We start from the raw sequence: 91,991 nt of genomic DNA, 5'->3' as shown, positions 1-91,991 counted from the left end.
CCTTGGTTCTAACCGATGCAAAAGTTTGTCCACTATTTATTTTATCTCCTATCTTATAGTTCATCCAAGAGATATAACCGGTAACATGGGCCCGTATATTTTCTTTTTTTTGATATAAAGTCACGCCGTTAAAGGTCAAATATTCCTTCATGTCATTTTGCGCTACTTTGACCGTGGTCACATTAATAGGTGCTTTTTTTTCAAGAATGGTATCACTCGACTTTTTACAGCTAAAAGCATTAACAAACAAAATGCAGATGATGAAAATTTTTAGGCCGGGTACTTTCATAATTACCAGTTTATATAATTATACTGGCTCAGCAATAACCAGCGATTGGTTTGCATTTGAAGTTTGGTATAAACGTTCAGTTTGTAATTCTGAATCACTGTTAAGTAATCTACAATGGAGACTTGCCCTTGAACTAATTTCCCTTTATAGATCTCAAGGATGTTTTCCTGTTTTTTTAGTTGCTTTTCCAACAACAGCAGCGTTATTTCATTTTGATTGATCTGCTGACGGATACTTTCCAAATTATTCTTCATTTGGATTTTAGAATTCTCTTTATAAAACGCAAGACTTTCCTCCTTTAGAAGGCTTTGCTGTGCATTGTATTTTCGTTGGTTCCCATCATAGATAGGAATTGTCAATCGGATACCTGCACTAGCGCCAATCTTTCGGTAGATGTTTGGAATTTCACTCGCATTTAAACCGGTATTGGCATAGGCCGATACTTGCGGCTTATACCGACTTTCAAAGACATTTTGATTGGCGAGCAGTTGCAAACTGTCGTTTTCGAATTTCTTTTGATAAAATAAAGAATTGGGATTTGTGATGGCAGTTATAGTTGGAACGTCCAAGCTTTCGGTATTTCTCACAGGCACACTACTCAAGATGTAGAGTTGATTGATGGCCACTTTGAGACTATTTTGAATTTGTTGCAATTCCAGCTTTTTGCTATCAATATCCAACTGGAGCAACAAATAATCACTCTCCATCAACACAGCGCGTTTTACCATCAATTCAACCACTTGCAACCGATTTTCAAGATCCTTTAAGATATCTTTTGTAAAACTCTCCTGCAATTGCAACTGATAGGCGACAATATATGCGTCCGTAATAGTTTTAGTGAGATTGTGTTTCAGTTCTTCCGAAGTAAGTAAAATTGAATTATTCTGTAACTTATTTTGAAATAAGAGACGATCAGTAATGGCCTGATTAAATAGGTTTTTCATCACATTTATTTGTGCAGAATACAGGCCACCATTTGTGATGCTAACATCATATCCAATAGCATTAGCTGATGGTGTCGTTGTGACGTCAATAGCTTTACCGTTGCTATTGAAAAAGGGCGCAACCAAAACATCGGAAGTCACATTCACCTGAAAGGCCTTATTCTGAGCTTGGATAATGGCATTCTGAAGCTCTCCGATTTTTAACAGATTTCTGTTTTCCTTTAAAGTTGGCGTATTCACTTCCGCTTGATTTAAAAAATAATCAAGACTTACCATATCTTGGGCTTCCAATTCGAAACCTAAAATAAATGCAAAAATAAAAAACAGTAATAGCTTCAAAATAATACTTTATTTAACTCAATTAAAGATAGTTATAAATGATTTTACTGCACCTAAAAAGGGTTGCTTTTATAAGTTTAAAAAAATAAACAGATCTTCCATTTTAAAACTTAAATGTCAATAAACATATTTAGAGAATCTAAAGAGTTTTTAAAGAACAAAAAAAAACAGAAAGTATGGAGCGATCTAAGCAAGTAAAAACTCTTTAATATCTAATATTTAGGAACCGAGAACCTTATCCAAAACGACATCAGTTCTCTAACTGTTAATAGCATCATAAAAGGCCAAAAATTTCTTGTTGGCCTTCCTCTTTCTCATAGCAATGATTTCACAATCAATAGAAAGTTTACACTTCATATTTTAAAAGCTGACCGATCAATTCTAGTCTGCTCTCAATCCTTATAAAATAAAAAGCTACCTTTAAAAAAAGATAGCTTTTGTGTTGCAAGGTTACTAATGTTTCTCTTTAGGGACAAAAAAATGTTTACTGTATGTTTCACTAGTCATCTGCATTCGTCCCTTGTCAAATTGTATGCCAGAGGTTAAATTATGATGACATTGTCCTGAAAATGAAATAAATATTATGAAAGTTTTGGGACTTTCCCTTTGACTCCCGCAAAAAACGAACGCATATACTCAAAATCGGCTTCCATATTATCGGTAGGATAAAAAGGTTCTGCAATCTTGTTTTGTTTGTGCTCAAAATCGAAAGTAAACATGATGATCGGCACATTTGCTTTTTTTGCGATATAGTAAAACCCAGTTTTCCACTCGTGTACTTTCTTTCTGGTGCCTTCGGGAGACAAGGCCAAGCGGAACTCCTCCTTGCCTTCAAATAGCTTAGCAATGGCTTCTACTTTGTTCTGACCAGGACGTCTATCTAAAGGTGCGCCTCCAATGACTTTAAAATAATAGCTTAAAGGCCATTTAAAAAGTTCTTTTTTTGCCACAAAATTGGATTTGATTCCAATAACCCGACGCATCAACACTGCAATATAAAAATCATGCCAACTGGTATGAGGTGCCGCAATGACAACCGCCTTTTTAATGGTGTCTTTTGACATAGTGACATTCCCAACTACTTTCCACCCTAAGATCTTAAAGTAGATAAATTCGTATAACCATCTCATCCTACATTTTTTGATATAAAGCCTTCAATCTTTCTCTTGTAATGGACTGTTTCCAGTTTTTACCAATGGCATTTTCCCAAAGTGGCTCCAAACTTAAAGCCACATCAATCATAATGTCAAATTCATAATCTTCGAGCTGCGAACAAATGCCTTGAGGAATTTCGATATTATGGATTTCTTTCATCTTTTTAAATAAGGCGACCCCTTCTGGATAAAATTCTTCCAAATGATCAAAAACAATGCAATTTCCTATGCCATGTTTGGTTCCTAAAAGATAGCCAAGACCGTAACTCAGGGCATGCGCCACACCTACTTGAGAGTAGGCGATACTCATACCGCCATGCCAAGAAGCCATCATTAATTTGTCCTGTAATTCTTCTTTTGAACCGTTTCCATCAATAAATATTTCCTTGCATAAGTCGAAAGCCTTTTCGCCATAACTCTGACTAAAGGCATTTAAGAAGGTGCCATTTAAGGATTCCACACAATGGATAAAACAATCCATTCCCGTATAAAACCATTGGTCCTTAGTAACACTTTGGGTCAATTCTGGATCTAAAACAACCTGATCAAAAGGCGTGTAATCTGAATTGATGCCCAGTTTCTTTTCAGGCCCTGTCAGTACAGTTGTTCGTGATACTTCGGCGCCTGTTCCAGAAATAGTGGGCACGCCAACATGATAAATGGCCGGTGTTTTTACTAAATCCCAACCTTGGTAATCTTTAGAATGGCCAGAATTAGTGAGCATAATGGCGACAGCTTTTGCTAAATCCATAAGTGTTCCTCCTCCAATGCCAATAATACCTGAAGGTCTGTCCTTATGTTCTAAAATAATCTGCTCGACCAAGTCATCAACTTGAGAGGTTGTTGGTTCGTGATTTGCTGAAATAAAAATTAATTGATCGGCATAAGCCAAAGAAATTCTCGAGGTTAACCAAGCATTTCCTTTGAAAACATCATCTACCAAATAAATAAATGGTGCTCTGGCATTTAATCGTTTTGGCTCTATAATATCACCTAATTGATTAAAACTGCCGCGTCCAAAAACAACCCTGGACACCATTGGGTAATTTCTATAAGTCATTTTTTAAAGTCTTAAACTCTAGTTTTTTGATTTTTGTTCAATAATGGAAGAACCTCCAATAAACTAGTTATGGTTTTATATTTTTTGTTGTCTTTTTCAGTGGCAACGACATGTTCATGCATCCATGTGGTATGAAATGGCACATGAATAGCATTTGCTTTTATATTAATTAAAGGTAAAATATCTGATTTCAATGAGTTTCCTATCATTAGAAATTCAGAAGGTTTAATATCCAAATGGTTCAATAATTTGGAATAATTAGCTTCCTGTTTATCACTGACGACTTCTATATGATGAAAATAATGGGTTATTTTAGATTTTTCCAATTTTCGCTCCTGATCCAATAAATCGCCTTTGGTCACAACGATCAATCGGTAATCTTGAGATAATGTCAGCAAAACTTCCTCTACACCTTCCAAAAGATCAACAGGCTTACTGAGCATCTCCTTGCCAATATTCAGGATCGCGTCAATTGTTTTATTACTGATAGAATTGTTTGACAGTTCTAAGGCTATTTCAACCATTGACAGAATAAAACCTTTGATTCCGTAGCCATACAAGGGCAGATTTTCTATTTGTCTTTTAAATAACTCCTGATCAATAGTATTTGCCGTTTCATAAGGCGCCATCAACTTTGAGAATTCAAGTTCAGCATCCCTAAAATAGGTTTCATTGACCCAAAGGGTATCATCGGCATCAAAGCCAATCACTTTAATGTTACTATAATCTATTTCCATAAACGTTTTGCGCGTTCCAAATCTTCTGGAGTATCTATTTCGACACCTTCAACATTGGTTTCAATCATTTTAATACGTTTGCCATATTCTAAATAACGAATACATTCTATCTTTTCAGAAGCCTCAATGAACTGCATTGGTAACTTATAAAAATCAAGCAGTGCTTGTTTCCTAAACGCGTAAATCCCTTTGTGCTTAAAGTAACGTGCGCCAGCTTCCTTATCTCTTGGATATGGAATGACACTTCTTGAAAAATAAAGTGCGAAATTATTTTGATCCACAATGACTTTTACAGTATTTGGATTGCTGATTTCGTCCCAATCATGAATTTCCACCATTAAAGATGCCAAATCGATTTCTTTCTGATGATCACTTTTAAAAGCGTTCAAAAGCTTCTCTAAACTTTCGCGTTCAGTAAAAGGCTCATCACCTTGTACATTCACAACAATATCAACATCCAAATTCTCAACCGCTTCAGCAATACGATCACTGCCCGACTGGTGATCTTTTATACTCATGATGGCTTTACCGCCATTGTTCACAATTTCATCATAAATGATGGCACTATCGGTCACCACATACACTTCATCAAACAAATTTGTAGCGACGGTAGCTTCGTAAGTTCTGCGAATAACGGTTTTACCCGCCAAATCCTGCATCAGTTTAGCTGGAAAACGTGTGGCACTGTAACGCGCCGGAATCATTGAAATTATCTTCATAGTGGTTCAAAAAAAATCTATCCAAAATTAAAACTATTTAAGGTATTTACGATTTGGAATGTCTAATCTTTTTATAAAGTTTAAAAATGATGAACAAAACACATATAACCAAGAGCACTGCAACAATTGGCAAAAAAATGGCAAAGAAGGAAATGATGATGGAAGCACCTGTTTCAATGGTTGATACTAACGGATTTCCAAATCCTGCGGTTGAAACTGTTGAGGTAATGCGAGATGCTCCTGCAGCACTTTTTATGGTGGCAGCGGTTCCGCCTCCAGCGATAATGGCCAATGTCCAAGTGATTATGGGGCTTAAATCGACCATTGTAGAAACCATGATTGCGGTTCCGGCAAGGGTTGCTAACGGAATGGCAATCGTATCCAATAAGTTATCGACGAAAGGAATATAATACCCAAGAATTTCAATTAAAGTGGCCACACCAAAAGTAATGACAGCTGTCAGACTTCCTATCCAAAGCCATGAGGCGTTAAGTTCCCATACGTTAAAATAAGAAGCCAAACTGAGCGCAAATAAGGGCAAGAACACTCTAAACCCAACTGAAGCAGCCAGTCCTATGCCGAGGCAGATGCTGATGATGGTTTCCATTTTTGTTGTTTGTTGTTAAGTTGTGGATCGTAATAAATTAAAATTTCTCTTTACGGTTTTAAGTGCTTTCTATGGATTTTCAAAAAACTCCTCAGGAAAACCTATCAGATACAACTTCTCTTTTGCTCTGGTTATGGCGGTATAAAGCCATCTCAAATAATCCTTGTCAATGCCGTTGGGCAAATAAGGCTGTTCTACAAAAACCGTATGCCACTGTCCACCTTGTGATTTATGACAGGTAATAGCATAAGAAAACTTGACTTGTAAGGCGTTAAAATGCTTGTTGTTCTTGATTTTTAAAAACTTTCTATAATTAGAGGTTTCGTCTTCATAGTCTTTTTGAACTTCTTGATACAACCTATTAGACTCCTCATAAGGCAATGAAGGCGATTCGGCTTCAATGGTATCCAAAAGCAAAACGGTTTCAAAAGGTGCCATTTTTGGATAATCCACCATTTGCACTTTCACTTCCGCAAATCGAAATCCGTATAAATCCTGAATGCTAAAAATCTCCAAAACCTGAATGATATCGCCATTGGCTATAAATCCGGCTTCGGAAGTTGGTTTAACCCAAAAATAATTATTCTTTACCACCATTAAAAAATCGCCGACCGTGAGTTCATTTTCATTGTTTAAAATGCGTTCTCTAATTTGCTTATTATAAAGGTTAGCCCGTTTGTTGCTTCTTACAATAATGGCCGTTTCCTCATGGCCTTGGTCGGAATAGCCGTCATTTATGGCATCCATAATTTCATAGCCATCCACTAATCGCACAATATCTGAATAGCCGTTAAGATCAAATTTGAAAGACTCAAAAAATTCACCTTCCAAAACTTCTCTAAGATGGGTAGCGTTCATCAAAATTCCAGAATCCTGTTCTTGCCTTACAACTTCGTCCAATTCCATGGAAATGACGTTTTTGTTGTAATTAAGATTGAGTTGCATGCTGTCCAATGCCGGACTTAAATCAGATTTGACAGGTGGCAACTGCGCTTTATCGCCTATAAGTAATAATTTGCAATTATGACCTGAATAAACGTATTGCATCAAATCATCTAATAAGGACCCATTTTCGAATAAACTGGAATCTGAAGGTGCATCCGGAATCATAGAGGCTTCATCAACTATAAAAATAGTATCACGATGTTTATTGGGTTGCATCACAAACTTGACACCACCACCTTTATCCTTTTTAGGGAAATAAATTTTCTTGTGAATGGTAAAAGCTTCCTTTCCCGAATAATTAGAAATGACTTTTGCAGCGCGTCCTGTCGGTGCCATTAATACAGTACTTTTTTTGATGTGCCATAAATTGGAAACCAAGGTGCCGATAATACTGGTTTTTCCGGTCCCTGCAAATCCCTTTAAGAGATATAATTGATTTGAACTGGTGTCAAAAACGAAATTTGAGAGCTGATCCAGCACTATATTCTGTTTTAAAGTGGGTTCAAACGGAAATTTTTGTTTTAAAAGCTTATAAAATTCAGAGGCGTTCATCGGCATTGGAGTCGTATTTCTAAAAGTGGAAAGGTAAGGCTTATAAGGTTTTGATGGAACTTAATGACCATATTTTTGAAGACCTGAAACAATTTATAACAAATACATTTTTTAATTTCAGCTTTTTTATTAGGTTTGGTTTTCGTGAATAAAAAAAAATTGTAGATTTGCGATAGACCAATTATAAAAAAAAAACTCACAAACTATGCTAACAGTAATTCTTGCTATTGTAATTGTCGTCCTTCTTACGATTGGAATCGTATGGGTGATTGACAAATTTGTACCTAAAAACTTTAAGCCAATTTTACACATTGTACTTTGGGCAATAATTGCTTTTCTTGGCTATCAAACCTTCATGTCAGTTTACGGAGAGATCCAATTCAATGAACTTAAGGAAAAACGCTATTCTGTAGTTATTGAAAAATTAAAAGATATTAGAGATGCAGAGTTAGCATACAAACAAGTGAACGGTAAATTTACAGATAACTTTGATGAATTAGTAAAGTTTATTGAAACTGGGAAGTTTACAATCACGCAGCGTAGAGACTCCACTGTTTTTGATGCCGAAGCAACAAAGCGTTTTCATGGTGTTGTGACTACAAAAGAAATTGTAATTGTTGACACCTTGGCTTTTGTACCGGTTAAAGATTCTTTATTTGGAGCTGATACGCGTTATAAAACAATGATGAATGTTCCTGTAGGAAAACCAGGTGCGAAATTCGATTTGAAAGCAGGTTTCTTAGACAAAATTCCTGTGTTTGAAGCAAGCGTTGACAAAGCAATTATTCTTGATGGTGAAGATGAGAATCTTATCGCTAAAGAAAAACAAGTCGTTTCGGTTGATGGCGTTAATGGACCTACACTGTCTGTAGGATCCATGAATGAAGTTAAAACCAACGGAAACTGGCCTAAAAACTATTCAAAAGACTAGTAATTTGAATTCACATATAATAAAAGAACTGTCCATTCAAATTAGTTTGAGTGGACTTTCTTTTTGTATCCTTAACCGTTCTGATTCTGAAATTGAGTATTTAAAGCGCATCGACTTTAAAAACAAACTCGTGCCTGAAACAGTTTTGGAAGAATTAAAAGGCGTCATTTCCTCAGAGCCACTCCTCTCCCAACCTTTCGAAAATATTGTGGTGCTTTTTCAAAATGAACTTTCTAATTTAGTTCCAGAAGAATTTTTTGAAGAAAATAATGCTGCGGATTATCTGAAATTCAGTTCGAAAATTATCAGAACTGATTTTATTTCCCACGATAAAATTGAAGCTAATGACAGCGTCAATGTATTTGTGCCGTATATGAACATCAACAATTATCTTTTTGAGGTTTATGGGGAATTTGAATATAAGCATGCGTCAACGATTTTGTTAGAACAAATTTTGAAAGCGGAAGAAGGTGCTACTGGCGATAAAATGTACATTAACGTCGAACCCTTCCATTTTGAAATGGTTGTGGTTAAAAAAGGTAAATTTCAACTTTACAATACTTTTGAATATTTCACAAAAGAAGATTTCATCTATTTTGTACTTTTCAGCGTTGAGCAACTAAAACTAAATCCTGAAAACCTTACGGTTAAGTTAACTGGTAAGATTATGAAGGATGACCCATTTTACCAATTGCTGTACACCTATATTAGAAATGTGGAATTCGATGAACCTTCTAAAACATATTCTTACAACGATACCCTTGAGATCAACTCAAAGCATCAGTACTCACTTATTTTAAACAGTTTTAATTAATGCGAATTATCTCAGGCCAATTTAAAGGAAGACGCATCTCCGCGCCAAAAAATTTACCCGTTCGTCCAACGACCGACATGTCCAAGGAAGCACTTTTCAACATCGTGAATAATAATTTTTATTTTGATGAGATTTCAGTATTGGACTTATTTGCTGGTACTGGCAGCATTAGTTATGAATTTGCTTCACGAGGTACGAAAAGCATTACGTGTGTGGATGAAGATTTTGGCTGTATTAAATTTATCAATAAAACTGCTGAAGAATTTGAAATGCCGATCACTACCATAAAAAGTGATGTTTTTAAATTTTTAGAATCAGCGAAACTTCAAGTGGATGTTATATTCGCTGATCCTCCTTATGCTTTTAGTTTAGAGTTATTTTCTAAAATTCCTGAATTGGTATTTCAAAATGGATTACTGAAAGATGAGGGACTCTTAATTGTGGAACATGCCAAGCAGTTGGAGCTTTCAAAACTACCTTACTTCAGTTATTCTAAAAATTATGGCGGAAGTATCTTTAGCTTTTTTGAAAAAGCTGAGTAGAAGTTATTACACAGAGATGCACAGAGGAAAGCACAGAGATATGCGGAGTTTTTCTTTAAGATATAATCTATGCTGGGTACATCAGCTAGATCTGGGAGAAATTTAACTTTACCTCTTCTTACCTTTATTTAAATATAAAAACACAAAGCTCCTTGGAAGTACCAAAGAGCTTGTTTGTTTAAGTAGATCTATAAGCCGAATTCTGTACATTTTTATTTTGGAAAATGAATCCCAAAAATAAAAATGCCCTTATCATTTATCTGAGTGTACTGTTACCAGCACACTTTAGCTGTCTACCCTCCAACAATCGAGCGTGCCGCCCTTAAACGTTGGTATACATGACATTGCACCACATAGAGTTTACCTGCTTTCACTACAGCATGACCTGTACATTCTTTCTGTTGCACTTGTCCTGATCTCACGACCGATGGCCATTAACCATTATGTTGCACTACGGTGTTCGGACTTTCCTCCACCCCGAAAAATCGGGACAGCGATAAGGCGATTTACTTGGGCGCAAAATTACTTTAAAGATTTAAGTACTTAGCGTTTTAAGCACCTAAATTTTTCATATTATTAAAAATCCATCTTTTTCAGTCCAATACTCAGGGCGCTTACAACTTATTACGCCCTTTGTTGATAACTAATACTAAAATCTCCGTTTGTAATTCCTTTATTGGTGCCGAATTTATAACTTTGTTCCTTTCAGTTAGAGGTCAGTTAGACCCGAACTTGAATCTAGCATAACCAATGGAACAATTCGTAGTATCGGCACGCAAATACAGACCACAAACCTTTAAGGATGTTGTGGGCCAGCAGGCTATTACCAATACTTTGTTGAATGCCATTGAACACAATCATTTAGCTCAAGCCTTACTGTTTACTGGTCCGCGTGGTGTTGGAAAAACCACTTGCGCGCGTATCATGGCTAAAATGATCAATAGTGACGGTACAGAAAAGGAAGATGAAGATTTTGCTTTCAATATTTTTGAACTCGATGCGGCATCTAACAACTCGGTTGATGATATCCGGAACTTAACGGATCAAGTTAGAATTCCACCACAAGTAGGGAAATACAAGGTTTATATTATTGATGAGGTGCACATGCTCTCTCAAGCTGCTTTTAATGCGTTCTTAAAAACGTTGGAAGAGCCACCAAAGCATTGTATTTTCATTTTGGCAACTACTGAAAAACATAAAATCATTCCAACCATCCTATCGCGTTGTCAGATTTTTGATTTTAAGCGTATTACGGTAAAGGACGCCAAAAACTATTTGCAATATATTGCACAAGAACAAGGGATAGACGCTGAAGACGATGCCCTCCATATTATCGCTCAAAAGGCGGATGGTGCCATGCGTGATGCTTTATCCATTTTTGATAGAGTGGTTAGTTTTTCTGGTAAAAATCTTACCAGACAAGCAGTAACAGAGAACTTGAATGTTCTTGATTACGAAACATATTTTACGAGTACCGATTTAATTTTAGAGAATAAAATTCCTGAATTACTTGTTCTGTTTAATGAAACCTTATCAAAAGGTTTTGATGGCCATCATTATATAGCAGGTTTGGCTTCTCATTTTAGGGATTTAATGGTTTGTCAAAATGAACAGACCATAGAACTTCTTGAAGTTGGCGATGATACCAAAGTGAAATATATGGAACAGTGCAGAAAGACCTCTTATGATTTTCTGCTGAAAGGCATCGAGCTCGCCAACGACTGTGATCTCAAATACAAAAGCAGTAAAAATCAACGCTTACTTGTTGAACTCACCTTAATGCAACTTGCCTCTATCACTTTTGATGGAGAAAAAAAAAATAGCAAACATTACATAATTCCGGCATCTTACTTCAAGAAAAAAGGAATCACACCTGTGCCTGTAACACTTCCGAAGCAAGAGGAGATTGTTAGCACGCCTGCGGTCGCTGAACCAGCACAGATAATTGCTGAACCTAAAAAAACGGAAATCCCAAATCCGTATAGCCAACAAAGCACGCCTAAAATTGATTTAAAACCGGATGCCAATCGTACCTCGGGGCTTTCCTTAAAAAGTATTAAAGCTAAAAGAGAACATTTGATCAAACAAATGGAGGTTGTTATTGATCCTAATGATTTGCCATCAGATGATTTTACTCCTGAAGCCTTTTCAAAAGCTTGGGAAACCTACATCAACTCCTTAAATACTAAAGGAGAAAAGATCATGGTATCGATGTTGGAAATGAGTAAACCAGTTTTAAAGGGGGTTGAAATCCATGTCTCATTCCCAAATGAATCATTGAAGATAGAACTGGAGCGCGCGCAATTCCCATTAATGGAACATCTCAGAACAACGCTTCGGAATTTTAACTTATCTTTACATATCCATGTCAATGAGGAAATTGCCAAGCAATACGCCTTTTCATCGATGGATAAATATGAGAAGTTAAAAGAGAAAAATCCAAATATTGAGCTTTTGAGAATTACATTTGGATTGGATGTTTAACGTCAAACCATCATCTACCCGTTCTGAAGTATCAGGACAAAAACATCACTTATACATGAAAAACGTCCTTTTAGTAGTTGCTTTAATTTCAGTAGTTTGCTTGAGTTGTGATGGCAGGCAAACCAAAAAGGAAGCTTTAGAACGTGCTATAGCTAAACTCAACTTAAAAAGTAGTCCTATTGAAATGGTCACCTACCAACCAGAAGCCTATGTTGAAATCGTCACGGATACCATTATTTCCAACCACATAAAGGTTAACATCAAGAACTATTCGCTTTTAGATGAACAAATTCTTGTTTCAGATGCTACAGACGCCATTTATAAAAAGACCAATTACCAACGGGTATTTGCATCTGAAATAAGTATTTCTAATGCCTCTAAAGATATTTTTAGCATGCACATTTCTGCTAAACAATTTAAAACGATTAACGCTGATCCATTTTGGGACAGCGCGACTTTACAACATACTTGGGTAAATCAGGAACTTTCAACTGCAAACGATATCAAATTGGATATTTCCTTTATCAATCCTAAAAATAAGGCTTATAAATTGTACAGAATGTCTATTGATGCCAATGGTCAACAAACGCTTAACTTAATAGAAGAACATATTTAAAGAAAAAATAAAAATAACGTGATTTTTGCTTCGTCAAAATGACAAAAGAAGAAATATTAAAAATTTAAAAAACATGCTCGGACTTAAATTACCTACTGATCCACGTTGGGTCAATATCGTTGAAAAAAATATAGAAGATATTTTAACAGATCATGCCTATTGCGAACAAAAAGCGACTAGCACAGCTATTTCTTTGATTGTTAGCTTTCCTGAATATACGGAGCTGGTGCAGGAAATGGTGGCTTTGGTCAAAGAGGAAATCAGTCATTTTAAAATGGTACATGATCGCATCCTCGAAAATGGTTGGACGCTTGGGAGAGATCGAAAAGATGATTATGTCATTCAATTACTAACGTTTTTCCCAAAGGGTGGTAGCAGAACAACACAATTGGTCCACAGACTCCTTTACGCTGCACTTATTGAAGCTAGAAGTTGTGAACGTTTCCGATTGCTTTCAGAAGAATTAAAGGATAAAGAGCTGGCTGAATTCTACAGAAAATTAATGGTCAGTGAAGCCAATCATTATACGATGTTTTTAGGCTTTGCCAGACAATATGGCGATCGAAAAGAAGTGGATCAAAAATGGAATGAATTGCTTGATTTTGAAGCAGAAATCATGAAAAATTTAAGTGTCAAAGAAACCATTCATGGTTAGAATGCTATGATCTTAGTAACTAACATTTTCAATGAAAAAGTAAAGCTCCGATAATTTCGGAGCTTTACTTTTTTAAATAATTTTCAACGCTATTACAGCCTGTATGTAAAACCAAATTGCATGACACCTTGTTTGGCTTTAATATTTAAATCCTCGTCAAACACATTTGAAATTCCATATAAATAACGGAAATCGATTCCAATCTCGTCGGTAATCATATATTCGGCAAATCCAACACCTGAGAATGCGAAATTCTTAAATCCGTCATCTTTCTTATGAATTTTTAATCCTACCTGCGGGCCAACACCAACTTTAAATCCACCGAAAATATTGTAATTCAAGATGACTGGTAAGTTGAGATAATCCGTTTTATAATACTGTAAATTTGCTCCTTCAGGAGAATATTGCAATTCAGTCATTACCGCTAAGGTTTCGGTCAGGCCAAAATCTACAAAGGCACCAAATACAAATCCGAGTCTATGCGGATTGGCGACAATCCCATCGACATCATAATCCATGTTGGAAACGTTGGCCGCAAAGTGCACGCCGTACTTAGTGTCTTGAGAAAATGAAAAGGTGGTAATACCTGCAAAAAGTAAAAGAGTAAATATTTTTTTCATAGTTTCTTATTTGAGGTTGTGAATATATATTGAAATTAATCATTTCAAAGATATATTAGGTATGTAACAGTATAAAGAAGATAAACGGCTAGTTTATACCAAGCTTACACTTGAAACCGTACCAAAATAAACACTTTTAACAATCCCATCAGATAGTCCAATTTTAGGAACATAAATGTACTTGGCATTACTCCATTTCATGGCTGAAAGATAAATTCTGGTTGCTGGAATAATAACGTCCGCCCTATCTTGATTTAAATCCAATTCTGTAATTCGTTCTTCATAACTGTACGATTGTAACATATTGTAATAGGAGGTCAAATAGAAATACGTTAAAGGTTTTCCCATGGCTTTTCCGGAAATTTTAAAAATTTTATTGATGTTTCCACCAGAGCCTAACAAGTCAATTTTCTCAAAATCTTTGGTGTTTTGCTTGATCCACGTTTGCAACTCTAACCAAGTTTCTTTTTGAACCATATCATTCAACAATCTTACAGTACCAATCTTAATGGATTTTGAAGCTATGGTTGTTCCTTGATGAATCACAGAAAATTCACTGCTTCCACCACCTACGTCCACATATAAATAAGTTTTACCTCTATCGATAAAGCTGTTCAAATCAGTAGCCGCAATAATTGCCGCTTCTTCTTCGCCATCAATGATGTCAATCTTTATTTTCGTTTGTTTTTTGATGAGTTTTACAATTTCCTGTCCGTTTTCCGCTTCGCGCATTGCAGATGTTGCACAGGCTTTATAAACAACTACCTTATGCGATTTCATGAGTAACCTGAACGCGTTCATGGTATCAATCATGCGCATTTCATTTTCTATAGAAATTTTTTGGTTTAAAAACACATCTGCTCCCAAACGAATGGGCACACGAACCAATGCACTCTTTTTAAAAAGGGTGGGCTTTCCTTTTTGTTCAATGATATTAGAAATAAGCAAGCGTATCGCGTTAGATCCAATGTCAATTGCCGCGTATTTTTTAATTGTTAGCATAGTTTAGTTTTGCAGTTTATTAGCATAATAATCGTACATAGCAAATTGCGATCTGACTTTTGGCAAATTATTGTGTTTGTATTTATTTTCATGGTTACCACACAATAAACGTGCTTTAACATTGTCATTCCAGGAAATCTCAAAAACATCCAAAAGTTCATTTTTGATATCTTTATCATAGATAGGACAGGTCACTTCTACCCTATTTTCTATATTTCTTGACATCCAATCTGCTGAAGAAATAAAAACTTTGGGATCATTATTATTGCAAAACACCAACAATCTGGTATGCTCCAAAAACTTATCGATAATGCTGATGACCTCAATATTTTCGCTCATTCCTTTTATTCCAGGCACCAAGCAACAGATACCTCTAACGATCATCTGAATTTTCACGCCTGCTCTACTGGCCTCATAAAGCTTATCAATCATCATATAACTAGAAACACTATTGAGTTTCAGTTTAATAAATGCTGGTTTTCCACTTTGGACATTGAGAATTTCATTGTCAATGAGTTTATACAATTTTGTTTTGGTATAATGAGGCGATACAATAATATGTTTATACCTGAAGATTTTATAATTGGTTTCAAAAAAGTCGAAAACTTTAACCACATCTTTCAAAATCCGTGGATCGGAGGTGAATAAGGTATAATCGGTATACAGCGTGGCTGTGGATTCGTTGAAGTTGCCGGTACTTATAAATCCATAGTGTTTTATTTTATTGTTTTCTTCGCGTTCAATAACACACATCTTGCTGTGCACCTTAAGGCCTTTCACACCAAAAAGAAGATTCACACCGTCCGATTCCATTTGTTCGGCATAATCAATATTGGCTTGCTCATCAAATCGCGCTTGCAACTCAATGGAAACCGTTACTTTTTTGCCGTTTTTAGCAGCATTGATCAACGAGCTGGCTACATGCGAAATTTGCGCCAGTCGATAAATTGTGATCTTAATAGTTTTTACCTTCGGGTCCAAGGCGGCTTCCCTTAAAAACTTGACCACGTAGGAAAAAGTGTGATAAGGTGTATGCAGTAAATAATCCTTTTTGGCGATATTATTAAAGATACTTGTTTCTAAACTCAATCCTTTTACCGGTAAAGGTTTTATCTTTTCATACAATAAATCGGTTCGCCCCAAACTTGGAAAATCCATATAATCACGTCGGTTATGATAACGCCCTCCAGGAATAACGCTATCCTTGGAGTCGATGCCCATCATATTCATGAGTAATAACAAGGTTTCTTCATCTATCGTTTTGTCATACACAAATCGTACAGGTTCTCCAATTTGACGATGTTTCACACTGTCAGAAATTTTCTCGATAAAGCTTTTACTCAAATCGCTCTCAAAATCCAGTTCGCCATCACGTGTAATTTTGATCATGTGTGCTGAGATAGATTCGTACTCAAATATGTTGAAAATATCATTTAGACAATAACGCAATAAATCGTCCAACATGATGATATAATTGTCCTTGCCTTTTTTTGGCAGCACGACAAACCGATCCATTGTTTTAGGAATCTCAATAAGTGCGAACTGTTTTTTTTGATTAGTGAATACCATTTTCACCGCCAAATAGGCCGCATGATCTTTTAAGGTAGGTAGTTTTACCAGATCGCTCAAAATGATGGTAACCAATGCTGGACTTACGTACTGGATGAAATAGTTTTTAATAAAACGATGGTGGATGTCATCAATTTGAGTTTCGTTGACCATATGAATATTTTCATCTTCCAATCGTTTTTGTATGGCCGCTAAAATCTCAAGACTATCACTTTGCTGCTTAATGACAATTAGCGTGATAATTTCCAACAATTCACTTGCTGAAATTCCACCCAATTCACTTTTGCCAGTTTTTCCGGCTTGATCAATGCGTTTAACAGTGGCATATCTTACCTTAAAAAACTCATCTAAATTATTTGAGAAAATACCCAAAAAACGAAGACGCTCTATGAGAGGAACGGTTTCGTCTTCAGCTTCTTGCAAAACTCGTTCATTAAACTGTAACCAGCTTAACTCCCTATTGATGTATGTATTGGAATTTATATCTGTAACCATTAAGCGGGGCTGAATTATATCTCTGACAAATATATTCTATTTATAATTTAAAATAAAGGCACGATAGAAGATATAGCAGTTTGTTAACTTAAAAGATGCTCTTTTTTAGTACAAATTGACACAATGAAAAAACTAATATTATTTAAAATCTTTAGACGTCAGGATCATTTTGGTCTTTCCTACATTTACCTCTTTCCAATGATTGACGTCAAAGTCGATCATGACAAGACCTGACGTAGGGAGGTTATCAATATACGTATCTCCAAAACTATTGGCCAAGGATGTAAAGGCATGATTATGTCCGAAGATCATAATTTTGTTCAAGTCATCATCCAATGATTTTATGAACCGACGCACCTGATTGCCACCAAAATCATAGAGTTCTTGTTCAATAAGCAATAAGCTTTTTGGTAGATTTAAATTCTCCATAAAAACCTTGCAAGTTGTAGCTGCTCTGATTGCCGGACTGGAATAGATGGCATCAGGATGAAAATCATAGGCTTTAAACTCCTTAGAAATTAAATTTGCATCCGAAAAACCTCTCAGACTCAATGGGCGATTTAAGTCACTGACATCATCATCCCAAGAGGATTTTGCATGTCTTATCATTACGATTGTTTTCATTTTCACTTCGATTAAAAGCTTATTTTATCGACAAAGTGTTGGGTATGTAAGAATAATAGTTTAAACTTGCGTCTTAAAACCGCTGACTATTAACCTTCTATACCTCTAATTTATGATAAAAAATAACCGATCGAGAATCTTTCCTCGCTTTTTTTCAATCCTTGCCTTCGTTCAAAAGGTCGAATTAGTCGATAAACATTACTGACAGAGCCTTTTAACGATTATATATGTGATTTGCCATTTTTATTTGATTGGAAGCTTTTATCGCTCTTTATTTGTCTCAACCTATTTATTATATGACCCTAAATCAAAATAATTTTTTAATCCAACATGCATTAGTTTATAGTGCCTTCCCTCAAATAAATTTCATATTAATAAATTGTTTTTTGTCATCTATTAATTTAGTTGACCTATTAAGATTTAAACTCCAATCGTAACGCTATGAAGATAATCTTTACTCCAATGCTACTAAAATTAAATTTAGTATTATTTTTTATGCTATTCGCAAGTGTGTTTGATGTCACAGGACAGAACACATCGAAGCCTGCAACCCAATCCAAGCAAGGTGTTAGGGTTAATACTGAAAATTATTTACACATCAATGATGCGGTAATAAATGAGTATAGTACTGCCAAACATAGGTCAACTCCTAAGTCTAGGCCAATGGTAGACCCATTCAATTGTGAAAGTGGTTTAGTCTACATCATTACTAATACAACTTCTCCAAATGGAAATGTTAGTGGGTTACACTCATACAACTTAGGAACAAAAACACAAACACTTATAAAATATCCATTGGTAGACAGCAAAACGTCTTCTCAGTTTGTCAATGCGATTGGATATAATGTTGTGGACAACTACATTTATGGTATTCTTCAGGGCACCAACACGGCAGTTAAAATCGATGCCACAGGTGCAATGGAATTTTTAACTATTACCGGTGATTTTGGAGTTGGAGATTATAGTTCAGGTGATGTCGATAAAAATGGTGTTCTTTATATTTATGGACAAGGCAGATTTGTTTCTATAAACTTAAACCCATCTGCTCCGGATTATTTAGAAGCAAAGACTTTATTGAGGTATTCTAAGACGTTCCATGATATCGCATTCAGTCCAATCGATGACAATATTTATATGATAACTAGTGATAGTAGTCGAACACTCTTGCGTTTCAATATAGCAACTAATACAGTGACTTCACTTGGAAATGTAGCTGGATTGTCAGCTGAAAGCACCAATTCATTTGGAACAGCATTTATGGACAGTGTGGGCAATATGTACATTTCTAATAATGTTTCTGGTAATATTTATAAAATTGCGTCACCTCATTCGGGAGGTCTTGTCGCAGTTCCTTTTAACTCTTTAACTGGTTCTCCTGGAGACGGTGCCCGTTGCCCAAATAAATCAATCTCTCCAAATGCCGTAAAGGATCAAGCATGTTTGATAAAAAATGAAACAATCAGCATTGATTTGATTCAAAATGATGGATCAGGAACTTATCCCATAGATTTGGCTTCTGTTCAACTTATTGATCCTATCACAAATGTAGCCGCAACAACCGTTACAGTTGCAGGACAAGGGACATTTAGTGTTGATAATAAAGGAATTATGACCTTTACGCCACTGGTTGCTTTTACGGAGGCTACAATAAATTATACTGTTTCAGATACTGTTGGTTTGGTGTCGAACCAGGCGTCAATAACGGTTACACTAAACACAACCTCTGCTCCAACAGGTGCCAGTATTCAATCATTTTGTACAACAGAGGCCTTAACCATTACTGCTTTGAAAGCAACGGGCTCTTCTATCAAATGGTATGCTAGCGCAACGAGCACAACAGCCCTTCCTTCATCAACAGTACTTGAAGAAAAGACTTATTATGCAGCACAAACGACAAGTTCAGGTTGTGAAAGTCTCGAGAGATTAGCAGTTACGGTTGAAATATCTGGAGGTGTTTCTCTGGTTGGTTCAGAAGAACTCACTTGTACTGATAATAAAACTTCATATATCATTAAAGCCATCTTCAATGGTAATGCACCTTTGAAAGCTAATGGTAATGGCGCACCGGGAGTATTTACCGATAATGGAAACAAAACATTTACTTGGGTTTCCAGTCCGATTGCTGCTTCACTCGCCACTTATAATGTAGAAATCACTGATGTTAATGGTTGTAACAGTGTCGTACTATCTGGATATGCACCTTTTGATTGTTTAGCGTTGCCATTTAACTGTGACGACGGATTGGCTTTTATATTAACTAATACTGGTACTGACCAAAATAATTATGTCACTGGACTTTACACTCTTAATTTAGCAACCAACGTTCAAAATTTAGTAAAGTATCCGTTAGTAGAAGACACCAGTTCTCCACATCGTTTTATTAATGCGATTGGTTATAATATTTTAGACAATTATCTATATGGACTTCTTCAAAGGACTAATAAAATCGCGAAAATCGATAATGCTGGAGACATTGAATATTTGGATATTACGGGCTCATTTACCCCAGGATACTATAGCTCAGGAGATATTGATCACAACGGTGTTCTCTATTTATATAATGGTTCTAAATTTGTTTCCATAAATCTTAATCCTGCTAATCAAAATTATTTAGTTGCCATCAACTTAGTAAATTATAGTTCATCCGTAAATGATTTAGCTTATAACGTTTTGGATAATAACATTTATATGGTAACAAGTTCTTCAACACCAAAATTGTTAAGATATAATGTTGCAGCCAACAGTGTTACCGATTTGGGTATAATTACCGGATTGGAAGCTGAAACTACTTCATCTTTCGGAACGGCCTTTATGGATAGCATGGGGAATTTATTTATTGCCAATAACGCTTCAGGTAACACTTACAAAATTGCTTCTCCTGAAACTGGTGGTGTTGCCGCAGCATTCTATAGCTCCGCAATGGTAGGATTACAACCTGGGGACGGTGCAAGATGTCAAAATCAAATTACGCTTCCTGTCGCCAATGACGATATCACATGTGGTACCGTCGATACGAACACTATTATAAATGTGCTTACTAATGACGGCGAAGGCTCATACGCTCTTGATATAGCTTCTGTTCAATTAATTGATCCTGCAACTTTGGCGCCAGCAACTTCAGTTGTAATCGCCGATCAAGGAACTTTTACTGTAGATGCAAACGGAGTGGTAACCTTTTCACCAGTAGCAACGTTTACGGAGGCATCTGTTCAATATTTTATGAAAGATGTTCTTGCTAATGAGTCACAATTAGCGACAATAACAGTGAAGCTTAATGTATTTGAAGTTACTTGCCCAACTTTTGCTGATCTTAACGTTGAATGTTATGGTAATTTGCCAAATCAAACCACCTATAGTATCAAAGAATTTGAAGCTCTAGGCAATGGTAATGGACGCATTGATGATTCTTCATGTGGCATCATCAAAATCACAGCATCAAATAGTTCAGATAACGGTGAATGTTCACAGACCGTTACAAGGACTTACACGATTACAGAATATGCTGACGATGAAATCACGGTTATCAATACAATGGAATGCATACAGATTATAAAAGTGCAAGATGTAACTGCTCCAGTATTTGGTGAATTACCTGCAGAATCAACAGTGGAATGCGGATCTACATATGCGTTCGCACCGGCTACTGCGACCGATACTTGTGACTCCGAAGTGGCATTGACTTATGAAGACGTGACTGTTGCTGGTGCATGTGATAACAACTATTCAATAACAAGAACTTGGACGGCTACTGATGCTTGTGGGAATACTTCAACAGCATCACAAACCATAAACGTTCAAGATACTAATGCTCCTAACCTAGTAACTGAATACGAAGCGGAGATTACCATAACATGTGATAACATTCCTATGGTTCCTGAATTGGTATTTGAGGATGCATGCTCAAACAATATTGAGGTTGCATTTACCGAAACATCAACGGCCGGTGATAATAGTAAAAATTATGTTATTACCAGAACCTGGACAGTGTCTGACCTATGTGACAACATCTCAATTCACACGCAAATTATCAACGTTATTATTGTTAATCCAATCGTTGCCATTAATACAGAACTTTGTAATGATGATGATTTTGATTTTGACCTCTTCAGCTTATTGAGTGGAACTGTTGATAAGGAAGTTGGTACTTGGAGCGTGGTAACCGGTAATGCAACATTGGATGGAAGTACTTTTAATCCTTATAAAATGGATTTAAGAACCTATACTTTCAAATACACTGTAGCTGATGAGAATTGCCCTACTGAAACCTTAGTAAACATTGTCCTAAATGATGACTGTGTGCCATTGTCATGTGGTGCTGAGGATGTGGTCATTTCAAAAGCTGTGACAACTCATGCTGATGGAAAGAATGACTTCTTCACGATAACTGGAGTAGAAACCTGTGGCTTTACTTATGAAGTTCAAATATTCAACCGTTGGGGTGCTATGATCTATGAGTCCAAGAATTACCAAAATGATTGGAATGGAACAGCATCTAAAGCTTCGGTAGGAAGTTCAAATTACGTACCATCAGGTACATATTATTACGTCGTTAACCTAAAAAACAGTGGATTGAAACCTTTCGCAGGACCTATCTACGTTGCAACCAAATAAATTTTAACCTATGAAATTTGTAAAGTTTAATATCATCGTTTTCATACTGTTCACTAGCTGGGTGGGCGTTGCTCAACAACTACCTCAGTTTACACAGTATATGTACAACACCATCTCCATAAATCCAGCTTATGCTGGTAGTAGAGAAACCTTGAGTGTGGTAGGACTGCACAGGAGCCAATGGGTTGGACTCGAAGGAGCGCCAACTACTCAAACGCTATCTGTACACGCACCACTGCGCAATGAAAAGATTGGTTTAGGATTGTCATTCATCAATGACGAACTTGGGTATCAAAATTTCCAATATGTTTATGCTGACTTTTCTTATAGCATTCAAACAGGAGAAAACACTAAATTGGCATTCGGATTGAAAGCTGGTTTTACCGGATTTAGTTTGGATTCAGATTTCCGAGAAGCAGAGTTTGACGATCCTGTTATCTACGGCTATGAAAACAGATGGAAACCGAATATTGGTGCCGGTGTCTATTGGCATAGTAGCAGATGGTACTTGGGACTATCTGCTCCAAGAATGTTGAATACCGATTACAACGGCGATGACAATTTTGAAGCATTGGAACGTTTGAGCTACTATTTCACGGGAGGCTATGTATTTGACCTAAATGAATCAACCAAATTTAAACCGGCATTCTTAGTAAAAGCTGCCAACGGTGCACCACTATCTTTGGATTTAACGGCAAACTTCCTGTTTAATGAAGTGTTTTGGATTGGTGGATCTTACAGAATTGATGAAAGAACTTCTGCTTTAGGAGGGATTGCTGATTTTCAAGTGTCAAAACAGCTAAGAATCGGATATGCCTACGAATATCCTTTTTCTGACCTAAGACCTTACACAAGTGGGACACATGAAATTTTATTAATGTTCGAAATCTTTAAGAACAAACGTATTAAATCGCCTCGATACTTCTAAAACTTATGACTATGAAAACAAAATTATTTATATTTCTCTTTGCGCTTAGTAGCACATTCATGGTTGCTCAAAAAAAGCTGGCAGATAAATTCTTTGATAACTATTCTTACGTTAAAGCCACTGAGCTTTATGAAGAAGCTGTAAAAAAAGGAGATAGTAGTGAGCATGTCCTCACACGTTTGGGTGACTGTTACTATAACAACTCAAAATCAAAGGAAGCCGCATTTTGGTACGGTAAAGCTGTTCACAAATACAACAAGATTAATCCTGAGGTTCTTTTCAAATATATTCAGAGCTTAAGAAGTATTGAAGACTATAGGGAGGCTGACAAATGGTTGGTGAAATTTAAAGATATTCAAGGAGGCGATAGTCGTGTGAAAGATTTTGACGCTAACAATCTCGATCTTTATGAAGACTTGGCATCTACTGAAAATGTGGTTGTGAAACTTGAGAACATGCCTTTCAATACTGAGTTTTCTGATTTTGGTGGCTACATGGCGAATGGCATACTTTATTTCGCATCTGCCAGAGATGTCAAATTGAAAAAGAGATACGGCTGGAACGATGAACCTTTCTTAGATATTTATCAGGTCATCGTAAAAGATAATGACGGGAAAAAAGAATACAGCGATGTTGATTTTATCAATTCTTCAAAAATTAACACACCATATCATGAAGCCTCTGTTGCGATCACTAATGATGGTCAAACCATGTATTTTACGAGAGATAATGTTGACAGAAGAAACAAATTGGATTATGATCGAAAGGGAACTTCACATCTAAAATTGTATAAAGCTACTTTAGATAATGAAAAATGGACAAACGTTGTTGAACTTCCATTTAATGATAAATACTTTTCCAATGGTCACCCAGCCTTAAGTCCAGATAACAAAAAATTATATTTTGTATCCGATCGTGAAGGCGGCTTTGGCCAAACGGATATTTATGAAGTTGACATTTTAGAAAATGGAAAGTATAGCGAACCTAGAAATCTAGGTCCAAAAGTAAATACTGAAGGACGTGAAATGTTCCCTTTCGTTGCTAAGGATAATACGCTCTACTTTTCTTCTGATGGGTATTTGAATTTAGGTTTATTGGATATTTATAAGACTAATATCCTATTGGATGCAAATGCCGAACCTCAAAATCTTGGGGCACCTTATAACAGTAGTTATGATGATTTTGCATTCTATATGAATGATGGGAGCAAAACAGGCTACCTCTCCTCTAACCGACCTGGTGGAAAAGGAAATGATGATATTTACGCGTTTAATGCAGAACCTTGCAAGCAGCTAATCCAAGGAATTGCCAGAAATATTAAAAACAGCGAACCTCTAGCTAATGTTGAAGTGAAGCTGATTAATAAATCTGGAAAGATCGTTGCCACAGTGACAACATCAGACACTGGAGCGTTTGAATTTAATGCAGATTGTGACAAGACCTATACGGTTTTAGGTAGCAAAAAAGATTACAAAGATGCTTTAAAAGAAGTAGCGACTAATTTTGAAGATGGCAAAATTAACAATGCCGATCTTTACTTGACACCGTTAATTGACGCGAATCAAATTGTCATCAACCCTATTTTCTTCGATTTTGACAAATGGAATATCAGAACAGATGCAGAATATGAATTGGAACATATTGTGGACGTCATGAGAGAACACCCTGAAATGGTTATCAAAATTGAATCGCATACAGATAGTAGAGGAAGTGACAGTTACAACATGAAACTATCTGATAGAAGAGCAAAATCCACAAGAGATTATATCCTTTCAAGAGGAATTGCCAAAGATCGCATTGAAAGCGCTATCGGTTATGGCGAAACCCAATTGCTCAACAAATGTTCAAACGGCGTTAAATGTACCGCAGAAGAGCACCAGTTGAACAGAAGATCCTACTTTTATATATTGAAAGATTTAGATTAGCCCCTTATAAGTTCGGAGTGTTATTTTAAATTTCAAATCTATACATTTGAGATATGAAATACAAGAAATGGAGTTTAGCAGAGAAGTTAGAGATCCTAGCCTGTTCGGAAGAGATAGGAGCTGTTGAGACCTGTCGTAAATACAGCGTCAGTTCGGGAACTTTATATAGCTGGAAGAAGAAGCACGACAATAATGGAGAAGCTGGCCTAAAAGTTACCTATGATACTCGCAGCAAGGAATTAAAGCAGTTAGAAGAAGAAAACAGGATACTCCGTAAGCTATTAAGCAACAAGGAAATAGAATTAGAAGTTGGACGCGAACTTTTAAAAAAAAAGTTTGGGACGTCCGATCCAAGAAAGATTTAGTGGATGTTATTTATAAAAAATACGCTATCAGTAAGACCAAAATAATCGATATGGTTGGTATGGTACATAGCAGTTATTATCGTAGGCCAAGTCTTGGTAAAAAGGGCAATACACCCAGTAAAACTACCTATCACAAGACAAATGGTTGGGTAGATCAAAATACAGTAATAAGGTCGGTTAAAGACATTTTAAGTCATGAGTTTATAGATTGTGGATACCGTTTAATGACCGCTTATTTAAAGCGAGACGGCTATCTAATTAATCATAAGAAACTATACAGGATAATGAAAGAGGAAGGTTTACTCAAGTTAGAAAACCGTATAAATAGAAGTGGTTCTGGGCGAAAATTTGTGAAATTTAGAAAAGTAAAGACCTCTAGACCTTTTGAATGTTTAGAAATGGATATAAAGATGGTTTGGATTCCAAGCGCGGGTAAAAACGCCTATTTGTTATCTGTAATAGATGTTCATACACGTAAAATATTAAAAGACTATTTTTCTTTTTCTATAAAACAGGCTCAAGTTATAGAGTTACTGTCGCTCTTGTTTTTAGACTATGAATATCCTGAAAGGGTTGTTATTAGAAGTGATAATGGAAGTCAGTTTATTGCTAGAAGTGTACGAGAATACCTTGGTCTAATAGGAGTCCAGCAAGAGTTTACACATGTAGCAACGCCAGAAGAAAATGCTCACATAGAGGCATATCATGGCATATTAAAAAAAGAAGTCTTTAACAGAGTTGATTACAGAACCTTTGGCGAAATTCAAATAATATTAAAGAGGTACGTTGATTTTTATAACAATACCAGGCTTCACGGCCTCTTGGGACGAATTACACCAATGGAGAAATGGAATCAGGACAAACAGTTGATTTTAATGAATAATTTAACCGCATAATTAATAATCGAAATTTAAAAGAACACTCTTGTTTTATAGGGGTCAAAACAAGATTAATTATCTATAAAATAAGATTAAAAAAGCAGACCAATTCGGTCTGCTTTTTTTTATGCAATAATTTTTCTAAAAGAACTCCCAATGATAAAATTGGCGTGTAAAATGTTTGAATTATGAATCTGATTCCTTTGAATTAAATCTATCGAATGACAGGCTTTGGATCGTTTATCGAGTGGACTATTCCCTATTTTTTTTAAAGTAAATCATCACCAATCATATGCATCAAATGATAATTTGTTTGAAGCAAGTCATCTAAGTTCATGATTACTTTCTCTATTTTTTTTGTCAATTTAATCAAAAGTTAGGTTTCTAACTTCCATTTTTTAGGAATTTTGTACTTCAAAAAGTCCCGAATTTGACTTAGAAAAATGCACCTTACGCTCTTAAAAGACCTAGAAATCTAAACTAGAAAATATCGTTGGAATAAAGAACCAATTTGTTCTTGATCTAAGTAGACGCTTCATTAACATGATCAAGGACAACACCCTTTTGAATAAAAAAAACCACTCGTAATCGAGTGGCTTCTTTCAAAATAACTAACACTTTATTTAAACTCAAATTCAGGCTAACGCTTTATAAATATATTTGTGAAATACCATTTTCCTTGTGAATTCATTTCAGCAGAGATATCAAAATCAGTGAAATCCCCTTCTATTGTTGCCTTATGACTTGGACTATTTAACCATGCTTTAACCACTGATTGAGCCGAACTGTAGGCATAGGCCACATTTTCTGATACCTTAGTTGCTGCAGCATTTTGTACCAAACTTGTTTTACGTTGGTAAAAATTATCATGGTTAACCTGATCGAGAGAAACCATATAATCGGTATGCGTAAAGGCTACAGATTTAATAATGCTTAAGTTATTCAAGGGTGCTAAATCCATTCCAATTCTATAATTATTTATTAACTCCAAAATCTCTATCTCAATCAATTTAGCTGGTGGAGCTTTTTCTAATGCAGTTTGATCTATTTGGTTTTCTTGAAACTCATCCGATGAACAGGAAAACATTAACATTACCATTAAGGCCAACATTGGTAGGTAGATTCTTGATTTCATAAGTAGGTTATTCGATTTGGTACAGCTAAAGTAAAAGACTAACCTCAAAAAAGTGTTAAATAAATGTTAAAATCGATAAAGCGCGTGCTTTTTATCGGTTTAATATGTAAATCATCGATGAAATGCACTTTAGAAACCTAAAACCATGTCCTACGTCGTTAAATGAATACGATTCATCGACAAACAAGAGTTTGGAAAAATGAACTATGGGGTATTTCTAAATGGAAATAATGTTGTCAATGGAGTAAAATCTGAGAGAATTATCTAACTGTTTAAAAAAAACAGTCAGATAAGCGGCATGAACAAAGCTTGATAATATTCAATACATCACCTTAGAACCTAGCTTGAATTTTAAAAATTCAGAAAATCATAAGAAGCAACAAATGTTGTTCATCGTCGAATTACAATTAACATTACGGTGAAAGTCGTTCCATAACCCAATCAAAATCTTCGCTCAAAGTAAATCTAATTCGGTCATGCAATCTATTGGGACGTCCTTGCCAGAACTCAATGGAAATAGGTTTCACAATAAAACCTCCCCAATATTCAGGTCGCGGAATTTCTTTGCCTTCATAGGCTGTTTCCAACTGATGTAGTTCGTCTTCAAGAACTTCTCTGTTCTTAACAACTTCACTTTGATGGGATACTATGGCACCTAATTGACTTCCTCGAGGTCGGGATTCAAAATACCCATCACTCATGTTTGGCGACACTTTTTCTGCCGTGCCTTTAATAATCACTTGACGTTCGGCTTTAGGCCAAAAAAAAGAAAGACATACTTTAGGATTGGCGATAATAGCCTTTCCTTTTTCACTATCGTAATTTGTGTAAAAGATAAAACCTTCGTGGGTATATTTCTTAAGGAGCACTACCCTACTTTTAGGAAAACCATCCAATCCAACGGTAGAAATAGTCATGGCATTTGTCTCACCTTCATTAAAATTAGAATCAACTTCATAAAACCATTTTTGAAAAACTTCCATAGGATTATCACTGATATTCCCTTCCAGTAATTCTTGTTTTTCATAGGATTTTCTATAATTCCCTAAGTCTGTATTCATTACAAATAATTTTATGTTTAATGGCGATATTTATTTTTTTGGTCGTCAAATTCTTATAAATTTAACCATTATTTCCCTAAAATGCGATTTGAAGAAAGTAAATATTTTAAGCTCATACGACATTCAAAAATAGAATTTTCGTTTGGAAATTTTTATCTCTGTAACAATTTTATAATCTCCGAACTCGATGAAGGTATTCATTTTGATTGGGATAAAATTTTAGAGGTTATTGGTGCAGCCTTTGACTATTATGGCGAAAATTTAAAGATCGCCTACATTTCCAATAGAGTACAATCTTACTCGATTGAACCGCAATTATGGCACAAATTTCATAAAGAATTTGACTTTATCATTGCCACGGCCACAGTAGCTTACAATGATTTTAGTTATATCAATGCCTCTATTGAAAAGCAGTTTACAAAAAACAGTTTAAAGCGTTGTGATGATTTAGACGAGGCAATTAGTTGGGTGAAACACCTTAAAGAGTTTAGTCAAAATTAAAACGCTTGCCATCATTCGCTAATTTAACGGGTTTAAAAATCGTTTCCGCTTCTATTTTGAATTCATTCAAATTATCATAACGTGTTGAAAAATGACCTAAAATAAGCGTCTTTACATTGGCTTTTTTGGCAATCAGCGCTGCTTCTTTCGCTGTAGAATGTTTTGTTTTTAGTGCCAAATTAACATGTTTTTCTAAGAAAGTCGATTCATGATATAAGACATCCACGTCTTTTATAAGCGGCACAATATCCTCTTTATAAGCGGTGTCACTGCAAAACGCATAACTTTTTGGCGGATGAGGCGGTAAGGTTACTTTTTTATGATCGATAAGAACGCCTTCATTATTAAGCACATCATAGCCTTGTTTTAATTTGTTATAATAGGCCATATCTATATTGGCTTCGATGACTGACGGCATGTGCAAATGACGTTCGCCTTCCTTTTCCTTAAACAGAAATCCGTTGGTATAGATACGATGATCTAGCGGAATGGTCCACACTTCTACTCTATCATCTTCAAAAATAAGTTCGGAATTATTGCTTGTTAATTCATGGAAATAAAGCGGGTAATTGGTCCAGGAATCGGCCAATTTCATTTGAAGGGTTATGACTTCCTTTAGACCTTTCGGACAGTGGATATGCAATTCAGTTTCTCGCGTCAACAATCCAAAGGTTGAAATCAATCCGACCAACCCAAAATAATGATCGCCGTGTAAATGGGAAATAAAAATATGCTTAATGCGGGAGAACTTGATCTGATTCCGGCGCAATTCTACCTGCGTATTTTCACCACAATCAATCAAAAAAAGATGGTTGTTTATTTCCAAAACCTGAGCTGTGGGATTGGCTTCTTTACGAGGTGTTGCACTGAAGCAACCAAGAATTGTAAGTTTCATTTTTTAAGTTTAGAAGTTTGACGTTATAAGTTTAGAACAAAAATAGATGAGAATAAATTGTATTTTATTCGTAAACATCTAAACCCTAAACTCCTCAACTCATAAATTTATTTTAAAAACCAAGATCGCGCTCCATCTCCTCCATTTCAATGACGTCGTAAGCTTCCTTAAGCGTTGGAACCACGGCAATTTCATCTGGCATTTCATCTAAATCGATTTGATCAGTCACAATTACAAAAGAATGTTTGGCATGACGATGTCTGTTGGAAATTTCAAGAAATTCAACGATGTCAGCTAAGTTCACTTTATTTAAAACCGACAGATTAATGATGACATTATCATTTTTAAATTTCGGATAAGTTGCCTCAAGCTTCTTTACCAATTCGATAATGGTACTTTTTTCTTGTGTGATAAGGGTTGTATTGTTGTCTTTATCAAAAATCATAAGTCTTGGTTTTAATGTTTGATTTTGGAAGCTAATAAATAAATAACCGCCATCCTAATCGCTACGCCATTTTGAACCTGGTCCAAAATTATGGCTTGTTTGGAATCTGCCACATCACTGGTAATTTCCACACCACGATTAATAGGTCCTGGATGCATGATGATGATTTCTTTATCCAATTGATTAAGCAAGGCCTTATTCACACCATATTGCTGCGTATATTCTCTTGTAGATGGAAAATAGGTCATGTCCATACGTTCGTTCTGCACCCGAAGCATATTGGCCACATCGCACCATTGTAACGCTTTCTTTAGATCAGTTTCTACTTTCACACCGAGTTTGTCAATGTATTTTGGCAATAGCGTTTTTGGTCCGCAAACCATGACTTGAGCGCCCTGTAACTGAAGTGCGAATATATTGGAAAGCGCGACGCGACTATGCAAAATATCGCCAACGATGACTACTTTTTTTCCACGTACTTCCCCTAAACGCTCTCTAATGGAATAACTATCCAAAAGCGCCTGAGTTGGGTGTTCATGGGCACCATCTCCAGCATTGATAATACTAGCCTTAACGTGTTGTGACAGAAACACACTAGCGCCAGGATTTGGATGTCGCATGACCACCATATCTACTTTCATGGAAAGGATATTGTTTACGGTATCAATTAAGGTTTCTCCTTTGGTTACGGACGACTGTGATGCCGAAAAGTTAATGACATCTGCAGAAAGTCGTTTTTCAGCCAATTCGAAAGACAACTTTGTACGTGTGGAATTCTCAAAAAATAAGTTGGCAATGGTTATGTCTCTAAGCGAAGGTACTTTTTTGATCGGCCTATTAATGACTTCCTTAAAATGATCAGCAGTTTCAAAAATCAGTTGAATATCTTGTGAATTCAGATATTTTATTCCCAATAAGTGATTGACACTTAATTCGCTCATTGTAGGTGTTATTTATTGATTATTTCTATTTTTTATTCTTACTCAACGCGATTAAAGTTCAAGGTTCAGAATTCAAGGTTTCAAGTTCATTTTCGACTTCCAGCCTTCGCTAAAGCTACGGACGGGCAGGCAATTTCTATTTCGTTTACTCTACATTCTACCCTCTATATTCTATCTTCTATCTTCTATATTCTTTCCTCTGCCCACTTCCTACGCAACTTCCTCTAATCTAAACTCAAGTTCACTATGCGAACCGTCTTCATTATTGAAACGCAAATACACCATCGCTTTTTGTAAAAAGTCAAATTGCAGTAAAATTGGTTGCATCAACTTAAATAGTTCTTCGGCATTTCTGCCATAGGCAAAAAGACGTCCATCCGTATCCTCCATATTTACTTCATGGCCATCATATCGGCCAACGTCTTCAGAAATATTATCAAACATCATGGCATCTACGCGATGAATTTCATCCAAACCATCAAAAGCTCCAAAAGACACGATCACTTCATCGCCATTTTCGGAGATTTTCTTATCTATTTGAAATAATTCTTCACTCGTCATGGTCAATTGTTAACTAAATAAACAGCATCTTCTCCTCCATTTTCAACCCAGTTCACTTTCACTTTTTCTTCATTGATGGCATCTACCTGGCGTCCTCGGTAATTGGGCTGAATTGGTAAATGTCGGCTAAATCGTCGGTCGATTAAGGTCAATAATTCAATTTCATTAGGTCTTCCAAAAGATTGAATGGCTGTTAAAGCCGCACGAATACTTCGTCCTGTATAAAGCACATCATCAATAAAGACAATGTTTTTATCCTCGACAATAAAATTAATTTCAGTGGTATTGGCTTCCAAAGGTTTTTCTCCACGACGGAAATCATCCCTAAAAAAAGTGATGTCCAAGAGTCCTAATTGAATGTTTTTAATGCTATAGTCGTCCTTTAAAATTTGGGTTAACCTGTTGGCCAAATATTTGCCACGGGGCTGAATCCCAATAAGAACGGTATTAGAAAAGTCGTTGTGTTTTTCAATCAGTTGACAAGCCAATCGATGAAGAATGATGTTTACCTCTTTTGCGTTAAGTAGAACTTTTTGGCTCATAGTTTTCCAAACGGATTTGGTTTACAAATTTAGGATAAAAATTCAAGTGTGCAATGGTTTTTCACTTGTTTAGTTGTGGAGATGTTTGTTGTGAAATTGAAGTTTAATTGCATTGTTCTTCTATCAGAATTGGCAGAACTGAGCCAAATTATTGATATGCCGACTTTTAAAATAAAAAAAGCCCTCAACGTGATGTTGAAGGCTTTCCTTTTATTATGTTGAGAATTATAATAGATTCCTGCCTGCGCAGGAATTCAATTATATTTTCCCTTCCATTCTGTCTTTAAGAGCTTGTAAAGTATCATTAGCATCACCAAGTGTTGGTTTTGCTTCTGCTTGAGTAGCTTCTTGTTTTGCAACAGCAGCTTTTACGTTAGCAATCTCTTCTTCTTTAAAGATAGCAGTATGAGAAGCAACAACACGTTTGAATTCTTTATTGAACTCAATAATTTTGAATTCAGCAGTGTCACCTTTTTTCAATTTTTTACCATCTTCCATTTCTAAATGACGTGCCGGTACGAAAGCAACGATATCCTCGTTAAACTCAACAGTTGCACCTTTATCTACCATTTCAGAAATTTCTGCTGTATGCGTAGTACCTAGAGCAAATTCAGTTTCGTATTTGTCCCAAGGATTGTCAGTAGTTTGTTTATGACCTAAACTTAATTTACGTCCGTCAACATCTAATTCCAATACCACAACATCTAATGTATCACCTACATTACAGAACTCACTTGGATGCTTGATTTTCTTAGTCCAAGATAGATCAGAGATATAAATCAATCCGTCAATACCTTCCTCCAATTCTACAAACACACCAAAGTTAGTGAAGTTACGTACAATACCTGTATGGCGTGAACCTACTGGGTATTTGTTGGTAATATCAGTCCATGGATCTGGCGTCAATTGTTTGATACCTAATGACATTTTACGGTCTTCTCTATCAAGAGTTAAAATAACCGCTTCAATTTCATCACCTACTTTTACGAAATCTTGAGCAGAACGTAAATGGGTTGACCAAGACATTTCACTTACGTGAACTAAGCCTTCGACACCTTCTTCTACTTCAATAAATGCACCGTAATCAGCAATAACAACAACTTTTCCTTTTACTTTGTCTCCAACTTTTACGTTTTCGCCTAAAGCTTCCCAAGGATGTTTGCTCAATTGTTTTAAACCTAATTGGATTCTTGATTTATCTTCATCAAAATCAAGGATAACAACGTTAAGTTTTTGATCCAATTCAACAATTTCGTTTGGATGGTTGATACGTGACCAAGAAAGGTCAGTAATGTGAACCAATCCATCTACACCACCAAGATCGATAAAGACACCGTAAGAAGTAATGTTTTTAACAACACCTTCTAATACTTGTCCTTTTTCTAACTGGCTGATGATTTCTTTTTTCTGCTCTTCAATATCCGCTTCAATAAGCGCTTTATGAGAAACCACAATGTTTTTGAATTCGTGGTTGATTTTCACAACTTTAAATTCCATTGTTTTATTAACGTACTGATCGTAATCTCTAATAGGTTTCACATCAATTTGTGATCCTGGTAAGAACGCTTCGATACCAAAAACGTCAACGATCATACCACCTTTTGTACGACATTTAACAAAACCGTTTACGATTTCGCCAGTGTCATGCGCATTGTTTACACGATCCCAAGCTTTGATTACTCTAGCTTTACGATGAGATAACACCAACTGTCCGTTAGCATCTTCACGTACATCAATTAATACTTCTACTTTGTCGCCAACTTTTAAATTCGGGTTGTAACGGAACTCGTTAAGAGAAATTACACCTTCCGATTTTGCGTTGATGTCAATAATAGCATCACGATCAGTAATATGGATCACTACACCTTCAACAACTTCATCATCAAGGGTATCCACGAAATTTTCTGATACTAACTTTTCAAATTCCTGTAGTTTTTTGTCATCTACTTGCTCAATTCCTTCTTCGTAATTGTGCCAGTTGAATTCTGCTAGGAATTTTTCAGGGTTTGCTTGCGCTTCTGATACTTTAGGAGCTGCTTTTTCAGTAGTTTGAGTTTCTACTGTGTTTTCTGTAGATACTACTTCTGGGTTTGTTTCTTTTTCAGACATTTGCTGAATACTAATTTGTATTCTGGGTGTTTTAGGAAGTTTTATGCGACTAACACACAGAAGTGTTATATAATTTTATGTTTCATTCCTTTTATCTTCCACAGGTATCGCTAAAAGGAGTGCAAAAATACAATATAATTTTCTTATTTACAAAAAATATAAACCTCTAAATTCATGAGGATTAGGTTTTTTTTATATTGGTTAAAATTTGAATTGATAGTGTTATCGTTTTGATTGCGAATATATTATATTTACAAGACACATAATTAATCTTAAAAACTCAATATCATGGTAAAATCTAAGTATCAAAGTGTTTTAGACCTAGGACAACAACTAAACATTGAAAATGGGGATGTCTCAGAAGAGAATGGAGTCTTAAAAATAAAGGGAACTGCAAAGAATCAATATGAAAAGAATCTTTTGTGGGATAAAATCAAAGCTGTTGGCGGTGAGAATCCATCGGACATTCAAGCAGATATAAAAGTGGCAGACACTTCCGTTTTTGCGAGACATACCGTAAAATCAGGTGAAACTCTTAGTAAAATAGCCAAACAATATTATGGCGATCCTACTAAATATCAAAAGATTTTTGCTGCGAATTCAGATATTTTGAAAAATCCGGATTTAATTCATCCTGATCAAGAACTTATTATTCCGAATTTATAGAATCACAGTATATTTATTAATTGAAAAAACGACCTTCTGGGTCGTTTTTCTATATGTAATGGTTTGGTTTGCACACCTAATCATAATGAATGGAACGCTGATGACGCTGATTTTGGGTGAAATTCACTGATCTCATTATTGCATGAATTAATTCGAACAATCCTATTGGAATTTGGATTTTGATTATTTGATATTTTTAGATAGAACGCTGATGACACTGATTTTGGGTGAAATTCACTGATTCTCTAAAAATTCCATTGTGAACCTTTGTGACTTCATTGTGGAACTTTGAGTTATAGCTTTTCAATAGATGAAATTACAAAAACACTATGGAACATTGATAATACAAGTTTTTTGACACAGATTTCACGGATTTACACGAATTACTATGTGATGTTACACAGAGATACGTGAAGATACCACAGAGATTCAGAGAGAAAAAAAACTGACTAAGCTTCAAATTAACGCATCACAACTACCCAAAAAAACCTTTTCACGACAAACACTCTTGCGTCTTAGCGCCTCTGCGAGAGAAATCCAATCCAACTTATTATTCACTTATCTTATTTTGTGCCAAAACCAATAGTTTCTCAAACTGCGCATCCAAAGACAAGTTAGAATTATCAATTTCAATAGCATCGTCAGCTTTCACCAATGGAGAATCTTCTCTTGTAGAGTCAATCAAATCCCGGGATTCGACATTATGCAAAACATCTTCATAACTCACATTTTCATTTTTTTCAATCAGCTCTTTATAGCGTCTTTCGGCTCTTGTTTCTGTGGAAGCGGTCATAAACAACTTTAATTCTGCATCAGGAAAAACTACAGTGCCGATATCACGACCATCCATAACCACACCTTTCTCCTGCCCCATTTGCTTTTGTTGCTGGACTAACATTTTTCGTACTGCAGAAATTTCAGCCACCTGACTGACTCTTTGTGATACTTCCAAAGTTCGCACCTCTTTTTCAACGTTTTTTCCATTCAGATATACTTCTGCAAAACCTAAGATGTCATTATATTTGAAGCTGATTTTTATCTTATTTAATACTGAAACTAACTTTTCAACATCAAAATGATCATTTGATATAAGTTGGTTTTGCATCGCATACAAGGCCACCGCCCTATACATGGCACCAGTATCCACATAAACATATCCTAAAGCTTTGGCCAATTGTTTGGCGACCGTACTTTTTCCTGTGGATGAAAAGCCATCAATGGCAATCGTAATCTTTTTCATATTCATTGTCCGTGGAAACGGAAATCTATTTAAATTATCGTAAATCTATTTGTAGTCCAAAAAAACTAGTATTTGATGCACTCGTATAGCGCGCATGTGTATAACTGAAACGCATTGTATTGAGTTTGATGCCAATTCCAAAGGAAAGTCCTGAAAAGTTGCGTTGATCCACAATGCGAAGCTCTTCTGAACGTCTAAAATTATATCCCAACCGCAGATTAAATCCTCGGTCAGGAAAAAGTTCTGCACCAATAATCGTATGACGCATGACTTCATTTAAAAACCCCACTTTTTCTTGGGTCTGGATACCATCTAAATCTGTGGTTGCTCTGGCTGGATTAGAAAAGCCTATGGGCCATTGTTGTAAATTATCAAACGTAAGATGCCATCTTAATGGCACATGTTGCAAGGTTTGAGAAAGTCCTAAATTGACTTCAAGTGGTAATTTCTCATGCAGATCCGCATAAGTCGTAAACTGCGTTCCAAAATTCCTAACAGATATGGCCGCATGAAAATCGAGATCTTCATTAATATACATGACTCCAGCATCAATCGCACCGCCAATGGAATTGTATTGCTCCAATTTTGAGGTTATCAATTTTCCGCTGACACCAACATAAAAATCAGAATACGGAATACGCAATGCATATCCAAATGACAACGCCGCTTCATTACCTGTAAATGTTCCGGTGGAAACACCGTTTTGATCATATCCATCAAATTTACCGTAATTAATATAGGTCATACCAATATGAAATGTTTGCACGTGCCGATCCCAAGTATAGGCGTAAGCGCCCGTACCATAAGAGATGCCGCCTAAATAACTAGCGTAGTTTAAAGCCAATTGATTATCCATTTCAGGATTTATGGTTGCTGGATTGTAAAGGCCACTGGTCACATCATAATCGAGATTAGTAATGACTTTTCCTCCTAATGCAGCCTGACGTGGCGAAGATACCAAGTTTAAAAACTGGTACGTGGATTCGCCACCAAGTTGCGCGAAAACTGAGATGTTCGAAAAAACAAAGAATAAAACAGTAATCCTCTTGGCCATAGAATGACAAAAGTAATATTTCTTACTTGAAACGCTGATATGTTTGCTTTATTTTTAAATCAAACAAAAACGGCAACAAATTGTTGCCGTTGCGTTTATAAGGTTTTAGCGTTCTTGACTTTTTCGTCCAAAAGTGCTTCTTTAATAACATCACTCATATCTGTTACATAATGGAATTTTAACCCTTTCAAATACTCAGGTTTGATTTCCTCAATGTCACGTCTATTATCTTCAGAAAGTAAGATTTCTGTGATGCGGGCACGTTTGGCTGCCAATATTTTCTCCTTAATACCACCAACTGGCAATACTTTACCACGTAACGTAATTTCGCCTGTCATGGCTAAACTATTTTTCACTTTACGTTGTGTAAACAAGGATACCAATGAGGTCAACATCGTGACACCAGCGCTTGGCCCATCTTTTGGAGTTGCACCTTCTGGCACGTGAATGTGTACATTGTATTTCTCGAAAACTTCGGGGTCGATCCCATATTCGGCAGCATTGGATTTGATGAATTCCATGGCAATGGTGGCCGATTCTTTCATAACCGTTCCTAAATTGCCTGTTATGGTCAAGGTTCCTTTTCCTTTGGACAGAATGGATTCAATAAATAGAATATCGCCGCCTACTCGTGTCCAGGCCAACCCTGTCACTACACCCGCCACATTGTTATTTTCGTATTTGTCGCGCTCCATTCGTGGAGAACCCAATACTTCAATAATAACTTCATTAGATACCTTTTTATCGTAGACTTCATCCATGGCAATGTTTTTGGCCGCATAGCGCACCATTTTAGCCAATTGCTTTTCAAGTCCTCTCACGCCAGATTCTCTGGTATACCCTTCCACAATTTTCTCCAATTGTGGTTTGGCTATTTTCAAGTCCCCTTCGGTTAAACCATGCTCCTTCAATTGTTTTGGCAATAAATGACGTTTGGCAATTTCTACCTTTTCTTCAATGGTATACCCTGTCACATCAATGATTTCCATACGATCCAATAAAGCTGGCTGAATGTTGCTCAAACTATTTGCCGTTGCAATAAACATGACTTTGGAAAGGTCATAGCCCATCTCCAAAAAGTTATCGTGAAAATCTGAATTTTGCTCAGGATCCAATACTTCCAACATCGCAGAAGATGGATCACCTTGATTACTGTTGGATAATTTATCAATCTCATCCAATACAAACACAGGATTCGAAGTGCCAGCTTTTTTCAAACTTTGCAGGATACGTCCTGGCATGGCTCCAATATAAGTTTTTCTGTGTCCGCGGATTTCTGCTTCGTCACGCAAACCACCTAAGGACATTCTTATGTATTCTCGACCTAAAGCCTCTGCGATCGATTTTCCTAAAGACGTCTTCCCTACTCCCGGAGGTCCGTATAAACAAAGGATCGGCGATTTCATATCGTTGCGCAATTTCAATACGGCAAGATATTCGATGATTCTTTTCTTTACATCATCCAACCCATAATGGTCACGATCTAAGATGCGTTGTGCTCTTTTTAAATCGAATTTATCCTTGCTGAATTTATTCCATGGCAATTCCAAAAACAAATCAAGATAATTCCTTTGAATAGAATATTCGGCAACTTGCGGATTCATCCGTTGCAATTTCATCAATTCCTTTTGAAAATGTGAATCAACTTTGTCATCCCATTTCTTGGTTTTTGAAAGCGCTTTCATTTCATCAATCTCTTCATCGTAAGATACGCCACCCAATTCTTCTTGAATGGTTTTCATTTGTTGATGCAAGAAATATTCGCGCTGCTGCTGGTTCATATCACTCTGAACCTTAGACTGGATATCGTTTTTAAGAGCTAATTTTTGGAATTCGACGTTCATAAACTTTAAGGTCGCCAATGCGCGCTCCTTCAAGTTGCTGATTTCTAATAACTTTTGCTTTTCATCAACAGAAAGGTTCATGTTTGACGATACAAAGTTCACTAAAAAGGAATTGCTCTCAATATTTTTGATTGCAAAACTCGCCTCTGATGGAATGTTTGGACTTTCCTTGATAATTTGTAGCGCCAAATCTTTTATAGATTCAATAATCGCTGAAAACTCTTCATTGTCTTCAGCAGGTTTCGCCTCTTCAACATCTTTAACGGTTGCTGTAATATAAGGTTCCTCTGTGATGACCTGATCAATTTCAAATCGTTTTTTCCCTTGAATGATAATGGTCGTATTGCCATCAGGCATTTTAAGGACACGAAGTATTCTGGCCACTGTACCCGTTGTGTAAATATCTTTACCTTCAGGATCTTCGATACTGCCATCTTTTTGAGAAACAACGCCAATGACTTTGCTGCCCTTATTGGCTTCATTAATCAACTTAATGGATTTATCTCTTCCGGCAGTGATTGGAATGACAACCCCTGGAAATAATACCGTATTTCGCAATGGTAAAATAGGTAAGGTTGCTGGTAATTCTTCGTTATTTATTTGCTCTTCATCTTCGGGTGTCATCAATGGAATTAACTCCGAGTTTTCATCAAACTCTTGAAATGACAAACTGTCAAGACTTAAAAAATTAGATTCTTTCATATTATATTTAAGGTCATTATGTCATCAAATTAACACAATGTTATTTTTAACGTTACTATAAAATCAAAACAAACATTGACAACCAGAAGGTTAACTCACAAATCATCAAGGTTCCTATCCTATGTTTTCAATAGTTATGCCATAATTGGTTTGTGGGACTTAGTATTCAATCGGCAGGTCTCAGTCAGCAGTCCTCTGTCTTCGGTCCTCTGTCTTCGGTCATCTGTCTTCGGTCATCTGTCTTCCGTCATCTGTCTTCGATTATCTGCTGACATCACTCTTTTCTCTATATTCTTGTATCTTTTGTCTTTATTTTTTTACAAACTGTAACAAAGTTTAAATAACTTCATCTTTATATCAAAGTAATTGTTTTTTGTCACTAACCCACCATCATATTGAAGTCTTGCTTGAGCAATGTAAATCTGGTAACCAACGTGCACAAATGGAGGTTTATAACAGGTATTACAAAGCCATGTACAACACGAGTTTTAGAATTGTCAAAGACAGTTTTAAGGCCGAAGACGTCATGCAAGAATCATTTTTGAAGGCTTTTACGAAGCTGGACACATTGAAAGACATGGCGATGTTTGGGCCATGGTTAAAGCGGATTGTCGTCAATCATAGTATTTACGATTATCATAAAAATGAAAAAAACAAAGATGTGCCTTTAGATGATGTCGTTTATAGAGTGGAAGACGAACAAGGTGTTGAAGAAGATTATGAATGGAACAATCTCAGAGCCGCCCAAATCATGCAGTGCATGAAAAGTTTAAAAGATAATTACCGGATCGGCTTGACTCTGTTTTTAATTGAAGGCTATGATTATGAAGAAATTGGAGACATTATGAATATTAGTTATGCCAATTGCCGAACCATGATCTCCAGAGCCAAAGACAGTTTGAGACAAAAATTAACGCTTGTCGACGGATTTTAAAAATCGAAAAAAAATGAAAGAAGACAACTTAGATAGACTTTTCAAGAATTTAGAAAATGAATTTGACAACGAAATGCCAGAAGATGGACATGAGCAACGGTTTTTAGGCAGGCTAAAGTCTAACAGCAATGTGAGTGATAAAAAGCCAAAGCGCACCTTTTACAAGCCATTCTTGGCCATTGCAGCATCCATCGTTTTATGCTTTGGTTTGTTCTTTTTCATACATAACAAACCTCAAGAGAACGGCTTGGCAAGTGTGTCTCCAGAATTATCACAAACCAAAGACTTTTTTACTGCGGCGATTACCTCTGAATTGAACAAAATAAGAGATCAGCGCAGTCCAGAGAATGAAATGATGGTTTCAGATGCTTTGAAGCAAATGGAACTCTTAGAAAAAAATTATGAACGACTTAAAATTGACCTAAAAGATAGCGGTAATGACAAACGCGTCATTTATGCCATGATCAGTAATTTCCAAAGCCGCATCGAGCTGTTGGAAAACGTCTTAAAAACAATTGAGGACATAAAGCAACTCAAAGAAGTAAAACAAAATCAAATGACCCTTTAAATTAAAACCCATGAAAATCAAATTCAATTTTCTCGTTATATTCCTTCTTCTCTCCCATTTAACTTTTGCAGAATCTGGATGGCAGGGCAAACACACGAAAGAAAAAACCATTAAAAAAGAATTCTCCGTAAACCGTGAGGCGTTATTAAAAATCAACAACAGTTATGGCAACATTAATATTATTACCTATTCGGGAAACACGATTAGTATTGAAGTGAAAATCAAAACCAACGGTAATAGTTTAGAAAAAGTAGAAGAAAAACTGAATGATATCACGGTCGATTTTCAAGCGTCATCCAGCCTGGTTTCTGCAAAAACGGTATTCAATAAAAAGAATTCCAACACTTGGTGGAATTGGGGTAAAAACAGCAATGTCAATATGGAAATCAATTACCTAATAAAGTTGCCCATAACCAATAGTGTCGATTTGAACAATGATTACGGAAGCATTAATTTGGATCGATTGGAAGGCCAAGCAAAAATAAGCTGTGATTATGGCAAGATTACGACCAAAGAATTGTTGGCAGACAATAATTACATTTCATTTGATTATACCAACAACAGCTATTTTGAATTCATTAAAAGTGGAAAAATCAATGCCGATTATAGCGGATTTACCGTTGCAAAAACAAAAAACCTGGAAATCAATGCCGATTACACAAGGTCAGTCGTAGAAATTGCTGAAGAAGTCAGCTATACCTGTGATTATGGCTCCATAACTATTGACAAAGCAAATAATGTAAAAGGTAAAGGCGATTATCTTACGGCACGTTTCGGAGAGGTTTACAAGAATATCCAAGTCAACGCCGATTATGGTTCCATAAAAATTGATCGAATGACTGCCAATGCTGGTAATGTCTCTATTGACTCCGATTATACTGGTGTAACTATCGGTTACGATTCTGGATACCAATTTAGGTTTGACATCACATTGGAATACGCTTCGCTTAGAGGTGCTGAAGACTTTCAATTCACCAAGCAAAAAACACAATCCTCTGACAAGTATTATCAAGGATATTATGGAAACTCCAACACTAACAACCTCATTAAAATTACTTCTGATTACGGCAGTGTAACCTTCAAAAGAAATTAATAACAGATTTCCGTCTACGCGGAAATGACTAAAATTAAATAAGATTTCCGCCTTCGCGGAAATGACAAAAAACTCTATTATGAAAAAATCAATCGTTTTAATTGCAGCATTATTGGTTGCAAGCACTATTCAAGCACAAAAGAGAATTAAAGGAAATGGTAATATCACTTCCGTAACCAGAACCACTTCCGATTATAATACCGTGAATTTTGCAGGATCTTTCGACTATGTTTTAGTTTCTGGAAAAGAAGGTCAGATTAAAATTGAAGGTGAAGAAAATCTATTACCCTATATTATTACCGAAGTCAAAAATGGTAATTTGACTATTAAAACAGAAAATAATATCAGTTTGCAAACTTCCAGAAACAAAACCATTAAAATTACGGTTCCTTTTGAAGACATCAGTGCTGTATCACTTGCTGGTTCAGGAGATGTTTGGAATGAAGGCATTATTTCGACCACGCGTTTCAAAGTTTCAGTAACAGGATCTGGCGATGTAAAATTAAACCTAGATGTCACTTCAATAGAAGCTGGTGTTAATGGTTCTGGCGAATTGGATTTAAAAGGAAAGACTAACACGTTAAACGTAAGCGTTTCTGGTTCTGGAGAATACAAAGGCTTTAACTTGGATGCTACTGATGTCGATGTTTCTGTGACAGGTTCAGGAGATGCAAAAGTGGTTTGCAATGGTCACCTAAAAGCACGTGTGACAGGTTCGGGCGATATTAAATACAGAGGCAACCCAAAAACTGAAGACTCCAAAGTGGCGGGTTCAGGAAGTATAAGCAACTAATTGTAAGTAGTCTAAATCATAGATTTCAAATCATAGCTTAGTGATTAAAAGAATTCCACAAACAGAGTTGACTATTAATGGTTACTCTGATTTGGGCACTCTAAACAGTAATATAATACCCGCTAAAAAGAACACAAACAAGAATAAAATCGCATTGCGCATACTACCCGAAATTTGATCTATAGTCGCAAAAATGACCATGCCAATAACGATTCCTATTTTTTCGGCGACATCATAAAAACTAAAATAGGAAGTCGTATCCTTTGTTTCTGGTAAAAACTTGGAATAGGTGGAACGCGCCAACGATTGGACGCCTCCCATCACAAAACCAACGAAAATGGCTGCAATATAAAAGTCCATGGGCGTAATCATAAAATAGGCATAAAAACATAAGCCCATCCAGATCATATTGATGGCGATCAAGGTATTGATGTTTCCAAACTTAGCCGATGCTTTTGAAGTTAAAACCGCACCAATAATAGCTACTAATTGAATGATCAAAATACTAATAATTAAACCTATGGTTTTTTGACCACTATCAACCCAAGCAATTTCTTCTTCTCCAAAATAAACGGCCACCAACATAATGGTTTGCACCGCCATACTAAAAACGAAAAAGGCAGCGAGATAACGTTTCAACCTTAAATTAGAAGTCAAGCCTAACCAAACGTTTCGCAACTCTTTTAGGCCGTTGAATACAATGGATTTAGTAACCTTATGCCCATTAGAAACGCCTTTAGGCAAAATATAAAAAGTGTACTGACTAAATAAAATCCACCACACACCTACCGTTATAAAGGACACTTTCATAGCTTCAACAGATGCCGCATTTTTAGCTGCTTCTGTTGCCAATTCAATTTCGGCTGCTGATCCCGTTGCTAAAATATCTGGAGCTACAGAAACATCAAAGCCAAAAAACTCAGGCATCATGACCATTGTCAAATTAAAGATCAATAAAAGCACGCTTCCAAAATATCCCATTGAAAAGCCTTTGGCGCTAATTCGGTCTTGTTGTTCAGGAAAGGCAATATCCGGAAGATAAGAATTGTAAAAAACCAAACTACCCCAATAACCCAGCAAGCCCATAAAGTAAAACAGCAAGCTAAGATGGATGTTCTCGAGGCTAAACCAAAATAATCCAATGCAACCAAGTCCGCCTAAATAGCAGAAAAACTTCATAAAACTTTTCTTATTGCCAACATAATCGGCAATACCTGACAAAATAGGCGATGAAATTGCGACGATCAAAAATGTGAAAGCAGTCACAAAGGTAATAAGGGCCGTGCTTTTAAATTCAAAACCGAAAGCATCCACTTTTTTAATTTCAGCAATGAACAACGACGAATAAAAAATCGGAAAAATTGAAGACGCAATGGTCAGCGTATATACTGAATTTGCCCAATCATAAAACGCCCAGGCATTCAGTAATTTTTTGCTTCCTTTTTGAAGTGGTTCCATTATGAATTATTATTTATTTTTATTTTTTATACTCAAATTCCAATAGTCGCCATAAAAGCTAAAACCTATAACATTTATCGGATCCTGTCTTGATTCAATATTCTGAAAGCGAAGCGGTCTTAATTCTGTTTTTAATATTTCACATAAAAAAAGCTGTTCGCTCCAATTTTGGAATAGAACAGCTTTTAAAAATAGATATTTATTTTAAAACAGAGATGGATTAACTTTTAAAAGTAGTCACTCCAAATTTTCTGGCTTCTTCTTTTGCTTTAGCAGCGTGTGCTTCAATGTTTCTGATACGTGTTTCATTGGCAGGGTGCGTGCTCAAAAATTCAGGTGGTGCTTGTCCTCCACTTTGTGCGCTCATACGTCTCCATAAGTTCGCCGCTTCCATCGGCTCATAGCCTGCAATGGCCATTAAATATAGACCGATTTCATCGGCTTCTGTTTCATGGCTTCGACTAAATGGCAACATTAATCCTACTTCAGATCCAATACCATAAGCTTGGTTAAACAGATTTAAAGTTTCTTGATCTTTAATCACAACATTCCCAGCAACAGATCCTAATTGCTGAACCATTCCCGCACTCATACGTTGCTGTCCATGGTTAGCAAGGGCGTGTGACACTTCATGACCCATAATGGCAGCTAATCCTGCTTCATCTTTTGCTATTGGTAAAATACCTGTATATACGACAATTTTACCACCTGGCATACACCAAGCGTTTACGGTTTTATCTTCTACCAGATTGTATTCCCATTTGTAATCTTTTAAATACCCTTGATAGCCGTTAGCATCTAACCAGCGCTCAGCGGCGACGGCTATTTTCTGACCGACACGTTTAACCATTTCTGCATCTTTTGTGCCTTTTATGATCTTGTGTTCAGTTAAAAATTGATCATATTGCGCAAAAGCGGTTGGGAAAAGCTGAGAGTTAGGCACAAGCGCTAACGTCTTACTTCCTGTAAATGGATTTGTAGCACAAGATAAAAAAAGTGCCAAACCACCCATCGCTACTATTGAATTTTTATATTTCATTTTATAATTCTTTAAAATATTTTATGGGATAAAATTACACGAAAAATAACTAATGAGTTAATTCAAATCGAAATTGTTTTAGCTTTATAAATTTATTGTAACCTCCTATTTTCCAAAAATATGCAATTCCGAAAACCCTTTTTCGACGATCATCGTATTGTCACCATTCATTTTGACGTCACTTAAAGGAATTTCTTCGTTGTCAACCTGAAGCTTGCTCACGGTAAACGGAAGTCCGTGAAACTTAATTTTAAATTTTTGGTAACCGGCATCGTATTTTCCTTCCTTATGCTGTTGGATAATAAGTTCGTCTGATTTTCCAGTCAATTTAAACGTACGTAAACTAAAACGACCTTTGGTATAATCATAACCATCGTGCGCATCATCATATAAGGAAGAAGCTTCCTTTCCGTTTTTAAAATAAACGTCCAAGGTCACTTCCTCAATATCAATTTCGCCAACATATTGTTGGATCGGATATTTTGGAATAATCGCTCCTGCTTTTACAAAAATTGGAATGGTTTCAATATCCGCATCCACCCACATTTCCTTTCCACCAGATACCAATTGATCCGTCCAATAGTTAAACCATTCGCCACGTGGCACAAACATACGTCTGCCGCGAGCATTTGCCTCTAAAATTGGGCAAACCAACAAGTGTTCACCATAAATAAATTCATCAGATCTGTAATGTGTATGCACGTCGTCCTGATCAAATAACACTAACGATTTTAGCATTGGCGTACCTTCTTCCACATATTTCCAAAAGGAAGTATATAAATAAGGTAATAACTGCATGCGTAATTCAATGAATTTACGAACAATATTGGTCACGTCCTCATCAAAAGTCCATGGCTCCTGATTGCCATGATCTCCTGAAGAATGCACTCTACAAAATGGATGGAAAACACCTAATTGGATCCAACGTGTAAATAGTTCACCACTAGGCTGCTCGGCGAATCCTCCAATATCGCTGCCAGCAAATGAAAATCCTGACATCGCCATACGCTGTGCCTGAACATTGGCAATCCATAAATGCTCCCAAGAAGCAATGTTATCTCCTGTCCATGTCGAGCAATAGCGTTGCGTCCCTGAATAGGCTGCACGTGTGATGACAAATGGACGTTTTGGATACACAAATTTCTTCACGCCTTGGTAAGTAGCTCTTGCCATTTGCATTCCATAGATATTATGCGCTTTCCTATGACTGCAGTGATTCCCATCATAGTCATGACGTACATCATCGGGAAATGTCTTGTTAGGCACTTCCATAACGGCAGGCTCGTTCATATCATTCCAAACCCCTCTAACGCCGACATCCTCAACCAATTCCCTGAATAAATCCGACCACCAATCACGTACTTTTTTATTTGTAAAATCTGGAAAATAACATTCTCCAGGCCACACTTTACCTTTCATAAAAGGGCCATCGGCGCGTTTACAGAAATAATCATTTTCAACAGCCTCGGTAAAAACAGAATAATCTTTATCGATTTTAATTCCTGGATCAATAATGACGACGGTTTTAAAACCATCATCCAATAATTCCTTAACCATGCGTTTCGGATCAGGAAATTTATTTTTATCCCAAGTAAAACATCTAAAGCCATCCATATAGTCAATGTCCAAATAGATGGCATCACAAGGAATCTTTAAATCTCTAAACTTTTGGGTGATTTCTTTTACAGTAGATTCCGGATAATAACTCCACTTACATTGATGGAAACCTAAAGCCCATAATGGCGGCAATTGGTGTGGTTTCCCTGTCAAATCCGTATAATTGGCAACGACATCTTCCATTTGAGGACCGTAGATGAAATAATAATTCATTTCACCACCTTGCGCCCAGAAACTGGTAACATTCCGTCTTTCTTGAGAAAAATCAAAATAAGATCTGAAGCTGTTGTCAAAGAAAATTCCGTACGCTTTTTTATTATGCAAGCCCGTGTAAAACGGAATGGCCTTATAGATAGGATCCGTCCCTTTTCCGAAGGCGTAACTATCCGAAACCCAGTTTTCAAAACGTTTGCCTTTTAAATTGAGCTCCTCAGGTTTATCACCAAGCCCATAATAACTTTCGCCATCATGAGAGATTTTGCTCATTTTCACGATGTTCCCACCATATTCATAGCTTTCTTCCCAATGAAATCCCAATTCGTCTTCATTGATGAGTTTATGGTCTTTGGCATCAAAAATGTGAACTTTTAAATCGTCTTTTCTAATATGGCAGATGAGTTTTGATGTCGTAACCTTATAGGATTCGGCCTCATCTTCAATTTCAAGATGGTTAAAACCTTTACTGGCATATTTTGTAATGGCATAAGAGAAATCCTTTTCAAAGGTGCCCGTAGTCGTATATCTGAAACGGATCACACTATCCCTTAAAATGGTCATTTCAAGAACCACATCATTATCTGTTGAAAAATAAAGTGTGTCTACATCTTTTTTATAAGCTATTATTTTCGATGGGAATAAATTCCCTTTATTTTCTAATTCAGTATTTACAATCATAATTTGCTATTAAATCTCACAAAAAAACGCATAAGATTATACATATAAAACTTAAGTTAATAGTACTTATCAACTATAACGTTTGAGTTTTGTGTAATTGATGAAATAGGATTGACAGTTATTGTTTTTTGCCAATTTTCTTAGTGATTACCTTGGTTGCACTCGATTTTGTAGTCGTTTTTTGTTGGTTTTTAATTAGTCACTTTTTTATTCGTTTTTCGGAAGATATAACTTTGGGAGACTTATCTGCCACTTGAATTTTATTTTTGGTTTCATCAGTATTTTTCTTATCCTTTTCCTTAGATGAACTATTCGGTTCGGATATAAGTTTGCCGACTTTCTTGTTCGAACTTTTAATAACTTTCACATCCTTTTTTTCTACTGATTTATTTAAATGTTTTTTGGAGGATTGAATCATTTCAACATATTTAAAAGCGACCATTCCCAATGGCGGAATAGTAATTTCTGCGGAATAACCCCGATTATGCAATACTGCTTTTTTAGCCGTAAACACTTTGTTCTTAAAATCGCCCGTTCCATTGTAAGCCATGGCATCACTGTTGAAAATCTCTTCAAGTTTACCTTTGTGAGGAACACCAATGCCATAGGTTATCATTGGTATAGGTGTCATATTACAGGCCACAATGACGACATCCTTAGGATCCTTCCCTTTTCTCATGTAAACCAAAACTGAGTTTTTATGATCATCATAGGCAATCCATTCAAAACCTTCGCCAGAAAATTGTTGCTCATACATGGCGGGCTCCGTTCGATACAAATTATTCAAATCTATGATCAGATTCTGAATGCCTTGATGGTATTGGGAATCCAACAAATGCCAATCCAAACTTTGTCTGAAATTCCATTCATTGCTCTGTCCAAATTCACAGCCCATAAAAAGCAACTTACCTCCAGGATGCGTAAACATATAACTGTACAACAATCTTAAATTAGCAAACCGTTGCCATTCATCACCGGGCATTCGTCCTAAAATGGAACGCTTGCCATAAACCACTTCGTCATGGCTTAAGGGCAGCATAAAGTTTTCAGAAAACGCATAGGTCATTGAAAATGTCAGGTCATTTTGATGGTATTGTCTGTAAATTGGTGGTTTACTGAAATATTCAAGTGTATCGTGCATCCACCCCATCATCCATTTCATCCCAAAACCGAGTCCGCCAGAAAATGTCGGCCGCGAAACCATCGGAAATGCGGTGGATTCTTCAGCGATATTCTGGACATCTGGATAATTGGAATACACCGCTTCATTCATCTCCTTAATAAAAGCAACAGCATCCAAATTCTCTCTTCCCCCATGTATGTTTGGCTCCCACTCCCCGTCCTTTCTGGAATAATCCAAAAACAACATGGAAGCCACGGCATCTACTCGCAACCCGTCCGCATGGTATTGATCGAACCAAAAAAGTGCATTACTGATCAAAAAAGATTTCACTTCATTACGACCGTAATTAAAGATCAAGCTTTTCCAGTCGTGATGATAGCCTTTACGTCTATCAGGATGTTCATACAAACAAGAGCCGTCAAAATAGCCTAATCCATGGGCATCTTCCGGAAAATGAGAAGGCACCCAATCCAAAAGGACGCCAATGTCGTTTTTATGAAGTGTGTCCACTAAAAACTTGAATTCCTCCGGATAACCAAAACGTGAGGTCGGCGCAAAATATCCCGTAATTTGATAGCCCCAACTGGGATCGTATGGAAATTCCATAATAGGCATCAGCTCTACATGGGTAAATTTCATTTTTTTTACATACGTCACAAGATCATCGGCTAACTCGACATAAGACATAAATCTGTCTTCGGTTTCATGACGTTTCCAAGACCCTAAATGCACTTCATAAACAGAGTGTGGTGCGTCCAATGCATTATTTTTTTTACGTTTGGACATCCAATTCTCATCCTTCCATTGATAGTGATCTTCCCAAACAATAGATGCGGTGTGAGGTGGATGTTCCGAACGACGTGCATACGGATCGGCCTTTTCTGTTTTTATATTGTTATGATGGCTTGTGATTTTGTATTTGTAGATATTCCCTTTTCCAACATTCGGAATAAAACCTTCCCAAACACCGCTTTTATCCCATCTAACATTCAGTTCGTGTACATTTTCCTTCCAATCATTAAAATCACCAACCACAGAAACTTTTTTGGCACTGGGAGCCCAAACGGCAAAATAGGTGCCTCTGACCCCCTCATGCTCCATAATATGAGATCCAAATTTTTCATAAAGCCTGAAATGCTTTCCAGCCAAAAACAGATTGATATCAAAATCGGTAAAACGACTACAAGGCATTACTTTCGGCATATTTAAGGCTTAAGAGGGTTAAATTATGTTAATAGATGATAAATAAAAACCTAAAGTACTAAAATTAGGTAAACGAAGTCACAAGAAATAGCGATTTAAAATCCTAGTGATTATCTTAACACTTTATTGAGAAAGGAAACATAATACCATTCGACTTAATATTAAAATCACAAATCCATCATTATGAAAACACTGCCATTTATAGTTTTATTCAGTCTTATTTTTAGCTGCAATAGTTCAGCCCAAAAAAAAGATAGCAAAACAGCTCAAAATAAAGAATATAAAGTCACAAAATCAGACGCCGAATGGAAGGCTGAATTAAGCGCCGAGCAATTCCGTGTACTAAGACAAGGAGGAACTGAACCCGCATTCTCAAGTCCGTTAGATAAAAATTTCCAACCGGGAGTTTATGTCTGCGCAGCCTGTAAAACGCCACTCTATAAAAGCGAAAACAAGTTTGATTCCGGAACCGGTTGGCCAAGTTTTGACCGTGTTATTGAAGGCAATGTCGCATTTGAAAAAGGTGGCAATGCCTATATGGGCATCGAAGAACATTGTGCAACATGTGGCGGCCACTTAGGTCACGTTTTTAATGACGGCCCAAAAGCAACCACAGGAAAACGTCATTGCATCAATGGGGTAGCCCTGGAGTTTATTCCTAGTGCCAAATAATAAAAAAATCCAGTTCTCAATAAGAACTGGATTTTTATGTTTCAAAATCCCTTTCGGGGATTTAGAGGATATTATTCTCCCATAGCCGCAGCAACTGATGCTGACAGTCTTTTATAAGTACCATTTTCCAAACGGGTTCTGATAACTTCAAAAGCTTCTAAAGTTTCATTGATGTCGGTGATATCATGTGTTGCTGTTGGAATCATTCTCAACAAGATTAATCCTTTCGGAATCACAGGATAGACTACAATAGAACAGAAAATGCCGTGGTTTTCACGTAAATCCTTTACTAAAGCCATGGCTTCAGGAATGCTTCCTTTTAAATATACCGGAGTGACACAACTTTGCGTGGTACCAATGTCGAAACCGCGTTCTTTAAGTCCAGACTGTAAAGCATTGGTGTTTTCCCATAGCTTTGCTTTCAATTCTGGCATCGTTTTCAACATTTCTAAACGTTTACGAGCGCCAACTACTAATTGCATTTGTAGCGACTTCGCAAACATTTGTGAACGCAAATTATATTTTAGGTAATCAATAATTTCTTGATCTGCGGCAATAAATGCTCCTGTACTTGCTAAAGATTTTGCAAACGTTGCGAAGTACACATCAATACCGTCTTGAACGCCTTGCTCCTCACCTGCTCCAGCACCTGTTTTACCAAGCGTTCCAAAACCGTGAGCATCATCTACTAAAAATCGGAAATTAAACTTTTTCTTAAGTTCAACGATTTCTTTTAAACGACCTTGTTCACCACGCATTCCAAACACACCTTCAGAAATCACTAAAATTCCTCCGCCTGTCTGTTCTGCCATTTTTGTAGCACGTTCCAAATTCTTCTCTAAGCTTTCAACATCATTGTGCTTATAGGTAAAACGTTTACCCATATGCAAACGTACACCATCAATAATACAGGCGTGCGCATCCACATCATAAACGATAATATCGTCCTTGCCTACCAAAGCATCAATGGTCGAAACCATACCTTGATAACCAAAATTCAAAAGATAAGCAGCTTCTTTGTTTACGAATTCAGCCAACTCATTTTGTAAGACTTCGTGAAGATCAGTATGACCAGACATCATTCGCGCGCCCATTGGGTACGCCGAGCCATAATCAGCGGCAGCTTGAGCGTCCGTTTTTCTGACTTCAGGATGATTTGCCAATCCTAAATAGTCATTGATACTCCAAGTAATAACATCTTGCCCGCGAAATTTCATGCGGTTAGAGATTTGACCTTCCAATTTAGGAAATACAAAATAGCCTTCAGCTTGTGAAGCCCATTTACCAAGAGGACCTTTGTCTCTGTAAATTCTATCAAATAAGTCTTTCATGTAATCTTAATGTTTTTCGGACATACGCCGCCATTTCAATCAACCTTTATGTAAGTTTGAGAGCCATGCGCTATCATCTTTAGTTAGCTTTATTAATTTGTGCAAAATTAACTAAATATCTACTCATTGCATAATTTAGTTATAAACCGCTGTTTATAAGATTTTCATCCACAAAAAATCCCACAACACCGAATTACGCAATAGGATTATCTAGCTGTAGTTCAACTATTTAATATATTGGATAGTCTCCAAAGTAGAGACCTTTTTACTGTCAAAAAAGCCTTGCTCTTCCATCCATTTGTCGCTATAAACCTTGCTCATGTATCGCGATCCATGGTCAGGAAAGATGACTACCACCTTATCACCTGGTTTAAATTCTCCGGCTTCATTCAATTGTTTTATAGCTTGCATTGCTGCACCACTTGTATAACCAACAAACAAACCTTCTTCACGTGATATCTCACGAGCGGTATGGGCGCTTTCTTCGTCAGTAACCTTAATGAACTCATCAATCAAATCAAAATCTGTAGCTGTAGGAATCAAATTTTTTCCTAAACCTTCAATGCGATACGGATATATTTCATCTTTATCAAACTCACGGGTTTCGTGGTATTTTTTCAAGACAGAACCATAAGCATCAACACCTATGACTTTTATGTTTGGATTTTGTTCTTTCAAGTATTTAGCAGTCCCAGAAATTGTTCCTCCTGTACCACTACAGGCTACTAAATGTGTTATTACACCTTCAGTTTGTGTCCAAATCTCAGGACCTGTACTGTTATAATGTGCATCAATATTTAACTGATTAAAATATTGATTAATATAGATAGATCCTTTGGTTTCTTCATGCAAGCGTTTTGCAACTTCATAATAAGATCTCGGATCATCGGCACTCACATGAGCAGGACACACATAAACCTGTGCACCCATTGCTTTTAGCATGTCTATTTTATCTCCCGATGATTTTGAACTTACCGCAAGAATACATTTGTAGCCTTTAATGATACTCACCATGGCTATGCTAAAGCCTGTATTGCCAGACGTTGTTTCTATAATCGTATCTCCTGGTGACAATATGCCTTGTCTTTCGGCTTCTTCAATAATGTGCAGTGCAATTCGGTCTTTAGAGGAGTGACCTGGATTAAAAGCTTCTACTTTGGCATAAAACTCACCATTATAGTCAGCTGTCATCTTGTTCAATTTGATAAGAGGGGTATTACCTATGAGTTGCAATACATTATCAAATACTTGAATATTTTTTTTCATACGTGTTTCTTATTCTTTTCAATAGGACCTATGGATAGCGAAAATCAAGTATAATTCTTATTATAAACCATGAACACCGCGATTTCATAAATCCTATTTACGATTACAATTTATGAAAATGTAATCTCAAACCCCGCAAAAGTACGGGATTTTTTTAAATTAGACATTAATATTCTCTAAGTCTAACAAAAAAGCGTATTCTTCCGCATCTTCTTTTAAGGATTCAAAACGCCCTGAAGCCCCGCCATGGCCGGCTTTCATGTTCGTTTTCATCAACAATTTATTGTTATCGGTTTTATAATCTCGTAACTTAGCCACCCATTTTGCAGGTTCCCAATACTGTACTTGAGAATCATGCAGGCCTGTCGTAATTAAGATATGTGGGTAATCCTGCTTTTTCACATTATCATAAGGTGAATAGGATTTCATGTATTCATAATAGGTTTTATCGTTTGGATTTCCCCATTCGTCATATTCTCCTGTGGTCAATGGTATCGAATCATCCAACATGGTAGTCAATACATCTACAAAAGAAACTGCCGCAATTACGCCATTATAAAGTTCTGGTGCTTCATTAATGACAGCGCCAATCAATAAGCCGCCGGCACTTCCACCTAAAGCATACAAATGGTGTGAGGAGGTGTAGTTTTGGGCGATTAGAAACTTGGAACAGGCGATAAAATCTGTAAAGGTGTTTTTCTTTTGAAGCAATTTCCCGCCTTCGTACCACATACGGCCTAAATACTCACCGCCTCTGACATGGGCAATGGCATAAATAAAACCTCTATTCATTAAACTTAAACGAAGACTGGAAAAATAAGGATCAATCGTATGTCCGTAAGATCCATAGGCGTAAAGCAATACGGGATTTGTACCATCTTTTTTGATCCCTTTTTTATACACCATTGAAATTGGCACTTTAGTCCCGTCATCTGCGGTGGCCCAAACTCGTTCTGAAGTATAATTATCCTTATCAAAGGTAGGATCTAAAACCTCCTGCTCTTTCAGAATGGTTTTCTCCTTTGTGACCATATTAAAATCGATACTGGAAGATGGTGTTGTCATTGAGTTGTAACCATAACGAAGGATTACCGTATCAAAATCGACATTGGTTGAAGTGTAAGCGGTATAGGTTTCGTTATCAAATGGCAAATAATAATCTTCTGTATTATCCCATCGTTTGATCCGAATTTGGTTCAGACCATTGGTGCGCTCACTGATCACCAAAAAGTCCTTAAAAATGTCAATATCTTCCAATAAAACCAAATCTCTATGCGGAATGACCTCTGTCCAATGATTAAATTTGGTGTCATTCTCAGGGGTTTTCATTAACTTAAAGTTGACAGCACCATCGGCATTGGTAACAATATAAAATTGATCACCATAATGTGAAATACTATATTCCAATCCTCTAACACGTTCTTGAAACACTGAGAAATCTCCATCAGGTGTATCGGCATTTAAGGTAAAATATTCGTTGGTCAATGTGCTATAACAGGCAATAATCAAATATTTTTTTGATTTCGATTTGTAAACAGCCACACCAAACGTATCGTCTTCTTCATGAAAAACTAATGTATCCTTGCTTGAAGAACTTCCTAATTTGTGTTTAAAAACTTTGTCAGACCGCAGTGTTTTTTCGTCCTTTACGGTATAGAATAATGTTTTGTTGTCATTGGCCCAAGTTGCGGAACCTGTCGTGTTTTCAATGGCATCTAAGAAAATCTCATCGGTAATTAAACTCTTTATTTGCAAGGTGTAATTCCGTCGTCCAACAGTGTCCAGACCAAATGCAATCATGGTATTATCTGGACTCACACTCAAGCCAACCAATTTAAAATAGTCATGCCCTTCAGCCATCACATTACAGTCAAACAACAACTCATCTGGATTATCCAAGGTATCTTTCTTTCTTAAATATATCGGGTAATCCTTCCCAACTTCATATTTAACAATGTACCAATAGCCATTATATTTATAAGGAACTGATTCATCATCTTCCTTAATTCGAGCTTTCATTTCCTCAAAAAGTGAATTTTCAAAGTCTCTATATTTTGAAGTGACGGCGTCAAAGTAATCGTTTTCAGCATTGAGGTAATCAATAACATCCTGATTTTCTCGGTCATTTAACCAAAAATAATCATCGCGACGTTCATCATCATGTACACTTAACGTTTTAAGTACTTTTTTTACTTTTGGCGGCTGAATATTTTGTGTCATTTTAATATTTTTAATAAGGACTGCAAAAGTACTATTTTAAAAGAACAGAGAACGAAGAGAAAATAGAATAAAAAGAAATGAAGTGAGCACTATTCTTTGAAAATTATTCCCATAGCCATTTCCAAAAATTAGTGAAACTCGTGTCTAAACCTTAATTTTGTTACCTAATATAAAAACTGAAAATATGTTTGGAGATATGATGGGCATGATGAATAAACTCAAAGAGACCCAAAAAAAAGTTGAAGAAACCAAAGAACGGTTGAACCATGTTTTGGTTGATGAACAAAGTAGTGATGGCAAATTAAAGGTCACATTAACCGCTAACAGAACGATAAAATCAATTGCTATTGATGACGAATTACTACAGGACAAAGAAATGCTTGAAGATTATTTAATCACGACCTTGAATAAGGCTATTGAGAAAGCGACCGGTGTAAACGAAACTGAATTGGCTGCTGTGGCTAAAGATGGCATGCCTAATATTCCTGGCTTGGACATGTTTAAATAATCCAATAAACTGCATTATCAGATAATCATGTTATATCGATAGGACTTGAACTGCTCTAAAAGCAGTTCATTTTTTTAGAATCAACTATTAAACACTCTATTAAGTTCTTAAAATCAACTTATGAATAAGATAAAAAAAGCAGTCTTTAATTGGAGTGGCGGTAAAGATTCTGCCTTAGCACTCCACAAAACCTTAAAAAATAAAGACCTTGAAGTTGTTGCTCTTTTTACAACTTTTAATGAAGAAACTCGCAAATCTTCCATGCATTCCCTTCCTTTAGAAATATTATCCAAACAAGCTAAGAGCATCGGAATTCCACTCTATACCATGTACTTTTCTAAAGATTTAAAAAATTATGACGAAAAGATGCTTGAAGCTGTAACGCATTTTAAAACCTTGGACGTGACCAATTTCATCTTTGGCGACCTCACAGCTTCTGGACTCAAAACCTACAGAGAATCCAAATTGAATCCGTTGGGGATTGAGGTCATCGAGCCCCTTTGGGATAAATCCTCTGACGACATCATGAAAGAGTTTTTAGAGTCTGGCATTAAAACCAAAATCATTGTCACTCAGGAAGGCAAATTAGATAAAAGCTATATTGGTAAAACCTTAGACGATAATCTAATAAGCACATTTCCAAAGGATATTGATGTTTGTGGGGAACAGGGCGAATACCACACCTTAGCCTATGAAGGTCCTTTATTTAAACATCCTATCGATTTTTCGATCTCAAAGGTTTATGAGACTTCTTATGAATTCATGCTCGAAGATGGAACCGTACAGACTTGCGTTTATTGGAGTGCTAAGTTTAATTTGTAGAGGTTATTATGATATTTAAAACGCACAAACGCGTTATGATAATTTATCAAAAGACTTTCCTCGAAAATTTGAAGTGAAATTTCTTAAAACTTATATTTGAGTTTAAGCACAGGATTAACAAGTCGGAAGAAAAAATAAAATCGCCATTTTTTATTAAAAAGCGGAACCAGAATTTTATAATCAATTCTATTATAGTCTTTCCCTAAAAATGAATTTATGGGATAAGCATTTATCAAGCTCATGTCACTCATTCGTCGTTTTACTTCTTCAAAGCTCATCGTTGATTGCAGTATGCGTATCATGGAAAAAAACACGAATGATTCCTGCTTAGCCTTAATTCGCGCTAAGGATCCAGGGTTAATATTTTTATTTTCCAACATTTTTATCTTGGAATCATAAATTATGGCCACATTTTGAATGTCTCTGATAACGTTAAGATAATGTGTCGGTTCCCTCTTGGTCATCGCCGTACCTGAGGTTTTTCTGTGTCGGTGCGCATCGAATTTTAAATGGGTCATCCTTTTTGCCTTTAAAAATAACTCCAACGAAAAAATAGCATCTTCCATCCACCGCCCTTCGATAAATCTTATTTCTGAATTTTTCAAAAATTCTCGATTTATAAAGAAATACCACACTTCTACTCTATAGTATTCGTTCTCTAAATAATCTTCCCCAGTTGTTATAGGGCTAATTGGGTGCTCTACCGAAATATCAAGAGGCAGGTTATTAGCTATAGTTTGATTTTTTGGAGATGATTTAGAAAAAAAACCAGACAGGAAAGTTAAAATATCTAAATGATGACGTTCACTAGTATCCACTAATGCTTTTAATGAATTTGATATGAGATAATCGTCAGGATCTAGGAAATAAATATACTTCCCTTGAGCGACATCCATACCACAATTCCTGGCACTACCAACGCCGCCATTTTTTTTATCGATGACTTTAATACGATCATGTATTTTGGCATAATTCTGAATGATTCTCAAACTTCCATCAGTTGATCCATCATTAACTATAATAATCTCGTAATCTTTAGCGTCAATATCCTGATCAAGTACGCTATCTAGACATTGAGAAACGTATTTTTCGACATTATAAACTGGAATAATAATACTTAATCTCATCGATTATTTAGATACTTACTTTTATGTGGTTAGAGTAATTCTCTGATTTAAAGTGCTTTTTAAATGTCGAATATAACTAAAAGACGCCTTAAAACTCACTATTTTTCACAAAACTCGATTATCTGCGTGAATGATTAGGAAAATCATATATTTTAAACATTGCAAATAGCTTTTATGCATTTCATCACATCATTCGTACATTAGGTTGCGCAATTTACGACTTGATCAATTTTATCGACTTCCATAGATGTTATCCTGTTTTTATTCATAATAAAAATTAAAAAAGCCGTTGTAAGTATCTATTTTTTTATCCTTCAATACTTGTGAAAATGAAGGACTTGTATCCAGAAATAAAATAACATAAAGTAACTGTTTTTTCATAATGAAGGATTAGATCATAAATCTACATAAATAAATTTGAAAAAATTATTCTCATATTTTTTTAAAACTACCTCCATTTAGTGATACATTTGTCAAAAATAACAACTAAAAATGACTCCATCCGATCAAGTTAAAGGCCTTGTAGAACGCCTTGGTGCGTTGAGGAGGTATCTTTGACATAGATGCCAAAACTATTGAGATAAGTAACGAAGAGGAAAAAACCTTCGATCCAAATTTCTGGAATGATAGCAAAGCCGCCGAGCTTGTAATGCAATCATTACGCGAAAAAAAACACTGGGTTGCCGATTACGAAACCGCTAAATCTTTAATTGAAGATCTTAAGGTGTTCTATGAATTCTATAAAGCGGATGAAATATCTGCCCAAGAATTAGAGGAACATTTAGAAAAAACGGTCGCGCATATTGAAAAACTAGAGTTTAAGAACATGCTTTCAGAAGAAGGCGATAACTTAAGTGCCGTACTTCAAATTACTTCAGGCGCTGGTGGTACCGAATCCTGCGATTGGGCGAGTATGCTCATGCGCATGTACCTCATGTATGCTGAACACAGTGGATTTAAAGTAAAAGAACTCAACTTTCAGGAAGGTGATGTTGCAGGTATAAAAACGGTGACTTTAGAAATTGAAGGCGCATTTGCATTTGGTTGGTTAAAAGGTGAAAACGGCGTGCATAGACTCGTCCGCATCTCCCCTTTTGACAGTAATGCCAAACGCCATACAAGTTTTGCCTCTGTTTATGTATATCCACTTGTAGATGAAACCATCGAAATTGATATCAATCCTGCCGACATTGAAATTACCACGTCACGTTCTGGTGGCGCAGGTGGGCAGAATGTCAATAAAGTTGAAACTAAAGTGCAATTGGTCCATAAACCTACTGGCATTCAAATTTCATGTTCAGAAACCCGTTCACAACACGATAATAGATCGAGAGCCATGCAAATGTTAAGATCTCAATTGTATGAAATAGAACTGCAAAAACAATTGGCACAGCGGGAAGATATCGAATCAGGGAAAATGAAAATTGAATGGGGAAGCCAAATCCGTAATTACGTGATGCATCCTTATAAATTAGTGAAGGACGTCAGGACCGGATATGAAACAGGAAATGTTGACGATGTGATGAACGGTCATATTGACGAGTTTTTAAAAGCATACCTCATGATGATGGGACAAAAGGATGACAATCCGAATGAACTTTAATTAAGTTCCTGTTCATTTAACAGCGATCAAATTATTAATCTAAGAAAAGCGATCAGTAAATTGCCTGTCTTTAAAAAATCACTAAAAATAAAATGTCGGATAAATCAATCCATTTGATTTATCCGACATTCATGTTTTTAAAACTATTCCCCTCCATTTTCTCTAAACTGAGGCCTTATGGTAAAGGGAGCCGATTTAATTAAATCCCCTTGTATCTTTTTTAATATTTCAGAAGTAACTAAAGTGAGTTCTTTATGTTCATCGAATAGTGATTCTATAATAGTAAGATAGTTTTCATCATAACGGTTATGATCTATTTTAAACCTTTCATATTCCCTTATTTCCACACTGGAAAAATAATCTGCAAACTTAATATCATCTCCGCCAATATTACCACTAGCAAGCCCAAACCATAATGAAGGAACATCGTAAGCGTGACCTATGATGATACCATGAAGGGAACTTGAAATTATTTTTTCACAAGAACATACATCTTCAATGACCTTTTCTATAGCATCAAAAAGATTGATAATTAAAACGTCATCGCTATTTAATTTTTCAATGATTTCCTCATAGTGTAAAAAATGTGGAATAATTCCTAATTTGTATTTTTTATTTACCTTAGGTGTGAATATCAGCGGCATTAATAATGCTGGATCTCCGATGGCTTCTGGAGCTTGATAACCTAGCTGTTTAAGACGAAGTTGAGTGTGTTTTCCGCGAACTGCGTAGAAATTAGCATTGGTTATTTGGCAATTTTGTTTTATAATACCTGAACCCCATATATCACAATTAGGATTGGTATACCAATCAATTACACTACCGATAGTTATAAGAAGGTTCTGTTTCTTACCTAATAGAAATTGGATATTATAATACATTTCCTTAACAGATAATTTTCTGTTATAAATCGCCCTGAGATAGGTTAAAACGAATAGTTTATTGAAGCCTGTATGCAGTAGTGGCGTGTACATGGGTTTTTTACCCGAAAGATTCTCTACGATATAAGGTCCTAAAACATCTCCGAAGTTTTTTTTCCCAAAAGGAACTTTATGCCAAAACATATTAATTTTGTCCGAGTTCACTTCATTCATTTTACTTTCAAATATTTCAAGCATTATTCTTATTTTATTCTAATCCCATTGAAAAGATTGACCTGTTTTTCAGATAATTAGTTTTAGCGCCTATGCTCATGCTTCTACATTGGGTAAATATAAGAAAGTTAGACATTTCTGTAATAAATGAAGAACATTTGATTGACGTGGAGAAATACACTTTATGTTTTTAACAGACTTACTATGATTTGGCTGATCATTCAATTACAATTAACAAATAAGAATTTTGGCTAATCCAGAAAAAGAATGGAATTTTGGCCAAATTGAATTAATAGAATCAAAAACTTCTGGATCAATAATAAATTTAAAAATGAAAAAAATAGACACCATAATTTTCGACCTCGGAGGCGTTCTTATCGATTGGAACCCAGAATATGTATACCTGGACGTTTTTGAAGGCGATAGAGAAAAAATGCAATGGTTTTTCGATACTATTTGTACCCATGACTGGAATGAAAACCAAGATGCAGGCTACCCGTTAGCAAAAGCAACTGAGGAGCGTATTGCACTTTTCCCTGAGCATGAAGAACTTATTAAAATGTTTTATGGACGCTGGGAAGAAATGCTGGGAGAAGCTATTGAAGGCACTGTTGACATTCTAAAAAAATTAATCGATAGTAAGCAATTTAAAGTGGTTGCACTCACAAACTGGAGCCATGAAACCTTTCCTGTTGCTTTGGAAACTTTTGATTTTTTACATTGGTTTGAAGGTATATTAGTTTCGGGCGAAGAAAAAACTCGTAAACCATTTAAGGATATTTATGAATTGACTTTAAATCGCTTTAATATAGAGGCAGAAAACTCCGTTTTTATAGATGATAATCTTCGAAATATCAACGCGGCCAAAGAACTAGGCATCAATACCATACATTTTCAAAACCCTGACCAGTTGAAAGCAGAATTAAAATCTTTCGACATTGCAATCTGAAATTACGCATTAAATGGAAATAATTGTGAACTGCATTCAATTGGTGTAACTTTGGATATTCCTATAAAATAAACCCAAAATGATATCGATCTACCATAATCCCAGATGCAGCAAATCTAGAGAGGGACTAGCAATTTTAGAAAATGAAAAAGCAAACTTCCAAGTCATTAAGTACATGGACCAATTATTAAGTGTTGCAGAACTTAAAGAAATCATTGGTCTTTTAAAAATCAAACCTATTGAATTGGTAAGAACCCATGAGTCTATTTGGAAAGAGAATTTCAAGAATTTAGAACTCTCTGATGATGATATCATTTCCGCCATGGCAAAGCACCCACAACTTATCGAACGGCCAATCGTCATAAACGGTAACAAAGCCGTTATAGGCCGCCCTCCGCAGAAAATCGTCGAGGTTTTATAGCGGATTCTTTAACACAACTTTAACCAAACATCATTAAACCAAATTCTATTTTCGCATTCTTATTAACTAAACCAGCATGTTATGGTCACAAAATTAGTCAGGATGTCTCTTTTGATGCTTTTTTTTAGCGTTAGTACTTCATATGCCCAAACGGATGCGGCTAGGGAAAAAGAACGTGAAAAATACATCCAAAAACAATATCAGGAATATTACGATCGCATGGATACCTACATCAATTTATTAAAGGTCGATGATTTTAAAGGAGCCATCATCAAACAGAAAATTGATGAGTTCTATAAAAAACGAAATCAAATCATGATGACTGAAGTTTCAGAATATGAAAAACAGCCACTAGTGGAACAATTAAAAGCCACTCATTTTTCGGATGTTGAAGAACTTTACACTGAAGAAACCATCAATTCCATCCAAAGATATTTAACCGACAATAAAGCTGAAATTAAAAAATTACAAAAAACAAAGAAAAACAACTAAACTAATGAAACTAATTCCCTACTTATTTACCTTACTTTTTCTATTTACTTCAAACATTCTCTCCGCTCAAGAGGAGGTCAGCATTACAGGTACAGTGATGGACAAAGATGTCAATCAGCCTCTTGAATATGCAACCATCGCTTTTTTCAGTAAAAAAGAAAACAGGATTGTCACAGGTGGCATCACTGATACACAAGGTAAATTTGATATAAAAGTCCCAAGAGGTACCTATGATATTTCTGTAGAATACATCTCATATGGCACTATAAAAATTCCTAATAAAACTTTACTTAAAAACACTGATTTAGGTGTCTTGACCATTGCGATTGACGCTCAAGCTTTAGGCGAAGTTTCAATTATTGCCGAACGCACAACGGTGGAAATTAAGTTGGACAAAAAAATATATAACGTTGGTTCTGATTTGACCGTTAGAGGTGGAACTGTAAGTGACGTACTAGATAATATACCTTCTGTTTCAGTCGATGTTGAAGGGAATGTGTCCTTAAGAGGTAACGATAACGTGACCATTTTAATCAATGGGAAACCTTCTGGATTAGTTGGTCTTAACTCAACAGATGCCTTGCGTCAACTACCAGCTGAATCAATTGAGCGCGTTGAAGTCATCACATCGCCATCGGCGCGTTATGATGCTCAAGGTACAGGTGGAATTCTAAATATCATCTTAAAGAGAAGTAAACTTCAAGGTTTAAATGGCGCTATTACGGCAAATGCTGGACATCCAACATCTGCAGGTCTTTCTGGGAATATTAACTACAGAACTGGCGATTTCAATTTTTTCAATACCACAAGTTATTCTTATAGCGATTCGCCAGGAAAATCTTCTACAGATACCCATTATTTCAACATTAGACGTGATGAGAATGGAAATATCATCGAAGATAAACCTGATACATTCTTATTTGAAAAACGTAATTCCAACAGAGTAAGCAACAACTTTACGACCAACCTTGGCGTGGAGTGGTATATCAATAATTCGACGTCTTTGACCACCTCATTGGTGTACAGAAACAGCGACCGAGATAATAATTCTACAAACATCAGTAGAGAATACGATATCAACAATAATTTGACATCACTTTCTTCACGTTTCGATCCAGAAGATCAAAATTCTAAAACGATCCAATATGCTGTTAACCTTAACAAGCAATTTGATAACAACAGTCAGCATAAATTAACTTTCGATTTTCAATACGAAACCAGTGACGAAGACAATCGCTCATTCATTACCCAAGATGGTACTGAAGTAGAGCGTGTTTTCACACTTCAAAATCAGGATAAAATCTTATTACAATCTGATTACGTACGTCCTATTGGCGACAATAGCCAGTTTGAATTTGGATACCGTGGTAATTTTAATCAATTGGATACCGATTATAGCTTGTTGTTTTTTGAAAATGGCAACTTTGAAGTAGATCCAAATGTCAGCAATAATTTACTCTACAAAGATTATGTGAATGCTGTTTACACGCAATTTGGAAGTAAGATCAATAAGAAATTTTCTTATTTAATGGGCTTGCGTATGGAATCTGCGCGTATTACCATTGATCAAAAAACCACTAATGATGTACAAAAAAAGGATTATGCTGGTTTGTTCCCAACAGTGAATCTAGGCTATGAATTAAATGAGAACCAGAGTTTTCAATTAGGATACAACCGACGCATCAGAAGACCCTATTCCCGTTTCATCAATCCATTTCCTTCAAGAACTAGCCCAACAAGTTTATTTGTAGGAAATCCTGATATCGATCCAAGCTACTCCAACAAAGTTGATTTAGGTTATTTGACTAAAATCAATAAGTTTACCTTGAACTCTTCCATCTATTATGAAAGAGCAACGGACGTGTTCAGTTTTATTAGTGAAACTACAGGCGATTATTACATTAGAGACATCAACTTCACCATTAATGAAAATGATCCAAACTTTGAAAATCTTACGTCTCAATATGAAAGTGTGAATCCTGTAATCAGAAGAACACCTATCAACTTGGCAACTAATGACAGATTTGGTTTTGAGTTTACCTTAACTTACCGCCCATCAAGAGATTGGAACATGAATGGTAACTTTAACTTGTTTCAATCAAAAACTGCAGGAGTATATAACAAAGTAGATTATGGCGCAGAAAACTTAAGCTGGTTTGTACGTTTCAATAACAAATATACCTTACCTGGTAAAATTGACTGGCAAACACGTATTTTCTATATGGGACCAAGTGAAGATGCCCAAAATAAAACAAAAGGAATGTTCTCTACTGATTTGGCCTTTAGCAAAGATGTTTTTAAAGACCAGGGCTCAATTGCGTTTAACGTAAGTGATGTGTTCAATACCAGAAAAAGATCGATGGATTCATTTACTTCTGCATATACCAGTTCTTCTGAATTTCAGTGGAGACAAAGAAGTTTCAATCTCTCATTTACCTACCGTTTCAACCAACAAAAGAAACAACAGCGCTCTATGGATCGCGGAAATGGTGGCGAAGATTTTGATTTTGAAGGATAGACCGTTCTTACCTTATGCTTGAGGCTTTAAGTTTCAAGCATAAGGTAAAAACCAAAAAATATAAGAACAAAAAAAAAGCGGTTTCATAATTTGAAACCGCTTTTTTAATATATAATTGGAAGTCACTTCTATAGGGTAGCCGCTTCTCTTTTCGCTTTGCGTTCTGCTTTAATTTCTTTAAATCGTTCTATTGATGATCCAATGACCCAGTAAGGAATAACGAAAGTCATTAAAAATATCATTAACCAAAAACCCATGGTCAAAATGGTTAAAAAGGCTATAAATCCTAAATATTGTTCAAATGTAAACATGTTGCAAGTTCTTTATAATAATTAAAGCAAATATAGGAGAAACCTTTTGTTTATACAATACCAATTTTAAGATTTATTAACAAGGTTTTCAAGGATCACATCAAATATGTGCCATCATCTCTTTTAAATCAATCTGCATTTTCATCTAACAAGCATTGAAATTTCTTTTCTTCAGATAGTTGAACACTTCAATCAATGTGCTTCCACATAAATTTTAAAATTATTAAGAATGGCTTGCCAACCTTCCCTTTGCATCGCTATTGAATTTTGTGCTTCGGCGTCAAATATGGTGGTCACTTCTACATGTTCTCCTAGACTTTTAAACCTTGTTGTTGAAACGCGTCCATCTGGCATTGTATAGGTAATTTTTTCATGGTCAAAAACCTCGTCATAAACACCTTCAAAATCAAATCCAAAACTTCCATCCTTGGCTTCCATCCGGCTTGACAACTTCCCACCTACTCTTAAATCATTTTCCGCCTTTGGACAGCACCATTCATCGCTTGCAAAATTCCATTTTGTAATATGATTGGGTTGTGTCCAATAACGCCAAATCTTTTGCAAATCTCCCTTGATGGTTGCTTCTACTGTGATCTTTTCTGCGTTCATGACCTTTACGATTTAATTTTTTTATAGCATAAACGTGGTGATTTGTGCTTGTATATAGTTCAATAGTGCCACGGCGATTTCTCAATAATTTTAAACTAAAAATAGTAATAGGACTTTGGAATGTTGAATATTTAAGTCATCTCAGCAGAAAATCCTGAAATATAATCGTCTGGATTTTGATAAGATTTTTTATTCCTTTTTTAAACTCGATTTTTATAATAGAACGCAGACCTGCCCGTCCGTTCAAGCGGGTAACACGGATGATTTATGATAAAACATGATCAGTTTTCGCTTTAAACGTCATCTGAATAAAACATAGTCTTTTGCGTTTTATGCCTTTCAGAAAAACAGACCCACGTTTTATATAAATTGCTATTCCATCGAGTGTAAACCGATCATATTTCCTTCGGTATCCATAAACATTGTAATAAACCCATGTTTGCCTATAGACATTTTAGGATTCAATATTTTGCCACCTGCTTTCTCGATGCGCTGTTCTTCAATGTTGCAGTCCTTGCTTCCAAAATAAACAACGGTAGAATTCCCTCCCGCCTTCATACCTTCCATTTTAACCAAAGCACCGCTAGCACCATAAGTATTCATGTCACCTGAAAAACTTTTCATTTCGATTTCATCGCTGGTAGGACTCATCAATCTTTCTAATTTTGTCCCCAATACAGTTTCATAAAATTTTGAGGCTCTATTCATGTCATCTACATAAATTTCGAACCAAACGATAGGTGTGTTTACATTCATAATAACTTCAATTTTAAGTTGTTATTAAAATTAAAACAAATTCACTAAACCACACTTGTCATAGGGCAAGAAATTTAATTTTGAAGAATTTCTTTTCGACTACGTCATAAAGATGTATCAGTAACTCCAAAAAATGACGCACGCATTGGACATTTCACCTTTTTTTAGAAAGAATTGTCCTTTTTAATATTTAGGCCGGTTTTATTACCGATTTAAATTTTATTAAAATGATAACGATTATTCAACATAAATCTCAATGTATTGCACAGTCAATAAATGATGTTGTATTTTACAAATAATATCTGAATTTTGATTGCCAGATAAGCCGTCGAACCTCATCTGCCCGCATTAATAGCGCCTGAATTTATAGCTAAAATAATTTGACAACTATCTTTCTAAAATTCAGCACAATAGATTTTATTATTTGTAATTAGTCTAAATAAACTTTGATAAATTAAATCTGCATAATATCTTTGCGTCCTTATTTATAATCAATCCAAATAAAATGGCAATTAAAAAGATATTCTTGTTCCTTGTTTTAATAGGACAATTAAGTTATTCACAATCAAAAATAGAAGGCACAATCACGGATGAAGACAAGAAGATCATCCCTTTCGCTAATGTTTTAATTGAAGGTACAACCTTCGGAACCTCTGCCGATGCCAACGGTTACTTCAAACTCACAAATCTTGCCTCTGGAGATTACACTATTAAAGTTTCTTATGTTGGTTTTAAACCATCATTTCAAACGGTTCAATTAAGAACTAATGAAACTTTAAGCCTCAAATTTCATCTTAGCAGTGATTCAGAATTAGATCAAGTAGAGGTATTTGGAAGCAGATACAAACATCCTGACAAAATTGAAGCACTTACCAGATTACCTTTGGCGCCTTATGAGCAAATACAAAGTATCTCCATTATTTCTGAAAAGCTAATCGCTCAACAAGGCAATTTAACGATAGCTGACGCCACTAAAAACGTTCCAGGAGTTTACGCTTTTGCTACCTATGGTAATAAGCGTGAAAGTATGTCGTCCCGTGGTTTTAGAGGAATTCCAATCTTAAAAAACGGGGTTCGTGTACACTCCGATTTTAGAGGCACTGGGATTTTGACCGATATGCAAGGTGTTGATAATATTCAGGTTCTAAAAGGCGCTGCGGCAATTACACAAGGTGTCGCCACCGATTTAGGAAGCCCAGGTGGTGTGATCAATATTGTGACTAAAACTCCTAAATATTACTATGGTGGCAATGCGTCTGTAAGAGCTGGAAGTTATGGCCAAGCGCGTACCACATTTGATGTTTTTGGACCGCTTACTGCTACTGAAAATGTTGCTTTTAGAATCAATGGTGCTTTGGAACGTGCTGACAGTTTCCGCGATGGCGTGTCCTCTGACCGATTCTACTTCAATCCTTCTTTTGAATGGAAAGTGGATGACAAATCAACACTGACTTTAGAAATGGATTATTTTGACGACAGCCGAACGCCAGATTTGGGTACGGTTAATCTTGCTGAAAATGATGTGAATGCCATATATGACTTACCTCACAATCGCTTTTTAGGATATGCCAATGATCGATCCTTAACCAAAAACGCCACCTATTCAGCGCGTTTTAATCGTGAGCTTAATGATAAATTAAGTTTAAAAGCGGCATTTTTTAAATCAGATTTAGATTTGAATGACAAAGGTGCAAGTCTTGGAACTGTCCTTAAAAACCCTGCTGGAGACCCCATCTACAATCAAAGAAACCGCGGTTATTCTATTTCTGACCGAAAAGATTCCAACAGTGTGCTTCAATTTGATCTTATTGGAGATGACATTAAAACTGGCAGCATTTCCCATACTTTTCAAGTAGGATTCGATTACAGAACTTCAAATTTCAGTACGTCAACCCAAACCGCATCAAACGTCGATACCATTGATGTGTTTGCAGAAAACAACAACGAATTACCTAATAACTTGAAATTAACTGCCGCAAAATTGGCCGGAGCAAAATCGAGAGCGCTTGGTTTTGTAGCACAAGACGTGATCACTTTCAACCCTTGGTTAAAAACATTTTTAGGCATTCGTTATAGCAGCACGCAAACAGAGGCAGAAACAGAAACCACGCGGAGTGATGCTTTCAATCCATTGGCAGGCGTCATACTTACTCCTTTCAAAAACATTAATGTGTTTGCTTCCTATACCAACAGTTCGTACCCAAGAACAGCCTCCAGATTAGATGTTAATGGCAATGCTCTGGGTAATGAACGTTTTGATCAATTAGAAACTGGAATTAAAACCAATTGGTTGGACAGCCGTTTACGATTTAATTTGACCTTCTTCAAAATCAATAATAAAGGCATCAATCTTCCTGTTTATGACGAAAATTGGGTAGCTACAGGCTATTTCCAAAAAGGTGGAAATGATGAACGGAAAGGGATTGAAGTTGAATTGAGTGGTCGAATTCTTGATAATCTTGAAGTCATTACTGGCTATTCCTATATTGATGCACAATACAAAAAACATACGTCCTATGTTTATGGATCAGCGCCCTTAAATACACCTAAGCACACTTTTAACGCTTATGTAAATTATAGCTTTAAAGAGCAATTAGAAGGTTTATCGGTTGGCGCAGGAATTTATTATACTGGCGAACGGCCAATTAATGATTGGAGTTCAGGAGCGGTAACCCACGAAGGAATCGTGCCAAACCAAAAACCATTTTACGTAGATGCTTATACACAAACCAATGCTCAGGTAGCTTACAAATTTAACAACCATTGGAATTTCAGATTTTTACTGAATAACGTTTTCAATGAAATTGGTTATAATGCTTATCGCACCAGTTATATCAATCAGACCGATCCGCGCAATTTTGCGGGTGTATTGACTTATAACTTCTAAACTAAAGTTTATATAATTTAAAAGCACAATCTGATAAGGTTGTGCTTTTTTGATGAACTGATCTGGTTGGGATGGAATTGAGTTTTCCTTTGGGAATTAATATCGAAAATACCCACAAATTCAGTGCAAAGGCCTAACTTTGTAAGTAAATTAATCATCGAAAATCATGGAATACAGAATTGAAAAAGACACAATGGGCGAGGTTAAAGTACCTGCCGATAAACTTTGGGGCGCACAAACTGAACGTTCCCGCAATAACTTTAAAATTGGTGCACCTGCATCAATGCCTTTAGAAATTATTTATGGTTTTGCTTATCTTAAAAAAGCAGCAGCATTTACAAATTGTGAATTAGGCGTTTTACCTATTGAAAAACGCGATTTGATTGCCCAAGTTTGCGATGAGATATTGGAAGGAAAGCATGATGACCAATTTCCATTGGTAATTTGGCAAACTGGTTCTGGTACGCAAAGTAATATGAACGTCAATGAAGTCATTGCCAACAGAGCACAACAATTGGCTGGCAAAACGATTGGCCAAGGCGATCCTGTTATTGGAGCCAATGATGATGTCAACAAATCTCAGTCTTCAAACGATACCTTTCCAACAGGAATGCATATTGCGATTTATAAAAAAATAGCTGAAAACACCATTCATGGCGTCATTCAGTTACGAAATACACTTCATCAAAAAGCTACGGAATTTAAAAATGTCGTAAAAATTGGACGTACCCATTTAATGGACGCGACACCTATTACGCTTGGTCAAGAAATTTCAGGTTATGTAGCACAATTGGATCATGGTCTAAAAGCATTGCAAAATACCTTGCCACATTTAAGCGAATTGGCACTTGGAGGAACTGCCGTAGGTACTGGTTTAAACACACCTAAAGGGTATAGTGAACTTGTTGCAGAGTATATCGCAAAATTTACAGGTTTACCTTTTATTACAGCCCCCAACAAGTTTGAAGCACTCGCCGCACACGATGCTTTAGTCGGAACGCACGGTGCTTTAAAACAATTGGCAGTAAGCTTAAACAAAATCGCCAATGATATCCGTATGATGGCATCCGGTCCAAGAAGCGGTATTGGAGAAATCATCATTCCGGCAAATGAGCCAGGAAGCTCGATTATGCCAGGAAAAGTGAATCCGACACAATGTGAAGCCTTGACCATGGTTTGTGCCCAAGTAATGGGTAATGATGTGGCTGTAAGTGTTGGCGGTACTCAAGGACATTATGAGTTGAACGTGTTCAAACCTATGATGGCGGCCAACCTATTGCAATCTGCTCAATTATTAGGAGATGCTTGTAGAAGTTTTGACGAACATTGCGCACAAGGCATTGAGCCTAACCATGATGTGATCAAGCATTTGTTGAATAACTCGTTGATGTTGGTAACTGCTCTAAACACAAAAATCGGCTATTATAAAGCGGCAGAAATTGCCAATACCGCACATAAAAACGGAACGACCTTAAAAGAAGAAGCTGTTAACTTGGGCTACGTAACCGCTGAAGATTATGATGAATGGGTTAAACCTGAAAACATGGTGGGCGAACTTAAATAATCTATCCTCTTAGATTAAAAAAACATAAAGCCTTCGGGAATTTATAAAAAAGCAAGTTTATTTTAATAACTTGCTTTTTTTATGCGTATTTCGCAACTTAGTTAACACTTAAATTTCACAGATGTCCATACTTATTATCAATATTAAAGAGCTCATTCAAGTTAGAGATCACAACGTTACTATAGTTAAGGGCGAAGACATGAAAATTCTTCCCACTATAAAAAATGCCTATCTCATTATCGAGCATGACACTATTGTTGAATATGGATCTATGTCAGATTATATTGATTATGAAGTCGACGAAGTGATTGATGCCAAAGGAAAAATGGTGCTTCCTGCCTGGTGTGATTCCCACACTCATATTGTGTATGCCGGAGATCGATCGCAAGAATTTGTGGATCGTATCAATGGACTATCTTATGAAGAAATTGCACAACGCGGCGGCGGTATATTAAACTCCGCTGAAGTACTACAAAATACATCTGAAGAGGACCTGTATCAACAATCCTTAAAACGATTAAATCGCGTCATGAAACTGGGCACTGGCGCCATTGAGATAAAATCCGGATATGGTTTAACGGTTGACGCCGAATTAAAAATGCTCCGCGTCATCAAACGCTTAAAAAAAGAGTCCTTGGCACTTATAAAAACAACTTTACTGGCTGCTCATGCCGTTCCGAAAGAATTTAAAGACCATAAGGAAAAGTTTGTGGACCGCGTCATTTCTGAAATGATTCCGCAAGTTGGTCAAGCCAAACTCGCCGATTATATTGATGTGTTTTGTGAGAAAGGTTATTTCGATTTAGAAGATACCGAACGTATTCTACAGGCAGGTGCAGCTTATGGACTCATCCCCAAAATTCACGTCAATCAGTTTAATGCTTTTGGAGGCGTAGCCCTTGCCGTAAAATATAAGGCGCTTTCTGTAGATCATCTTGAAGAAATGAGACCAGAGGACATCGACGCCTTAAAAGACAGTAACACCATGCCTGTAGCGCTTCCCTCCTGTTCTTATTTTATAAGTATTCCGTACACACCAGCACGTCAAATCATTGATGCGGGGTTGCCTTTGGCCATCGCCTCCGATTATAATCCAGGAACGACACCAAGTGGTAATATGAACTTTGTAGTCAGTACGGCGTGCATCAAATTACGAATGACACCCGAAGAAGCCATCAACGCTGCCACCATAAATGGCGCTTATGCCATGGGTATTTCCAATCAATACGGAAGCATTTGTAGAGGAAAAAAAGCGAACCTCATCATTACCAAAGAAATAGAAAGTTATAACAATTTGCCTTATGCCTTTGGCGATAATTTGATTGATACCGTAATCCTAAGTGGAAAAATATTAGATTAATCGGTGTTAACTAAATCTATGGAATAAAGAGCCTTACCAGCCCTCCATCCAATTTGGCCGTTTTAAAACAGACTAAATGTCTGTTGCATTGGTGATATTTATGGTGAAAAATTTGAGCCGGCTTTCACAGAGAACGAGTATGTCCGTGAAAATTCGTGTCAAAATTTTTAGAAGTTAAAGCGAAATGCAATAAAGCACTTAGTTTTAGCTTAATTTGAGACCAATAAGACGCTGTAAAGACGGAATTTCATTAAATATAAAGCATAAAAAAACCCGAAAATCATCTGACTTTCGGGTTTTAAATTTTAATTTATTTTGATTATTCCAAAGTGAATTCAGTAGTTGAAACCAATTCCTTCTTGTTGAAAATATTCACAACATAACGGCCTTTGTCAAACTGTCCTTTTGGAGAAACAAATTCACAAATATTAAGGTTTCTGTTTTCGTAGTTAAATTTACTTACGATGCTATAGTTCAAGACAGTTTGGCCAAATTGAATCTGCTCATTAGCCCCTAAAACATTATCCTTAGGATCTAACACCTGCACATACAATTCTTTATCCCCAGCACCTACTAAAGTGTTTTTTGCAACGGTATAGCAAATTCTGATTTTATCACTACGACGTGCGCGTTCTGTCGGAATTAATTTCCCTGAACTTCTTTCAATAACTCCAAATGCTTTTAATCCTACAGCTTGTAATACTGCTGCATTTTCAACTACGTTTGCCAATTCAGTATTTTGAACCAACAACGAATCGGTAAACATGGTACGTTCTGCCAATCTTACATTAGTGCTGTCCAATGACGTTGATAATAATGCATTTTGGATTTTCAACTTGTCATTTTCAGTTAAAAGTGCTTTCATTTCTTCTTGAAGAGACAAATATTTCTTTCTGTAGCTCATTAAGCTGTTGATGCTGTTTTGAGATATTTTCAATGAATCCATCAAACCTTGAATTCTACCTCTAGCCTCTACCAAATCTTGATTTGCGACTTTATTTTCTCCAATGGCAATATCATATTGTTTTGCCATATTATTTAAATCAGTCATTACCAACTGCTTCTCCTTGGTTAAAGTAGCTTCATTGGCCTTTTTCTCATTATATAATTTTGAGGTGTAAAAACCCGTTCCAACGAACAGGGCTAATAATATCCCCAAGGCAATCTTTAATCCGGTATTTTTGTTACTTTTTGTACTCTCCATAAGTTTTGTTTTTAGTTGTTGATACTTAAATTAAGGCTGGTTTAAAATTATTTAATTGTTAGGAAATAAATAATGATGTACTTTTAATTCTTCAAATGTAAAATTAAATTCCCATAATGGACAAACTTGTTCTATTTAAAACACACGATTTAGATACGTTATTAAAAAAAAGAGCCAATGAATCCAAGTTTGGAGAACATATTCAATTACTTTCTAAGTCTACCAATATATACGAATCTCTTGTTAATTTAGACGTTGACTATGTAATTATTGGGATTCCAGAAGATGTTGGTGTGTTTGCAAACTATGGAAACCGAGGAACAGCCAGAGCTTGGAAAGCTACTTTAAAGGTGTTATTAAACATCCAAAGTAATACGTTTACAAATCCGAGCAAAGTACTCATATTAGGACATCTTGATTTTTCCAAAGAGATGGAAAAGATTGACGGCTATGACGCCTCCGACAAAAGGCACATTGAAAAGGCTCGAAAATTGACCGAAAAAATTGATAAGCACGTCACGGATTTGATCTATCAAATTGTTCGTTCAGGGAAAAAACCAATTGTTGTGGGTGGCGGTCACAACAATGCTTATGGCAATTTAAAAGGAGCTTCCTTGGCTTTTAAAAAACCGATGAATGCGGTCAATTTTGACGCGCATTCTGATTTTAGACGTGAAGAAGGTCGCCATAGTGGCAATGGCTTTAGCTATGCTTACTCTGAAGGTTTTTTAAGGAAGTATTTTATTTTTGGACTGCATGAAAATTATACGTCTGACCATATTTTTAAAACCTTGGACAGATTTAAAGCACTTCAATACAATACTTTTGAATCCTTAATCATCAGAAAGGATAAAAAATTCAAAGCAGAATTAGAACGCGCTGCCAAACATGTGGCAGATAAGCCTTTTGGTATTGAGGTAGATTGTGATGCCATTACGTTAATTCCAAGCAGCGCTATGACCCCCAGCGGTTTTAGCGTTAAAAAGGCCAGATCTTTTGTAAGTTATTTTGGAAAACAGAGCAATGCGGTCTATCTGCATATTTGTGAAGCAGCTCCAACTCCAGAAACTGAGACTATTGTAGGAAAACTGATTACCTATTTGATTACCGATTTTATGAGAGCTAATCAATCAAATGATAATGGAAAATAGACAATACAAAATCGATTTATGGTTATTTATAGGAAGCATCACTGTGTTGCTTTATGTTTTAATAATGAATCTCATGTTTGTAAAAAACTGGAGCAATGATTCCTTTAGAGCACTTATGGAGTGGATCACAATTCCTATTTTTATCATGGGCGCTGTTATTCCCTTGATGGTCATTTTTAGATTTATTTCAAAAAAAACAGAAAGTAGAAGCTTAGCCATCTTAAGCTTGCTTTTCGGATTATTAACAGCCGTTTTAATTGGCTATACAACCTTAGTTTAATGATTGAAATTATTCCTTTTGAGAAAAAGTACGCCAATGATTTTTACACACTCAATGTCGAATGGTTAAAGACTTTCTTTTATGTCGAACCTTTTGACGAAGAAGTATTGAACAAACCCGAACATTATATCATTGATAAGGGCGGTCATATTTTTTATGCCAAACTCGATGGCGAAATTGTTGGAACAGTAGCCTTAATGCCCACTACAGATTCTAATGTTTACGAACTTTCCAAAATGGCTGTTTCCCCAAAACATAGAGGATTTAAAATAGGACAGCAACTGATCCAGTATTGCATTGATTTTGCGAAATCGAATCATTATAAGTCCCTTCTCCTCTACTCGAATACAAAATTGGAAAATGCCATCTATATTTATAGAAAATATGGCTTTGTTGAAATTCCCATGGAGGAAAACTCACCCTACAAACGGAGTGATATTAAGATGGTTCTTGAATTCGAAAGCTGATTAAGAATAATCTAACTAGGATCAATTAAACAACAATTGAATAAGGTGTCATAAGTTTTTAAAACAGACTGAAAGGCTATTGCATTCGTGATATTTATGGCAAAATAAATTTCAGTTAGGCTTCTAAGTGTACAAGTAAATTCGTGAAAATTCGTGAAATTCGTGAAATTCGTGTCAAAATTTTTAGATACTAAAGACGAGATTTACTAAACTGCATGTGCCCGACATACATTATTGTGGGAAGTTTTTAAAACAGACTGAAATTCTGTTCCGTTCGTGAAATTTATGGCAAAAACGTTCTGTTAGGATTCTTAGTTTACGAGTAAGTTCGTGAAAATTCGTGAAATTCGTGTCAAAATTTTTAGATGCTAAAACGAGATGTACCAAAGCATATAAAAGCCCTCCTAAGTTCAGGCGCGATTTTAGCTTAATTTGATACTAACAAAAAACTCCAGTCGCTAAACTGGAGTTTTTAATTTATAGAATACATCTTTGTTTAAACATTTAGGCTACCACGCTCAATTTCTCTTCAACTTCAACTTGGTTAGTGAGCGCAGTCGAACTATCAGTTTCCACTTCAAATTGATTTGAGGTGTTTTTATTTCCATCTGCTTTTAAGGCATTATCCCCTGCAAAAAATGTTTTATGGTCATCGCCAAGGTTGGATCCTGCCATTCGTTGATGCTTTACGCAAGCAACGCCTTTTCGAATTTCTTGGCGCTGAACACCTCTTACATAAGCCAACATGCCTTCCTCCCCAAAATAACCTTCCGTTAAATCATTCATATGCAGCGCGGTGGTATGATAGGTTGGTAATGTAATCAAATGATGGAAAATACCCGCTTCTCTTGCACTATCTCTTTGGAAGGTTTTTATTTTCTGATCGGCACGATAACACAATTCTGAAGCATCATATTCGGCATTCATTAAATTATTTCTATCATAAGCGGTCATGTTTTCACCTTCCGAAAGCATTTCATCATAAGCTTGATTACGGAAATTTAAGGTCCAGTTAAAAGAAGGCGAATTGTTATAAACCAATTTTGCATTTGGAACCGCTTTCTTAATTCTGTTAACCATATGGGCAATTTGCTTCACATTTGGTGTTGGCGTTTCAATCCATAGTAAATCTGCACCATTTTGAAGACTGGTCACACAGTCTAACACCACACGATCAATATTAGAACACTCTTTAAATTGATACAAACCATTTGGCAAACGTACAGGACGCACTAATTTACCATCTCGTTTTAGGAGCACATCGTCTTCTTTGGCATCTTTAATGTCAATTTCTTCAGCTTCAACAAAAGCTAAATATTGTGAAGCCAAATCTCCAGGTTCATTGCTCACTGGCAACTTTTGAGTCAGACTGGCACCTTCTGAATCTGTGCGGGCTACAATAATTCCGTCGTCAACGCCTAATTCCAGAAAGGCATATCGGATGGCATTTAGTTTGGCGATAAAATCTTCGTGCGGCACCGTCACTTTTCCATCTTGATGTCCACATTGTTTCGCATCAGAAACTTGATTTTCAATTTGAATCGCACAAGCGCCAGCTTCAATCATTTTCTTGGTCAATAAATAAGTCGCTTCTTCATTCCCAAAACCTGCGTCGATATCTGCAATAATTGGAACGATGTGGGTTTCAAAATTATCGATTTGATCTTGGACGTCTTCGCCATTTTCAAGTCTTCTGAATAAATCATTGAGCTCAATAGCGTCGGCTTGCCGTAAAAAATCATAAATTTCTTTTATTAAATCAGGAACAACTGTTTTCTCATGCATCGATTGATCTGGCAATGGTCCAAATTCTGACCGTAACGCCGCAACCATCCATCCTGATAGATACAAGTATTTTTTATTGGTTGTTTTGTGATGCTTTTTAACTGCAATCATATTTTGTTGTGCTACAAAACCATGCCAGCACCCTAAAGACTGCGTGTAACTTGAAGCATCAGCATCATATTCAGCCATATCTTTTCTCATAATGGCTGCTGTATATTTAGCGATATCCAATCCTGTTTTAAAACGGTTTTGAGTAACCATCCGCGCTGCGCTTTCAGGGTTTATGGCATGCCAAGTGTTGCCATACTTTGCTTTAAGGTTTCTTACAGTCTCTACCGCAGAACTGTAATTACTTTGTGCTAAATTTTTCATAGTTTTGTGTTTGTTTATTAAAGTTTTTCTAGATTTTGGTAATTACGTCTCGTACACTATTTCCGTAGTTGCGAGACATTTTTTTTATAGGTATTGATAGGCTGGCAACGTCAAAAACTCTTCGAATTCCTTGTTGGTTACCAAAGTGTTGAACAACTCTATCGCTAATTTGAATTTTGTATTTTTCATGTCTACTTTTCCAAATTCCTTGATCAGTTTTTCAACTTCATCATCAAAAACAGTATCGTAAAGCGCTCTTGTGAATTTTCGTCCATCTTCCAAAACGACTTCATTCTTCAGCCATTGCCAAACTTGAGTTCTTGAAATTTCTGCGGTCGCCGCATCTTCCATCAAATTGTATAAGGCTACGGCACCGTGACCTCTTAACCAGGCCTCAGTATATAAAATGCCGACGTTGATGTTTTTCCGCACGCCTTCTTCGGTTACTGTACCTAAAGGCAGCTCAACTAAATTTTCTTTTGTAATCACGACATCATCTCTGGTCACGTGAAACTGATTGGCCGTTGGCATGCGTTTGTCAAATTCGCTCATCGCCACCGCTACCAAATCAGGATGTGCTACCCAAGTGCCATCGTGACCATTTTTGACTTCGCGCTCCTTATCTAAGCGGACCTTTTCCAAGGCCGCATTGTTGGCTTCTGGATTGTTCTTGATCGGAATTTGAGCCGCCATCCCACCAATGGCATGGATCCTTCGTTTATGGCAACGCTGAATGACCAATTTTGAATAAGCCGCCATAAATGGGGTGGTCATCGTTACTTGATCACGATTTGGGACCACAAAATTGTCATGATTTCTGAATTTTTTGATATATGAGAAAATATAATCCCAACGACCGCAGTTTAGTCCGACAATATGATCTTTAAGCTCATAGATAATTTCGTCCAACTGAAAACTTGCCGTAATGGTTTCTATCAAAACTGTGGCTTTAAAAGTCCCGATTGGCACTTCCATATAATTTTCTGCGAAATCGAAAACTTGATTCCACCAGCGTGCTTCCAAATAGTGCTCCAATTTTGGTAAATAGAAATACGGTGCCGAATGGTTTTCTAACAAAGTTTTGGTATTATGAAAAACATACAATCCAAAATCCACTAAACTACCAGACATCTCTTCTTTGTTGATCTGCATATGGCGCTCATTGAGATGTAAACCTCTTGGACGCACCATTAAGACCGCCGTTTCGTCATTAAGCTTATAGGATTTCCTCCTTTGAGCATCGTAGAGAGAAATGGTTTTGTTGTTGGCATCAATAAGATTCTGTTGCCCTTCAATCGCATTGGCCCAAGTTGGTGCATTACTGTCTTCCAAATCGGCCATAAAAGTTTTAGCTCCAGAATTCAGGGCATTGATGACCATTTTTCGGTCAACAGGCCCGGTAATCTCCACACGTCTATCTAATAAGTCCTTCGGAATTGCGCCAGCCACCCAATTCCCTTCTCTGATGTTTTTAGTTTCAGCAGGGAATTCCGGGAACGCGCCTTTATCAAATAGCTTTTGTTGTTTTTCTCTAGCTGTTAGTAATTCAAGACGCTCTTGATTAAATTTTTCGTGTAAAACTGATAAAAATTCGAGGGCTTCATCGGTTAATATTTCAGGATAGTAGTTTTCTACAACCCCTGAGAATTGAGTTTTTGGTACGCTTAAAATGTTGTTTTTCATGATGTTGATGTTTTGATACAACAATGATATAAAAATCTTTTTTAAAAAACAAGCGAACGTTCGCTAAATAATTCAATTCGCTAAAAATTGATATTCGCGAAAAACAATTATATTTGTCAGCATGGAAGAAGAATATATCAAACTTATTTTTGGACTTAAATTAAAGCAGCTCAGGACAGAGAGAAGTCTTTCGCTTTTTGGTCTATCTAAATTATCAGGATTATCAAAGTCGTATTTAAACGAAATTGAAAAGGGAAAAAAATATCCAAAACCCGATAAAATAGCCATTCTTTCTGAAAAACTGGAAGTGCCTTACGACCAGATGGTCTCTTTGAAATTGGACAAAAACCTTTCGCCCATTGGCGATATCTTAAAATCTAAAATTCTAAAAGAAATTCCTTTGGAACTTTTCGGGATTCAAGAAAGCACGCTCATTGATATCGTTTCGAATGCGCCGGCAAAGGTCAATGCCTTTATAAGTACCATTATCGAAATTGCACAGAACTATAATTTCAGTAGAGAAAGCTTTTATTTGGCCTCCTTACGATCCTTTCAAGAAGCCAATCATAATTATTTTGAAGACATTGAACAAGCGGTGATAAAGTTTGCAAAATCCTATCAAATCGATTTGGAAAAACCGATCAGTTCTGACGAATTGAAGGAAATCCTTATTGAGGAATATGGCTATGTATTTAATGAGACTGAATTGGACAAACATCAGACATTGGATATGCTTCGTTCCGTGTTTGTACCAAAAACGAAGACCCTTTTACTAGCCAGTCAAATGGACGATGCTCAGCGTACTTTTATTTATGCTAAAGAAATTGCTTATAATTATTTAGAATATAAAGAGCGCCTCTATACCTTTTCATGGATTAAATTTGAAAATTTCGATCAGGTTTTGAATAATTTTTACGCCTCGTATTTTGCCGGTGCACTCATTTTGCCAAAAAAGACTATTTCAGAACAATTAACCACGCTATTTGAAAAAGAGATTTTTGATAAGCATTTGTTGTTAGAAATCATCGCAGCTTTCAACGCCTCTCCAGAATCATTTTATCAACGCCTGACCAACGTACTGCCCAAAGAATTTAATATTCAGGATTTATTTTTCTTACGGTTTACGCATCGTGCAGGAAGTGAACGCTTTCATCTTAAAAAAGAATTACACTTATCGCAGCAGCATTCGCCACATGGTAATGAAACCAATGAACATTATTGCCGACGTTGGATTTCTTTAAAAGTTTTAAAAACCATCAGTAAGACCAAAGAAGATCATGTTTTTGACTTGCAAATTTCGAATTATCCTGATGACGATATGAAATACCTGGTTTTATCCTCGGCAACAAAAGATCCATTTAAAGAGAATCAATACCGAAGCATTAGCATCGGACTCTTGATTAATAAACAACTACAACGTAGAGTTTCTTTCCTCAAAGATCCTAAAATAAAAACCCAGGATGTTGGCGTAACCTGCGAACGATGTGCCATTGCTGATTGTCAAGTACGGCAATCGCCACCAATACTATTGGAACGAAAAGACAAAAACGACCAGATTGAGATGGTAGTTGCGGATTTACAGAAGCGATTTGGATAATAACACTATGTTTTTGTCATGTCGAACGCAGGGAGACATCTCATAAAGAGTATGGGATTCCTCCTTCGTCGGAATGACAAAAATAAAACACCGGAATGACAAAAACGAGAATGTTGGAATGACGAAAACAGAATGCCTTAAGGATAAATCAATCTCAATTCTCAACCGATTTTAAAGAATCAATCTGACGTTGTAATTTTTTTATTTGATCTGTATTCGCATTCACTTTGGGAATGGACTGAATTGAATCCATTTCTTTTTGCATCATATCCAAGTCAGATGGCGTTTTGACTTCATCATAATAATAACCAATGCCTTCACTGGCTCTCCACGCTTCGTTCAATTGATCATAGACGGTTTTATCCCATTGACTTGGATGTTTGACATCAATCCAGATGACATCACGATATTCACTATCAATCAGTGCTAAATCTGGTGTGGCCGATCCATCAAACTTTTTTGAATATTCTTTTACTGCTGAAACGGTGCCTAAGAAAAACATCCGTCTTCTACCCGCGATATCTTTAATATATGGTCTAAATTCAACAGGTTTATTTACCGACCAATCCACCTCCTTACGGGATTCGATGATTTTTAAAGGCATTGCGGAAACTCCGGCGTAACCTTGTTTCCTGGCCGCATGATCATAATAATATAATTTATCGGTGCCATCAGCAGGCACAAATACGCTATAGGCCAAACTTGTGCGCTCATCGCCAATGGGCTCCAATCCGAACCAATGGTACAAACCATTATAAGCTTTAGCATCGACGCCCTCAAAATTGAAATCGGTTACAAAAGGCTGTTCATTTTGATCGTCTGGCATATCGGGAATTTTTACGGCCGTTTGCATTTTCCATGGCAATGGATCCGTAAATCCGCCTAAAAACTTTAAAGATTCCGCTTGTAAGCGTGACACTTTTTCTGAGAGCGTATTCTGCTTGGTCAAAAACGGATGATTTTTCATTTCCTCTGGACTGATATATGTGCCTTTCCCGATCAAGATACGTTCCACATAATCATTGAAGTCGTGTTTCCCACTATCAATGACCATCACACCTCCAAAAGTTGGATATGGAAAAAAGAAGCCCTTCCATTTGATCAAACTCACCACTTCTACCCATTTTCCTGAATCGTTTTTCATGTAAAACGTATCTCCAGGCTCCATGGTAAACAACTGAAAAATATTGAAACGTTGTACCACGGCATGATAAGTATTTCTACTAAACTTTAAAGATTCGCCAATAGAAAAGGTCACAGGAATGCGATTTTCACTGGAAAACCTTGGAAATGGCGAGGTACTGGAAACTGAAAAGATCTCTTCAGTATTCTCACTGATTTGCTGCATGGTATATTTTTCAGACGGCTGGATAGCCATCGTCCATCTGTTCTCGCCATCGACTCTTACCAAATGCGGCAACGACACGTCCTTCGTTTCTCCAACCGATTCGTTGGCCATAGAGAAAATATTGCGCAATGGTTGGATGCGTTCGTTTTGTGTAAGCGGCAATTCGTTGATTTGAACTTTATTCAAATGATTGAAAACATTGTAGGTTTTCATATAATCATACATCTTAAAGTGCCAACCAATGTAGTAAAGCGATCCAAAAAACAACACTAAAAGTGCCAAAATACCAATGCGCCGTCCAACGCCGACCGAGTTTCGAAAACTTCGCAACCCGAAAAACAATACCAAACCTATCACCAGAATTACAAAAATGAATTTCCTGATCCATAATAAAAAGGGTTGATAATCATCACGAAGGAAAAACAATAATGCTATTAAAACCACTACTCCAATGATGGTTATGGTTTTTTGTCTACTTCCTCTATTCCAATATTTTTTTAGCATGGCCTTTTCTGTTGTGTGTTGTTTGTCGTAAAGTTGATATAATCAGAAATTCAAAAATCGTTAATCTTCAATCGTTATTCACTACTCAAAAATCACATCAATCCTTTATCCTTCAAGCGTTCTCGCGCACTTTTTTGATTCGGATCTTTGAGAACTTCCTTTTCTGCTTCTTCTACAACTTTTGGTTGTCGTGTTGAAATATCCTTAATAAAATCACGACCTTGATCAATGGCACCATCCAATTTTCGCTCTATAGAATCACTTTGCGCGTCAATTATTTTTTCAGACTTTAAAATAAATCCGCCAATATAAGTTCCCAAAAGCGTACCGACAATACTCGAAGCAAATACTGAAATCGTAGCAACATCAATTGGAATCAGGAATCTCGCAATCAAAATTCCAACCAGAAATATCATTCCAACAAATACCAACCGCAGCAAGAATTTTTGTTGATATAGAAAACCTGTAGGATCATTAGGCGACATCTGAAGCTTTTTGGAATACATCATTTTATTAAAAAAACGATACAGTCCGTTGCCGTTTGACTCTCTCCAATACAGAAGAATTCCGAATAAAATTGAGCCGATAAAAACGATAATTTCTAGTGTCATGTGTAAAAGCTGGAAGTTTGAAGCTCGAAGCCCGAAGCTTTGAACTTGCAGATGATTAATTCTATTTCTAATGCAATCATAAGTTATCATATTTATGTTTGAAGTTGGGAGCATGAAGCGCGAAGTTTAACAATTATTGTGGTAAAAAAAGTATTACTTCGCGCATCCAAATTCGTGCTTCATGCTTTTTTAATTCTGTTCCTAAATGCAATGGTCATATTCATTAAATCAAAACATGCTTTATAGAATTTAAGAAAATCGTCTTCATTCAAACAATTTCTTCTTTTCGCTTTATGCAAACACGTCACTACTTCGGGCAGTTGATCTTATTGCATAACCTAAGAATTTTCTATATTCAGCATCTGATTGCAAAATTGAACCTTCTGAAATATTCAATGCTATAGAATCTGACGCTCTTCTAACTTGGGAAGAAAGATTATATAGCTCTTCTTTTGGAAACTTATATGCTAAAGCATTCATCTCCTCTCCCAAGTCCATCGCTTTCTGCCAAATTATTAAATTTTCAAATTTAAATTTCATGATAAAAAAAGTTGGAAGCTGGAAGCGTGGAGCACGAAGCTTGACTATTGCTATTTAATAAAATTATTTCTATTTGAATCATAAACTTATATTTAGGTTTGAAGCAAGAAACTGAAAGCAAAACACTTTAGTTTAACTTCAGTTTATATTCCAAAACTTCAAAAAATGACATTTCTTATACGTTTTATCGATGAAATATTAAAAACTCAACCGAGTCATTACGTACATCATTTCTTATTTTATTGCTAAAGTTTTATGTTGCAAAATATTCCTCGCGTTTTTGCGAAAGAATCAAACCTTCAAATTACAACTCTCTAATATCTAAATTATAAAGATATAAAACTTCATGCTTCGTGCTTCAATCTTCCAACTCTATTCTTCATGCTTCTAGCTCTTAGCTATATATTGTTACGGATGGTTTCAATCACCCAATCTTTCAACGATTCATCCCAATCCTTATAATTTTTATAAAACTGCTCTTTATCATACCAATACAAGAATAAAACATCCAAAGGCGAAATATTAACCAATAATTTCCAAATCAAATCCTGATGCTTCGGACTCAATGATGAATGCGGTTGTTGCAAGGCTTCAAAAAGTTTGACATCTACAATATCTGCCAATTTATATTGGTTGCTGACTTCCATTTTTTCGAGATAAAGCTCAACACTCATGACTTTCTTACGGTCTTCAATCGTCATTTTGTTCAAATAGCCTTTGAACAGCACTTTGTCATCCAAAATATCTTTTATTGGGTTTTGGGTGTCCTTTAAAATCTGAGAAAACATGAATTTTTTGATACGTTCATAGCGTGGTGTCTTTACCACTTCTTCTAAATCATATTCGATAATTAAATGGTCTTGTAATTTATCGAGCAATTCTGGTTGCGAAATGTGATAAATAAAAACCTCATGAGACGTATCTTTTATGGCTTCCTTATGCCATTTCTCATCTTCGAACACCATAATTGGCGCTATGAAATCTCGTAATAGATACACACCTCCAAATGCGCTGGTGTAAAACGAATCCGTTGAGAAATAAAGCTCATTGAGCTCTAAATTTCGGTGTCTTAAATCGCCATAGGTTTTTGCCGAGTCCAACAACTGTTGCTGCAGGTGTTCATCAATAAAATTATTGCCCTGTTTAAAGCTATCAATCAGTTGAAACTGCTTTTTTTGCTCCTTATCAAGATTGTTGATCAGTTTAAAACTTATGGAAATATCCTTGTATTTTAAAATATCTAAAGGCTCATAAAAGGCATCGATATATTGGTCAAAATCAATGCAAATCGCACAGTCTCTCGTAATATCATTGATTTTTTCTTCATAGGTTTTAAAGATGTGCTGCATCATATCCCTATCAAAAGTATGAAAAGGCACATACACAGGTTTTCCCTTTTGCAATGGCGTTATGATGATACCGTTTGGATTGGCCTCTCCATTATTTAGATAATGAATTTCCTTTTTTTCTTCAGCAATTTCAGGACTCCAACCAATTCCGTCAATAGAAAAACCCGAGAGTTTTGTTTCAGCAATTCCCAAAGTTTTCAGGCACTGATTGTAACGCTCAACAAGCTTCCCACTAATTGGGATGAGTTCATCTCTAAATAAATGTGCTGCTTTTAGCTTTTCCATTAACTGGTTTCTAGTTTCTAAAATAAACTTTATTCTTTATTCTTTATTCTTTATTCTTTATTCTTTATTCTTTATTCTTTATTCTTTATTCTTTATTCTTTATTAAATCATTCATTTGTGCATACTGTAACAACATGATTGTTTTAGCATCTCGAATGTCTCCTGATTCCATCATTTTGAGAGCTTTTAAAAACGGCATTTCCAAAACTTCAATCTCTTCATGTTCTCCCGCAACACCGCCACCTTCATTAATCTTCATAGCATCTGTATAAGGCGCAATAAATAAATACATTTTTTCTGTTAATGCTCCAGGAGACATATAAGCTTCCAGAACCTTTTTAACTTCTTTTATTTTATACCCCACTTCTTCTTCCACTTCTCGAATGATGGTCGATTCTGGGGATTGATTTTTATCAATGGCTCCAGCGCAGACTTCAAGTGACATGGCTTCATCAGGATTAGTTTCGTAAATGGGCATCCGGAATTGTTTCGTCAAAATAACAGTCCTCTTTTCAATATTATATAACAAAACGCCTGTGCCATTTCCGCGATCATAACTTTCTCTTGAAACGCGTTTCCATGTACCGTCTTTGAATTTATAATCATAATCAATCTGAAGCAAAGTTGCCCAAGCTTTAGAAAGGGTTTTATGGACGATATTTTTTATGTTTTCTGACATTCTTTGTTGTTTGTGTGGTGTTAATCGGTTTAATGAACTCATTCATATTAGACAATAATTCGTTTAATTTTCATAGAACACTGATGATGCTGATTCTGCTGATTTCCACTGATTTATTAGCCTTTATTTCAGTTCGTCTCTCATGTTTATTGATGAACTTCTATTGTCTATTTTCTATACTCTATTTTCTTCCCTCTTTTCTCTATTTCTCAAACTTCTTTCGTGCTTCCAATTCTATATTGAGCTGATTGACTCTTGAATCGACTTGACGTTTAAAATCGGTGTCGGCTATAGTGGCCACATTATCAAGATAACGCACCACTTCCTGACGTCTTATTTCTGAAAAATTAAGACCTTTCATATTAGCGCGCATCAATTCCTGTAGCATGTTGAATTTGGTATCATACGTCTGTTTAAAATAAAATTCCGGATTATCGAACCAAGCCGTTTCCAAATCAAAATCAGTTAAACGCAATGAAATGGCCGATTGGATATTCCTGACATCACGCGATGAAAAGAATGGAAAAACCTGTTGGATTTCCTTATATAAATTGGCGTAAAACTGATGTTCATTCGTTTGAAACTGCTTTTCAACACGATCATAAACGGCATGGACTCGTTCTTCTGAAGGCTTATCCACAGATTTCAAGATTTCTCCCATACTTTTTGCCAAACCTTGATCTTGAAGATATTTATATTGATCAGGATTTTTCATATTTATAAAATCTGGCATGGTGTCCTGTAACTTGCGCCACCATAAATGATCCTGATCCAAAAAGTCGTTTTCCGTTCGCGCACCATCAATTTTGAATCGTCCTTGCACACGCGAAATCACGGCTTTATCCAGCATTTCTGGTAAATTGGTAAATAGTCCGATGGCGCTGTTGCCATAATTTACTGCGTACGCGCCTTCCGTATATCTCAAAAACACTCCAATGACTTCTTTAACACCGGCAGAAACCCCTTGAGCGGTTCGCTCCTGTAAATTGTTTTCGGCATCATCAATCGGCGCAAAAATCAATTTTGTGGGATCTTGCATGGGTTTCATCCACTCCACCATTTTCTCTGCCGAACCACCTTGAAAAGTGGAGATCAAGGTATCTGGCATCGGATGAAATAAAAACGGGATTTCTAAATGGTCACAATACTCTTTTAATCGCGTCGCAATAGCGGCAATGAGCATACTTTTTCCTGTTCCAGGGATGCCGTAGCCCATAAAGACTGGCATAAATCCGCCCAATTCCTGAAACGGATTTTTTTTTGCCGTAAAATCATAACTCAACATTCGCTCCGTTAAACGCCGGGCAAAATGTTTGGCGTCTTTATTACCGACAATTTGCTCAAACTTTATTTTGTTGAACTCTATACTTTTGGCAGCACCGGCGAAAGCGTTATTCCATCCAGAAATCGCGAAATCTGAATGCTCCAGTTTATAAGTGCGATCCAAAATAGTTTCTTGATATTCTAAAGTAGATTTTCGCATTTGGATTTCGTCAATCAGCGCTTCAAAAAACACCACTGTAAAATCAGCCACGTCCTTATCGCTTTTGATAATATCTGGATGTCCCAAATACTTATCATAATAAAATAAAGTACAGGCCACACCTTTTAATGGCGTTAATAACGACACCTCAGGAATTCCAGCAAATTTCTGTTTCATGACGCTCAAATCATCCGACGCATACGATTTAAGGTTATGTAAAATATTATAGGCCGCGGCAAACAACATGAACGCTGTAGCGGTGTGCATTTTGCTTTCATATTCTCTTTTGCCCAAGCTGTCCAAAGAAGCTTTACGCTCATTTAAACTGGATAATCCTGAGGCATGATAATAACTGTCCTTGATCCAAATCCCCAAAGTCAGACCTTCCTGAACGGCATATAAGGTTTGATTGAGTAACACAGGAATGGCAATAGAATCTGGCAACAGACGTTTTTTAAGCTCCAAAATCGTTTTAGATACCGAAGTCGTTTCCGGATTATTTGAGCCGTTATTGGCTCTAGAAAGATAAAGCAGAATTGAATCGTCCTTAGCATTTTTGTCTTTGCTTTTGGCACGTTGCCCTTGCTCCCATTGGATGCTTTTGAGATACGATGCTGCTTCATCACGAAGCATATCGAGTTCGTTTTGTTTTATGGGGAATGTGGAGTTTTGTTGCATATTTTTTAAGTCTTCAGTTGGCAGTCCTCAGCGGGCAGTCCTCAGCTGGCAGTCTGCAGTCCGTAGTCTATAGTGTTCTATCTTTTGAATTGCCATTATTATTTTAATCCGAATTTATCGGGATTGTTGATCATATAATTTAAGAGTCTTCCAATTTCTTCACTCTTTAGTTGTAATTCTATTCTCTTAGGTTCAGCTATATAATCTCAAGCCAAAGCAAAATCTAACCACAATTGAGTTTCAGAATTTTCACTATCAGCATCAGATAATTTACTTTTGAAATGCTTTTCATATTGTCGTTTTCTATAAGCTTCTGCAATTGCTGAGCAAACAGCTCGGCTTGATCTTACCATTTGAGACGTCAATACAAATTGTTCGGATTTCGGAAAACCCTTTGTCACGTGGAAAATATCCATGGCTAAATCAAATCCTCTCTGATATGCTAATAATTTTTTGAAACCCATGTTTTTAGTCTTCAGTTGGCAGTCTTCAGTCTTACTTTTAGATTGCCGTTAATATTTTAATCCAAAATTTTTCACCATATAACTTAAGAGTTCACTATCATCTTTATAATCCATTTTTCAGCCCTCAGTTTTGATATTAATGACTAAAACAATTTCAAATCGAAATATCTGCCGACTGAAGACTGAAGACTGCTGACTGCCGACTTCTACTCTTTACTTATCTTCAAATCCGCAATCTGAATCGGTGGTTTGGCCAACCCATTCATGATTTCAGGTGTTTTACTGTACAATAACTGAATAATGCGATGTGGCGCCAAGACATAACTTTTTTGGATGGGTCCGTTCCATTTTTGTAAGATCTGTTTGGAGAAATAGCCGCCTTCAGAAAATTCACTTCCAGAAGTCACTTCGTCAATACTTAAGGACAATGCATACGATTCCAATGGCACCTCTTTATTGGCAATACTTTTTAAAATGGCATGGGTAATTTGATTTTCGTCCTTGGCATAAACATTATGAAAAGGTCCCAAATCAACCCTTTTGATATGTTTTGGTTTGATATCCTCTAATTTTCTATCAATGCCATACGCCATGACCTCTAAGGTCATGTCTCTATCGGCTGAGTTTTTTAGTACCTCGTAAATTTGTGTTTTGTTGTTTTCAATATTAGAACCTTCAAAATCGAAGTACATATAGCAGATAAATGGTCGGTTGCAGCCGACATCAAAAAAGCTCCAGCTAGTCATATATTCAGCACCTGAACCTTCTGGCGCTTTTATGATTTTTCCTTGAACAAAACGATTAAAAATAAATTTTTGTTCTACGGAAGTATAATAAACGATGGAAGCCGCTTGAAATAGTCTGCTTTTTTTAATGGGTTCTTTCTTTCGGAGCAAGGTATCCAAAAACTCTTCCTGCAATTCACTCACATCTTTGAGCTTGTCGATATAATTTTCCCTCAAGGACAAATCATTAAACAAATAGCGGAATTCCAAATAGTTGGGGAAGCCAGATTCCGTGAGATCAACTTTCATATTGTCTTCCTCATCATACATGTACTTGACACGCATGGCTTCAATGGAATACAAGAGCAAATCAGCATATTGCTTAAAAAAAATGATTTCTTGTGTGGTGCACAATTGTTCACGTTGTGCACTTACTATCAATTCTTTTAGAGCAAAATCGACCATTTTATGATAAAAGACATATTGCTCTTTAGAATCGAGATATGCAGAATCTAATGGTGTGACGATTTGATTGATGGACACTTTTTTTGAATTAAAAATTAATACTAAAAATCATGAATTAAGCACGACATTTGTTATTGCTAAAGCCCGCGTTAAGGATTGAGGCATTGTTGGAGCTCCTCGAAGAGAGCGACTGCCGAAAGCCTGACCACGCTTTTTTGCGTGGGAACGCCCTAAAAAAAACTAAAGACCTGACAGGTTTTGAAAATCTTTCAGGTCAATCATCATTCTAGTCAAGACAATAAATCGTCATTATTTGTTTTGGCCTTTGTTGCTGCTGCTGGCTGTTCAGCATCATCATTTCCAGAAGACGCATTGGCATCAGCCTTATAATAATCTTCGAAAATTTCTTTCATGTCAATGCCATAACGCTCTGCAAAATTCTTCTGGATATCGATATCCTTGGCACGAATTTCCTGTAAAGCCTCCGCATAACTGCTATAGACCCCTTGCATTACTTTTTCGTGAACTGGAATATTGTCCATCATTTCCTGACGTGCTTTGGCACTCGCGGTGTGCATCGAGGCCAAAGTGACGCCGATGTGCTCATCGGTTTTAACTCCTAAATGCTCTAAAATGGAAGCGAATTCCTGATCTGTTCGAGCTTTTAAGGCCACTACATAGCCGTCATAATATTTAAGACGTTCTTCGGTATCGCTCTTTAATTTTGCGCGGTGTGTTTGCAAATTGCTTCGTAAAGAGGTCAATACTTTAATGGTCAAGTTGTGTTTATGCACAAAACTATCTTTACTCGCGGCTAAAGTGGTGTAGGCGTTTTTAAGGCCTTCCAACTCTTCAATTTTCTGTTCTAAGGTGGTCACTTTTCCAACGGCTTGTGCATATTGGGACGACTGTTTATCGACGATCTCCTCTAACTCTTGACGTGCTTGCCTTAACAAGGCGTAATTGTCATCGAGTTTTGCTTCTACTT

At 36.3% G+C, this 91,991-nt stretch carries 78 protein-coding genes, 1 other RNA gene and 1 pseudogene; 32 read left to right on the top strand and 48 right to left on the bottom strand.

The features are described 5' to 3' along the window. The 8 genes from ABIQ28_RS05685 to ABIQ28_RS05650 all read right to left on the bottom strand — a co-directional run. The coding region (locus tag ABIQ28_RS05685; protein ID WP_348035913.1) for a hypothetical protein at positions 1-289 on the bottom strand (289 nt) is incomplete at its 3' end. 2 nt (positions 290-291) lie between these two features. Further along, entirely contained in the window at positions 292-1,572 is a 1,281-nt protein-coding gene (locus tag ABIQ28_RS05680) for a TolC family protein (RefSeq protein WP_348035912.1), read from the bottom strand. Between the two features lie 581 nt (positions 1,573-2,153). Beyond that, the gene (locus ABIQ28_RS05675; protein WP_348035911.1) at positions 2,154-2,702 is read right to left on the bottom strand and encodes a 1-acyl-sn-glycerol-3-phosphate acyltransferase; all 549 of its coding nucleotides are present in this window, start codon (positions 2,700-2,702) and stop codon (positions 2,154-2,156) included. A gap of 1 nt (position 2,703) precedes the next feature. Further along, on the bottom strand, positions 2,704-3,786 hold the full coding sequence (locus ABIQ28_RS05670; protein WP_348035910.1) for an iron-containing alcohol dehydrogenase family protein: 1,083 nt from the start codon (positions 3,784-3,786) through the stop codon (positions 2,704-2,706). Between the two features lie 11 nt (positions 3,787-3,797). Then, positions 3,798-4,523 (bottom strand): HAD family hydrolase, encoded by a 726-nt coding sequence (locus tag ABIQ28_RS05665; RefSeq protein WP_348035909.1) that lies wholly within the window; start codon positions 4,521-4,523, stop codon positions 3,798-3,800. Further along, complete coding sequence (gene kdsB, locus ABIQ28_RS05660; RefSeq protein ID WP_348035908.1) at positions 4,514-5,242, bottom strand: 3-deoxy-manno-octulosonate cytidylyltransferase; 729 nt, start codon at positions 5,240-5,242, stop codon at positions 4,514-4,516. The genes ABIQ28_RS05665 and kdsB overlap by 10 nt, the downstream gene beginning before the upstream one ends. Before the next feature lie 46 nt (positions 5,243-5,288). Then, positions 5,289-5,849 carry a DUF4126 domain-containing protein gene (locus ABIQ28_RS05655; RefSeq protein WP_348035907.1) on the bottom strand — a complete coding sequence of 187 codons (561 nt, stop codon included), beginning with the start codon at positions 5,847-5,849 and terminating at the stop codon, positions 5,289-5,291. A 69-nt stretch (positions 5,850-5,918) separates the two neighbouring features. Next, positions 5,919-7,346 (bottom strand): AAA family ATPase, encoded by a 1,428-nt coding sequence (locus ABIQ28_RS05650; RefSeq protein ID WP_348035906.1) that lies wholly within the window; start codon positions 7,344-7,346, stop codon positions 5,919-5,921. Positions 7,347-7,551: 205 nt separating this feature from the next. On the opposite strand from ABIQ28_RS05650, the gene ABIQ28_RS05645 reads away from it, so the two are divergent. Genes ABIQ28_RS05645 through rsmD form a run of 3 tightly spaced genes read left to right on the top strand, consistent with a single transcriptional unit; the run spans position 7,552 to position 9,633 of the window. After that, on the top strand, positions 7,552-8,277 hold the full coding sequence (locus ABIQ28_RS05645; protein ID WP_348035905.1) for a hypothetical protein: 726 nt from the start codon (positions 7,552-7,554) through the stop codon (positions 8,275-8,277). A 4-nt stretch (positions 8,278-8,281) separates the two neighbouring features. Beyond that, the gene (locus ABIQ28_RS05640) at positions 8,282-9,091 is read left to right on the top strand and encodes a DUF3822 family protein (RefSeq protein ID WP_348035904.1); all 810 of its coding nucleotides are present in this window, start codon (positions 8,282-8,284) and stop codon (positions 9,089-9,091) included. Then, a complete protein-coding gene (rsmD, locus tag ABIQ28_RS05635) occupies positions 9,091-9,633 on the top strand; it encodes a 16S rRNA (guanine(966)-N(2))-methyltransferase RsmD (protein ID WP_348035903.1) in 543 nt (180 codons plus the stop codon). Before ABIQ28_RS05640 ends, rsmD begins: the two co-directional genes overlap by 1 nt. A 175-nt stretch (positions 9,634-9,808) precedes the next feature. On the opposite strand, the gene rnpB is transcribed toward rsmD, so the two are convergent. Beyond that, positions 9,809-10,146, bottom strand: an RNA gene (rnpB, locus tag ABIQ28_RS05630) — RNase P RNA component class A. Between the two features lie 237 nt (positions 10,147-10,383). On the opposite strand from rnpB, the gene dnaX reads away from it, so the two are divergent. From dnaX to ABIQ28_RS05615, 3 genes are all read left to right on the top strand, one after another. Beyond that, positions 10,384-12,117 (top strand): DNA polymerase III subunit gamma/tau, encoded by a 1,734-nt coding sequence (gene dnaX, locus ABIQ28_RS05625; protein ID WP_348035902.1) that lies wholly within the window; start codon positions 10,384-10,386, stop codon positions 12,115-12,117. Positions 12,118-12,172: 55 nt separating this feature from the next. Beyond that, positions 12,173-12,733 (top strand): hypothetical protein, encoded by a 561-nt coding sequence (locus ABIQ28_RS05620; RefSeq protein WP_348035901.1) that lies wholly within the window; start codon positions 12,173-12,175, stop codon positions 12,731-12,733. A gap of 73 nt (positions 12,734-12,806) precedes the next feature. Next, positions 12,807-13,388: a tRNA-(ms[2]io[6]A)-hydroxylase gene (locus ABIQ28_RS05615; RefSeq protein WP_348035900.1), complete on the top strand. Its 582-nt coding sequence runs from the start codon at positions 12,807-12,809 to the stop codon at positions 13,386-13,388. Between the two features lie 92 nt (positions 13,389-13,480). On the opposite strand, the gene ABIQ28_RS05610 is transcribed toward ABIQ28_RS05615, so the two are convergent. The 4 genes from ABIQ28_RS05610 to ABIQ28_RS05595 all read right to left on the bottom strand — a co-directional run bounded on the left by ABIQ28_RS05610 (position 13,481) and on the right by ABIQ28_RS05595 (position 17,698). After that, positions 13,481-14,008: an outer membrane beta-barrel protein gene (locus ABIQ28_RS05610; RefSeq protein WP_348035899.1), complete on the bottom strand. Its 528-nt coding sequence runs from the start codon at positions 14,006-14,008 to the stop codon at positions 13,481-13,483. A gap of 93 nt (positions 14,009-14,101) precedes the next feature. Then, positions 14,102-15,010 (bottom strand): exopolyphosphatase, encoded by a 909-nt coding sequence (locus ABIQ28_RS05605; RefSeq protein WP_348035898.1) that lies wholly within the window; start codon positions 15,008-15,010, stop codon positions 14,102-14,104. A 3-nt stretch (positions 15,011-15,013) separates the two neighbouring features. After that, a complete protein-coding gene (gene ppk1 / locus ABIQ28_RS05600) occupies positions 15,014-17,074 on the bottom strand; it encodes a polyphosphate kinase 1 (RefSeq protein WP_348035897.1) in 2,061 nt (686 codons plus the stop codon). A gap of 138 nt (positions 17,075-17,212) precedes the next feature. Next, entirely contained in the window at positions 17,213-17,698 is a 486-nt protein-coding gene (locus ABIQ28_RS05595; RefSeq protein ID WP_348035896.1) for a histidine phosphatase family protein, read from the bottom strand. Between the two features lie 462 nt (positions 17,699-18,160). Here ABIQ28_RS05595 and ABIQ28_RS05590 point away from each other — a divergent pair, with 462 nt between their 5' ends. From ABIQ28_RS05590 to ABIQ28_RS05570, 5 genes are read left to right on the top strand one after another with little or no spacing between them, the layout of a single operon-like run. Beyond that, positions 18,161-22,309 carry a gliding motility-associated C-terminal domain-containing protein gene (locus tag ABIQ28_RS05590; RefSeq protein WP_348035895.1) on the top strand — a complete coding sequence of 1,383 codons (4,149 nt, stop codon included), beginning with the start codon at positions 18,161-18,163 and terminating at the stop codon, positions 22,307-22,309. Between the two features lie 10 nt (positions 22,310-22,319). Beyond that, positions 22,320-23,237: a type IX secretion system membrane protein PorP/SprF gene (locus ABIQ28_RS05585; protein WP_348035894.1), complete on the top strand. Its 918-nt coding sequence runs from the start codon at positions 22,320-22,322 to the stop codon at positions 23,235-23,237. Between the two features lie 11 nt (positions 23,238-23,248). Then, positions 23,249-25,162: an OmpA family protein gene (locus tag ABIQ28_RS05580; protein WP_348035893.1), complete on the top strand. Its 1,914-nt coding sequence runs from the start codon at positions 23,249-23,251 to the stop codon at positions 25,160-25,162. Between the two features lie 53 nt (positions 25,163-25,215). After that, the gene (locus tag ABIQ28_RS05575; protein WP_348035892.1) at positions 25,216-25,527 is read left to right on the top strand and encodes a transposase; all 312 of its coding nucleotides are present in this window, start codon (positions 25,216-25,218) and stop codon (positions 25,525-25,527) included. Then, positions 25,527-26,423, top strand: coding sequence for an IS3 family transposase (locus ABIQ28_RS05570; protein ID WP_348035891.1), 897 nt, complete (start codon positions 25,527-25,529; stop codon positions 26,421-26,423). Before ABIQ28_RS05575 ends, ABIQ28_RS05570 begins: the two co-directional genes overlap by 1 nt. 622 nt (positions 26,424-27,045) lie before the next feature. Here the strand turns inward: ABIQ28_RS05570 and ABIQ28_RS05565 are convergent. Together ABIQ28_RS05565 and pdxH are read right to left on the bottom strand one after the other, a co-directional pair. Next, positions 27,046-27,540 carry a CAP domain-containing protein gene (locus tag ABIQ28_RS05565; RefSeq protein WP_348035890.1) on the bottom strand — a complete coding sequence of 165 codons (495 nt, stop codon included), beginning with the start codon at positions 27,538-27,540 and terminating at the stop codon, positions 27,046-27,048. Between the two features lie 413 nt (positions 27,541-27,953). Further along, on the bottom strand, positions 27,954-28,601 hold the full coding sequence (pdxH, locus tag ABIQ28_RS05560) for a pyridoxamine 5'-phosphate oxidase (protein WP_348035889.1): 648 nt from the start codon (positions 28,599-28,601) through the stop codon (positions 27,954-27,956). An 81-nt stretch (positions 28,602-28,682) separates the two neighbouring features. Between pdxH and ABIQ28_RS05555 the strand changes: the two genes are divergently transcribed. Beyond that, positions 28,683-29,102, top strand: coding sequence for a hypothetical protein (locus ABIQ28_RS05555; protein WP_348035888.1), 420 nt, complete (start codon positions 28,683-28,685; stop codon positions 29,100-29,102). On the opposite strand, the gene ABIQ28_RS05550 is transcribed toward ABIQ28_RS05555, so the two are convergent. The 6 genes from ABIQ28_RS05550 to rpsA form a co-directional block, all read right to left on the bottom strand. Continuing rightward, a complete protein-coding gene (locus tag ABIQ28_RS05550; protein ID WP_348035887.1) occupies positions 29,089-29,997 on the bottom strand; it encodes a ribonuclease Z in 909 nt (302 codons plus the stop codon). The two genes, ABIQ28_RS05555 and ABIQ28_RS05550, sit on opposite strands and share 14 nt — an antisense overlap. 112 nt (positions 29,998-30,109) lie before the next feature. Continuing rightward, positions 30,110-30,442, bottom strand: a complete 333-nt coding sequence (locus ABIQ28_RS05545; RefSeq protein ID WP_348035886.1) for a ribonuclease Z — start codon at positions 30,440-30,442, stop codon at positions 30,110-30,112. Between the two features lie 11 nt (positions 30,443-30,453). Continuing rightward, positions 30,454-31,383: an aspartate carbamoyltransferase catalytic subunit gene (locus tag ABIQ28_RS05540; protein ID WP_348035885.1), complete on the bottom strand. Its 930-nt coding sequence runs from the start codon at positions 31,381-31,383 to the stop codon at positions 30,454-30,456. Positions 31,384-31,593: 210 nt separating this feature from the next. Continuing rightward, a complete protein-coding gene (locus ABIQ28_RS05535) occupies positions 31,594-31,944 on the bottom strand; it encodes a hypothetical protein (RefSeq protein ID WP_348035884.1) in 351 nt (116 codons plus the stop codon). Between the two features lie 2 nt (positions 31,945-31,946). After that, positions 31,947-32,486, bottom strand: a complete 540-nt coding sequence (pyrR, locus tag ABIQ28_RS05530; RefSeq protein ID WP_348035883.1) for a bifunctional pyr operon transcriptional regulator/uracil phosphoribosyltransferase PyrR — start codon at positions 32,484-32,486, stop codon at positions 31,947-31,949. A 258-nt stretch (positions 32,487-32,744) separates the two neighbouring features. After that, positions 32,745-34,595 (bottom strand): 30S ribosomal protein S1, encoded by a 1,851-nt coding sequence (gene rpsA, locus ABIQ28_RS05525; protein ID WP_348035882.1) that lies wholly within the window; start codon positions 34,593-34,595, stop codon positions 32,745-32,747. A 288-nt stretch (positions 34,596-34,883) separates the two neighbouring features. On the opposite strand from rpsA, the gene ABIQ28_RS05520 reads away from it, so the two are divergent. Beyond that, positions 34,884-35,261 (top strand): LysM peptidoglycan-binding domain-containing protein, encoded by a 378-nt coding sequence (locus ABIQ28_RS05520; RefSeq protein WP_348035881.1) that lies wholly within the window; start codon positions 34,884-34,886, stop codon positions 35,259-35,261. Positions 35,262-35,811: 550 nt separating this feature from the next. Here the strand turns inward: ABIQ28_RS05520 and cmk are convergent. The 3 genes from cmk to lon all read right to left on the bottom strand — a co-directional run bounded on the left by cmk (position 35,812) and on the right by lon (position 40,101). Then, a complete protein-coding gene (cmk, locus tag ABIQ28_RS05515; RefSeq protein ID WP_348035880.1) occupies positions 35,812-36,501 on the bottom strand; it encodes a (d)CMP kinase in 690 nt (229 codons plus the stop codon). A 34-nt stretch (positions 36,502-36,535) separates the two neighbouring features. Next, the gene (gene porQ / locus ABIQ28_RS05510; protein WP_348035879.1) at positions 36,536-37,555 is read right to left on the bottom strand and encodes a type IX secretion system protein PorQ; all 1,020 of its coding nucleotides are present in this window, start codon (positions 37,553-37,555) and stop codon (positions 36,536-36,538) included. Positions 37,556-37,650: 95 nt separating this feature from the next. Beyond that, positions 37,651-40,101 (bottom strand): endopeptidase La, encoded by a 2,451-nt coding sequence (lon, locus tag ABIQ28_RS05505; RefSeq protein ID WP_348035878.1) that lies wholly within the window; start codon positions 40,099-40,101, stop codon positions 37,651-37,653. 373 nt (positions 40,102-40,474) lie between these two features. On the opposite strand from lon, the gene ABIQ28_RS05500 reads away from it, so the two are divergent. The 4 genes from ABIQ28_RS05500 to ABIQ28_RS05485 all read left to right on the top strand — a co-directional run bounded on the left by ABIQ28_RS05500 (position 40,475) and on the right by ABIQ28_RS05485 (position 43,489). After that, positions 40,475-41,035 carry an RNA polymerase sigma factor gene (locus ABIQ28_RS05500; protein WP_348035877.1) on the top strand — a complete coding sequence of 187 codons (561 nt, stop codon included), beginning with the start codon at positions 40,475-40,477 and terminating at the stop codon, positions 41,033-41,035. 13 nt (positions 41,036-41,048) lie between these two features. Further along, the gene (locus ABIQ28_RS05495; protein ID WP_348035876.1) at positions 41,049-41,603 is read left to right on the top strand and encodes a hypothetical protein; all 555 of its coding nucleotides are present in this window, start codon (positions 41,049-41,051) and stop codon (positions 41,601-41,603) included. A gap of 10 nt (positions 41,604-41,613) precedes the next feature. Next, complete coding sequence (locus ABIQ28_RS05490) at positions 41,614-42,696, top strand: hypothetical protein (protein WP_348035875.1); 1,083 nt, start codon at positions 41,614-41,616, stop codon at positions 42,694-42,696. Between the two features lie 79 nt (positions 42,697-42,775). Continuing rightward, entirely contained in the window at positions 42,776-43,489 is a 714-nt protein-coding gene (locus ABIQ28_RS05485) for a head GIN domain-containing protein (RefSeq protein WP_348035874.1), read from the top strand. 81 nt (positions 43,490-43,570) lie between these two features. On the opposite strand, the gene ABIQ28_RS05480 is transcribed toward ABIQ28_RS05485, so the two are convergent. From ABIQ28_RS05480 to glgB, 4 genes are all read right to left on the bottom strand, one after another. After that, entirely contained in the window at positions 43,571-44,947 is a 1,377-nt protein-coding gene (locus tag ABIQ28_RS05480) for an MFS transporter (protein WP_348035873.1), read from the bottom strand. 220 nt (positions 44,948-45,167) lie between these two features. Then, complete coding sequence (locus tag ABIQ28_RS05475) at positions 45,168-45,986, bottom strand: M48 family metallopeptidase (protein WP_348035872.1); 819 nt, start codon at positions 45,984-45,986, stop codon at positions 45,168-45,170. 105 nt (positions 45,987-46,091) lie between these two features. After that, positions 46,092-48,497 carry a glycoside hydrolase family 31 protein gene (locus tag ABIQ28_RS05470; protein WP_348035871.1) on the bottom strand — a complete coding sequence of 802 codons (2,406 nt, stop codon included), beginning with the start codon at positions 48,495-48,497 and terminating at the stop codon, positions 46,092-46,094. A 199-nt stretch (positions 48,498-48,696) separates the two neighbouring features. After that, positions 48,697-50,823 (bottom strand): 1,4-alpha-glucan branching protein GlgB, encoded by a 2,127-nt coding sequence (gene glgB, locus ABIQ28_RS05465; RefSeq protein WP_348035870.1) that lies wholly within the window; start codon positions 50,821-50,823, stop codon positions 48,697-48,699. A gap of 183 nt (positions 50,824-51,006) precedes the next feature. On the opposite strand from glgB, the gene msrB reads away from it, so the two are divergent. Continuing rightward, positions 51,007-51,495, top strand: coding sequence for a peptide-methionine (R)-S-oxide reductase MsrB (msrB, locus tag ABIQ28_RS05460; protein WP_348035869.1), 489 nt, complete (start codon positions 51,007-51,009; stop codon positions 51,493-51,495). A gap of 71 nt (positions 51,496-51,566) precedes the next feature. Here the strand turns inward: msrB and ABIQ28_RS05455 are convergent, their stop codons facing one another. From ABIQ28_RS05455 to ABIQ28_RS05445, 3 genes are all read right to left on the bottom strand, one after another. After that, on the bottom strand, positions 51,567-52,826 hold the full coding sequence (locus ABIQ28_RS05455) for an aminotransferase class I/II-fold pyridoxal phosphate-dependent enzyme (RefSeq protein ID WP_348035868.1): 1,260 nt from the start codon (positions 52,824-52,826) through the stop codon (positions 51,567-51,569). Between the two features lie 225 nt (positions 52,827-53,051). After that, on the bottom strand, positions 53,052-54,092 hold the full coding sequence (locus ABIQ28_RS05450) for a cysteine synthase family protein (protein ID WP_348035867.1): 1,041 nt from the start codon (positions 54,090-54,092) through the stop codon (positions 53,052-53,054). Positions 54,093-54,251: 159 nt separating this feature from the next. After that, entirely contained in the window at positions 54,252-56,312 is a 2,061-nt protein-coding gene (locus ABIQ28_RS05445) for a S9 family peptidase (protein WP_348035866.1), read from the bottom strand. Positions 56,313-56,496: 184 nt separating this feature from the next. Between ABIQ28_RS05445 and ABIQ28_RS05440 the strand changes: the two genes are divergently transcribed. Together ABIQ28_RS05440 and ABIQ28_RS05435 are read left to right on the top strand one after the other, a co-directional pair. Continuing rightward, positions 56,497-56,820, top strand: coding sequence for a YbaB/EbfC family nucleoid-associated protein (locus ABIQ28_RS05440; protein WP_348035865.1), 324 nt, complete (start codon positions 56,497-56,499; stop codon positions 56,818-56,820). 120 nt (positions 56,821-56,940) lie between these two features. After that, positions 56,941-57,642, top strand: coding sequence for a diphthine--ammonia ligase (locus ABIQ28_RS05435; RefSeq protein ID WP_348035864.1), 702 nt, complete (start codon positions 56,941-56,943; stop codon positions 57,640-57,642). Positions 57,643-57,725: 83 nt separating this feature from the next. On the opposite strand, the gene ABIQ28_RS05430 is transcribed toward ABIQ28_RS05435, so the two are convergent. Next, on the bottom strand, positions 57,726-58,769 hold the full coding sequence (locus ABIQ28_RS05430) for a glycosyltransferase (protein WP_348035863.1): 1,044 nt from the start codon (positions 58,767-58,769) through the stop codon (positions 57,726-57,728). Positions 58,770-59,261: 492 nt separating this feature from the next. On the opposite strand from ABIQ28_RS05430, the gene prfB reads away from it, so the two are divergent. Then, positions 59,262-60,372, top strand: a protein-coding gene (gene prfB / locus ABIQ28_RS05425; protein WP_348035862.1) for a peptide chain release factor 2 whose coding sequence is annotated in 2 segments (ribosomal slippage) — positions 59,262-59,324 and positions 59,326-60,372 — 1,110 coding nt in all. Because the reading frame shifts where the segments join, the coding sequence is not laid out codon by codon here. Between the two features lie 143 nt (positions 60,373-60,515). On the opposite strand, the gene ABIQ28_RS05420 is transcribed toward prfB, so the two are convergent. Then, positions 60,516-61,490: a polysaccharide pyruvyl transferase family protein gene (locus ABIQ28_RS05420; protein ID WP_348035861.1), complete on the bottom strand. Its 975-nt coding sequence runs from the start codon at positions 61,488-61,490 to the stop codon at positions 60,516-60,518. 307 nt (positions 61,491-61,797) lie between these two features. Here ABIQ28_RS05420 and ABIQ28_RS05415 point away from each other — a divergent pair, with 307 nt between their 5' ends. The 4 genes from ABIQ28_RS05415 to ABIQ28_RS05400 all read left to right on the top strand — a co-directional run bounded on the left by ABIQ28_RS05415 (position 61,798) and on the right by ABIQ28_RS05400 (position 65,846). Continuing rightward, positions 61,798-62,415: an HAD family phosphatase gene (locus ABIQ28_RS05415; protein ID WP_348035860.1), complete on the top strand. Its 618-nt coding sequence runs from the start codon at positions 61,798-61,800 to the stop codon at positions 62,413-62,415. 79 nt (positions 62,416-62,494) lie between these two features. Further along, complete coding sequence (gene arsC, locus ABIQ28_RS05410) at positions 62,495-62,836, top strand: arsenate reductase (glutaredoxin) (protein WP_348035859.1); 342 nt, start codon at positions 62,495-62,497, stop codon at positions 62,834-62,836. A gap of 81 nt (positions 62,837-62,917) precedes the next feature. Continuing rightward, entirely contained in the window at positions 62,918-63,328 is a 411-nt protein-coding gene (locus tag ABIQ28_RS05405) for a hypothetical protein (protein WP_348035858.1), read from the top strand. A 4-nt stretch (positions 63,329-63,332) separates the two neighbouring features. After that, positions 63,333-65,846: a TonB-dependent receptor gene (locus ABIQ28_RS05400; protein WP_348035857.1), complete on the top strand. Its 2,514-nt coding sequence runs from the start codon at positions 63,333-63,335 to the stop codon at positions 65,844-65,846. A 128-nt stretch (positions 65,847-65,974) separates the two neighbouring features. Here ABIQ28_RS05400 and ABIQ28_RS05395 read toward each other — a convergent pair whose 3' ends face one another. The 3 genes from ABIQ28_RS05395 to ABIQ28_RS05385 form a co-directional block, all read right to left on the bottom strand. Further along, the gene (locus ABIQ28_RS05395; RefSeq protein WP_348035856.1) at positions 65,975-66,157 is read right to left on the bottom strand and encodes a hypothetical protein; all 183 of its coding nucleotides are present in this window, start codon (positions 66,155-66,157) and stop codon (positions 65,975-65,977) included. Positions 66,158-66,349: 192 nt separating this feature from the next. Then, positions 66,350-66,766: an SRPBCC family protein gene (locus tag ABIQ28_RS05390; protein ID WP_348035855.1), complete on the bottom strand. Its 417-nt coding sequence runs from the start codon at positions 66,764-66,766 to the stop codon at positions 66,350-66,352. Positions 66,767-67,138: 372 nt separating this feature from the next. Continuing rightward, on the bottom strand, positions 67,139-67,522 hold the full coding sequence (locus ABIQ28_RS05385; RefSeq protein ID WP_348035854.1) for a VOC family protein: 384 nt from the start codon (positions 67,520-67,522) through the stop codon (positions 67,139-67,141). A gap of 505 nt (positions 67,523-68,027) precedes the next feature. On the opposite strand from ABIQ28_RS05385, the gene ABIQ28_RS05380 reads away from it, so the two are divergent. From ABIQ28_RS05380 to hutI, 3 genes are all read left to right on the top strand, one after another. Next, entirely contained in the window at positions 68,028-70,409 is a 2,382-nt protein-coding gene (locus ABIQ28_RS05380; RefSeq protein WP_348035853.1) for a TonB-dependent receptor, read from the top strand. Between the two features lie 166 nt (positions 70,410-70,575). Continuing rightward, a complete protein-coding gene (gene fumC / locus ABIQ28_RS05375; RefSeq protein WP_348035852.1) occupies positions 70,576-71,973 on the top strand; it encodes a class II fumarate hydratase in 1,398 nt (465 codons plus the stop codon). A gap of 121 nt (positions 71,974-72,094) precedes the next feature. Next, on the top strand, positions 72,095-73,333 hold the full coding sequence (gene hutI, locus ABIQ28_RS05370) for an imidazolonepropionase (RefSeq protein ID WP_348035851.1): 1,239 nt from the start codon (positions 72,095-72,097) through the stop codon (positions 73,331-73,333). A gap of 319 nt (positions 73,334-73,652) precedes the next feature. On the opposite strand, the gene ABIQ28_RS05365 is transcribed toward hutI, so the two are convergent. After that, positions 73,653-74,537 carry a chromosome partitioning protein ParA gene (locus tag ABIQ28_RS05365; protein ID WP_348035850.1) on the bottom strand — a complete coding sequence of 295 codons (885 nt, stop codon included), beginning with the start codon at positions 74,535-74,537 and terminating at the stop codon, positions 73,653-73,655. A 116-nt stretch (positions 74,538-74,653) separates the two neighbouring features. On the opposite strand from ABIQ28_RS05365, the gene ABIQ28_RS05360 reads away from it, so the two are divergent. From ABIQ28_RS05360 to ABIQ28_RS05350, 3 genes are read left to right on the top strand one after another with little or no spacing between them, the layout of a single operon-like run. Then, positions 74,654-75,688, top strand: a complete 1,035-nt coding sequence (locus ABIQ28_RS05360; RefSeq protein ID WP_348035849.1) for a formimidoylglutamase — start codon at positions 74,654-74,656, stop codon at positions 75,686-75,688. Then, positions 75,678-75,968, top strand: coding sequence for a hypothetical protein (locus tag ABIQ28_RS05355; RefSeq protein ID WP_348035848.1), 291 nt, complete (start codon positions 75,678-75,680; stop codon positions 75,966-75,968). The genes ABIQ28_RS05360 and ABIQ28_RS05355 overlap by 11 nt, the downstream gene beginning before the upstream one ends. Then, the gene (locus ABIQ28_RS05350; RefSeq protein ID WP_348035847.1) at positions 75,968-76,435 is read left to right on the top strand and encodes a GNAT family N-acetyltransferase; all 468 of its coding nucleotides are present in this window, start codon (positions 75,968-75,970) and stop codon (positions 76,433-76,435) included. Before ABIQ28_RS05355 ends, ABIQ28_RS05350 begins: the two co-directional genes overlap by 1 nt. A 504-nt stretch (positions 76,436-76,939) precedes the next feature. On the opposite strand, the gene ABIQ28_RS05345 is transcribed toward ABIQ28_RS05350, so the two are convergent. Both ABIQ28_RS05345 and aceB read right to left on the bottom strand, forming a co-directional pair. Then, positions 76,940-78,592, bottom strand: a complete 1,653-nt coding sequence (locus ABIQ28_RS05345) for an isocitrate lyase (protein WP_348035846.1) — start codon at positions 78,590-78,592, stop codon at positions 76,940-76,942. Positions 78,593-78,676: 84 nt separating this feature from the next. Next, the gene (gene aceB / locus ABIQ28_RS05340) at positions 78,677-80,275 is read right to left on the bottom strand and encodes a malate synthase A (RefSeq protein WP_348035845.1); all 1,599 of its coding nucleotides are present in this window, start codon (positions 80,273-80,275) and stop codon (positions 78,677-78,679) included. 121 nt (positions 80,276-80,396) lie between these two features. Here aceB and ABIQ28_RS05335 point away from each other — a divergent pair, with 121 nt between their 5' ends. Then, positions 80,397-81,872, top strand: a complete 1,476-nt coding sequence (locus tag ABIQ28_RS05335) for a helix-turn-helix domain-containing protein (RefSeq protein WP_348035844.1) — start codon at positions 80,397-80,399, stop codon at positions 81,870-81,872. Between the two features lie 154 nt (positions 81,873-82,026). On the opposite strand, the gene ABIQ28_RS05330 is transcribed toward ABIQ28_RS05335, so the two are convergent. The 9 genes and pseudogenes from ABIQ28_RS05330 to ABIQ28_RS05290 form a co-directional block, all read right to left on the bottom strand. After that, positions 82,027-83,724 (bottom strand): hypothetical protein, encoded by a 1,698-nt coding sequence (locus tag ABIQ28_RS05330; protein WP_348035843.1) that lies wholly within the window; start codon positions 83,722-83,724, stop codon positions 82,027-82,029. A 92-nt stretch (positions 83,725-83,816) separates the two neighbouring features. Next, positions 83,817-84,335: a hypothetical protein gene (locus tag ABIQ28_RS05325; RefSeq protein ID WP_348035842.1), complete on the bottom strand. Its 519-nt coding sequence runs from the start codon at positions 84,333-84,335 to the stop codon at positions 83,817-83,819. A gap of 291 nt (positions 84,336-84,626) precedes the next feature. Next, a complete protein-coding gene (locus tag ABIQ28_RS05320) occupies positions 84,627-84,875 on the bottom strand; it encodes a four helix bundle protein (protein ID WP_348035841.1) in 249 nt (82 codons plus the stop codon). A 398-nt stretch (positions 84,876-85,273) separates the two neighbouring features. Next, positions 85,274-86,509, bottom strand: a complete 1,236-nt coding sequence (locus ABIQ28_RS05315; RefSeq protein ID WP_348035840.1) for a DUF6638 family protein — start codon at positions 86,507-86,509, stop codon at positions 85,274-85,276. 85 nt (positions 86,510-86,594) lie between these two features. Further along, a complete protein-coding gene (locus ABIQ28_RS05310; RefSeq protein WP_348035839.1) occupies positions 86,595-87,188 on the bottom strand; it encodes an NUDIX domain-containing protein in 594 nt (197 codons plus the stop codon). A 202-nt stretch (positions 87,189-87,390) separates the two neighbouring features. Next, positions 87,391-89,349, bottom strand: coding sequence for an AAA family ATPase (locus ABIQ28_RS05305; protein WP_348035838.1), 1,959 nt, complete (start codon positions 89,347-89,349; stop codon positions 87,391-87,393). Positions 89,350-89,555: 206 nt separating this feature from the next. Further along, complete coding sequence (locus ABIQ28_RS05300) at positions 89,556-89,813, bottom strand: four helix bundle protein (RefSeq protein ID WP_348035837.1); 258 nt, start codon at positions 89,811-89,813, stop codon at positions 89,556-89,558. 206 nt (positions 89,814-90,019) lie between these two features. Next, positions 90,020-91,081, bottom strand: a complete 1,062-nt coding sequence (locus ABIQ28_RS05295) for a hypothetical protein (RefSeq protein WP_348035836.1) — start codon at positions 91,079-91,081, stop codon at positions 90,020-90,022. Positions 91,082-91,293: 212 nt separating this feature from the next. Next, positions 91,294-91,991 (bottom strand): annotated as a pseudogene (locus ABIQ28_RS05290) (microtubule-binding protein); the annotation flags it as partial.

It is taken from the genome of Gelidibacter sp., from assembly GCF_039916245.1.
Classification (GTDB): Bacteria; Bacteroidota; Bacteroidia; order Flavobacteriales; family Flavobacteriaceae; genus Gelidibacter.
Note: the sequence above shows the minus strand (reverse complement) of the source record. Positions and strands in the feature narration are given on the sequence as shown.

Bases quoted from the DNA above. Each gene is read 5' to 3' on its own strand.
- ABIQ28_RS05675 (WP_348035911.1), bottom strand. From the start codon at position 2,702: ATGAGATGGTTATACGAATTTATCTACTTTAAGATCTTAGGGTGGAAA.
- ABIQ28_RS05670 (WP_348035910.1), bottom strand. From the start codon at position 3,786: ATGACTTATAGAAATTACCCAATGGTGTCCAGGGTTGTTTTTGGACGC.
- ABIQ28_RS05665 (WP_348035909.1), bottom strand. From the start codon at position 4,523: ATGGAAATAGATTATAGTAACATTAAAGTGATTGGCTTTGATGCCGAT.
- kdsB (WP_348035908.1), bottom strand. From the start codon at position 5,242: ATGAAGATAATTTCAATGATTCCGGCGCGTTACAGTGCCACACGTTTT.
- ABIQ28_RS05655 (WP_348035907.1), bottom strand. From the start codon at position 5,849: ATGGAAACCATCATCAGCATCTGCCTCGGCATAGGACTGGCTGCTTCA.
- ABIQ28_RS05650 (WP_348035906.1), bottom strand. From the start codon at position 7,346: ATGAACGCCTCTGAATTTTATAAGCTTTTAAAACAAAAATTTCCGTTT.
- ABIQ28_RS05645 (WP_348035905.1), top strand. From the start codon at position 7,552: ATGCTAACAGTAATTCTTGCTATTGTAATTGTCGTCCTTCTTACGATT.
- rsmD (WP_348035903.1), top strand. From the start codon at position 9,091: ATGCGAATTATCTCAGGCCAATTTAAAGGAAGACGCATCTCCGCGCCA.
- dnaX (WP_348035902.1), top strand. From the start codon at position 10,384: ATGGAACAATTCGTAGTATCGGCACGCAAATACAGACCACAAACCTTT.
- ABIQ28_RS05620 (WP_348035901.1), top strand. From the start codon at position 12,173: ATGAAAAACGTCCTTTTAGTAGTTGCTTTAATTTCAGTAGTTTGCTTG.
- ABIQ28_RS05615 (WP_348035900.1), top strand. From the start codon at position 12,807: ATGCTCGGACTTAAATTACCTACTGATCCACGTTGGGTCAATATCGTT.
- ABIQ28_RS05610 (WP_348035899.1), bottom strand. From the start codon at position 14,008: ATGAAAAAAATATTTACTCTTTTACTTTTTGCAGGTATTACCACCTTT.
- ABIQ28_RS05605 (WP_348035898.1), bottom strand. From the start codon at position 15,010: ATGCTAACAATTAAAAAATACGCGGCAATTGACATTGGATCTAACGCG.
- ppk1 (WP_348035897.1), bottom strand. From the start codon at position 17,074: ATGGTTACAGATATAAATTCCAATACATACATCAATAGGGAGTTAAGC.
- ABIQ28_RS05595 (WP_348035896.1), bottom strand. From the start codon at position 17,698: ATGAAAACAATCGTAATGATAAGACATGCAAAATCCTCTTGGGATGAT.
- ABIQ28_RS05590 (WP_348035895.1), top strand. From the start codon at position 18,161: ATGCTACTAAAATTAAATTTAGTATTATTTTTTATGCTATTCGCAAGT.
- ABIQ28_RS05585 (WP_348035894.1), top strand. From the start codon at position 22,320: ATGAAATTTGTAAAGTTTAATATCATCGTTTTCATACTGTTCACTAGC.
- ABIQ28_RS05580 (WP_348035893.1), top strand. From the start codon at position 23,249: ATGAAAACAAAATTATTTATATTTCTCTTTGCGCTTAGTAGCACATTC.
- ABIQ28_RS05575 (WP_348035892.1), top strand. From the start codon at position 25,216: ATGAAATACAAGAAATGGAGTTTAGCAGAGAAGTTAGAGATCCTAGCC.
- ABIQ28_RS05565 (WP_348035890.1), bottom strand. From the start codon at position 27,540: ATGAAATCAAGAATCTACCTACCAATGTTGGCCTTAATGGTAATGTTA.
- pdxH (WP_348035889.1), bottom strand. From the start codon at position 28,601: ATGAATACAGACTTAGGGAATTATAGAAAATCCTATGAAAAACAAGAA.
- ABIQ28_RS05555 (WP_348035888.1), top strand. From the start codon at position 28,683: ATGCGATTTGAAGAAAGTAAATATTTTAAGCTCATACGACATTCAAAA.
- ABIQ28_RS05550 (WP_348035887.1), bottom strand. From the start codon at position 29,997: ATGAAACTTACAATTCTTGGTTGCTTCAGTGCAACACCTCGTAAAGAA.
- ABIQ28_RS05545 (WP_348035886.1), bottom strand. From the start codon at position 30,442: ATGATTTTTGATAAAGACAACAATACAACCCTTATCACACAAGAAAAA.
- ABIQ28_RS05540 (WP_348035885.1), bottom strand. From the start codon at position 31,383: ATGAGCGAATTAAGTGTCAATCACTTATTGGGAATAAAATATCTGAAT.
- ABIQ28_RS05535 (WP_348035884.1), bottom strand. From the start codon at position 31,944: ATGACGAGTGAAGAATTATTTCAAATAGATAAGAAAATCTCCGAAAAT.
- pyrR (WP_348035883.1), bottom strand. From the start codon at position 32,486: ATGAGCCAAAAAGTTCTACTTAACGCAAAAGAGGTAAACATCATTCTT.
- rpsA (WP_348035882.1), bottom strand. From the start codon at position 34,595: ATGTCTGAAAAAGAAACAAACCCAGAAGTAGTATCTACAGAAAACACA.
- ABIQ28_RS05520 (WP_348035881.1), top strand. From the start codon at position 34,884: ATGGTAAAATCTAAGTATCAAAGTGTTTTAGACCTAGGACAACAACTA.
- cmk (WP_348035880.1), bottom strand. From the start codon at position 36,501: ATGAAAAAGATTACGATTGCCATTGATGGCTTTTCATCCACAGGAAAA.
- porQ (WP_348035879.1), bottom strand. From the start codon at position 37,555: ATGGCCAAGAGGATTACTGTTTTATTCTTTGTTTTTTCGAACATCTCA.
- lon (WP_348035878.1), bottom strand. From the start codon at position 40,101: ATGAAAGAATCTAATTTTTTAAGTCTTGACAGTTTGTCATTTCAAGAG.
- ABIQ28_RS05495 (WP_348035876.1), top strand. From the start codon at position 41,049: ATGAAAGAAGACAACTTAGATAGACTTTTCAAGAATTTAGAAAATGAA.
- ABIQ28_RS05490 (WP_348035875.1), top strand. From the start codon at position 41,614: ATGAAAATCAAATTCAATTTTCTCGTTATATTCCTTCTTCTCTCCCAT.
- ABIQ28_RS05485 (WP_348035874.1), top strand. From the start codon at position 42,776: ATGAAAAAATCAATCGTTTTAATTGCAGCATTATTGGTTGCAAGCACT.
- ABIQ28_RS05480 (WP_348035873.1), bottom strand. From the start codon at position 44,947: ATGGAACCACTTCAAAAAGGAAGCAAAAAATTACTGAATGCCTGGGCG.
- ABIQ28_RS05475 (WP_348035872.1), bottom strand. From the start codon at position 45,986: ATGAAATATAAAAATTCAATAGTAGCGATGGGTGGTTTGGCACTTTTT.
- ABIQ28_RS05470 (WP_348035871.1), bottom strand. From the start codon at position 48,497: ATGATTGTAAATACTGAATTAGAAAATAAAGGGAATTTATTCCCATCG.
- glgB (WP_348035870.1), bottom strand. From the start codon at position 50,823: ATGCCGAAAGTAATGCCTTGTAGTCGTTTTACCGATTTTGATATCAAT.
- msrB (WP_348035869.1), top strand. From the start codon at position 51,007: ATGAAAACACTGCCATTTATAGTTTTATTCAGTCTTATTTTTAGCTGC.
- ABIQ28_RS05455 (WP_348035868.1), bottom strand. From the start codon at position 52,826: ATGAAAGACTTATTTGATAGAATTTACAGAGACAAAGGTCCTCTTGGT.
- ABIQ28_RS05450 (WP_348035867.1), bottom strand. From the start codon at position 54,092: ATGAAAAAAAATATTCAAGTATTTGATAATGTATTGCAACTCATAGGT.
- ABIQ28_RS05445 (WP_348035866.1), bottom strand. From the start codon at position 56,312: ATGACACAAAATATTCAGCCGCCAAAAGTAAAAAAAGTACTTAAAACG.
- ABIQ28_RS05440 (WP_348035865.1), top strand. From the start codon at position 56,497: ATGTTTGGAGATATGATGGGCATGATGAATAAACTCAAAGAGACCCAA.
- ABIQ28_RS05435 (WP_348035864.1), top strand. From the start codon at position 56,941: ATGAATAAGATAAAAAAAGCAGTCTTTAATTGGAGTGGCGGTAAAGAT.
- ABIQ28_RS05430 (WP_348035863.1), bottom strand. From the start codon at position 58,769: ATGAGATTAAGTATTATTATTCCAGTTTATAATGTCGAAAAATACGTT.
- ABIQ28_RS05420 (WP_348035861.1), bottom strand. From the start codon at position 61,490: ATGCTTGAAATATTTGAAAGTAAAATGAATGAAGTGAACTCGGACAAA.
- ABIQ28_RS05415 (WP_348035860.1), top strand. From the start codon at position 61,798: ATGAAAAAAATAGACACCATAATTTTCGACCTCGGAGGCGTTCTTATC.
- arsC (WP_348035859.1), top strand. From the start codon at position 62,495: ATGATATCGATCTACCATAATCCCAGATGCAGCAAATCTAGAGAGGGA.
- ABIQ28_RS05405 (WP_348035858.1), top strand. From the start codon at position 62,918: ATGGTCACAAAATTAGTCAGGATGTCTCTTTTGATGCTTTTTTTTAGC.
- ABIQ28_RS05400 (WP_348035857.1), top strand. From the start codon at position 63,333: ATGAAACTAATTCCCTACTTATTTACCTTACTTTTTCTATTTACTTCA.
- ABIQ28_RS05395 (WP_348035856.1), bottom strand. From the start codon at position 66,157: ATGTTTACATTTGAACAATATTTAGGATTTATAGCCTTTTTAACCATT.
- ABIQ28_RS05390 (WP_348035855.1), bottom strand. From the start codon at position 66,766: ATGAACGCAGAAAAGATCACAGTAGAAGCAACCATCAAGGGAGATTTG.
- ABIQ28_RS05385 (WP_348035854.1), bottom strand. From the start codon at position 67,522: ATGAATGTAAACACACCTATCGTTTGGTTCGAAATTTATGTAGATGAC.
- ABIQ28_RS05380 (WP_348035853.1), top strand. From the start codon at position 68,028: ATGGCAATTAAAAAGATATTCTTGTTCCTTGTTTTAATAGGACAATTA.
- fumC (WP_348035852.1), top strand. From the start codon at position 70,576: ATGGAATACAGAATTGAAAAAGACACAATGGGCGAGGTTAAAGTACCT.
- hutI (WP_348035851.1), top strand. From the start codon at position 72,095: ATGTCCATACTTATTATCAATATTAAAGAGCTCATTCAAGTTAGAGAT.
- ABIQ28_RS05365 (WP_348035850.1), bottom strand. From the start codon at position 74,537: ATGGAGAGTACAAAAAGTAACAAAAATACCGGATTAAAGATTGCCTTG.
- ABIQ28_RS05360 (WP_348035849.1), top strand. From the start codon at position 74,654: ATGGACAAACTTGTTCTATTTAAAACACACGATTTAGATACGTTATTA.
- ABIQ28_RS05355 (WP_348035848.1), top strand. From the start codon at position 75,678: ATGGAAAATAGACAATACAAAATCGATTTATGGTTATTTATAGGAAGC.
- ABIQ28_RS05350 (WP_348035847.1), top strand. From the start codon at position 75,968: ATGATTGAAATTATTCCTTTTGAGAAAAAGTACGCCAATGATTTTTAC.
- ABIQ28_RS05345 (WP_348035846.1), bottom strand. From the start codon at position 78,592: ATGAAAAATTTAGCACAAAGTAATTACAGTTCTGCGGTAGAGACTGTA.
- aceB (WP_348035845.1), bottom strand. From the start codon at position 80,275: ATGAAAAACAACATTTTAAGCGTACCAAAAACTCAATTCTCAGGGGTT.
- ABIQ28_RS05335 (WP_348035844.1), top strand. From the start codon at position 80,397: ATGGAAGAAGAATATATCAAACTTATTTTTGGACTTAAATTAAAGCAG.
- ABIQ28_RS05330 (WP_348035843.1), bottom strand. From the start codon at position 83,724: ATGCTAAAAAAATATTGGAATAGAGGAAGTAGACAAAAAACCATAACC.
- ABIQ28_RS05325 (WP_348035842.1), bottom strand. From the start codon at position 84,335: ATGACACTAGAAATTATCGTTTTTATCGGCTCAATTTTATTCGGAATT.
- ABIQ28_RS05320 (WP_348035841.1), bottom strand. From the start codon at position 84,875: ATGAAATTTAAATTTGAAAATTTAATAATTTGGCAGAAAGCGATGGAC.
- ABIQ28_RS05315 (WP_348035840.1), bottom strand. From the start codon at position 86,509: ATGGAAAAGCTAAAAGCAGCACATTTATTTAGAGATGAACTCATCCCA.
- ABIQ28_RS05310 (WP_348035839.1), bottom strand. From the start codon at position 87,188: ATGTCAGAAAACATAAAAAATATCGTCCATAAAACCCTTTCTAAAGCT.
- ABIQ28_RS05305 (WP_348035838.1), bottom strand. From the start codon at position 89,349: ATGCAACAAAACTCCACATTCCCCATAAAACAAAACGAACTCGATATG.
- ABIQ28_RS05300 (WP_348035837.1), bottom strand. From the start codon at position 89,813: ATGGGTTTCAAAAAATTATTAGCATATCAGAGAGGATTTGATTTAGCC.